This is a genomic window from Micromonospora sp. NPDC048999, from assembly GCF_040649295.1.
GTDB lineage: Bacteria > Actinomycetota > Actinomycetes > Mycobacteriales > Micromonosporaceae > Micromonospora.
Window position 1 is genome coordinate 42885 of record NZ_JBEZFI010000002.1, and the last position, 112378, is coordinate 155262.

Here is a 112378-nt window from a genome sequence, read left to right on the forward strand (position 1 = left end):
GCGAAGGTGATGTCATCGAGTCAGGTGGTGTCTCAGATGGCTCAGTCGCGGCAGATCGTGGCTCAGCTGGCGAAGGTGATGCCGTCGAGTCAGGTGGTGTCTCAGATGGCTCAGTCGCGGCAGATCGTGGCTCAGCTGGCGAAGGTGATGCCGTCGAGTCAGGTGATGGCCCAGCTTGCCTTGACGGCCCCGTCGAACGAGGTGCTCGCCCGCTTAGCCCAAATGTCCGCCCACTTCACGGCCACGATGCCGCATCTCGACGTTGATGTGGACCGTCGCCTGGCGGAGATCGCTAAGTATCTGTCAACGGTAGATGCGACGGGGATCCTCAAGGAGGAGGGCGAGGAGCTACTAGAGGACCCCGAAGGCTGGCTCAGCGAGACTGAAGCGGCTGCTAAGGACGGAGACCAGGAGGCCAACCAGGCTCTCCTGCTCGTTCGTTACCTCTACTCGTGCTTCTTGCTGCTCGCCCGGCGGCTCGACCCCTCTGCAAAATCGATCGAGCGCTTCGGGCCTCTCATTGCGATGTCCGTCCTGCTGACCGTCATCGTCGGGACGCTCAACGCCAACAACCCCAAGATGCTGGAGAAGGTCAACGACCTTCTGAGTACGCCGATCGGCATCGTCAGCCTCTACATCTCGCTACGGCCGCAGCCTGCGGCTAGGGCGAGGAAGAGAAAGCCAAGCATGCCGCTTCGTGGTGCCAGCAGGCCCAGCAGCCGCGTATTGCGCAGACGGTACTAGCTGCGGATCTCCTCGTCGGGCAGTCGTAGACCGTCCCGGGAGGCTGGTAGCCCTTGTGGTGCCCGATGAGGTGATCTGCGGCGGCATCTCTGAGGAGGGCCGGGGTTCGGGGCGGAGCCCCGAGGTGTTCCGATCCTGTGACACCCAAGCGTGGCCGGCCGGCCCGGCCGATGCCGGCCGAAGGTCGCCAGCAGGCCGGGGCCGGGCCGGCGCGGCCCGCTTGCGGGCCGCCTTGATCTAGTAGAGGGCAATTCGGCAGTTGAGAGCCATGACAAGAGACAAGCCATTCGTTGGCCGTGGCCAGGGGTGGCATAGACATGGGGGTGCCAATGGGGCGGGCGCGTCGCGCAAAGAGTGCCGATGGTTATCAAGTGCTCAACTTCTTCGTTCCCTTGCGTCGCGGGATCCGAATGCCAGACGGGGTCACATTCGCCGGATGCCTGGGGCCTGTGGGAGGCAGGCTGACCAGGGAGCCACTAACAATTGTGGCACCGGATAGCCCGCTACCTTCACTTCCTCACGCGAACGGCGCGATTCAGATACGGCTTATTCGGGATGATTCAGTTCACCCGGATGTCGCGCGCTTGGATGCTGTATATCCTGTTGCCGCAAGAGCGTTAGGCCAGGCAGATGAGGATCCACTTTCCCTTGCGGGATCGTTCGGCCCTGTAGTTAAGACCGTCGCACAGCTCAACGTTTCATCACCTTGCAAGCTCGGTAGCGATGGGTCGACGGTGCATGCCGTTGAGGAAGCCTTCGGGTGGGCTCTGGATTGCCTCCGGGAGCTACTGTTCCGATACCGGGAGGAATCGCATTCGTATGCCCTTGTGCCTGCCCGCGAAAATCTGCCGCCCACGGTGCTGATGCATCGAGTAGCGTACTACCCGGATGGGAGGATCTACGACGATCCTGGAGGCATGGGCCTCTACAATCCGGGCGGACATGGCATCGAAGAGATTGATAAGGAACTCCTGTCCCCGGAACAGATGCAATCGATACTGTCCGCCGCGTGGGACCCGTACGAGGATGCGATCTTTCAGCGATTCAACACGTTTACGCTGGACGCATATGAAGCGCTGTTCATTTACGGCGACTATCGCGCTGCCATACTGAACGCGGCTACGGCGGCCGAATGCTTCCTGGATGACATTCTCAGCTACGCCCTCTGGTGGGAAGGATTAACTCCTCAAGACGCTGCGCCAATACTTTCAAAGCCCATCTTTAAGAGGGTCAAAGCGGAGTTTGCCAGCCGATTTGGTGGCGTATGGCTCCCGGCTAGGGAGGGTGCGGTCCTTGACTGGCAACAGAAGGTGGCGCGCCATCGGGATCGAGTCATTCATGGCGGATATCAGCCGAGTCAAGAAGAGGCTCACGCCGCGCTCAGTGCAGTGAGCGGTCTTCGCAAGTTCGTCGGGAAACGGGCGATCTCAAAAAAGGTGCTACAGGGTTACAGGCACCTACCGCTTCTGCTCCTCGGCCGAGAGGGGCTGCGGAAGGAAGGCGTGGACTATTCCAAAATGATGGAATGGTACACGAGCCGCGCGGATTTTGGTGGACGCTTCGACAAATGGATATCAATTTGCCGCCGGCTTCGAATTGAGAGTTTCTCCGGAAGCGTGGAGCCGGAACTCAACAAAGTGCCCGTTTTCGCGGTCGTGACAAGTGACAAGTTCGCACATTATGCAATTGATATCCCCGTTGCTGTTGCCGCCGAGATTAGAATCCCTCAATTGCTGATCGAGGAGCGCAGGTTCCTTGAGGATGCTCAGAGACGTATGCATCCGACCGATGGGCATATCACGTACCCGTTTGTCGAGATGGGAGTCAGAAGTAGGGTTATGGTGTCGGATAAGTGGTACCCGGCGGAGCAATTATTGCCTGGCTACGAGTACATGCGGCCAAGAGTCAGCTAGCGGAAAACACGGGTCGGTCTAAGTCTGCTAGCGGTCTAGGCCTCAGTGTGCGATTTGGTGCCTCTAGTTCCGGAGGTCGTGGGCCGCAAGGACGATGAGTCTGGGGGCGTCTTCTCCGGTGACGGCGTCGTTCCAGAGTCGTTCGATGGCCTTGGCGTAGGCGGCGGCTTCGTCGTCGCGGTGGGTGGTCTCGCCGACGAAGGTTTCCACGATGGCTACGTCGTCGTACATCTGGAAGGAGTTCTGCGGCGTGGTGGCGAGTGGGACGCCGAGCGGCAGGATGCCGAATCGGATGTTCGGTACGCCGACCACGGTTTGCAGGCGGTCGAGCTGGCCGCGCATGACCTCGGGCGAGGGCAGTAGCCATCACAGCACGGGTTCGGCTAGCAGAAACTCGAATCGCTTGCTGGTGTCGTAGAGGAGCTGTTGGCGCTGCATCCGGGTGGCGACTGCGGCGTCCACGTCAGCGATGTCGAGGTTGTGCATCTCGACCATCTCGGTCAGGACGCGGCGGGCGTAGTCGGCGGTCTGGAGCAGCCCGGGTACGTACACGGTCTCGAAGTGCCGGATCAGGCGCGACTCGGCGACAAGCTGGTTGTAGCTGTCCTGAACGGCAGCCTGGCCCTGGCGCATCCGGCGGCGGAAGCTGCGGTGCGCGGCCTGGACCTCGCCGAGCATCCGCAACAGGTCCTGAGTCGCGGTGTCGTCGGCGCCGCAGGCGCGTGCCCACGCGTACAGGTCGGCGGGGGCCGGCACCTGGCGACCATTCTCCAGTCGGGAGACCTTCGACGGTGCCCAACCGTTCGCCTCGGCGAGTTCCTTGCCGGACAGGCCGGCCTGCGTGCGCAGGGCACGCAGGCGATCGGCCAGTCCTTCGGGCTGGGTCAGCCACTCTTCCATCGGGTTCACGGGTGACTCCTCGTGCTAGGCAGCTGCGCTCCGCGCGTTGTCCGGAGCGGCGTAGTGGACTGCCAGGTCCCGCCACGCACACGCCTGCACCACGGTCGCCGGGTCGGTCACCAGCTCGTTGCTGGTCCGACCCTCAAGGCGAAGACCCGCCACACCTACCGATCGCTCCTGGCTCGGATGATCCTTCCGCGTTTCGGCAACGTGATGATCTCCGCCGTCCTGCCGATGACCGTGGGCCGCTGGGTGGCCGACCTGACCAACCGTGTCGGTGCCTCCCAGGTCCGGCAGGCGTACCGGCTGCTGTCGCAGATCATGGCCTCAGCCGTCGACAACGGGCTGATCCCGGTGACCCCGTGCCGGGGCGTCAAGCTGCCTCGCCTGCCTGAGCCGAACCCGACCATCCTCACCGCCGAGCACGTTGACCGGCTTGTAGCCGAGCTCTCTCCGCCGGATGACGTCCTGGTCCTGGTCCTCGCCTACGGCGGGCTGCGCATCGGGGAAGCGCTGTGCCTGCGACGGCGGCACGTTGACGTGGCGGATGGCCGGATGACCGTGGCCGAGTCGGTTGCCCAGCTCCCCGGCGGCCCGGTCATTGACACCCCGAAGAGTCACCAGCGCCGGGAACTCGCCCTGCCGGCCTTCGTGGTCGACCGGCTTCGCCAGCACCTCGCCGAGTTGCCCGAGGACCCGGACGCCTTCCTCTTCCCCGGCCGGCAGCAACGGACCGCCGGACGCCCGCAGAGCTACAACGGCTGGAAGTACCGATTCGACCGCGCGGTCGAGCGGGCTGGCCTGACCGACCTGATCCCGCACGACCTTCGGGCAACGCATGGTAGCTGGGTGGCCGATTCGCATGGCGTCCTCGTCGCTGCCCGCCGGCTGGGTCACTCCAACGCCAGCGTCACGACTCGGCACTACGCGCGAGCAGTCGACGGCCGGGACGCTGAGGTGGCCGCCTTCCTAGACCGGGCACGGAAGTCCGGGCATCGCTCGGAAGGGGCACGCAACGGGCACGCGGGGGAGTCCGGGGCGAGCAGCGGGGACGAAAAGCGGCCCTGACCTGGGCAGACATTCATCGACAGTCTTGAGAACGGCCAAAACTGTAAATCCGTCGCGAAAGCTACAGAGGTTCGAATCCTCTACCCGCCACCAGGGACTGGCAAGGCCCTTGACCTGCGGAAACGTAGGTTAGGGGCCTTTCGCTGTCTCCGGCTGCTCTTGACCGTCGTTATGCGCGACAGTGGCAGCCGACCCCTATAGGTCCCGATCATGGGGCAGTTGTACCTACCCGTTCTCCTCTACTCGCTGGGCATGTTCGTTCTCTACTGGGTGATTCGCCTAGCTGTCGGGCATGCGATCCGAGACGCCGACAAGCGCCGGTCACAGGGTGAGTCGTGAATGGCATGGCCGTGTGAACGCTGGCGGATCTCCTCGTCGGGGCAGTCGTAGACCGTCCGGGGAGGCTGGTAGCCCTTGTGGTGCCCGGCGAGGTGATCCGCCCCGGCATCTCTGAGGAGGGCCGGGGTTCGGGGCGGAGCCCTGAGGTCTTCAAGGTCTTGCAGTCCGCCGGCGTGGCCGGCCGGCCCGGCCAATGCCGGCCGGCCCGGCCAATGCCGGCCGGAGGTCGCCAGCAGGCCGGGGTCGAGCCAGCGCGGCCCGCTCCGGATCGGGAGGGCCTCCTCTTCGCCCTCTCGGCTGCCCTCCGGTAGTAGGTCAGGGATAGCTCCGCCAGAGCGTCTTCGAGCCAACGCCGCATTTCGTCACTCTCGCTGCCCTTCACCGGCGAGACACCGGCGAGGATCTGGAGGGTCGGGCTGTCTATGCCTGCCGTGAGGCACTTGAAGGCGGCCTCGATCACGTTGGCCGCCGTGGCCGGGCTGACGCTCCGCAGGGCGGCGGCGTCCTGGAGGCGAACGAGAGCACCTTGACCGAGCATGGCGTCAGAAGGCGTTTCCGGCGGGTTCATGAGCCGCATCCTCGGGTTCGATGATCGATTTGCCGCTTAGGTCAGAATCGGCGGTGAGCGAAGATCTCCGTCGACTTAGGACGGGCCTGATCTAGCCGGGTGTGCCGCGGAGTGTGGGCCGAATGGCGAAACCTGTCCAACCCCGGGACCGGGCCGACTCCCAGCGCTTTCCTATGCGCGAGCCCTGTGGCACGATCGTGGAACCCTAGCCCCTGTGCTGCTCCCCGATAGGAGTAATCATGTCTGGTCGACGGTTGGGCCGGCTGGTTGGCTCGGTCCTCGCGATCGCCGCCGTCGCAGCGATCGGGTTCAACTTCGGGCGCCACAACGACGTGGCCGGTCACTACTTGACGGCGGACATCATCTGGACCGCCGCCCCCGCCGACAGCGGAGTCTGACTGACGCGGGAAACGTCTGACGGGCACGGGGCCTGCGAGTCCGTAGCCCGTAGGGAGTGTCATGGCCGGTCGTGACCGCTCGCGACGAAGACCCACCGATCACGCCTGGCTCATCACCGGACCACTGGCCCTGTTCGCGGTCGTTTGTGCCACGATCACCGGATTGGTTTCAGACGAACCTTCCGGCCAGTGGCCGCTGGCTGCCGCGTTGCTGGTGGTCATGGTGGCCGTTGGCGTTCCGGTGCTCAATTTCGTGGTCCGGCGTCAGTCGTTGGGCGTGACCCTGACCGAGATCCCACTCGTCGTGGCGCTTTTCCTGCTGCCGCCGCTGACGGTTGTGGTGATTTACACCATCGCGTCGATGGTGACCCAGACCCGGCACCGTCTTCCGCCGGCGAAGTTCTGGTTCAACGTGGCCAAGGCGGCCGCCGGCACCGCCTTGGCAGGCCTCGTGCTCCAGGCCCTACCGCCCATGCGGGGCGTGGGGCCTGGCACGTGGATGATCTTATTTACGGCCGTCGGCTCGGTGATCGTCGTCAGCCTTGCCGCGGTCGTCGGCGTACACGCTCTCCTCCAAGGCTGGCAGGCGGGGCGAGATGCGCTCCGCACCGCCCCACCCGCGCTGCTCACCGCCGCGATCAACACCTCGATGGGTCTGATGATCCTGATCGCGATCAAGACCACGTGGTGGTCGGTGTTGCTGGTCGCGGTGCTGGCGGCAGCATTGGTGCTGGTCTACCGGTCCTACGTGGAGTTCTTCCGGCAGCACCGCACCCTCGCCCAGATGTACGACCTGACCCGGGCGACCGCCAAGCACGGCCAGGACGGCACCCTTGCGGATGCCCTCCTCGGTCGGGTACGAGCACTGATGCAGGCCGAGTACGCCACGCTCTGGTTGCCCGCGCAGGGTCGGCATCCCGAGGTGCTGCTCACCGCCCGGGTCGACGACCATGGCCTCCTCGACGTGGTTCGCACGCCCGGCGTACTGCGGGAGCGCGCCGCGGCGGACGGCCGGACGGTGGCGGTCGGCCGTGCGTTCGGGACGGAGCAGGACACCCTCCGGGTGACGACCGACGCGAAGGTCAAGGACGTCATCGTGGTGCCACTGCGTTCTGGCCAGGCGGTGATCGGCACGCTTGAAGTCGCCAACCGGCTGAGTGATGTGGGCCACTTCACCCAGAGCGACGTACCGGTCTTCGAGACGGTTGCCGCGCACGCTGCCGTCGCATTGGAGAATTCCCGACTGGTCGACCGGCTGCGGCACGACGCCGACCACGACGCGCTGACCAAGCTGCCCAACCGGCGACGGCTGACCGCCGCGGTTGCCGAGGCGGTCAAGATCCGGGCGCCGGGCGAGGTGGTGGCGCTGCTGCTGTTCGACGTCGACCGGCTGCGCCAGGTCAACGAGACGCTCGGCCACGCGGCCGGCGACAAGGTCCTCGTCGAGGTCGCGCAGCGGTTGCGTGCCTGCACGCCCTCCTCGGCGCTGGTCGGCCGTGCCGGCGGCGACGAGTTCCTGGTGACCCTGCGGCTGGAGAGCGTCGAGGCGGCGCTGGAGTTGGCCGGGCAGCTCCGGGAGCAGATCCGCGACGAGATGGTCTTCGACGCGCTCACCCTCGACGTGGACACCGCCGTGGGGGTGGCCGTGCATCCGGATCACGGCAGCGACGCGGTGACCCTGCTCCAGCGGGTGGACCTGGCCGCGACGGCGGCGAAGTCGGTCCCGGGCAGCGTGCAGCTCTACAGCCCGGCGCTGGAGTCCCGGTCGCTGCGCCGGCTGGGCCTCGCCGGCGACCTCTGCCGGGCCTTGGACGACAACGAACTGGAGGTCTACTTCCAGCCCAAGGTGACGCTGCGGGACCGACGCCTGGTCGGGGTGGAATGCCTCGCCCGGTGGGAGCATCCCGCGCACGGCACGGTGGAGCCGGAGGACTTCGTCGCGGTGGCCGAGCACACCGGCCAGCTGGGCCGGCTCACCGAGTTCGTGCTCCGGGAGAGCCTGCGGCGCAGCCGGGATTGGAGCCACGGGGAACAGCCGCTCTCCGTGTCGGTCAACCTCGCCGCCCGCACCCTCACCGACCGACACTTCCCCGCACTGGTGCGGGAGCTGCTCGACGAGTACGACGTGCCGCCGCAGCGGCTCACCCTGGAGATCACCGAATCCGGCGTCCTGGATGGCACCGAACGTCCGATACCCACCCTGCGGCGCCTGCGCGACCTCGGCGTCCGGCTTTCGGTGGACGACTTCGGCACCGGCAACTCGTCCCTGGCCCAGTTGCGCCGGCTACCGGTGAACGAGGTGAAGGTCGACCGGTCGTTCGTGCAGGGGATGGCGACCGATCCGGGCGATCTGGCCATCGTGAACGCGGTGGTCACCCTCTCCCAGCAGTTCGGTCTGGCCGTGGTGGCCGAGGGCGTGGAGAGCGAGCTGACCCTGGAGCTGCTCCAGGACATCGGCTGCCAGATCGGCCAGGGCTTCCTGTTCAGCCGGCCGCTGCCCTACGAGCGCCTGGAGACCTGGTTCGGCGCCCAGCTCGAGCCGGAGGGGGTTGTCGCCGGCGAGCTGCCCCGCCTGCGCGCAGTGCCCTGAGCTGCGTAGATGCGGGAAGAGGGGATCCGATTTCACCTCGGCGGCAAGGTCGTGTACTGTTTCTCCTGCGCGACACCCCACGGGGTGATCGAGCAGGCCCCCTTAGCTCAGTCGGCAGAGCGTCTCCATGGTAAGGAGAAGGTCTACGGTTCGATTCCGTAAGGGGGCTCAGAGGGTCCGGCTGGACCCGCCACGGCGGTGTAGCTCAGATGGCAGAGCAAGCGGCTCATAATCGCTGTGTCGCCGGTTCAAGTCCGGCCACCGCTACTCTCGTCCTCCGGGTCACCCGGTGGTCGGTGGGTTGGGCGCCGCAGGCGCCCACTTTGCATGTCTGCGCAGTAACCGCGTAGGCTGATGCGCTGTAGTTGTTACCCGTTAGCGAGGAAGGCACTCCGCCGTGGCGAAGGCGACCGATGTCCGGCCGAAGATCACTTTGGCGTGTGTGGAGTGCAAGGAGCGCAACTACATCACGCGCAAGAACCGTCGTAACGACCCGGACCGCATTGAGCTGAAGAAGTTCTGCCCGCGCGACGGCCGGCACACGGCCCACCGCGAGACCCGCTGACCCTCGGCCGGCTAGCCGGCCCGGTCCGCAGCACTTCCGAACGCCGATCCGCACGGACGGCGGCCCCGCGCCGCCAGCCCGTACGGATCGGCGTTTCTGCGTTACGTGTAGGTTCGCGGCATGTCCCTGGACCCGTCCTTCGTCGGCCGGACGTATCCGCCGACCGCCCCCTACCAGGTGGGCCGAGAAAAGATCCGTGAGTTCGCCGCCGCCATCGGCGCCACCGATCCGGCCCACGACGACCCCGAGGCCGCCCGGGCGCTCGGTCACCCCGACGTGGTCGCCCCGCCGACCTTTCCGGTGATCGTGACCATGGCCGCCAGCCGGCAGATCGTCGAGGATCCGGCGCTCGGCGTCGACTACAGCCGGGTCGTCCACGGCGACCAGCGCTTCGCGTACACCCGGCCGGTGGTGGCCGGCGACGAGCTGGTGTGCGTCAACACCATCGAGGAGATCACCAACCGGGGCGGGCACGGTTTCCTGACCACCCGCACCGACGTGAGCACCGCCGCCGGCGAGCCGGTGGTGGCCGTCTGGTCCAAGATCGTCGTACGCGGGGAGGCCTGACCGTGGAGCTGCCCATCCAGACGTTCCGGGTGACCCGCGCGGACCTGGTCCGCTACGCGGGCGCCTCGGGCGACTTCAACCCCATCCACTGGAGCGACCGCACCGCCAGCAAGGTGGGCCTGCCCGGGGTCATCGCCCACGGCATGTTCACCATGGCGCTCGTCGGCCGGGCGGTGTCCGCCTGGGCCGCCGCGCCGGACGCGGTGGTCGAGTTCGGCGTGCGGTTCGCCCGTCCGGTGGTCGTGCCGGACACCGACGAGGGCACCGAGGTCGTGGTCAGCGCGGTGGTCAAGGAGGTCACCGAGGCGGGCCTGACCAGGCTCGACATCACCGCGACCTGCCACGGGGACAAGGTCCTGTCGCAGGCCCGGGCGACCGTCCGGGCGCCTCGCTGAGGGGCATGTCGACGCGCGAGGGGTAGACCAGTTGGGAAAGTCGCCCGACTACCCGTACACTGGTCCGCCGTGGGGCAAGTGACCCCTGCCCGGCACTTCGTGTTCGGGTTGGGGTGAGTTGTCGCACAGGGGTGTAGCTCAATTGGCAGAGCAGCGGTCTCCAAAACCGCAGGCTGCAGGTTCAAGTCCTGTCACCCCTGCGCCTCAGGCCTGACCGTTCCCGTGGGTCGCGCCGCTTCACGGCGGCGTTCGGCCCGTGGTGGTGGCACCGGCAGGGTGGTTCCGAGGCATTCGGGGCCCTCCCGGTCGGTCCGCCGGCCGCGGCCCGTCGCGGGACGGTTGGTCCGGCCGGCGTGACCACACGCTGCGTACGCCGCATCGGCGTGCGACCCGAGATCCCGCACGGAGGGCGAAGTGGCCGAGAACAAGCGGCGCGGCGAGGACGCCGGCGACGAGCGTCTGCCTGAGGACGCGGTCGTCGACGGCCCGGCCGAAGACGACGCCACCAGCGAGGACGAGCCGGTTTCCCGGGGCGGCACCGCCACCCGGGAGCGGGCCCGCGCCGAGTCGACCGAGGGCCGCAAGACCCGCAAGGACACCGAGCGGATCGGGCTCTTCGCCCGTATCGCACGGTTCTTCCGCGAGGTCGTGGCGGAGCTGCGTAAGGTCATCTGGCCGACCCGCAAGGAGCTGCTGACCTACACGGCCGTGGTGGTCACCTTCGTCACGGTGATGCTGGCGATCGTGGCCGGTTTGGACTACGGCTTCGCGAAGGCCGTGCTGTGGGTCTTCGGCAACCCCAGCTGACCGGCTACCAGCGATACCGACGGAAGTGAGCGAGCGTGCCTGAGTACGACGAGACCGCCGAGACCCCGGACGATCAGTCCACGGTGGCGACGGCGGCCAACAACGAGTCGGTCGAGGCCGCCAGCGAGCCGGAATTCCCGAGCACCGAGCCGGCGCCGGACGAGGAGTTCGACCCGGTCGCCGAGCTGCGCCAGAAGCTGCGCTACGCGCCCGGCGACTGGTACGTGGTGCACTCGTACGCCGGCTACGAGAACAAGGTCAAGACCAACCTCGAGACCCGGATCACCTCCCTCGACATGGAGGACTTCATCTACCAGGTCGAGGTGCCGACCCGGGAAGAGGTCGAGGTCAAGAACGGCAAGCGGTCGCAGGTTCAGGCGAAGGTCTTCCCGGGCTACATCCTGGTCCGGATGGAGCTGACCGCCGAGTCCTACTCCTGCGTCCGGAACACCCCGGGGGTCACCGGCTTCGTCGGCGCGACCGACCGGGCCGACCGGCCGGCGCCGCTGAGCCTCGACGAGGTGCTGAAGTGGCTGGCCCCGGCGGTCGAGGCCGTGGAGAAGAAGGCCAAGCCCGAGATCAAGGTCCTCGACTTCGAGGTCGGCGACTCGGTCACCGTCACCGACGGCGCCTTCGCCTCGCTGCCGGCGACGATCAGCGAGATCAACGCCGACCAGCAGAAGCTCAAGGTGCTGGTGTCGATCTTCGGCCGGGAGACGCCGGTCGAGCTCAACTTCAACCAGGTCGCCAAGATCTGACGTACGTCGGGCACCGGCGGTGGGGCTCCCGGCCCGCCGCCGGTGCTTCGTTTCGCCGTCCTGCCGGACCTCGGCCGAGGGGGCGGCGGACGGCTGCGCTACCCTAGAACGTCGGCTGTCCGCACCGCGCTGACCGTGCGCGCTCGCGGCGGGCGAAAATCCCAGTTCCAAGCCCCAGGAAGAGACATGCCTCCGAAGAAGAAGCTCGTCAAGACGTTCACGCTTCAGCTGCCGGCGGGCCAGGCCACCCCGGCGCCGCCGGTCGGCCCCGCGCTCGGCCAGCACGGCGTGAACATCATGGAATTCTGCAAGTCCTACAACGCGCAGACCGAGTCGCAGCGGGGCGACATCGTCCCCGCCGAGATCAGCGTGTACGAGGACCGGACCTTCACCTTCGTGCTGAAGACCCCGCCCGCCGCCCGGCTGCTGATCAAGGCTGCCGGTGTGCAGAAGGGCTCGGGCGTCCCGCACACGCAGAAGGTCGGCTCGCTGACCCGCGCCCAGGTGCGCGAGATCGCCGAGAAGAAGATGGCGGACCTGAACGCCAACGACCTCGACCAGGCCGAGAAGATCATCGCCGGCACCGCCCGGTCGATGGGCCTGACCGTCACCGACTGACCTCTTCGCACCGCTCCACTCGATCAGTTCGTGGGAGGGCCGCGGATGTCGCGCGCCCGCCAAAGACCACAGGAGTAACAAAAATGCAGCGCAGCAAGAACTACCGCAAGGCCGCCGAGGTCATCGACCGGTCGAAGCTCTACTCTCCGGCCGAGGCTGTCAAGCTGGCCAAGGAGAACACCAACGTCAAGTTCGACGCCACGGTTGAGGTCGCCATGCGCCTCGGCGTCGACCCCCGCAAGGCGGACCAGATGGTCCGCGGCACGGTCAACCTGCCGCACGGCACCGGTAAGACCGCCCGCGTGATCGTCTTCGCCGCCGGCGCGAAGGCCGAGGAGGCCGCCGCCGCGGGTGCCGACGAGGTGGGCACGGACGAGCTGGTCGCCCGGATCCAGGGCGGTTGGCTCGACTTCGACGCGGCGATCGCCACCCCGGACCAGATGGCCAAGATCGGCCGGATCGCGCGGATCCTGGGCCCGCGCGGCCTGATGCCGAACCCGAAGACCGGCACGGTGACCATGGACGTCACCAAGGCCGTCTCGGACATCAAGGGCGGTAAGATCACCTTCCGGGTGGACAAGCACTCCAACCTGCACCTGATCATCGGCAAGGCCTCGTTCTCGGAGGCCCAGCTGATCGACAACTACGCGGCGGTGCTGGACGAGGTGCTGCGCTCGAAGCCGTCCGCGGCCAAGGGCAAGTACCTGAAGAAGGTCACCCTCACCACCACCATGGGCCCGGGCGTCCCGGTTGACCCCAACGCGGTGAAGAACCTGACCGAGGCTTCGGCCGAGGCCTGAGCACGACTGCCCCGACGGGGCCCCGCCACCCACGTGGCGGGGCCCCGTTCGTCTGTCCGCCGTGGCAGGCTCGCCTCATGCTGCTCGAGGATGTCTGGTTCCGCTATCACCGGCGCGGCCCGTGGGTGCTGCGGGAGGCCGGGGTGCGGATCGGTCCGGGCGAGGCGGCCGTGGTGCTCGGCCGCAATGGCGCGGGCAAGTCCACGCTTCTCCAACTCGCCGCGGGCGGGCTCCGACCGACCCGGGGTCGGGTCGTCGACCGGCCCGGCGCCGTCGGCTGGGTGCCGGAGCGTTTTCCCGTCGACCAGCCGTTCACCGTGGCGCAATATCTCACCGCGATGGGCCGGGTAGCCGGTCTCTCCGGGCCGGCGGCCGACCGGGCGGTGCGGCGCTGGGTCGACCGGCTCGGCCTGACCCGGTTCGAGGGGGTGCGGTTGCCGCAGCTGTCGAAGGGCACCGCCCAGAAGGTCGGCCTGGCCCAGGCGCTGCTGCGTCCGCCCGGTCTGCTCGTCCTCGACGAGCCGTGGGAGGGGCTCGACGCCGCCGCCCGCGAGCTGGTGCCGGAGTGCATCGACGAGGTGCTCGCCGACGGCGGCATGGTGCTGGTCAGCGACCACCGCGGCGAGACGGCCCGGCTGCCCGGCGCCCGGCGGTGGACGGTCGCCGACGGCACGGTGACCGAGGAGGCGCCGTCCGGGGGCGCGGCCACGGCGGTGGTCGAGCTGGCGGTCCCGGCCGACCGGGTCGCGGCCGCCGTCGCCCGGTTGCGCGCCGACGGGCACCACGTCCTCCGGGTACGCGACCACCCCGCCCCGCCCCCCGCCACGCGACCCGGAGCGGGGTTGCCCGACGCCGCCCCGCCGCCTGCCCCACACCCCGATCCCGGGTCGATACCCGACTCGGAAAGCGGCGTGACGGAGGAAGGCAGCCTGACCGGTCCGGCTCGGGAGGTGACCCGGTGAGCGCGCTGGTCCGGCTGCGGCTGGCCGGTTTCCTGCGTACCGGACGGGCGCTGGCGCCGGTGCTGGCCGGCCTGTTGGCCCTCGGCGTCCTCTACGGCGGCGGCCGGGCCCGGCCGGCGGAGGCGTACGGCGTCTCCGCGGTGGTGCTTTTCCCGGTGCTGGCCTGGCAGACGAAGATCCTGCTGGACGTGGAGCCGGACGGGCAGCGCCGGCTGGCCCGGGTGGTGGTCGGCCCGGCCCGTGAGCACCTCGCCGGCCTGCTCGCCGCGGCGGTGGCCGGGCTGGGCACGGTGCTCGTCGCGATGGTCTTCCCCTGGCTGGTGGGCGGGGTGACCGGCACGACCGGCCCGGGGGACCGGCCGGTGGCCGCCGGGGTGGCGCTCGGCCTCTGGGCCCACCTGCTCGCCCTGCCGGCGGCGGTGGCGGTGGGCGCGCTGGCCAGCCGGGCGATCACCCGCAGCGCCGGGTACGGCGTGGCCGTGCTGACGTTGAGCGTGGTCGGGGCGCTGGTCCTCGGGCTCTCCGGCTCGGTCGCGCCGTGGCTGGTGCCGCCGGTGCTGCCGACCGCCCGGGCGCTGACCGGCGAGCTGGCGATCGCCTCCGGCCTGCTGCTGACCGCCTGGGCGTCGGCCTGGGCGGCCGTGGCCCTGGTCGGCTACGCCTGGGGCCGCCGCACCCGCGCCTGACCGCCGTGGAGGCTCCGCACCGGGTTGGGCGTGACCGGGCACACTCCGGGGCCGATTTGGTGGCACCGGGTCACGTCGCGTAGCCTTGGCGAGTAGTTCCACCCAGAGACCGCTGGTCACCGTGCCCCGGCACGGTCGAAGGCCCCGCGATGACGGGCGACCCGCGCAGGGCGGTAAGCGAAAATCGGTGCTGTGTGTGGTCCGCCGACCGCGCCCGTTGCGCCGGCCCTCGCCCCGTGCGCCCTGCGCCGGGGCTTTTCTCGTTGTCGTGATGCCTCCAGGCCGGCGCGAGCCTCCGCTCGCCGCCGGCGTACCAGCTCCGAGTAACGAGAGAGGAGGGACATGGCGGACAAGCCGATCCGGGCTGACAAGGCCACGGCCGTCACCGAGCTGACCGACAGCTTCCGCAACGCGGGGGCCACCGTGCTGACCGAGTACCGCGGGCTCACGGTTTCCCAGCTCACCCAGCTGCGGCGCTCGCTCGGCAAGGAGACCAGCTACACGGTCGCGAAGAACACGCTGGCGAAGCGTGCGGCGACCGAGGCGGGCATCTCCGGCCTCGACGAGCTGTTCACCGGTCCTACCGCGCTGACTTTCGTTTCGGGCGACGTCGTCGAGGCGGCGAAGGGGCTTCGCGACTTCGCGAAGGCCAACCCGAAGCTCGTCATCAAGGGCGGTGTCTTCGAGGGCAAGGCCATTTCCGCGGCCGAGGTCACGAAGCTCGCCGACCTGGAGTCCCGCGAGGTGCTGCTGGCGAAGCTGGCCGGCGCCATGAAGGGCAACCTGAGCAAGGCTGCGGCCCTGTTCCAGGCTCCGCTCGCCAAGACCGCGCGTCTGGCGGCCGCCCTGCAGGACAAGCGCGAGAAGGAGGGCGCCGAGGCGGCCTGAGGCCACCCGGCGCACCCACGTTCTTAGTTAAACCATTCAGGAAAGGACGCCAGACATGGCGAAGCTCAGCACCGACGAGCTGCTCGACGCGTTCAAGGAGATGACGCTGATCGAGCTCTCCGAGTTCGTGAAGCAGTTCGAGGAGACCTTCGAGGTCACCGCGGCCGCTCCGGTCGCGATGGCCGCGGCCGGCCCGGCCGCCGCCGCTGCCCCGGCTGAGGAGGAGAAGGACGAGTTCGACGTCGTCCTCGACTCCGACGGTGGCAAGAAGATCCAGGTCATCAAGGTCGTGCGTGAGCTGACCGGCCTGGGCCTGAAGGAGGCCAAGGACGTGGTCGAGGCCGCGCCGAAGGCGATCCTGGAGAAGGTCAACAAGGAGACCGCCGAGAAGGCCAAGGCCAAGCTCGAGGGCGAGGGCGCCAAGGTCACCCTCAAGTGACCTTGAGGTCGACCTGACGCGCGTCCGGCTCACGTGAGCCGGGGCACACCGCGTTTCGGCGGGCGGTGATCCGGAGACGGATCGCCGCCCGCTGTGGTTGGCGGGGCCCCGGTGGCAGCGGCGTGAGCAGGGCGTCCGCGGCCGGCGTACGACTCGGGCAGCGACGCTTGTGGGTAGTCCGTCGGGGGGAAAGCGACTTCGACCGGTAACCGGCCCTTGACGCGGCACGGCCTGACAGGCACGCTGGCACCAGCAAGACCTTCCGCGCTTGCAACGGCCACCTCTCGGGAATGGCAGCGGTAGCACACGGCTGCCACGCAACCGAGCGGCCCGGCAGGAGCGTCGCGTTCCGAGCGGCCCGGTAGACCCGGTTTTCCGGGATCCCGAGGCGAGTTCCGCGACGACCTGCGGGGTTGGCTGGACAGCGGTTAGCCTCTCGGCTACACTGCTAGTTTGCGCTGCCTTCCGAATTGACCCCTGCTCGGAAATGTCCGTTTGTGGATAATTTCTGGTGGGGTCATTGGAGTGCACGCGTACCAGCCGTTATGCAGCACCGGTCCTCGGAAGGACGCATCTTGGCAGCTTCCCGCCCTGCGAAGACCAGTCGTACGTCGAGCGCTTTCGCGCCCCGCCGAGTTTCTTTCGGCAGGATCACCGAACACCTCGAGGTCCCCAACCTCCTCGCCATCCAGAACGAGTCCTTCGACTGGCTGGTCGGCAACGAGGCTTGGCAGGGCCGGTCGGCGGACGACCCGCACGCACGCTCGGGTCTCGCGGAGATCCTCGACGAGATCAGTCCCATTGAGGACTTCTCCGGCACCATGTCGCTCTCCTTCTCGGCTCCGCGCTTCGATGAGGTCAAGGCCTCGATCGAGGAGTGCAAGGAGAAGGACCTGACCTACTGCGCCCCGCTGTTCGTGACCGCGGAGTTCACCAACAACACCACCGGCGAGATCAAGAGCCAGACGGTGTTCATGGGTGACTTCCCGATGATGACGCCGAAGGGCACCTTCATCATCAACGGCACCGAGCGCGTCGTGGTGAGCCAGCTCGTCCGCTCGCCGGGCGTCTACTTCGACAAGCAGCCGGACAAGACCTCCGACCGCGACCTCTCCAGTGTCAAGGTCATCCCGAGTCGGGGTGCCTGGCTGGAGTTCGACATCGACAAGCGCGACACGGTCGGCGTTCGCATCGACCGTAAGCGCCGGCAGGCCGTCACCGTCCTGCTCAAGGCCATCGGATGGTCCGCGGAGCAGATCCGCGAGAAGTTCGGCTGGTCCGAGCTGATGATGACCACGCTTGAGAAGGACCACATCGCCGGCCAGGACGAGGCCCTGCTCGACATCTACCGCAAGCTCCGCCCTGGCGAGCCGCCGACCCGCGAGAACGCCCAGACCCTGCTCGACAACCTCTTCTTCAACCCGAAGCGGTACGACGTCGCCAAGGTCGGTCGTTACAAGTTCAACAAGAAGCTCGAAGTGGACGTGCCGATCACCACCGGCACGCTGACCGAGGACGACGTCGTCGCCACCGTCGAATACCTCTGCCGGCTGCACGCCGGTGAGGACGGCTACGAGGCCGACGACATCGACCACTTCGGCAACCGTCGCCTGCGTACCGTGGGCGAGCTGATCCAGAACCAGGTCCGGGTCGGCCTGTCCCGGATGGAGCGCGTCGTCCGCGAGCGGATGACCACCCAGGACGTCGAAGCGATCACCCCGCAGACCCTGATCAACATCCGCCCGGTGGTGGCGGCGATCAAGGAGTTCTTCGGCACGTCGCAGCTGTCCCAGTTCATGGACCAGACCAACCCGCTGGCGGGTCTGACCCACCGGCGCCGGCTGAGCGCGCTCGGCCCGGGTGGTCTGTCCCGGGAGCGGGCCGGCTTCGAGGTGCGCGACGTGCACCCGTCCCACTACGGCCGGATGTGCCCGATCGAGACGCCGGAAGGCCCGAACATCGGTCTGATCGGCGCGCTCTCCACCTTCGCCCGGGTCAACCCGTTCGGCTTCATCGAGACGCCGTACCGGAAGGTCGTCGACGGCCGGGTCACCGACCAGATCGACTACCTGACCGCGGACGAGGAGGACCGGTTCGTCAAGGCGCAGGCCAACGCCCCGCTGAACGCCGACGGGTCGTTCGCCGAGGACCGCGTCCTGGTCCGCCGTAAGGGCGGTGAGACCGAGGACGTGGCGCCGTCGGCCGTGGACTACATGGACGTCTCGCCGCGGCAGATGACCTCCGTCGCGACCGCGATGATCCCGTTCCTCGAGCACGACGACGCCAACCGCGCGCTCATGGGCGCGAACATGCAGCGTCAGGCGGTGCCGCTGGTCAAGGCCGAGTCCCCGCTGGTCGGCACGGGCATGGAATACCGGGCCGCCGTGGACGCCGGTGACGTGGTCGTCGCCGAGGTCGGCGGTGTGGTCGAGGACCTCTGCGCGGACTACATCACCGTCCACCAGGACGACGGCCACCGCCGGACGTACCTGCTGCACAAGTTCCGCCGCTCCAACGCCGGCTCCTGCGTCAACCAGAAGCCGGTCGTCTTCGAGGGCGACCGGGTCGAGGCCGGCCAGGTCGTCGCCGACGGTCCGTGCACCGACGAGGGCGAGATGGCGCTCGGGCGCAACCTGCTTGTGGCGTTCATGACCTGGGAGGGCCACAACTACGAGGACGCGATCATCCTGTCGCAGCGCCTCGTGCAGCAGGACGTGCTCACCTCGATCCACATCGAGGAGCACGAGGTCGACGCCCGGGACACCAAGCTCGGCCCGGAGGAGATCACCCGCGACATCCCGAACGTCAGCGAGGAGATGCTCGCCGACCTCGACGAGCGCGGCATCATCCGGATCGGCGCCGAGGTCGTTCCCGGCGACATCCTGGTCGGCAAGGTCACCCCGAAGGGTGAGACCGAGCTGACCCCCGAGGAGCGGCTGCTCCGCGCGATCTTCGGTGAGAAGGCGCGCGAGGTCCGGGACACCTCGCTGAAGGTGCCGCACGGTGAGACCGGCACGGTCATCGGCGTGCGTACCTTCTCCCGGGAGGACGGCGACGAGCTGCCCCCGGGTGTCAACGAGCTGGTTCGGGTCTACGTGGCCCAGAAGCGCAAGATCCAGGACGGTGACAAGCTCGCGGGCCGCCACGGCAACAAGGGCGTCATCTCCAAGATCCTGCCGATCGAGGACATGCCGTTCCTGGAGGACGGCACCCCGGTCGACATCGTGCTGAACCCGCTCGGTGTGCCGTCCCGGATGAACATCGGCCAGGTCCTGGAGACCCACCTCGGGTGGGTGGCCAAGACCGGCTGGAGCGTCGACGGCGACGACACCGATTGGAAGCGCCAGCTCCGCTCGATCGAGGCGCACGAGTCCGAGCCGGACACCAACGTGGCCACCCCGGTCTTCGACGGTGCCCGGGAGGAGGAGATCTCCGGTCTGCTCGCGTCGACCCTGCCCAACCGGGACGGCAAGCAGCTGATCGGTTCCTCCGGCAAGGCGCAGCTGTTCGACGGCCGCTCGGGCGAGCCGCTGCCGGACCCGATCGCGGTCGGCTACATCTACATCCTGAAGCTCAACCACCTGGTCGACGACAAGATCCACGCCCGGTCGACCGGTCCGTACTCGATGATCACGCAGCAGCCGCTGGGTGGTAAGGCGCAGTTCGGTGGCCAGCGCTTCGGTGAGATGGAGTGCTGGGCGATGCAGGCGTACGGCGCCGCGTACGCCCTGCAGGAGCTGCTGACGATCAAGTCCGACGACGTCCTCGGCCGGGTGAAGGTCTACGAGGCGATCGTCAAGGGCGAGAACATCCCCGAGCCGGGCATCCCGGAGTCGTTCAAGGTGCTGCTCAAGGAGCTGCAGTCGCTGTGCCTCAACGTCGAGGTGCTCTCCAGCGACGGTGTGGCCCTGGAGATGCGCGAGACCGACGACGAGGTGTTCCGGGCCGCGGAGGAGCTGGGCATCGACCTGTCCCGGCGCGAGCCGAGCTCGGTCGAAGAGGTCTGAGGTGAGCGGTCGGGAGCCGGTCCGCCGGCTCCCGACCCCGCCCGTTAGCTAGGCAGTACAGACGACGACATAGGGGACATAGTGCTCGACGTCAACTTCTTCGACGAGCTGCGCATTGGCCTCGCCACCGCCGACGACATCCGTCAGTGGTCTCACGGCGAGGTCAAGAAGCCCGAGACCATCAACTACCGCACCCTGAAGCCGGAGAAGGACGGGCTCTTCTGCGAGAAGATCTTCGGTCCGCAGCGGGACTGGGAGTGCTACTGCGGTAAGTACAAGCGGGTCCGCTTCAAGGGCATCATCTGCGAGCGCTGCGGCGTCGAGGTGACCCGCTCCAAGGTCCGCCGGGAGCGGATGGGTCACATCGAGCTGGCCGCTCCGGTGACCCACATCTGGTACTTCAAGGGCGTGCCGAGCCGGCTGGGCTACCTGCTGGACCTCGCCCCGAAGGACCTCGAAAAGATCATCTACTTCGCCTCGTACGTCGTGACGAGCGTGGACGCCGAGGCGCGTCACCGTGACCTCTCGACCATCGAGAACGAGATCCTGGCCGAGAAGCGGCAGGCCGAGAACAGCCGCGACTCGGAGATCGAGAAGCGGGCCGCCAAGCTCGAGGCCGACCTGGCCGAGCTGGAGGCCGAGGGCGCGAAGGCGGACGTCCGGCGCAAGGTCAAGGAGGGCGGAGAGCGCGAGATGCGCCAGATCCGCGACCGGGCCCAGCGCGAGATCGACCGCCTCGACGAGGTCCTCGACACCTTCCGCAAGCTCGAGCCGAAGCAGCTGGTCACCGACGAGCTGCTCTACCGCGAGCTCCGCGACCGCTTCGGCGAGTACTTCACCGGCAGCATGGGCGCCGAGGCCATCAAGGCGCTGGTCCAGAACATGGACCTCGCCGCCGAGGCCGAGAGCCTGCGCGAGACCATCCGCTCCGGCAAGGGCCAGCGGAAGATCCGGGCGCTCAAGCGGCTGAAGGTCGTCGCGGCGTTCCAGAACACCCGCAACTCGCCGCTCGGCATGGTGCTGGACTGCGTACCGGTCATCCCGCCGGACCTGCGTCCGATGGTGCAGCTGGACGGTGGCCGCTTCGCGACCTCCGACCTGAACGACCTGTACCGCCGGGTGATCAACCGGAACAACCGCCTCAAGCGGCTGATCGACCTCGGCGCGCCCGAGATCATCGTCAACAACGAGAAGCGGATGCTCCAGGAGGCCGTCGACGCGCTGTTCGACAACGGCCGCCGGGGCCGGCCGGTCACCGGCCCGGGTAACCGCCCGCTGAAGTCGCTCTCCGACATGCTCAAGGGCAAGCAGGGCCGGTTCCGCCAGAACCTGCTGGGCAAGCGCGTCGACTACTCGGGCCGTTCGGTCATCGTGGTCGGCCCGAAGCTCAAGCTGCACCAGTGCGGCCTGCCCAAGCAGATGGCGCTGGAGCTGTTCAAGCCGTTCGTGATGAAGCGGCTGGTCGACCTCAACCACGCGCAGAACATCAAGTCCGCCAAGCGGATGGTCGAGCGGCAGCGGCCGGTCGTGTGGGACGTGCTGGAGGAGGTCATCGGCGAGCACCCGGTCCTGCTGAACCGGGCGCCGACCCTGCACCGGCTGGGCATCCAGGCGTTCGAGCCGCAGCTGGTCGAGGGCAAGGCCATCCAGATCCACCCGCTGGTCTGCACCGCGTTCAACGCCGACTTCGACGGTGACCAGATGGCGGTCCACGTGCCGCTGTCCGCCGAGGCCCAGGCCGAGGCGCGGATCCTGATGCTGTCGTCGAACAACATCCTCAAGCCGGCCGACGGCAAGCCGGTCACCATGCCCACCCAGGACATGGTCATCGGGCTCTACCACCTCACCCACCTCATCCCGGGTGGCAAGGGCGAGGGCCGGGCGTTCAGCTCGGACGCCGAGGCGCGGATGGCGTACGACAACCGCGAGCTGCACCTGCAGACTCCGGTCAAGATCCGGCTGCGGGACGTGGTCGGGGTCGACAACGGCGCCGGCGCCGAGCCGTGGGTCGCGCCCGAGGGCTGGGTCGAGGGCGAGCCGGTGACGGTGGTGACCACCCTGGGCCGGGTCCTGTTCAACGAGACGCTGCCGCCGGGCTACCGCTTCGTGAACTACGAGATCCGCAAGGGCCAGCTCTCCGCGATCGTCAACGACCTCGCCGAGCGCTTCCCGAAGGTGGCCCTCGCGGCCACCCTGGACGGGCTCAAGGAGGCCGGTTTCCACTGGGCCACCTGGTCCGGCGTCACCATCGGCATGGAGGACGTCATCGCTCCGCCGCGCAAGCGGGAGATCCTGGAGCGGTACGAGAAGGAAGCCGACCGGATCGACAAGCAGTACCAGCGTGGTCTGATGACCGCCGAGGAGCGTCGCGGCGAGCTCATCGAGATCTGGACCAAGGCGACCAACGAGGTCGCCAAGGAGATGGACACCGCGCTGCCGCAGGAGAACCCGCTGTGGAAGATGATCAACTCGGGTGCCCGCGGTAACCTGCTCCAGCTCCGGCAGATCGCGGCGATCCGTGGTCTGGTGGCCAACCCGAAGGGTGAGATCATCCCGCGGCCCATCAAGGCCTCGTACCGGGAGGGTCTGTCCGTACTGGAGTACTTCATCTCCACGCACGGCGCCCGGAAGGGTCTCGCGGACACCGCCCTGCGTACCGCCGACTCGGGTTACCTGACCCGTCGTCTGGTGGACGTCTCGCAGGACGTCATCATCCGCGAGGAGGACTGCGGCACCGACCGGGCCATCCCGATGCAGATCGGCCAGCGGCTCGACGGCAAGCTGGTCGTGCACGAGCACGCCGAGACCAGCGTGCACGCCCGTACCCTGGCCGACGACATCAAGGGGCCGGACGGCACCGTGGTGGCCGAGCGGGGTCAGGACGTCAACTCGATCGGGGTCGACCGCATCGTCGCGGCCGGCGTGGAGAGCATCCGGGTGCGCAGCGTGCTCACCTGCGAGTCGAAGCTGGGCGTCTGCGGTGCGTGCTACGGCCGCTCGCTGCCGACCGGCAAGACCGTGGACGTCGGCGAGGCGGTCGGCATCATCGCCGCCCAGTCGATCGGTGAGCCGGGTACCCAGCTGACGATGCGTACCTTCCACACCGGTGGTGTCGCGGGTGAGGACATCACCCAGGGTCTGCCCCGGGTCCAGGAAATCTTCGAGGCCCGGATCCCGAAGGGCAAGGCGCCCATCGCCGACACCCCGGGTCGGATCCGGATCGAGGACGGCGAGCGGTCGCGGAAGATCATCGTGGTGCCGGACGACGGCAGCGACGAGATCGTCTACGACAAGATCTCCAAGCGGGTCCGGCTGCGGGCCCACGACGGCGACCACGTCGAGGTCGGCGAGAAGCTCACCGAGGGCACCATCGACCCGCACGAGCTGCTGCGCATCCTCGGCCCGCGCGCGGTCCAGGTCCACCTGACCCAGGAGGTCCAGGAGGTCTACCGTTCGCAGGGTGTGCTCATCCACGACAAGCACATCGAGATCATCATCCGTCAGATGCTGAAGCGGGTGACGGTCATCGACTCCGGCTCGACCGAGTTCCTGCCGGGCGTGCTGGTCGACCGGGCGCTCTTCGAGTCGGAGAACCGCCGACTCGTCTCCGAGGGCGGCGAGCCCGCCGCGGGTCGCCCGGTGCTGATGGGTATCACCAAGGCCTCGCTGGCCACGGACTCCTGGCTCTCGGCGGCCTCCTTCCAGGAGACCACCCGGGTGCTGACGGACGCGGCGATCCACGCCCGCAGCGACTCGCTGATCGGCCTCAAGGAGAACGTGATCATCGGTAAGCTCATCCCGGCCGGTACGGGCATCAGCAAGTACCGCAACGTCCGGGTCGAGCCGACCGAGGAGGCGAAGGCCAAGGTCTACTCGATGACCGGCTACCCGGAGACCGACTACGGCTTCGGGCCGGCCAGCGGCCAGGCGGTGCCGTTGGACGACTTCGACTTCGGGTCGTACCGCTAAGCACCAGCAACGACGAGGCCCCCGGCACCCGCCGGGGGCCTCGTCGCGTCCGGGGTGGACGAGCTGCCGGGCCGGACCCGGAGGGGCATGATGGTGGGCATGACGATCGTGCCCGGGCAGCTGCCCGTCGCCGAGCAGGGGCCGCGCCATCCGCTCGACCCCGAGCCGGTCCGCTCGACGAAGGCCCGCGCGGTCTTCGCCCTGGGGCTGATCGGGGCGTGCACCGGGCTCTTCGTCGGCGGGGTGGTGCCGTCGACCATCGCCCTGCGGCTCGCCCGGCAGGCCCGGCGGGAGGCGTACGCCTCGGGCGGGTACCTCACCGGCGCGGATCGGCTGCGGCGCGGGGAGCGGCTGGCCTGGACGGGCCTGTTCCTGGTCGCGATCGCGCTGGTCGCGGCCGTGGTGATCGGGGTGGTCCGGCTCGCCGACGCGCCGTTCGGGCACGACTACCCCCCGAACGTCGACTGACCGGGCGGGGGAGGCCGGCCGCGCCCGGCCCCGCCTCGCGCAACTGCGGCGGTAGCCTGGCCCGTGTCCGCCGCACGGCGGACGAGCCACGTCGACAGGAGGCGCTCGTGACGGAACCGGCCCCGCCGCCGGGGGACGACCCGACCCGGTCCGTCACCGGCCCGGACCCTGCCGGGGCGACGTCGGGCAGCGACCCCGCCGGGCAGTGGGCCCCGCAGACCGCGCCGCCCGAGTCCTCGCCGTCGGTGGGCGGGCACCCGCCGATCCGGTCCTCGGCTCCGCCTCCTCCCGGTGTCCCGCCGCACTACCTGGGGTACCCCGTGCCAACCGGGCTCGGGGTACCTCCCCCCGGAGCGCAGCCGCCAGCGTTCGGCGGGTGGGCGCCGCCCGGGGCGTACCCGGGCAACCAGCCGCCGCCCGGGGCGTACCCGGGCAACCAGCCGGCGCCCGGCGGCGGGTGGGCGGCGCCGGGGAGCGCGCCGGTGGGCGGTGGCTGGGCCCCGTCGCCAGCGGTCGGTCACCGACCGGGCGCGGTGCCGCCGCCCCCGCGCGAGGCCCCGCGCCCGCCGAGGCGGGTCGATCCGGTGCCCGGCACCGCGTTCGGGGTGGTTCACCTCGAGGTGCCCCCGGTGACCTCGGGTCTCGCCGTCGGGTCGCTGGTGAGCGGGATCGCCTCGGTCCTGGTATCGCTGCTGGTCTTCTGCTTCGGCATCGCCGGGCCGAGGTACGGGGGTGCCTGGGCCGCCGGGGCGTTCACCGTGCTCGGCGCGCTCGCCGGCGGTGCCGCGATCGTGGCTGGGCTGCTGGCCCGCCGGCAGATCCGCCGGCCGGCGCCGCCGCCGGCGGTCCGCTTCGCCGGGCGCGGCCTGGCCGTGTCGGGCCTCAGTTGCGGGGGAGTCGGGCTGCTGCTCAGCCTGGTCGGGCTCGCGCTGGCGCTGCTGCTGCAGATCGGGTGATCTGCATCACCTTCCCGGCGCCGGGGCGACCCGGAGCGCATCGGGGTCCGGAGGCTGGGCGGAACCGGGGCCGCCGGGCCCACGGGTGGTGCAGCCGGTACACTGGTCGCCGTAGGTGCCCATCAGGGGCGGGTAGGCATGACGTGATCGGCCGGTGGTTCTCCCGGGCCGCTCCGTTTTGACCTGCGCGGCTGTGGTAGGTACTCTTTCCGCTTGTGCCCGGGCGCGCCCGGGCAATCCGCGCGTGCGCTGGAGCCGGTCAGCCGGTGATCGCGCGCTGGCGCGACCATAGCCCCAAGATCTGGCACTCGGAGCGTCGCGTGTCGGTGACAGAAGCCGGTACGACGTGCGAGCGGCGTGCCGGGACCGTGATTCGGGCGACACGCCCGACCGCGGGTGCTGGGACCTCCGCCAGGCGGTCCTGGTTGGAATGTAGGAGAGCCGTCCATCAGGTCGGCTAGAGCAGACGGCGCGGTCGCTTAGCGGCGGCCGAAGGGAGCAGGAACCCGGTGCCCACGATTCAGCAGCTGGTCCGCAAGGGCCGGCAGGCAAAGACGAGTAAGACCAAGACCCCGGCGCTGAAGGGTTCGCCCCAGCGGCGCGGCGTGTGCACCCGCGTGTACACCACCACCCCGAAGAAGCCGAACTCGGCGCTGCGCAAGGTTGCTCGTGTCAAGCTCAGCAGCCAGATCGAGGTGACCGCGTACATCCCAGGTGTCGGTCACAACCTGCAGGAGCACTCGATCGTGCTCGTCCGTGGCGGCCGGGTGAAGGACCTCCCCGGCGTGCGGTACAAGATCGTCCGCGGTTCGCTGGACACCCAGGGTGTCCGCAACCGCAAGCAGGCGCGCAGCCGCTACGGCGCGAAGAAGGAGAAGAGCTGACATGCCGCGTAAGGGACCCGCTCCGCGGAAGCCGCTGGTCGCTGACCCGGTGTACAACTCGCCGTTGGTCACCCAGCTGGTGAACAAGATCCTGCTGCGTGGCAAGCGTCAGCTCGCCGAGCGCATCGTCTACGCCGCGCTCGAAGGCTGCCGGGAGAAGTCCGGCACCGACCCGGTCGTCACCCTGAAGCGGGCGATGGACAACGTCAAGCCGACCCTCGAGGTGCGCAGCCGCCGCGTCGGTGGCGCCACCTACCAGGTTCCGGTCGAGGTCCGGCCGGCCCGCGCGACCACCCTCGGTCTGCGCTGGCTGGTCACCTACTCCCGGGCCCGGCGCGAGAAGACCATGGTCGATCGGCTGATGAACGAGCTGCTGGACGCGAGCAACGGTCTCGGTGCCGCCGTCAAGCGGCGCGAGGACACTCACAAGATGGCCGAGTCCAACAAGGCCTTCGCGCACTACCGCTGGTAACACCCTGGTTCCGGCGCTCACGAGGCGCCGGAACCGCCACCAGTTGTGTCGGGACGACGATAAGTAGGGATTGAAGTGGCCGCCGCAGACGCGCTCGCCAACGTACGCAACATCGGCATCATGGCGCACATCGATGCCGGTAAGACCACCACCACCGAGCGGATCCTGTTCTACACCGGTATCACGTACAAGATCGGCGAAACCCACGAGGGTGCCGCGGTCATGGACTGGATGGAACAGGAGCAGGAGCGCGGTATCACCATCACTTCCGCCGCCACCAAGTGCGAGTGGAAGGGCCACACGATCCAGATCATCGACACGCCCGGCCACGTCGACTTCACGGTCGAGGTCGAGCGGTCGCTGCGGGTGCTGGACGGTGCGGTCGCGGTGTACGACGGCGTCGCCGGCGTGGAGCCGCAGACGGAGAACGTCTGGCGGCAGGCGGACAAGTACAACGTCCCGCGGATGTGCTTCGTCAACAAGATGGACCGGACCGGTGCCGACTTCTTCCGCTCCGTGCAGATGATGATCGACCGACTCAACGCGACTCCGCTGGTGCTGCAGATTCCGATCGGGTCCGAGGCCGATTTCATCGGTGTGGTGGACTTGGTCCAGATGCGGGCCCTCACCTGGCGCGGCGAGACCCAGAAGGGTGAGGACTACGCGGTCGAGGAGATCCCGGCCGACCTCGCCGACTCCGCCGCCGAGTGGCGCGAGAAGCTGCTCGAGACCCTCGCCGACGTCGACGACGCGGTGATGGAGAAGTACCTCGAGGGCGAGGAGATCTCCGTCGAGGAGATCCAGGCCGCCATCCGCCGGGCCACCATCGCCGGCAAGGCCAACCCCGTCTTCACCGGCACCGCCTTCAAGAACAAGGGCATCCAGCCCATGCTCGACGCGGTCGTCGCGTACCTGCCGTCGCCGCTGGACATCCCGGCCATCGAGGGCACCGCGACCGACGGCGAGACCCCGATGCAGCGGAAGCCGTCCACCTCCGAGCCCTTCGCCGGCCTGGCCTTCAAGATCCAGACCGACAAGCACCTCGGCAAGCTCACCTACGTCCGGGTCTACTCTGGCGTGGTCGAGTCCGGGACCCAGGTGGTCAACTCCACCAAGGACCGCAAGGAGCGGATCGGCAAGATCTACCAGATGCACGCCAACAAGCGGGAGGAGCGCAGCTCCGCCAAGGCTGGCGACATCATCGCGGTCCAGGGTCTGAAGCAGACCACCACCGGTGACACCCTCTGCGACTCGGCGAACCCGGTCATCCTGGAGTCGATGACCTTCCCGGAGCCGGTCATCGAGGTCGCCATCGAGCCGAAGACCAAGGCCGACCAGGAGAAGCTCAGCACCGCCATCCAGCGGCTGGCCGAGGAGGACCCGACCTTCCGCGTCAAGCTGGACGAGGAGACCGGCCAGACGGTCATCTCCGGCATGGGCGAGCTCCACCTGGACATCCTGGTCGACCGGATGCGCCGCGAGTTCAACGTCGAGGCGAACATCGGCAAGCCGCAGGTGGCGTACCGCGAGACCATCCGCCGCAAGGTGGAGAAGATCGAGTACACCCACAAGAAGCAGACCGGTGGTTCCGGCCAGTACGCCCGCGTGATCGTGAGCATCGAGCCTCTGCCGCTGGACAACGACTCGCCGACCTACGAGTTCGCGAACGCTGTCACCGGTGGCCGTATCCCCCGGGAGTTCATCCCGTCGGTGGACGCGGGTGCCCAGGACGCCATGCAGTACGGCGTGCTCGCCGGCTTCCCGCTGGTGGGTGTCAAGCTGACGCTGCTCGACGGCCAGTACCACGAGGTCGACTCGTCGGAAATGGCCTTCAAGATCGCCGGCTCGATGGTGATGAAGGAGGCGGCCCGCAAGGCCGACCCCGCACTGCTCGAGCCGATGATGGCTGTTGAGGTCACCACTCCTGAGGAGAACATGGGTGACGTCATCGGCGACCTCAACTCCCGGCGTGGCATCATCCAGGCGATGGAGGAGCGTCACGGCGCCCGCATCGTCCGGGCCCTGGTGCCGCTGTCGGAGATGTTCGGCTACGTCGGCGACCTGCGGTCGAAGACCCAGGGCCGGGCTAGCTACAGCATGCAGTTCGACTCCTACGCCGAGGTTCCGTCCTCGGTGGCCAAGGAGATCATCGCCAAGGCGACTGGTGAGTGACGCTCACCTGAGCTGATCCGATGAGCCGGGGCCGGCCGCGGGAGGATTTTCCCGCCCGCGGCCACCTCGGTCGGGTTGTGTGAATCCGGGCCTGTCGGCTTCATCGCCGCAGAACCCACAAAGCTCTCCGGCCGCCAGGCCGGAAAGGCTGTCGACAGAGTCCTAAGCGCCGACCTGGCGCGCCGGGCGAACGAACCAAGAAAGTCCACAGGAGGACACCAGTGGCGAAGGCGAAGTTCGAGCGGACTAAGCCGCACGTCAACATCGGCACCATTGGTCACATCGACCACGGTAAGACGACGCTGACGGCGGCCATCACCAAGGTCCTGCACGACCGTTACCCGGACCTGAACCCGTACACGCCGTTCGACCAGATCGACAACGCGCCGGAAGAGAAGGCGCGTGGTATCACGATCTCGATCTCGCACGTCGAGTACCAGACCGAGAACCGGCACTACGCGCACGTCGACTGCCCCGGTCACGCCGACTACATCAAGAACATGATCACCGGTGCCGCCCAGATGGACGGCGCGATCCTGGTGGTGGCGGCGACCGACGGCCCGATGCCGCAGACCCGCGAGCACGTGCTGCTGGCCCGCCAGGTTGGCGTGCCGTACATCGTCGTGGCGCTCAACAAGAGCGACATGGTCGACGACGAGGAGCTCCTGGAGCTCGTCGAGCTCGAGGTCCGCGAGCTGCTCTCCTCGCAGGAGTACCCGGGTGACGACCTGCCGGTCGTCCGGGTCTCGGCGCTGAAGGCCCTCGAGGGTGACCCGGAGTGGACCCAGCGTCTGCTCGACCTGATGAGCGCCGTGGACACCGCGATCCCGCAGCCGGAGCGCGAGACCGAGAAGCCGTTCCTCATGCCGATCGAGGACGTCTTCACCATCACCGGTCGTGGCACCGTGGTCACCGGTCGCGCCGAGCGTGGCATCCTCAAGCCGAACGAGGAGGTGGAGATCGTCGGCATCCGCGAGAAGTCGATGAAGACCACCTGCACCGGCATCGAGATGTTCCGCAAGCTGCTCGACGAGGCCCGCGCGGGTGAGAACGTCGGTCTGCTGCTGCGTGGCATCAAGCGCGAGGACGTCGAGCGCGGCATGGTGGTCGTCAAGCCGGGCACCAGCACCCCGCACACGGAGTTCGAGGCGACCGTCTACATCCTCTCCAAGGAGGAGGGCGGCCGGCACACCCCGTTCTTCCAGAACTACCGTCCGCAGTTCTACTTCCGGACCACGGACGTCACCGGCGTCGTCACGCTGCCCGAGGGCACCGAGATGGTCATGCCGGGCGACAACACCACGATGTCCGTGAAGCTGATCCAGCCCATCGCGATGGAGGACAACCTCAAGTTCGCGATCCGGGAGGGTGGCCGTACGGTCGGCGCGGGTCGCGTCACCAAGATCATCAAGTGAGCTGGGTAACCCCGATTAGCGTCGCCGCCGGTCGTGCGGCATACTAGTCAGGTTGCGTAACGACGGTCAGTCGCCTGCGTCCGGTGCATGCTGGACCTCCGGGTGACCGACAGTCTCGCGTAGGGTGGTTGATTTGCCCATGGCGATCAACCACCCTCGCGCGGCGTTCAGGTCGCGGAAACGCGATCGGCGCCATGACCCACCGCGTGGTCGGAAAACCGCTTCGGAGTCCCGGGGCGGAGCCCGGCCCACGGGCGCGACACGCCCGACCGCGGGGGTCGGCGGAAGTGGGCCTGTGCCAGCCGGTGCAGGCGCCCGCAACACAGCGGCATCGAGAGAAGGAACAGAAGCCACCATGGCGGGACAGAAGATCCGCATCCGGCTCAAGGCCTATGACCACGAGGTCGTCGACTCCTCGGCTCGGAAGATCGTCGAGACGGTGACGCGTACCGGGGCGCAGGTCGCTGGCCCGGTGCCGCTGCCCACGGAGATCAACCGTTTCTGCGTTATCCGCTCGCCGCACAAGTACAAGGACTCGCGCGAGCACTTCGAGATGCGCACGCACAAGCGTCTGATCGACATCATCGACCCGACCCCGAAGACGGTCGACTCGCTCATGCGCCTCGACCTGCCGGCTGGCGTCGACATCGAGATCAAGCTGTAGGGACCGGACAAATGGACAGGCAAGTCAAGGGGATCCTGGGCGCAAAGCTCGGCATGACCCAGGTCTGGGACAACAACAAGGTTGTCCCGGTGACCGTGGTTCAGGCCGGCCCGTGCGTCGTGAGCCAGGTTCGTAGCGCCGAGAAGGACGGTTACTCCGCGGTCCAGCTGGCGTATGGGGCCATCAACCCGCGCAAGGTCAAGAAGCCGGTCGCCGGGCACTACGCCAAGGCGGACGTCGCGCCGCGCCGGCACATCGTCGAGCTGCGCACCGCTGACGCCGCGGACTACTCGCTGGGCCAGGAGGTCACGGTCGAGGAGTTCCCGGCCGGCGTCACCATCGACGTCACCGGTAAGACCAAGGGCAAGGGCTTCGCCGGTGCCATGAAGCGGCACGGCTTCCATGGTCTGCGCGCCAGCCACGGTGTCGAGCGTAAGCACCGCTCGCCGGGCTCCATCGGCGGCTGCGCGACCCCGGGCCGCGTCTTCAAGGGCACCCGGATGGCCGGTCGGATGGGTGGCGTGCGCTACACCGTCCAGAACCTGACCGTCCAGGCGGTCGACACCGAGAACAACCTCCTGCTCGTCCGTGGCGCCATTCCCGGCCCCAAGGGCGCGCTGGTCCTGGTCCGCACCGCGGCCAAGACCAAGGCGAAGAAGGGCGGCGTGGCCAAGTGACCACCGTTGACGTCCTCAGCGTTGAAGGCGCCAAGAGCGGCTCGGTCGAGCTGCCGGCCGACATCTTCGACGCCCAGGCCAACATCGCGCTGATGCACCAGGTCGTGGTGGCTCAGCTCGCGGCGGCCCGGCAGGGCACGCACAAGACCAAGACCCGCGGCGAGGTCTCCGGTGGAGGCAAGAAGCCGTACAAGCAGAAGGGCACCGGTCGTGCCCGCCAGGGCTCGACCCGCGCGCCGCAGTTCGCCGGCGGTGGCGTGGTCCACGGCCCGGTTCCGCGCGACTACAGCCAGCGCACCCCGAAGAAGATGAAGGCCGCTGCCCTGCGTGGCGCCCTCTCCGACCGGGCTCGCGCCAGCCAGGTGCACGTCGTCGAGGGGTTCGTCTCCGGCGACAAGCCGTCGACCAAGGCCGCCCTGGCCACGCTGGCGAAGCTGACCGAGGCCCGTCGCGTCCTGGTCGTGCTGAGCAGCACCGACGAGCTGAACTGGGTGTCGCTGCGCAACGAGCCGCGGGTGCACCTGATCGAGGCCGGCCAGCTCAACACGTACGACGTGCTGGTGGCCGACGACGTGGTCTTCACCAAGGAGGCCCTGGACGAGTTCCTGGGCGTTCCCGCCGAGACCACCGAGGAGGGTGGCAAGTGAGCACGATCGCCGATCCGCGCGACATCATCGTCGCGCCGGTCGTCTCGGAGAAGAGCTACAGCGAGCTGAACCGCAACTGGTACACCTTCCTGGTGGACCCGGACGCGAACAAGACCGAGATCAAGATCGCTATCCAGCAGATCTTCAACGTCCGCGTCCTGACGGTCAACACGCTCAACCGCGAGGGCAAGCGCAAGCGGACCAAGACTGGGTTCGGCAAGCGCAAGGACACCAAGCGGGCGATGGTGAAGCTGGCTGACGGTGACCGTATCGAGGCCTTCGGCGGCCCGGTCAGCTGAGGGGTGTAGACAATGGCTATCCGTAAGTACAAGCCGACGACGCCGGGCCGGCGTGGCTCGAGCGTCGCCGACTTCGCCGAGATCACCCGGTCGACGCCCGAGAAGTCGCTGCTGGCTCCGCTGCCGAAGAAGGGCGGTCGCAACGCCCACGGCCGGATCACCGCGCGGCACCACGGTGGCGGCCACAAGCGCCAGTACCGTCTGATCGACTTCAAGCGGGTCGACAAGGACGGCGTGCCGGCGAAGGTCGCCCACATCGAGTACGACCCGAACCGCACCGCGCGCATCGCGCTGCTGCACTACGCCGACGGCGAGAAGCGTTACATCCTCGCGCCGAAGGACCTGAAGCAGGGCGACGCTGTGGAGTCCGGCCCGGGCGCCGACATCAAGCCGGGCAACAACCTGCCGCTGCGCAACATCCCGGTCGGTACCACGATCCACAACGTGGAGCTGCGTCCGGGCGGCGGTGCCAAGCTGGCCCGTTCGGCCGGCGTCGGCATCCAGCTGCTCGGCCGTGAGGGCGCGTACGCGACCCTCCGCATGCCGTCCGGCGAGATCCGGCGGGTCGACGTGCGCTGCCGCGCCAGCATCGGCGAGATCGGCAACGCCGATCAGTCGAACATCAACTGGGGTAAGGCCGGCCGGATGCGGTGGAAGGGCAAGCGCCCGACCGTCCGTGGTGTCGCGATGAACCCGGTCGACCACCCGCACGGTGGTGGTGAGGGTAAGACCTCCGGCGGTCGCCACCCGGTCAACCCGCAGGGTAAGCCCGAGGGCCGCACCCGTCGTAAGGGCCAGCCGAGCGACCGGCTGATCGTCCGCCGCCGCTACGCCACCCGCAAGCGCGGCTAACAGGAGAGCTGACAGATGCCTCGCAGCCTGAAGAAGGGCCCGTTCGTCGACGACCACCTGATCAAGAAGGTGGAGACGCAGAACGACAAGGGCACCAAGAACGTCATCAAGACCTGGTCGCGGCGCTCGACGATCATTCCCGAGATGCTCGGGCACACGATCGCCGTGCACGACGGACGCAAGCACGTCCCGGTGTTCGTGACCGAGGCCATGGTCGGGCACAAGCTCGGCGAGTTCGCGCTGACCCGCACGTTCAAGGGTCACGAGAAGGACGACCGGAAGAGCCGCCGGCGCTGACGCCGCGGGCATACGGATAGAGGAACAAGGGGTTACAGCGATGCCAGGAAAGGGCGACGCTCCGGTGCTTCCGGGCGCGCGGGCGGTTGCGCGGCACGTGCGCATCTCGCCGATGAAGGCGCGCCGGGTGGTCAACCTCGTCCGCGGCCTGCCCGCGAAGGAGGCGCTCACGGTGCTGCAGTTCGCGCCGCAGGCTGCGAGCGAGCAGGTGTACAAGGTGCTCGCGAGCGCGATCGCCAACGCGGAGAACAACGAGCGGCTGGACCCCGATGCGCTGCTCGTCAGCGAGGCGTTCGTCGACGAGGGCCCGACGATGAAGCGGTTCCAGCCGCGGGCGCAGGGCCGGGCGTACCGGATCCGCAAGCGCACCTGCCACATCACCATGGTGGTCGAGGCGGTGGCGCCGGCCGCGCCGAAGAAGTCGGCGAAGAAGGCCGCTCCGGCCAAGCAGGCCGAGGCCGCTGAGGGGCAGAGCACGACGGAGGGTGCCGAGTAATGGGTCAGAAGGTTCACCCCACTGGGTTCCGGCTCGGCATCTCGACCGACTGGAAGTCCCGCTGGTTCGCGGACAAGCTCTACAAGGACTACATCGGCGAGGACGTCAAGATCCGCCGGATGATGTCCAAGGGCCTGGAGCGCGCCGGCATTTCCAAGGTCGACATCGAGCGCACCCGGGACCGGGTCCGCGTCGACATCCACACCGCCCGGCCGGGCATCGTCATCGGCCGTAAGGGTGCGGAGGCCGACCGGATCCGGGGCGAGCTGGAGAAGCTCACCGGCAAGCAGGTTCAGCTGAACATCATCGAGGTGAAGAACCCCGAGTCGGACGCGCAGCTGGTCGCCCAGGGCGTCGCCGAGCAGCTGTCCAGCCGGGTCAGCTTCCGTCGGGCCATGCGCAAGGCGATGCAGTCCGCGATGAAGAACCCGGTCTGCAAGGGCATCCGGGTGCAGGTCTCGGGCCGTCTCGGCGGCGCCGAGATGAGCCGGACCGAGTTCTACCGCGAGGGCCGGGTTCCGCTGCACACGCTGCGGGCCAACATCGAGTACGGCTTCTTCGAGGCCCGTACCACCTTCGGCCGGATCGGCGTGAAGGTCTGGATCTACAAGGGCGACGCCGTCCCGGGCCGGGAGGCCCCGGCCGAGGCCGGTCCGTCCCGCCCGCGCCGTGACCGCGGTGACCGCCCTGAGCGGCCGCGCCGTGGCCGGTCGGGTTCGTCTGGCACGACCGCCGGTGGCACCGAGGCCGGCCGGGCTGCGACCACCGTCGCGCAGCAGGCCGAGACGCCGAGCGGCGAGCCGGTGGACGCCGGCGCTGTCGCCGCGACCGCGTCCGCTCCGGCCGCCACTCAGCCGGCAGAAACGCAGCAGGAGGGCTGACAGATGCTGATGCCGCGCAAGCCCCCGAAGGGCTTCCGCAAGCCGCACCACCCGGACCGCCACGGCGCGTCCAAGGGCGGCAACCGGGTGGTGTTCGGCGAGTTCGGGATCCAGGCTCTCGAGCCGGCGTACGTGACCAACCGTCAGATCGAGTCGGCGCGTATCGCGATGACCCGCCACATCAAGCGTGGTGGCAAGGTCTGGATCACGATCTTCCCGGACCAGGCCCTCACCAAGAAGCCGGCGGAAACCCGGATGGGTTCCGGTAAGGGTTCGCCCGAGTGGTGGGTCGCGAACGTCAAGCCGGGGCGGGTTCTCTTCGAGATGTCGTTCCCGAACGAGCAGATCGCGCGAGAGGCGATGCGTCGCGCGATCCACAAGCTCCCGATGAAGTGCCGCATTGTTACGCGCGAAGTGGGTGAATCCTGATGGCAGCGGGCGTCAAGGCCTCCGAGCTGCGTGAGCTCTCCGAGGAGGAGCTGGTCACGAAGCTGCGCGAGGCGAAGGCGGAGCTGTTCAACCTCCGCGTGCAGGCCGCAACCGGGCAGCTGGACAACAACCGGCGGCTGCAGGTCATCCGTCGGGAGATCGCCCGGATCTACACGATCATGCGTGAGCGTGAGCTGGGTCTCTCGGCCGCGCCGACTGAGGTGACTGCATCATGAGTGAGAACACCACCACCGCCACCGCGCGGGCCCGCCGCAAGGTGCGTGAGGGCCTCGTGGTCAGCGACAAGATGGACAAGACCGTCGTGGTCGAGGTCGAGGACCGGGTCAAGCACGCGCTGTACGGCAAGATCATGCGCCGGACCAGCAAGCTGAAGGTGCACGACGAGCAGAACTCGGCCGGCATCGGCGACCGGGTCCTGATCATGGAGACCCGGCCGCTGTCCGCCACCAAGCGGTGGCGGCTCGTGGAGATCCTCGAGAAGGCCAAGTAGCGAAGGCTCGAGCTCGGCCGGTATCGGTCGGGCGCAGGTTCCGCCAGGCTCCGGCCGCCCCGTGAAGGCGGCCGGAGAACCGGCAGACATAGGAGATAGACGTGATTCAGCAGGAGTCGCGACTGCGCGTCGCCGACAACACGGGTGCCCGGGAGATCCTGTGCATCCGGGTTCTCGGCGGCTCCGGTCGGCGCTACGCGAGCATCGGCGACGTCATCGTGGCCACGGTCAAGGACGCGATCCCCGGTGCCGGCGTGAAGAAGGGCGACGTCGTCAAGGCCGTCGTCGTTCGCACCGCCAAGGAGAGGCGGCGGCCGGACGGCTCGTACATCCGCTTCGACGAGAACGCCGCCGTCATCATCAAGGACGGTGGGGACCCGCGTGGTACCCGTATCTTCGGCCCGGTTGGTCGGGAGCTGCGGGACAAGCGGTTCATGAAGATCATCTCTCTCGCGCCGGAGGTGTTGTGACCGTGAAGGTCAAGAAGGGCGACACGGTCGTCGTCATCGCCGGCAAGGACAAGGGTGCCAAGGGCAAGGTCATCGCGGCCTACCCGCGGCAGGACAAGGTCCTGGTCGAGGGCGTGAACCGGGTCAAGAAGCACACCCGCATCAGCACCACCCAGCGTGGCGCCAAGACCGGTGGCATCGTCACCCAGGAGGCCCCGATCCACGTCTCGAACGTGATGGTCATGGACTCCGACGGCAAGCCGACCCGCGTCGGTTACCGGATCGACGACAACGGCCAGAAGGTCCGCATCGCGCGTAGCACCGGTAAGGACCTGTGATGACCACGGCTACCGAAACGAAGACCATGCCGCGCCTCAAGGAGCGGTACCGCAGCGAGATCGCGGCCGAACTGCAGAAGCAGTACAGCTACGGCAACCCGATGCAGGTGCCGCGGCTGGTCAAGATCGTCGTCAACATGGGTGTCGGCGAGGCCGCCCGGGACGCCAAGCTGATCGACGGCGCGGTCCGCGACCTGGCCACGATCACCGGCCAGAAGCCGCAGGTGCGGCGGGCGACCAAGTCCATCGCGCAGTTCAAGCTCCGCGAGGGCATGCCGATCGGCGCGAAGGTCACCCTGCGGGGCGACCGGATGTGGGAGTTCCTGGACCGGCTGCTGTCGATCGCGCTGCCGCGTATCCGCGACTTCCGTGGCCTGGATGGGCGCAAGCTCGACGGGCACGGCAACTACACGTTCGGTCTGACCGAGCAGTCGGTGTTCCACGAGATCGACCAGGACAGGATCGATCGCCAGCGGGGCATGGACATCACGGTGGTCACGACCGCCACGACCGACGACGAGGGCCGGGCGCTGCTCAAGCTCCTGGGCTTCCCGTTCAAGGAGAACTGAGATGGCCAAGAAGGCGCTGATCCTCAAGGCGGCCGCGAAGCCGAAGTTCTCGGTTCGCGCGTACACCCGCTGCCAGCGGTGCGGGCGTCCGAAGGCGGTCTACCGCAAGTTCGGTCTCTGCCGGGTGTGTATCCGGGAGATGGCCCACCGCGGTGAGCTGCCCGGCGTGTCCAAGGCTTCCTGGTAATTAGCCCGGCGCGCTTCGCGCGTCAGCTGAACTGTCTCTTCGCCGCAGGCCCCGGGCCTGGCCCGGGGAACCGCGGCGAGAAAGGTTGACGAATTTCATGACGATGACCGACCCGATCGCAGACATGCTCACGCGTCTGCGTAACGCCAACCAGGCGTACCACGACCGGGTGACGATGCCCTACTCGAAGATCAAGGCGAACATCGCCGAGGTCCTCAAGGCCGAGGGTTACATCGCCACCTGGTCGGTCGAGGAGCCCGAGGAGGGCGCCGTCGGCAAGCGACTGGTCGTCGAGCTGAAGTACGGCCAGAACCGGGAGCGGAGCCTGGCCGGCATCAAGCGTGTGTCCAAGCCCGGTCTGCGGGTTTACGCCAAGTCGGACGGGCTCCCGCGGGTGCTCGGCGGGCTGGGCGTGGCGATCATTTCGACGTCCCAGGGGCTGCTCACCGACCGGCAGGCCCGCAAGCGGAGCGTTGGCGGGGAAGTCCTCGCCTTCGTCTGGTAACGGGAGACAGGTAGAAATGTCGCGTATTGGACGTAAGTCGATCCCGGTGCCTGCCGGCGTCGACATCACGATCGACGGCCAGACCGTCAAGGTCAAGGGCCCGAAGGGCGAGCTGAGCCACGTGCTGGCCGAGCCGATCACGGCGGAGCGGGGCGAGGACGGTGCGCTGCACGTCAACCGGCCGAACGACGAGCGCAAGGCCAAGGAACTGCACGGCCTGAGCCGTACGCTGGTTGCCAACATGATCGTCGGGGTGACCGAGGGCTACCGCAAGAGCCTGGAGATCGCCGGTACCGGTTACCGCGTGACCGCCAAGGGCAAGGACCTGGAGTTCGCGCTCGGGTTCTCGCACCCGGTCCTCGTGCCGGCACCGGACGGCATCACCTTCACGGTGGAGAAGCCGACGCTGTTCCACGTGGCCGGCATCGACAAGCAGCAGGTCGGCGAGATCGCCGCCAACATCCGGAAGATCCGCCCGCCGGAGCCCTACAAGGGCAAGGGCGTCAAGTACCAGGGCGAGGTCATCCGCCGCAAGGCTGGAAAGGCAGGTAAGAAGTGAGCGCCACGCTGCTCAAGCGCCGCCGCGGCGTCGCCGCCAAGCGTGCCGTCGGGCGTGCGCGTCGGCACTTCCGGGTCCGCAAGAACATCAGCGGCACCCCCGAGCGCCCCCGCCTGGTGGTCACCCGTTCGCTGCGGCACGTCGTCGCCCAGATCGTGGACGACACCAAGGGGCACACCCTGGCGTCGGCCTCGACCATGGACGCCTCGCTCCGCGGCGCCGAGGGTGACAAGAGCGCCCTGGCCGGCAAGGTCGGCGCCCTGCTCGCCGAGCGCGCCAAGGCCGCCGGCGTCTCGAAGGTCGTCTTCGACCGTGGTGGCAACCGGTACGCGGGGCGGGTCGCCGCGCTTGCCGACGCCGCCCGCGAAGCCGGGCTCGAGTTCTAGAAACCCCGTCACGAGAGAGAAGGAAGGCTGCTGATGCCAGGTCAACAGCGCCGTGGCGGCGGGTCCGGTGGCAACGAGGGTGGTCGCCGCGACAACCGCCGTGAGGGCGGCCGCGGAAACGCGCCCGTCGAGAAGACCCCGCACCTCGAGCGGGTCGTCGCGATCAACCGCGTCGCCAAGGTCGTGAAGGGTGGTCGTCGCTTCAGCTTCACCGCCCTGGTGATCGTGGGCGACGGCGACGGCACCGTCGGTGTGGGCTACGGAAAGGCCAAGGAGGTGCCCGCGGCGATCGCCAAGGGTGTCGAGGAGGCCAAGAAGCACTTCTTCAAGGTGCCGCGGATCGGCGCCTCGATCCCGCACCCGGTGCAGGGCGAGGACGCGGCCGGTGTGGTGCTGCTCAAGCCGGCCTCGGCCGGTACGGGTGTCATCGCCGGCGGTCCGGTGCGTGCCGTCCTGGAGTGCGCGGGCATCCACGACGTGCTCTCCAAGAGCCTCGGCTCGTCCAACCCGATCAACATCGTGCACGCCACGGTGGCGGCCCTGAAGGCGCTGGAGTCGCCGGAGGCGGTCGCGGCCCGTCGTGGTCTGCCGGTCGAGGACGTCGCGCCGGCCGCCATGCTGGCGTCGCGGGCGGGGGTGGCTTCCTGATGGCGCGCCTGAAGGTCACCCAGCTCCGGTCCGACATCGGGGCCAAGAAGAACCAGCGTGACTCGCTGCGTTCGCTCGGTCTCAAGCGGATCAACGACGTGGTGGTCAAGGAGGACCGGCCGGAGATTCGCGGCATGATCTTCGCGGTCAACCACCTCGTGAAGGTCGAGGAGGTCGAGTAATGACGATCAAGGTCCACCACCTGCGTCCGGCGCCCGGTGCCAAGACCGACAAGACCCGCGTGGGTCGCGGTGAGGGCTCCAAGGGCAAGACCGCCGGTCGCGGTACCAAGGGTTCCAAGGCCCGGAAGAACATCTCGGCGGCGTTCGAGGGTGGGCAGATGCCCATCCACATGCGCCTGCCGAAGATGAAGGGCTTCAAGAACAAGTTCAAGGTCGTCTTCCAGGTGGTCAACCTGGACCGGCTCGCCGAGCTCTTCCCGAACGGCGGCCAGGTCGGCCCGATCGAGCTGGTCGAGGCCGGCGCGGTCCGCAAGGGCCAGCCGGTCAAGGTGCTCGGCACGGGCGACCTCGGCGGGGTGTCTCTCCAGGTCTCGGCGCACGCGTTCAGCGCCTCGGCCAAGGAGAAGATCGCCGCCGCCGGTGGCTCCGTCACCGAGCTGTAGGGCACGATCCGAGGCGCCCGCCCAGTTGTCCGTGACTGGGCGGGCGCCTCGGTCTCCCCGGCGAATGTGGGCCGGGTAACATCGGATTCGTTTTTATGTAGCCGGGCGCATCTGCCCCGGTAGGGATCGGGCTGTTAGAGTCCCTTCCCAGCCATGGATATCGGGCACTCGCCCGGCACCCAAACCGCCCCGCCCGGATCGTCCCGGCGGCCCGCGTCGCGCAGGAGGAAGAAGTTGCTGTCCGCCTTTCTCAGTGCGTTCCGTACGCCTGACCTGCGCAAGAAGCTGCTGTTCACAGTAGGCATCATCGCGGTCTACCGGCTCGGCGCCACGCTGCCCAGCCCAGGCGTCTCGTACGGCAACGTCCAGAAGTGTCTCGACATCATCCAGGGCGGCGGCACCGGGGTGCTGAACCTGCTGGATCTCTTCTCCGGCGGGGCGCTGCTGCAGCTCTCGGTCTTCGCGCTGGGCATCATGCCCTACATCACCGCGTCGATCATCCTGCAGCTGCTGACGGTGGTCATTCCGCGGCTGGAGCAGCTCCGCAAGGAGGGTCAGGCCGGCCAGGCGAAGATCACCCAGTACACCCGGTACCTGACCCTGGGTCTGGGCGTCCTGCAGTCCTCCGCGTTCGTGGCGCTGGCCCGCTCCGGGCAGCTGTTCCAGAACCGCTGCGACCAGTTCCCGATCATCCCCCGGGACACCGGCATCCCGGACTGGCTGACCCTGGGCCTCCTGGTCATGACCATGACCGCTGGCACCGGTGTGGTGATGTGGCTCGGTGAGCTGATCACCGACCGCGGCGTCGGCAACGGCATGTCGGTCCTGATCTTCACCTCGATCGCCGCCCGGCTCCCCAGCGAGGGCTGGAAGATCAAGACCACCAAGGGCTGGGGGATGTTCTTCCTCGTCATCGCCCTGGTCCTGCTGGTCATCTGCGCGGTCACCTTCATCGAGCAGGCCCAGCGCCGGATCCCGGTGCAGTACGCCAAGCGCATGATCGGCCGGCGGATGTACGGCGGCACGTCCACCTACATCCCGCTGAAGGTGAACCAGGCCGGCGTTATCCCGGTCATCTTCGCCTCGTCGCTGCTCTACCTGCCGACGCTCGCCCTCCAGTTCTTCGACCAGACCAACCCGGGCAAGACCCAGGCCTGGATCCAGAACCACATCGTGAAGGCCAGCGCGCCGGAGCACATCGCGGTCTACTTCCTGCTGATCGTCTTCTTCACGTACTTCTACGTGTCGATCACGTTCAACCCGACCGAGGTCGCGGACAACATGAAGAAGTACGGCGGCTTCGTGCCGGGCATCCGCCCCGGCAAGCCGACCGCCGAGTACCTCGACTTCATCCTCAGCCGGATCACCCTGCCGGGCGCGCTCTACCTGGGCATCATCGCGATCCTGCCGAACTTCTTCTTCATCTGGCTCGACAACCAGCAGTTCCAGAACTTCCCGTTCGGCGGCACCGCTGTGCTCATCATGGTCGGCGTCGGTCTGGAGACCGTGAAGCAGATCGAGAGCCAACTCATGCAGCGGAACTACGAAGGGTTCCTGCGGTAGATGCGACTCGTTCTGGTTGGCCCGCCGGGCGCGGGCAAGGGCACACAGGCGGAGTTCATCGCCGCGCACCTCTCCGTGCCGAAGATCTCGACGGGCGACATCTTCCGAGCCAATGTCTCCCAGGGCACGCCCCTGGGGGTCGAGGCGAAGCGCTACATGGACGCCGGCAAGCTCGTCCCGGACGAGGTCACCATCAACATGGTGCGCGACCGGCTCGCCGAGCCCGACGCCAGCGAGGGTTTCCTGCTCGACGGCTTTCCGCGTACGACGCCGCAGGCCGCCGCGCTGGACAAGCTTCTCGCTGACCTCGGCACCGCGCTTGACCTGGTGCTGGAGTTGGTGGTCGACGACGACGAGGTGATCCGGCGGCTCTCCGGCCGGCGGACCTGCCGCGGCTGCGGCAAGATCTGGCACGTCGAGTTCGACGCCACCACGCGGGACGGGATCTGCGACCGCTGCGGCGGGGAGTTGTTCCAGCGGGACGACGACAAGCCGGAGACCATCGCGGCCCGCCTCCGGGAGTACGCGGAGAAGACCGCGCCGCTGGTCGACTACTACGGCGCCCAGGGCAAGCTGGTCGGCATCGACGCGACCGGGCCGGTGGAGGACGTCACCGTCCGTGCCATCGACGCCCTGCGGTCGTACAGCGGCTGACTGACGTCCCGCCGGATCTCCGACGGATAGAGTGCGAACAGCGGGGTACGTCCGACGTGCCCCGCTGTTCCGCGCAACGAAAGGTAACGCCACCCATGCGTCGTCCCCAGCTGGACATCCAGCTGAAGACCCCGGACCAGATCGAGATGATGCGGGCCGCCGGTCTGGTGGTCGCCCGTGCGCTGCGGCTGATGCGGGAGGCGGTCGCCCCCGGCGTGAGCACCGCCGACCTGGATGCGATCGCCGAGTCCACCATCCGCGAGGCGGGCGCGACCCCGTCGTTCAAGGGCTACCACGGCTATCCGGCGTCGATCTGCTCCTCGGTGAACGAGCAGGTGGTACACGCCATCCCCTCGCCGAAGCAGGTGCTCCGTGACGGCGACCTGATCTCGATCGACTGCGGCGCGGTGCTGAACGGGTGGCACGGCGACGCGGCCATCACCGTCGGAGTCGGCGAGACCGACCCGGCCCTGCTCAAGATGGCTGCGGTCGCCGAGGACGCGATGTGGGCCGGGATCGCCGCCGCCGCCCGCGGCGCGGCGAGTGGGAAGGGGCGGCTCACCGACATCTCGCACGCGGTGGAGCACGCGGTCCGCAAGGCCGGGCGGTACGGCATCGTCGACGGGTACGGCGGGCATGGCATCGGCACCGAGATGCACCAGGATCCGCACGTGCTCAACCACGGCCGCCCGGGCAAGGGCCCCCGGCTGGTGCCGGGCATGGCGTTGGCCATCGAGCCGATGATCACGATGGGTTCGCCACGCACCGTCGAGCTGGCCGACGGGTGGACGGTGGTGACCCGGGACGGGTCGATGGCGGTGCACGTCGAGCACTCGATGGCCCTGCTGAAGGACGGCGTGTGGGTGCTGACGGCCGAGGACGGCGGCCGGGCCCGGCTCGGCGACCTGGTCACTTCCCGTCAACCGGCGAGCTCTCCGGCCGTCTGATCAGCCCCGCGCGGCCCGATCCGTTTGCGCCGTCGGGTCCCTAGGGCGTCGACTGCGCGGTTCCGCCCCGGTTGCACACCCCTGTCGTGCTCGCCGACGGCTGAGCCGTTTGGTTCGGTAGGGGGCCCTGACGGCAAGTGGTGTGCCGATGTCATGCTTGCCGTCATGGACGGGCGGAGTGGGATGCGGGCGGCCGACGCCGACCGTGAGGCCACGGCGGAGCGGCTTCGGGTGGCCCTGGAGGAGGGCCGGCTCAACCTGCACGAGTACGACGAACGCCTGGGCCGGGCCTACGGTGCGAAGACGTACGGCGATCTGGACGCGGTGCTGGCGGACCTGCCCGGGCCTGCGCCGGCCGAGCGGTCGGCCCTGGCGCCCGTGCAGCGCGGCACCGAGCCCGCCCCGGTGCCCGAGGACGAGCCGGTGGCGGCGCCGGCCGCCAGCGCGACCCGGTGGCTGATCGAGGCGTGGCTGCCCTGGCTGCGGGTGGCCGGGATCCTGACCGCGGTCTGGCTGTTCTCCTGTCTCGGCGCGCGGGAGCTGTTTTTCTACTGGCCGGTCTGGGCGCTCGGCCCCTGGGGTTTTGTGCTGCTGATGCGTACTGCGGGCGGCCTGGCCACCGGCGAGCCCCGACGCGCGGCCGAGCGCCGGGAGCACCGGGAGGCGGAGCGCCAGGAACGACGGGAGGACCGTCGGGAGCGGCGGGAGACGGAGCGCCGGGAGCGGCGGGAGGCCCGTCGGGAGCGGCGGGCGGGTGACGCGGGGGACCGGTAGCGGCAGCCCCCGCGACAGGCGCCGATGTGGCTGGCGTCACAACAGCCCGGCGCGGCTTGACGGATTTCCACTCGCCGCGTGGCCGGATGCTCGGTCGGTTTGGCGACGGCCCGCAGGCGGGCGTACACTTTTGGATCGGCGCACAGCGTCCACTCCGGCATGCCCACCAGCGCTTCGGTGGGATTCGGAGCCGCGGCTGGCGCGGGTTCTCTGATCTTGGTCAGTTCACCCGTGTAAGACGTTGTGGGCCGTCCGGAAGCAACCGACGTCAGGACAGCGGAGGACATGCCGAAAAAAGACGGAGCCATCGAGATCGAGGGTCGGGTCATCGAGCCCCTGCCGAACGCCATGTTCCGCGTGGAGCTCGCGAACGGCCACAAGGTGCTGGCTCACATCAGCGGCAAGATGCGGCAGCACTACATCCGCATCCTGCCTGAAGACCGGGTCGTCGTCGAACTCTCGCCGTACGACCTGACCCGCGGGCGCATCGTCTACCGCTACAAGTAATCCTGACGACGGCCGGGACGTCCCGTGTCCGTCTTCGACGTCCGGCGTCGCGCATCGTCGCGCCTCCGGGCCAGATGGGAAGTAAGGCAACCGTGAAGGTCAAGCCGAGCGTCAAGAGGATCTGCAACAAGTGCCGGGTGATCCGCCGGCACGGCCGGGTCATGGTCATTTGCCAGGACCCGCGCCACAAGCAGCGCCAGGGCTGAACCAGTCCCACCGGCCGTGACACGGCCGGTCGGATTCGGTCCGGGCCGCAGATCCTGACAACATCATCAGCTCGTCCCAGCCGCGAGCGGTACGCATTGCGTACTCCCCTCGTGGTTGACCCCCGGTCGGAGGCCGGGGCCCGCTCGGGCAGCGACCGAACCCGGTCGCCGGCGCGGATCGCGCCGGAAGGACAGGGCCGGTCGGTAGCGGGGTGGGACGGGTCCACACCTCCGCCACAACATCACGAGGAGTACGCCCGCACATGGCACGTCTAGTCGGCGTGGATCTCCCCCGCGAGAAGCGGATGGAGATCGCGCTCACCTACATCTTCGGGGTCGGCCGCACCCGCGCCCTGGAGACGCTCGCCGCCACCGGCATCTCGCCGGACAAGCGCGCTCGGGACCTCACGGATGAGGAGCTGGTCCAGCTCCGTAATCACATCGAGGGCAACTACAAGGTTGAAGGTGACCTGCGCCGCGAGGTCGCCGCTGACATCCGCCGCAAGGTCGAGATCGGCTGCTACGAGGGCATCCGGCACCGCCGGGGCCTGCCCGTGCGTGGCCAGCGGACCAAGACCAACGCGCGGACCCGGAAGGGCCCGAAGCGGACCGTCGCCGGCAAGAAGAAGCCCGGCAAGAAGTAATTAGGAGCGCACAGACTTATGCCACCGAAGGCTCGTGCCGGGGCCGCCGTCAAGAAGGTCCGGCGCAAGGAACGCAAGAACGTCGCCCACGGGCAGGCGCACATCAAGAGCACCTTCAACAACACCATCGTGTCCATCACGGACCCGACCGGTGCTGTCATCTCCTGGGCCTCCGCCGGACAGGTGGGCTTCAAGGGCTCCCGCAAGTCGACTCCGTTCGCCGCGCAGCTGGCCGCCGAGGCCGCCGCGCGTCGGGCCATGGAGCACGGCATGCGCAAGGTCGACGTGTTCGTCAAGGGCCCCGGCTCCGGCCGGGAGACCGCGATCCGTTCGCTGCAGGCCGTCGGGCTGGAGGTCGGGCAGATCTCCGACGTCACCCCGCAGCCGCACAACGGGTGCCGTCCGCCGAAGCGTCGCCGGGTCTGAGAGGTAGAGAGAGATGGCTCGTTACACCGGTGCTGACTGCCGCCGTTGCCGGCGGGAGAAGATGAAGCTGTTCCTCAAGGGCAGCAAGTGCGATGGCCCGAAGTGCCCGTTCGAGTCCCGGCCGTTCCCGCCCGGGCAGCACGGCCGCGGCCGCACCAAGGAGACGGAGTACCTGCTCCAGCTCCGCGAGAAGCAGAAGGCCCGCCGGGTCTACGGCGTGCTGGAGAAGCAGTTCCGCGGTTACTACGAGGAGGCCGTGGCCAAGCCGGGCAAGACCGGTGAGGTCCTCCTGCAGATCCTCGAGTCGCGGCTGGACAACGTGGTCTACCGGGCCGGCTACGCCAAGTCCCGGGACATGGCCCGTCAGCTGGTCAAGCACGGTCACCTCACGGTGAACGGCAAGAAGGTCGACATCCCGTCGTTCCGGGTCAAGGAGCACGACATCGTCGAGGTGCGTGCGAAGAGCAAGGAACTCACCCCGTTCCTGGTGGCGCAGGGTGAGGCCGGCTCGCGGACCGTCCCGGCGTGGCTGGAGGCCATTCCGAGCCAGCTGAAGATCCTTGTGCACTCGCTCCCGGCCCGCCAGGTGATCGACACCCAGGTCCAGGAGCAGCTGATCGTCGAGCTCTACTCCAAGTAAGGGCTCGTTGCGGTGGTCCGCCCCGCCCGGGGCGGGCCACCGGAACAGTTTGTGTCGTGGGCGTCATATGGCGGGCGCCCCGGAAGAGAAGAGAAAAGATGCTCATCAGCCAGCGACCGACCCTCTCCGAGGAGTCGATCAACGAGACCCGGTCCCGGTTCACCATCGAGCCGCTGGAGCCGGGCTTCGGCTACACCCTGGGCAACTCGCTGCGGCGTACGCTGCTGTCGTCCATCCCGGGTGCGGCCGTCACCTCGATCAAGATCGACGGTGTGCTGCACGAGTTCACCACGATCCCCGGGGTCAAGGAGGACGTGGTCGAGCTCGTCATGAACATCAAGGAGCTCTGCGTCAGCTCCGAGCACGACGAGCCGGTCAGCATGTACCTGCGCAAGCAGGGCCCGGGCGACGTGACCGCCGGTGACATCCAGCCCCCGGCCGGTGTCTCGGTGCACAACCCGGACCTGAAGCTCGCCACCTTGAACGGCAAGGGCCGGCTCGACATGGAGCTGACCGTCGAGCGGGGCCGGGGCTATGTCACGGCGGCGCAGAACAAGCAGGCGGGCGCCGAGATCGGCCGGATCCCGGTCGACTCGATCTACTCGCCGGTGCTCAAGGTGACGTACCGCGTGGAGGCGACCCGCGTCGAGCAGCGGACCGACTTCGACCGGCTGATCATCGACGTCGAGACCAAGCCGTCGATGGGCCCGCGTACCGCGCTGGCCTCGGCCGGCTCGACGCTGGTGGAGCTGTTCGGGCTGGCCCGGGAGCTGGACGAGACCGCCGAGGGCATCGACATCGGGCCGTCCCCGCAGGACGCCCAGCTGGCGGCGGACCTGGCTCTGCCGATCGAGGAGCTGGACCTCACCGTCCGCTCCTACAACTGCCTCAAGCGCGAGGGCATCAACTCCGTTGGTGAGCTGATCGGGCGTACCGAGGCGGACCTCCTCGACATCCGGAACTTCGGTCAGAAGTCGATCGACGAGGTCAAGATGAAGCTCGCCGGGATGGGCCTGGGGCTGAAGGACTCGGCTCCGAACTTCGACCCGGCGCACGTCGTGGACGCCTTCGGCGAGGCCGACTACGACACCGACGACTACCGCGAGACCGAGCAGCTCTAAGTCCGGCTGCCGCCACATCTGAGGAGCACCAACAATGCCCACGCCCACCAAGGGCCCCCGCCTCGGCGGCAGCCCCGCGCACGAGCGGCTGATGCTGGCCAACCTGGCCATGTCGCTGTTCCAGCACGGCAAGATCCAGACCACCGAGACGAAGGCCCGGCGGCTGCGTCCGCTGGCCGAGCAGCTGATCACCAAGGCCAAGCGCGGCGACCTCGCCTCGCGTCGGCGGGTGCTGGCCGTCGTCAAGGACAAGGACGTGGTCTACACCCTGTTCGACCAGATCGCGCCCCGGTACGCCAACCGCAACGGTGGCTACACCCGGATCGTGAAGACCGGTCCGCGCAAGGGTGACGCCGCTCCGATGGCGATCATCGAGCTGGTGGAGGAGCTTCAGGTCGCCGAGCCGAAGGCGAACAAGAAGACCGCCGCCCGCAAGGCCGCGCAGCAGGACAAGGTCGAGGCGCTGGCCCCGGCCGAGGAGACCCCGGCGGCCCCGGCCGACCAGGACTCCGAGCCGCCGGTGCACGCCTCCGGCGACACCGCCCAGGCGCGCGAGGACGACGACGAGGCCACCGAGAAGAAGGCCTGAGCAGAGTCAGCATCGTCGGGCCCGGCACCCCTGTCTGGGGTGCCGGGCCCGACGGCGTCAACGGGAGGTACGAGGTGGACGAGCGGACCCGGCTGCGGCTGGACGTCTCGTACGACGGCACCGACTTCTCCGGCTGGGCCGCCCAGCCCGCCCGGCGTACCGTCGCCGGGATGCTCGTCGAGACGCTGGACCTGGTCCTCGGCGCGGGCACCGCGACCGGGCTGACCGTGGCCGGCCGGACCGACGCCGGCGTGCACGCCACCGGCCAGGTCTGCCACCTCGACCTGCCGGCCGAGGTCTGGCGGCAGCACGAGGGAAGGCTGCTGCGCCGGCTGGCCCGGCTGCTCCCGCCCGACGTGCGGGTACGCGCGATGGCTGAGGTGCCCGCCGACTTCGACGCCCGCTTCTCGGCCACCTTCCGCCGCTACGAGTACCGGGTCACCGACGCCCCCTGGGGTGCCGAGCCGCTGCGCCGGACGGACACCCTGGCCTGGCCGAGGCCGCTCGACGTGGCGGCGCTGAACGACGCGGCGGCCGGCCTGGTCGGGGAGCACGACTTCGCCGCGTACTGCCGGCGCAAGGAGAACGCCACCACCCTGCGTGAGGTGACCCGGCTGGACTGGCGGCGGGACCCGGACGGCATCCTCGTCGCCACCGTGCAGGCCGACGCGTTCTGTCAGAACATGGTGCGCAGCCTGGTCGGCGCGATGCTGGTCGCCGGGGACGGCCGTCGGCCCGTCGAGTGGCCGGCCGGCCTGCTGACCCGCCGGGAACGGTCCAGTGAGGTCACCGTCGCGCCGGCACACGGGCTGGCCCTGGTCGAGGTCGGCTACCCGGCGGACCCCGCCGAGTACGCGCGCCGCGCCGTGCTCACCCGCCGGCTCCGCGTGCCGGTCGCCGAGGGCTGACCGCACCGGCACCACCGCCGACGACGGGTCCGCGTGAGTTGACCACAAGGGCCCGCCGTCCCGTTGTGGACGACGGGCCCCCGCGTCAGGGTCAGTTACCGGACGGGCCGCCCTGGCTCGCGATGCCGTCCGTCGGGCCCGCGGTGGGCTGGCTGGCCACCCCGCCGTTCGCCCGCCGATCCAGCACGCTGCGGTTCAGGTAGACCTCGATCATGTCGTACAGGATGTCGCGGCTCTTGGCGTCGGTGGAGCTGATCCGTTCGCCGTCGACCCGGGTGACCATGCAGTAGGCGATGTAGTGGCCGCGTACCTGCCAGCCGACCCGCGCCGCGGCCCGGGTCACGGACTCGGTGTCGCTGCCGGCGGCCAGGCCCTGGAACCGGCCCTGTCGCTCATCGAGCATCTGCCGGATCCGGTCCCGGGCCCGCTGTGCGTCGGCCACGTCGGTGAGGTTGAGCAGCCCGGCGGTGAGCAGGTGATCGCCGTCCGGGGAGCGAAGGGTGGCCCGGACCACCTGGTTACAGCCGAGTCGGACCAGCAGGTCCCCGACCTCGCCGGTCGCCGCGACCGTGCAGTTGGCGCTGGCCTGCGTCTTGAGCACCTGATACGCCGCCCCGCCGGCGCCGACCACCAGCCTGTTGCCGGGGAAGACCTCCTTGACGGTGAGCGCCAGTTGGTCGGTGTCCCGGGAGGCGAGGTCCCGCGTGTCGGCCGTGGCGGACTGCTCGGCCACGGGCTGGTCGCTCGGCTGGGAGGACGGCGGTGTCTTGGACTGATCCTGGAGCAGGGTGGCTGCGGCCAACCCGCAGAGGGCGAGCAGCGCGACCACGGCCGCGCCGCCGATCAGCACCTGCCAGGCCCGGCCGCCGCCGCGCTGGCGACCCACGCGGCGGGACTGGGGCAGGTCCAGCGGGTCGGTCGCCGAAAGGACCGGAACCGGGGGCGCCGACACCGGGGGCGCCGACACCGGGCGCGGTGCGGCGTGCACCGGGCGCGGCTCGGCGTCCATCGGGGGCGGCGCGGCGTATGCCTGGGGTGGCGCGGACTGCATCGGGGGTGGCGCGGCATGTGCCTGGGGTGGCGCGGACTGCGTCGGGGGTGACGGGGCGTATGCCTGGGGTGGCGCGGACTGCACCGGGGGCGGCGCGGACTGCGTTGGCGGCGGCGCGGTGTCCATCGGGGGCTGCGCGGCATATGCCGGGGGTGCGGCATAGGTCGGGGGCGGCGCGGCGTATGCCTGGGGTGGCGCGGACTGCGTCGGGAGCGGCGCGGTCGCCGGCGGCGGAGCCGGAGCGTTCGTTCGGGGCGCGGCCGGGGCGGCCAGCGATCGGGGCGGCGCCGGGGTGACGGCGGCGGCGGGCCGGGCGGGCCGGGCGGGTCGGACCGGCGGTGGCAGCGACGGGGTGGGGAAGCGGGACGGTGAGGGGCCGGCGGACGGAGGCACCGGTGCGCCGGGCGCGGACGGATCCGACCCGGGCCTCGGGTAATCCAGGAAGGCGTCCTCATCGGACTCGTACCGATACACCATGTGGGTTACAGTAGGGCCGATTATCCCTTTAGAGGGGAATTTTGGGAAATCCCGGCGGAGTGGCGTGCCGGAGCCGGTCGTACCATCGCCAGCCCCGACCCGGGGCGGTGCGACAATGCCGACGTGACCGGCGACCACTACTTCACCGCTGAACCCGCGACCGCCGCCCAGCCGCGCGAGGTCGAGTTCGACGTCGCCGGCCGGGACTACACCCTCGCCTCGGCCGCCGGTGTCTTCTCGGCCGACCGCCTCGATCCCGGCACCGCCGTACTGCTGCGCAAGGCCGAACTGCCGGCCGGCGACGCCACCGGCCCGCTGCTCGACGTCGGCTGCGGCTTCGGGCCGATCACCTGCGTACTGGCCACCTGCGCGCCGTCCGCCGCCGTGTGGGCGGTCGACGTCAACGAACGGGCCCGCGACCTCACCGTCGCGAACGCCGCCCGGGTGGGGGCCGCCGACCGGGTTCGGGTGGTCGCGCCGGACGACGTACCGGCCGATGTTCAATTCGCCCAGATCTGGTCCAACCCGCCGATCCGGATCGGCAAGCCGGAGCTGCACGAACTGCTGCTGCGCTGGCTGCCCCGACTCGCCCCGGACGGGGTGGCCTGGCTGGTCGTCGCCCGGCATCTCGGCGGGGACTCGCTGCACCGCTGGCTGGTCGAGCAGGGCTGGCAGGTGGAGCGGCACGCCAGCCAGAAGGGATACCGGGTGCTGCGGGTCACCCGATAATCGAGTGTCGCCCGGCCGGTCGCTCGGGCACGATTCCCGCGTGGGTTACGTGGACGTGGCAGGCGCCGGGCACATCCTCCCGGACGGTCGAGAGCTCTTCGCCGAGGTGTCGTTCCGGGTCGGGGAGGGTGCCAAGGTGGCCCTGGTCGGGCCGAACGGCGCCGGCAAGACCACCCTGCTCCGGATGGTCGCCGGTGACCTGCCGGTCAAGACCGGGGCGATCGCCCGCGCCGGCGGCCTCGGCGTGATGCGGCAGTTCATCGGCATGATCGGTGACGACTCGACGCTCGCCGACCTGGCACTCTCGCTCGCTCCGCCGCCGCTGCGTGACGCCGGCCAGCGCCTGGCCGAGACCGAGGCGGCCATGCGGGCGGCCGAGGTCCGCGGCAAGTACAGCACCGCCGCCGGCAAGGCCCAGCTCGCGTACGCGGATGCCCTGGCCGCCTGGGGCGAGCTCGGCGGGTACGACGCCGAGGTGCTCTTCGACACCGTCGCCACGATCGTGCTCGACCTGCCGTGGGACGCGGCCCGAGACCGTCCGGTGCGTACCCTCTCCGGCGGTCAGCAGAAGCGTTTCGCCCTGGAGTTGCTGCTCCGGGGCACCGACGAGGTGCTCCTCCTCGACGAGCCGGACAACTTCCTCGACGTGCCGGGCAAGCGCTGGCTGGAGGCGCGGCTGCGCGAATCCGGCAAGTCGGTGCTCTACGTCTCGCACGACCGGGAACTGCTTGCCCAGACCGCCGACCGGGTCGTCGCTGTCGAGGGCGGCAGCGCCTGGGTCCACCCGGGCGGCTTCGCCAGCTGGCACGAGGCGCGGGTGGCCCGGCACGCCCGCCTCGACGAACTCCGCAAGCGCTGGGACGAGGAGCACCAGAAGCTGCGCGAGCTGATGCTCATGTACAAGCAGAAGGCCGCGTACAACTCCGACATGGCCTCGCGTTACCAGTCGGCGCAGACCCGGTTGCGCAAGTTCGAGGAGGCCGGTCCGCCGCCCGTACCCCCGAAGGACCAGGACATCCGGATGCGGCTGACCGGCGGGCGAACCGGCAAGCGCGCGGTGATCGCCGAGCAGCTCGAGCTCGACGGCCTGACCTACCCGTTCGATCTGGAACTCTGGTACGGCGACCGGGTCGCCGTGCTGGGCGCGAACGGGACCGGCAAGTCGCACTTCCTGCGCCTGCTGGCCCGCGGCGGCACCGACCCGGACCCGGCCAACACCCCGGTCGACGGGGCGGCGGCGCTCGCGCCGGTCACCCACGACGGCGTGGTACGCCTCGGTGCCCGGGTCCGGCCCGGCCACTTCTCGCAGACCCACGACCGTCCGGAGCTCATGGGGAAGACGCTTGTCGACATCCTGTGGCGGGGCGACGACCACCGGGCCGGGATGGACCGGCACGCGGCGATGGCGGCGCTGTCCCGGTACGAGTTGGCCGGGCAGGGCGACCAGCGGTTCGGCACCCTGTCGGGCGGGCAGCAGGCGCGTTTCCTGGTGCTGCTTTTGGAGCTCTCCGGCGCGACCCTGCTGCTGCTCGACGAGCCCACCGACAACCTCGACCTGGCCTCCGCCGAGGCGCTCGAGGCGGGCTTGAACGCGTTCGAGGGGACGGTGATCGCGGTGACCCACGACCGCTGGTTCACCCGATCCTTCGACCGATTCGTGCTGTTCCGCAACGACGGTGAGGTAATCGAAACCCCCGACCCGGTCTGGGACGTGGCGTGAAAGAAGGGGACCCCTGTTAACGCCTTCTGTCGTACCGGGGCCCCCTGATAACGGCTGGCATAGAGTGGATCTCGTGAGTGACATGATGTACCGCCGGCTGGGCGACTCCGGGCTCGTGGTGTCCGTGGTCGGCATCGGCTGCAACAACTTCGGCCGCAAGCTCGACCTCGACGGCACCCGGGCGGTGGTCGACGCCGCGCTCGACGCCGGGATCAACTTTTTCGACACCGCGGACATCTACGGCGAGCCGCAGGGCAGCTCCGAGGAACTGCTCGGGCAGGCGCTCAAGGGCCGCCGCGACGACGTGGTGGTCGCGACCAAGTTCGGCATGGACATGCACGGCTTGAACGGACCGGACCACGGTGCCCGGGGCGCTCGCCGCTACATCGCCCGGGCGGTCGAGGCCTCGCTGCGCCGGCTCGGCACCGACCACATCGACCTGTACCAGATGCACGAACCCGACCCGGGCACCCCGATCGACGAGACGCTCGCCGCGCTGGACGACCTGGTCCGCGCCGGGAAGGTCCGCTACCTGGGCAACTCGAACTTCGCCGGCTGGCAGATCGCCGACGCCGACTGGACCGCCTCCTCCCAGGGGCGGGCCCGGTTCATCTCCGCCCAGAACCACTACTCACTGCTGGAGCGCGGCGTGGAGGCCGAGGTCATCCCCGCCTGCGAGCGGTTCGGCCTGGGCATGCTGCCGTTCTTCCCGCTGGCCAACGGCCTGCTCACCGGCAAGTACAAGCGCGGTGAGGCACCGCCGGCCGGCAGCCGGCTCTCCGGCGGCGGCCGGTACGCCGAGCGGCTCGCCGCCGCGAACTGGGACACGATTGAGGCGATCGAGGGATACGCGGCCGAGCGGGGGCTCACCGTGCTCCAGGTGGCCATCGGCGGGCTCGCCGCCCGGCCGGCGGTGACCTCGGTGATCGCGGGTGCCACCACCCCCGATCAGGTACGCGCCAACGCCGAGGCGGGCGCCTGGCAGCCCACCGACGAGGACCTCGACGCACTCGACGCCATCCTCTGACCCAGCGACCCCCTCGCTGCCCCGGCTCCGCGCGACGGTGCCGGGGCAGCGCCGTTTCGGCCGGACAGCATGGCGTGACTGGGCCGGCACGCACCGCCAGCACCCTCCACAGCTGACAGTGGGTGGGAGAAACGTCACCCGATCTTGGTGGATCCGGATCGGCGTCGTACGGTAGGCCACAAGTGACCCACGGGAGCCCGGTGCATCGGGCTGAGAGGGAGGCATGCAGCCTCCGACCGTCGAACCTGATCCGGGTAATGCCGGCGCAGGGAGGAGTGTTGCCGTGCCGTCCCTGGGACGACTGCATCTGATCACCGATACCCGCCCGGGGCGGGACCCCCTCGGTGTGCTGCGCGCCGCGCTGCCGGTGGCCCGTTCCGAGCTGGTCGTACAGGTCCGGGTGGCGGACGACGCCACCGACCGAGAGGCGTACGAGCTGGCCCGCCGGGTCGTCGCGCTGTGCCGGCCGTACGAGGCGACGTGCCTGGTCAACGACCGGCTGCACGTGGCGCTCGCGGTGGACGCCGCCGGTGGTCACGTCGGCGCGGACGACCTGCCGGTGCGGGCCGCCCGCCGGGTGCTCGGCCCCACCGCCGTGCTCGGCGCCACCGCCCGGGAGCCGGTCGCCGCGCTCGCCGCGGTCGCCGCCGGAGCCAGCTACCTGGGCGTCGGCCCCTGCCAGGCCACCACCACAAAGGCGGGATTGCCGGACCCGATCGGCCCGAACGGGGTAAGGGCGGTCACCGACGCGGTGGACGTACCGGTGATCGCGATCGGCGGGGTGACCGTCGCGTCGATGCCGGCGCTGCGCGCCGCCGGGGCGTACGGGGTGGCGGTGGTCGGGGCGCTGTCAAACGCGGCCGACCCCGCTCGGACCACGGCCGAGCTGCTCGGGGCGCTGACGTGTTGACAGGGGACCCCTCCTCTACCGCAGGCGTTAACAGGGGGCCCCTCCTTCCGGATGTGGCGGTGGTGGGGGCGGGGCCGGTCGGGCTGGCGATCGCGTGGCGGTGCGCGCAGCGCGGGCTGCGGGTGGTCGTCCATGATCTGGCACCGGGTTCCGGGGCGGCGCACGTTGCGGCGGGGATGCTGTCGCCGGTAGCCGAGGCGTACTTCGGTGAGCACGAGCTGACCGGTCTGCTCGTCGACTCCGCCGCCCGCTGGCCGGCCTTCGCGGCCGAGTTGGCCGACGCCGCCGGCACCGACATCGGGTACCGCACCGACGGCACGCTGGTGGTCGGGCTGACCGCCGACGACCTGGCCGAGGCGCGTCGGCTCTGGTCGTACCAGCAGGGGTTGGGGCTGTCGATCACGCCGCTGGGGCCGTCGGCGCTGCGGGACCGGGAGCCGGCGCTGGCCCCGCGGGTGCGCGGCGGCGCGGTCGCTCCCGGCGACCACCAGGTCGACCCGCGTCGGCTGGTGGCCGCGTTGCGGGCGGCGGCCGAGCGTGCCGGCGTCGCGCTGCGCCCCGCCCCGGTCGCCCGGCTCTCCGACGTGGACGCCCGGGTCACCGTGGTCGCCGCCGGCTGCGGCGCGGCGGCGCTCACCGGGCTGCCGGTCCGGCCGGTGAAGGGGCAGGTGCTCCGGCTCCGCGCGCCCGGTCGCGGCGCGCCGGGCTTCCGGCATGTGATCCGGGGGTACGCCGACGGCGAGTCGATCTACCTGGTGCCCCGGGACAGCGGGGAGGTGGTGGTCGGGGCGACCGTCGAGGAACGCGTCGACACCGAGGTGACCGCCGGTGCGGTGCTCCGGCTGCTCCGCGCCGCCGTCGACCTGGTCCCCGAACTGGCCGAGTACGACCTGGTCGAGGCGTCCGCCGGGCTGCGCCCCGGTACGCCGGACAACGCACCGATCATCGGGCCGCTCCCCGGCCGGCCGGGGGTGCTCGCCGCCACCGGCCACCACCGGCACGGAATCGTGCTCACCCCGGTCACCGCCGACCTGGTCACCGAAATGATCGTCACCGGCCGGCCGGACCCGCTGCTCGCCCCGTTCAGCCCGGACCGGTTCGTACCCCAGAAGGAGCGCAGGTGGAACTGATCGTCAACGGCGTCGGGCGGACCGTGCCCGGCGGAGCGACCGTGGCCGACGTGGTCCGGGAGGTCACCGAGCAGCGGCGCGGCCTGGCGGTCGCGGTCAACGGCGAGGTCGTGCCGCGCGGCGGCTGGTCGGCGACCACGCTGCGCGACGGCGACCGCGTCGAGGTGCTCAGCGCCGCCCAGGGCGGGTGAGCGCGATGCCGTTCGAACTCGGCGGGGTCGCCTTCGGCTCCCGGCTCATCCTCGGCACCGGCGGTGCCGCCAACCTGCACGTGCTGGAGCAGGCGATCCGTGCCTCCGGCACCGAGATGGTCACGCTGGCGCTACGCCGGGTGGACACCGCGCCGGGCACCGCCGGCGGCCTGCTCGGCCTGCTCGACCGGTGCGGCGTACGGCTGCTGCCGAACACAGCCGGCTGCTACACCGCGTCAGAGGCGGTGAAGGTGGCCCACCTGGCCCGGGAGGCGTTCGACACGGACTGGGTGAAGCTGGAGGTGATCGGCGACGAGCGCACACTCCTGCCCGACGGGGTGGAGCTGCTGCGTGCCGCCGAGGACCTGGTGGCGGATGGGTTCACCGTGCTGCCGTACACCTCGGACGATCCGATCCTGGCCCGGCGGCTGGCCGATGTGGGCTGCGCGGCGGTGATGCCGGCCGGCGCCCCGATCGGCTCCGGCCTGGGCGTGAGCAACCCGCACCACATCCGGCTGATCCGGCAGAGCGTGGACGTGCCGGTGATCCTGGACGCCGGCATCGGCACCGCCTCGGACGCCGCGCTCGCCATGGAGCTGGGCTGCGACGCGGTGCTGCTGGCCAGCGCGGTCACCCGAGCCGCCGACCCGGTGGCGATGGCCACGGCCATGCGATACGCGGTAGAAGCCGGGCACCTGGCCCACAACGCCGGCCGCATCCCCCACCGCCTCCACGCCCTCCCCTCCACTCCCCACGAGGGAAGGCCGACCCTGTGAGCCGGATGTCGCACATCGCGGCTTCGGCTCTGGATCTTGGTGGGAAATGGCCCCTGGAGGGGCCGCTATCTTCCAAGATCTCGGGCCTCGTGCCGTCCGGCGTCGTGCTGCTCACGGATCGGTGGGGGGCGCGGGGGGCGTTGGGTGAGGTGGTCGCGGCGGCGGTGGGTGGGGGAGTGCGGTGGGTGGTGCTGCGGGAGAAGGACCTGCCGCGCCCGGAACGGGCCGCGCTCGCCGCCGAACTGCGGGCGGTCCTGGCCGAGGTGGGCGGCACCCTGATCGTCGCCGGGCCGGACCCGCTCGACGGTGACGCCGTGCACCTGCCCGCCGCCGGCCCGTACCCGCCGCCGGCCGTCGGACTCGTCGGCCGCTCCTGCCACGACACCACCGAGTTGGCCCGGCTCACCACAGAGGACTACGCCACCCTCTCGCCCGTTTTCCCCACGAAGACCAAACCCGGCTACGGCCCACCCCTCCTCCCGGCGGGGCTTACCGACCTGACCCGGCTCAGCCCGGTGCCGATCCTCGCCCTAGGCGGAATCGAGACACCGGCACAGGTGCAGGCGTGCGTCCAGGCAGGAGCCGTCGGCGTCGCGGTGCTCGGCGCCATCATGCGCGCCAAAGACCCAGCTGAAGCAGCCACCACGCTGACCGAAAGCTTCCGCAACGCCACCACCCCGCTGGGCAGCGCCTTTCACGAGGCGGTCGCCGCCCCCAACCGCAACCACCAAGGGGGAGACGTGACACCGCAGACAGTCCTCACCATCGCCGGCAGCGACTCCGGCGCGGGAGCGGGCATCCAGGCCGACCTCAAGGTCTTCGCCGCCCTCGGGGCGTACGGCACCAGCGTGCTCACCGCGATCACCGCGCAGAACACCCGCGGCGTCGACGCCGTCCTGCCACTGCCCCCGCAGGCCGTCCGGGACCAGCTCGACAGCGTGCTCGGCGACTTCGACGTACGCGCGGTCAAGACCGGCATGCTCGGCACCCCGGCGGTCGCCGACGCGGTGGCCGAGGCGGCGGAGGCGGGCCGGCTGCCCCGGCTCGTCGTCGACCCGGTGCTGGTCGCTACCAGCGGGCACCGGCTCGGCGTGGTGGAGGCGGTCCAGCGGTTGCTGCCGTACGCCGAGGTGGCGACGCCGAACTGCGCGGAGGCCGCAGCCCTCACCGGACACCCGGTGACCACGGTCGAGGAGATGGTCGCGGCGGCCGAGGCCCTTGCCGCCGCCGGCCCGGCGCACGTGGTGGTGACCGGCGGCGACGCGGACGTGGCGGGTGAGTCGGTGGACGTGCTGGTCGGCGGCGGGCGAACCACGCTGCTGCGGGGGCACCGGGTCGACACCCGGCACACCCACGGCACCGGCTGTTCGTTCTCGGCGGCGATCGCCGTCCGGCTGGCGGCGGACGACCCGGTACTGGTCGCGGTCACCGCCGCCAAGGAGTACGTCACCCGCGCGCTGGCCGGCGCGCGGGACTGGGAGCTGGGCGCGGGACCCGGCCCGCTGGACCACTTCGGCTGGTCCGCATGAGGCGACAGGAGACTGCCATGCAGGCACGACGCAAGGTCTACGTCGAGGGGTCACGGCCGGACATCCGGGTGCCGTTCGCCGAGGTGACGCTGACCGGGGACAACCCGCCGGTGCGGCTCTACGACACCTCGGGCCCCGGCTCCGACCCGGTGGTGGGGCTGCCACCGCTGCGCGGACCGTGGATCGCCGAACGGGGTGACGTCGCGCCGGCGCGCGGCGCGGGCACCCCGCTGGCCGGCGCCGACGGAAAACGCCCGACCCAGCTCGCGTACGCGCGGGCCGGGCTGGTGACGCCGGAGATGGAGTTCGTGGCGATCCGGGAGGGCATGTCGCCGGAGTTCGTCCGGGACGAGATCGCCGCGGGGCGGGCGGTGTTGCCGCTCAACGTCAACCACCCCGAGTGCGAGCCGGCGATCATCGGCAAGGCGTTCCTGGTCAAGGTGAACGCCAACATCGGCACCTCGGCGGTCACCTCCTCGGTCAGCGAGGAGGTGGAGAAGCTGACCTGGGCCACCCGGTGGGGCGCGGACACCGTGATGGACCTGTCCACCGGCAAGCGGATCCACGAGACCCGCGAGGCGATCGTGCGCAACTCACCGGCGCCGATCGGCACCGTCCCGATCTACCAGGCGCTGGAGAAGGTCGGCGGCGACCCGGTGAAGCTGAGCTGGGAGGTGTTCCGGGAGACCGTCGTCGAGCAGGCCGAGCAGGGCGTCGACTACATGACCGTGCACGCCGGGGTGCGGCTGCCGTACGTGCCGCTGGCCGTGGACCGGGTGACCGGGATCGTCTCCCGAGGCGGCTCGATCATGGCGGCCTGGTGCCTGGCCCACCACGAGGAGAACTTCCTCTACACCCACTTCGCGGAGCTGTGCGAGATCCTCGCCCGCTACGACGTGACGTTCTCGCTCGGCGACGGGCTGCGGCCCGGGTCCATCGCGGACGCCAACGACGAGGCGCAGTTCGCCGAGCTGCGGACCCTCGGCGAGCTGACGGAGGTGGCCTGGGCACACGACGTGCAGGTGATGATCGAGGGGCCTGGGCACGTGCCGATGCACAAGATCAAGGAGAACGTGGATCTCCAGCAGGAGTGGTGCCACGAGGCGCCGTTCTACACGTTGGGCCCGCTGACCACGGACATCGCGCCCGCCTACGACCACATCACCTCGGCGATCGGCGCCGCGATGATCGGCATGTTCGGCACCGCGATGCTCTGTTACGTCACCCCGAAGGAGCACCTCGGCCTGCCGGACCGGGACGATGTCAAGGCGGGCGTGATCGCGTACAAGATCGCGGCGCACGCGGCGGACCTGGCCAAGGGGCACCCGGGAGCGCAGGCCTGGGACGACGCGCTGTCCAAGGCCCGGTTCGAGTTCCGCTGGGAGGACCAGTTCAACCTCTCGCTGGACCCGGAGACCGCACGGTCCTACCACGACGCGACGCTCCCCGCCGAGCCGGCCAAGACGGCGCACTTCTGCTCGATGTGCGGCCCGAAGTTCTGCTCCATGAAGATCACTCAGGAGCTGAAGGACTACGCGGCGCGCGGCATGCGGGACAAGTCCGGCGAGTTCCGGTCCGCCGGTGCCCGGGTGTACCTGCCGTTGGCCTGAGCGTGTCCGGGGCCGGGCCGGCCCGGCTCCCGATCAGTCGCGGTGGTGGCGGCCGGTGTGCGGGGAGCGAACGCCCGTCCCGTCGCCGTCCGAGGCGAGTCCGGCGACCCAGTCGACGTACTCCTCGTCCTGCGCCGCCAGCGACTCCGATGCGTGCTCGGTCCGGCCGGCGTCATCCGGCCCGCCGTCCTTGGCCCGGTTGCGGCGGAACAGGCCACGGAGCTTCGACTTCCCGCCGGCCGGCTCCACCTCGGCGGCGGGGCCCGTCGCGACGGCCTCGCCGTAGCCGGCGTGCCGGTCGGCCATCGGCGGGCCGACCGGGGCCGCGCGCCGGGCGTTGGCGAAGGCGTCCCAACGGGCCTCCCGGCTCAGGTCAGGGAGGGTCTGGTGTCGAGGGCGTGGCATCGGCTCGCCCTTGGTCTCGTCCGCCGCTGCGCCGGTCCGCTCGGGCGTGCCGCCGTCCGTGGCGCCGCCGCCTGTGGTGGCGCTGTCCGTGGTGGCGCCGCCGTCTGTGGTGGCGCTGTTCGTGGTGGTGCCGCCGTCTGTGGTGGCGCTGTTCGTGGTGGTGCCGCCGTCTGTGGTGGCGCTGTCCGTGGTGGCGCCGCCGTCCGTGGTGGCGCCGCCGTCCGTGGTGGCGCCGCCGTCCGTGGTGACGCCGCTGTCCGGTCCGGTGCTGCCGAGCGGCGCGACCGCCCGGCCCGGCGCGGGGATGACCGGCCGGCCCGGCGGGGGCACTACCGACCGGGCCGGCGGGGGTGCGACCGGCCAGGCCGGCCGGATGCTGCCTCGCCGGTCCGGCGCATCCTCGAAGATCGGGAAGCGCGGGCGTGGTGACGCCGGAGCCTCGACGGTGGTGGGGAGGTTGCTCGCGACCGGTTCGCCGTCGGAGAAGAAGTAGCTCCGCGTCCTTCGGTCATGGTCGGGCGCGGGATCCGGCGGGGCACCGGCCGGCTCATCGCCATGGCCCGGCGCACGGCTGCCGCGCGGGGACCGCGCGCCCGGTCGCGGGTCGGTCGAGTCGGGCTCGGTGGCACCGGCCACCAGGGCTTCCGTCACCGGAGGCCTCGCCACCAGCGCCTCCGCCATCGGAGGCCTCGCCACCGGCGTCTCCGCCACTGGAAGGCTCGCCGGCGGCGCCTCCGCCACCGGCCCTTCCGCCACCGGAGGGTTCGCCAGCGGCGCTTCCGCCACTGGTGTTTCCGCCGCCGGAGGGCTCGCCGGCGGCTCCTCGGTAACCGGCGACGACGCCGAACCCGGCAGCGCCGCCGTGGCGACGTTCGGTTGCGGCGAGGGCACCGGCTCGGGAACCCTGTCCGAAGCCGAAGCGGCGGCGCCTTCGTCGGGCTCGGCGGGCGGCTGCGGTGCCGGGCGGCCGGCGGCGAGCACGTCGATGGCGGAGGTACGCCGCCTCGGGGGCGGCAGCGCCGGCACCGGCAGGCTCCGCCTCGGGTCCTCCGCGTTTCGTCCGACGACCGGCTCGTCGATGCCGGCGTCGTCGTGGTCGGCGCTCGGGGGAGCGTCCGGGTCCGGTGGGACCGGGGTGGGAATCGTGGCCACCGGTCCCGGCTCGTCCATGGTGGTGCGATCGGGGGCCGGCCGAACGGTTTCGGGCCGACGGGGCGACGGCGTGACGGCGGTGGGCGACGGCCAGTCCCAGTGGGCGGGGGTGGCGGCCACCGCTCCGGTGGGGCTGCCCTCCGGTCCGGCCCCGGGGTGGTTCGGTTCGCCGACCGCACCGACCGCCGTCGACGGAAAGTCGGCGTCCGGCCCGGCGACGGTGCCCAGGTTGCCGGGAGCGGCGGGCAACGACGGCAGGGCCTGGAGGATGTCGGTGGGTTGGAGCGCGGTGACCTCCGGCTCCGCGATCGGCCGGCGCAGCACCGTGGTGGCGGCCGAGCCGAGCACGCCGGCGGCGACCGCGATCAGCGCCCCGTAGTAGGGAGTGAGCTGGTACCGGTCGGCAGCGGTGCCCGGGCCGGCGGTCAGGTACGTGAAAGCCAGCAGCACCGGCCCGGCTGCCCCGGCCGCCCCGCCGACCAGCGGCAGGTGACCGCGCCGGCGGGCCAGCCCGCCGACGGCCGCGCCGGCGAGCAGGGCGATCAGGGGCAGGAGCAGCACGGCCAGGCGCTGTGCGGTTTCGGCATCCAGCCACGACGGTTCGAGGACCCCGAGGCGTACGGTGACCAGCGGCCCAGTCGAGGACACCGCCGGCGCGACGGAGACCAGCGCGAACAGCCAGACGGCTGCCGCGGTGAGCGCGATGTTCCATCCGAACGGCGGCTTGAGCAGGACGATAACCGCCGCTCCCGCCCCGAGCACCGCGCCGAGGATCGCGCAGATGCCGACCGCCCACACCGGGTCGACGGTGCCGCCGAGTTCGGCGGCTCGGGCCGGTTGCATGCACAGCGGTGCGACCACGGTCGCGCCCAGCGCGGCGGCGCCGGCGACGGCGAGCTGTTCGTTGGTGCCACCCGGGGTGCCGTCCCGGCGGGCGAGGTGTGCGGTGCCGACGGCACCGGCCACCGCGGCGACCGCCGCGAACCAGCCGACCCAGGCGAGCTGGGCGGGCCACCGGTTGACCGCGTCGTCGGTGAACGCGCCGTCGAGGCGCACGACGCCGATCCCGTACGCGATGCCGAGCTGACCAGCCCCGGCCAGCACGCTCACCCCGAGCGCCGTGAGCAGCAGCCTGCCCCACGTCCGAAAGGCCATGCCCGGCACGTTACGGCCCGGTGACCGCGATCGCCACCAATGCCGCCGCGCGGCGCGGCGCGTCGGCCTGGTTACGCCGGGTGGCTACTTCAGTTCGACCAGACGTGCCAGGTAGGTCGTGTCTCCGACGTTGGTCAGCATGTGCACCGCGCCCGGGTCACGGTAGACCACCCCGCCGGTTGGTTCGTCGGCGTCGATCGTGAGCCCGTCGATGGTCTGCACGACGTTCTTGGCCCCCTGGATCGCGATGACCAGGTAGGGGTGGTCGTGCCGGTGCAGCGGCTGCCGCTCGCCCGGCTCCAGGCGGATGTGCCAGACGCGTACCTTGTCGTTCTCGTAGACGATCTCCTGGCCCACTGGGCCGAGCTCGACGTCGGCGGAGAGGTCGGTCATCGGGTCCCATTCAGTTGGGGGAGCACCTCGGCGGCGATGAGCTCCAGGTGGTCGAGGTCGTCGAAGTCGATGAGACGCAGGTGCGCCCGGGTGGCGCCGATCGCGGCGAACTCGCCGAGCCGGTCGACGAGCTGCGCGGGGGAGCCGACCACCGGATCCTCCGGCGGAAGGGCGCTCTTGACGTGCAGCGGCGCGGCCCGCCGCTGCGCCTCCGCGTCGGTACGCCCGATCGCCACCACGATCCCGGTGGAGAAGACCAGCGGCTCCCGCCCCGACCCGGTGCGCCCGACCCGGTCGCACGCCGCCCGCACCCGCTGGTACGCGTCGGCCGTCTCGGCGACGCCCTTGAACGGCACGTTGAACTCGTCGGCGTACCGGGCGGCCAGCTCGGGGGTGCGCTTCGGGCCCCGGCCGCCGATGATCACCGGCGGGCCGGGGCGCTGCACCGGCTTGGGCAGCGCGGGCGCGTCGACGAGCTGGTAGTGCTCGCCCTTGAAGCTGTACGTCTCGCCCGCCGGGGTGCCCCACAGCCCGGTGATGATCTCCAGCTGCTCGGCCAGCCGGTCGAACCGTTCACCGATGGCGGGGAAGGGGATGCCGTACGCGGTGTGCTCCCGCTCGTACCAGCCGGCGCCGATGCCCAGCTCGATCCGGCCGCCGCTCATCTGGTCGACCTGGGCCACCTGCACGGCCAGCGGCCCGGGCAGCCGGAAGGTGGCCGAGGTGACCAGGGTGCCGAGCCGGATCCGGGAGGTCTCCCGGGCCAGCGCGGCGAGCGTCAGCCAGGCGTCGGTGGGGCCGGGCAGCCCCGGGTCGTCGCCCATCGACCGGTAGTGGTCGGCGCGGAGGAAGCCCTCGAAGCCGGTCTCCTCGACCCGCCGGGCGAACCGGAGTTGGTCGTCGTAGCTGGCCCCGCGGTGCGGTTCGGTGAACACGGACACGCGCATGGTCAGCGACCTCCGGAGCCGGCCCGCGCCGGGGTCTGCGTCGGGTTGACGGCTCCGCCGGGGCCGGCCGGCGCCGGTACGTCCGGGGGGTTCCGCTCCATCAGCAGCTCGTGCAGGTCGGCGCTGATTCGGGCCACGTCGGCCAGGTGCGCGTTGCGGCCCAGGGTGCGCGGCCGAGGTACGTCGACCTCGACCACCTTGCGGATCCGGCCGGGCCGCGGGCTGAGCACGACCACCCGGTCGGCGAGCAGCACCGCCTCGTCGATCGAGTGGGTGACGAAGACGATGGTCGCCCTCGTCTCCATGTGCACCCGCTGGAGCTCGCCGGAGAGCTCCTCCCGGGTGAGCGCGTCGAGCGCCGAGAAGGGCTCGTCCATCAGCATCACGCGCGGTTCGCCGATCAGCGACCGGCAGAGCGAGACCCGCTGCTGCATGCCGCCGGACAGCTCGTGCGGCAGGCGTTTCTCGAAGCCGCCCAGCCCGGCCATCTCCAGCAGGGCCCGGGCCCGGTCGCGGTGCTTCGCCCGGCTCCAGCCGAAGATCTCGACCGGAAGCAGGACGTTGTCCAGCACCGAGCGCCAGGGCAGCAGCGCCGGACGCTGGAACAGCATGGCGATGTCCCGGCGTGGCTTCGTGATCGGCGTGCCGCCGACGGTGATCTCTCCGCCGGTCACCGGGAGCAACCCGGCGATCATGCGGAGCAGGGTCGACTTGCCGCAGCCGGATCGGCCGAGGATGGCGACGAACTCGCCCTCCGCCACGTCGAGGTCGATGCCGCGCACCGCCTCGACCCGCCCAGAACGGCCGTCGAAGGTGCGGGACACCCCGGACAGTCGGATCATCTGCCGCCGGCTCCTTCCACGTCTCGAACGCGAGCCGGCCTAGCGTATCGGCTTGTTCCCCTTAGCACTGTCAGGGGTGGACGGCAGCCCACTTTCCGTCGGACAACTTCGTTTCCGTTCCGCAACCCGTACGCCTGACGGCGTTCAGTGGCCTTCTCGTACGCTGTTGCGCGCGAAGAGTCCCCCCACGACGGTCCTGTCGGCTCGCTCCTACCGCCGGCACCGTCGGATCAAACGACCCGTCCGGGCGAACATGGCCCGGCCGGAAAGGACATGGTGCATAGATGAGAAGGCTGACCCGTACGGTCGCCGCCGCCGCGCTGGCCACCGCACTCGCCCTGGTCTCGGCCTGCAGCAGCGACTCGGGCAAGTCCGATGACGCCAAGGGCACGGGCGGCGCGCTGGAGAAGGTGACCTATCTCACCTCGTTCGGCAACTTCGGCCGTGACTCGTACGCCTGGGTGGCGAAGGAGAAGGGCTTCTTCAAGGAGGCCGGCTTCGACGTCGACATCAAGCCCGGGCAGGGCACCGGCGGGGTCATCCAGACCGTCACCGGCGGTCAGGCCGACTTCGGGCCGATCGACCTGACCGGCGGCATTCTCCAGGTGGGCAACGGCGATGCCAAGGACTTCGTCGTGGTGGCCGCGATCCAGCAGCGGACCATGGCCGCCATCGTCTCGGTCGACGGCAACAACATCGCGACCCCGAAGGACCTGGAGGGCAAGAAGCTCGCCGACGCCCCCGGCTCCGTCGTGCGCAACCTCTTCCCGACGTACGCGCGGCTGGCCGGCATCGACGGCAGCAAGGTGACCTGGGTCAACGGTGAACCGCAGGCCCTGATGGGCATGCTCGGCTCCGGCTCGGTCGACGGCATCGGCCAGTTCGTCGTCGGTCAGCCCACAGTCGCGGCGGTGACCAAGAAGACGCCGGTCGTGCTGCCCTACAGCAACGTCATGCAGGACCTCTACGGCAACGCGCTGATCACCTCCGCGAAGATTGCCAAGGAGAAGCCGGAGATGGTCAAGAAGTTCACCGCGGCGCTGCTCAAGGGCCTCGAGTACGCCCTGGCCAACCCGCAGGAGGCGGCGGACATCCTGAAGCAGAACGTGGATGCGACCAACCCGGCCGCGGCCAAGGCCGAGCTCGAGTTGATGGCCGCGTACGTCCGGTCCAGCAACTCCGGCACCGCGATCGGCACCCTGGACAGCGGCCGGGTCGCCAAGAGCATCGCCCTGCTGCAGGGCGCGGGCGCGCTCAAGCAGGACCTCACCCCCGAGCAGTTCATCGACTTCGACCTCGTGCCGAAGGCCTGACCGGCCGGCTCGGACATCGGGGGTGCGCTCCGCCGTCATGGCGGGGCGCACCCCCTTCGCGTGCCGGTCGTTCGGCCGGCCGAGAGAGGAGGACACCTTGACGCAGTTGACCAAGGCCGCCCCCGGGACACCGGGCGGGGCACCACCTAGGGCCACGTCGCGCCGGCTCACGGTACGCCCGGCGGTGGTGGCCCTGCCGGCGCTCGGGGTGGTGATCGTGGTGGCGGCCTGGTGGCTGGTCACCTCGGGCCTGCACCTGGTCCCCTCGGCGGCGCTGCCGCCGCCGCAGGACGTGTGGGCCGCGCTGACCGGGACGGCCCACGTGCTGCTGCCGGCGCTGGCGAGCACCACCTGGATGACGCTCTACGGCTTCCTGCTGTCGACGGTCGCCGGCGTGCTGATCGGGATGGCCCTGGCCGCCTCCCGGCGGGTGGAGCGGATGTTCGCCCCGCTGCTGGTGGCGGTCAACGCGGTGCCGAAGATCGCGTTCGGCCCGCTGCTGGTGGTCGTGGTCGGCTGGGGACAGAAGCCGATCCTGACCATGGTGTTCCTGCTGTGCTTCTTCCCGATCGTGCTCTCCACCGTGACCGGGCTGACCACCACCCCGGCCGACCTGGCCGAGCTGGCCCGGGCGTTGAACGCGTCGTGGTGGCAGTCGTTCCGCAAGGTGCGGTTGCCGGCCGCCCTGCCGCAGATCTTCGTCGGGCTGAAGGTGGCGATGCCGCTCGCCGCGATCGGCGCGGTGATCGGAGAGTTCTACTCGGACCGGCCCGGGCTGGGCTACCAGATCCTTCAGTACAACGGCGTGGGGGAATTCTCGACGGCCTGGGCGGCGATCATGCTGGTCGCGATGATGAGCATCCTGCTCTACGCCGCCCTCACCCTCGTCGAACGCCTCGCCCTCCCCTGGGTGAAAGCCACCACCTCCGCCCGCTGACCACCGAAGGTGTGGCCCGACCGCAACCGGCGGAGGGATCAAGCCTGACCGCCCGGAGCCGGTTGCGGTCGGGCCACACCACCAAGAGCAACCCCTAGCCGGCCAGTCGCCAGCGCCCACCCCGAGCCACGAGCGTCGTCAGCGCCTGCGGCATCAGCCCGGAGTGGTTGTCCGGGGTCATCCGGATCGGGCCCGTGAGCCCGTCGAGCTGCGAGGTCTCCAGGATGTCGCGCAGCGTGCTCCGGTCCACCGTGCCGGGTTTGCCGCCGGCGCGCAGTTCGGCTTCGGCGATGAGCTGGACCGCGTCGGCGGCGAACGACGAGGAGCCGTGGTAGCCGCCGAAGCGGGCGGTGTAGTCCTGGAACCACTGCCGGCGTGCGGCCTTGGCCGGGGTGGTGGCGATGACGTCGTCGATCACCATGGTCTGGGTGAAGATCAGCGTGGCCTGTTCCGTCGAGCGGGCCGAGGCGCCGAGGAAGAGCTCGCCGGCCGCCGCAGCGTCGAAGAACAGCGAGCCCTCGAAGTTGGCCTGCCGGGCGCGGGCGGCCGCCCGCGCGGCCTGCTCGGACGAGGCCCAGACGATCAGCGCCTGCGGGTTCTTCGCGAGCAGGTCACCGACCTGGCCGCTGACGTCGGTGTCGGTCGGGCGTACCGCCTCGGCCTGCTGCAGCTTGACGCCGGTCTTGTCGAACTCACGTTGCAGGGCGGCGAGCCCTTCCTCGCCGTAGCTGTCGGAGCTGTGCAGCACGGCCACCTTGCGAATCTTGCGGCGGCCCAGCTCGACGGTGAGGGTCGCGGCGCTGTCGGTCGCGTTCGGTGCCAGCTTGAACATGTAGTGGCGGTCGGCGATCGGTTCGGTGACGGCGGCGGAGGAGGCGAGCGCGATGGTCGGCACCCCCTTGTCGCCGATCGTCCGGGCGGCGCCGACCGCACATTCGTTGCAACCACCCATGATGATGGCGCTGACGCTCGAGTCCGCGCTGAATTCGTTGATGTTGCGCAGGGACTCGGCGGCGTCGGAGCGATTGTCCTTCACCTTGAGTTTAATCTCCCGGCCGCCCAGCGCGCCGGAGGAGTTCAACTGCTCGACCTTCAGTTCCAGCGCCCGTTGGTACACCTTGCCGGCGGGCGCGGAGGCGCCGGAGAGTTCGAGGTCCGCGGCGATCACGATCGGGCTCATGTTCTGCTGCTCCCCGCCGAACCTGCAGCCGGTGAGCGTGGTGGCCAGCACGGCCGATGCGAGCGCCGCGATGCTCGCGGAGCGGATGGGGCTCAACTCTGTCCTCCAGGTGCGGGGCGGGCGTTACGCCCGATCACCGCCGCTCGTCCGTCCTCATTGGAGCGACGGGATTGTTTGCCGTACGGTGTGCGCGAAGCCTGCAAAACCTTGCCAATGCCGGGCCCTGTGGTCAAGCGCGGATGCGGAAGCCGTTTTCGGGACGCCCATCCCACATATTGGGGTTGCGGGGAGCCGGCGGGTGATCACCGCGCAGATACGACCGGCCACCTGGGGTCACATGCCCAGTTCAGGGGCCTGGGGAAAAGAAGGTATTAGTTGACCGGAGCACGGGTTGAAGCCCCGCCGACCGTTTCCTGCCCCGCCGCGGCTTCCCAAACGGGATCATCTTTGATGAAATTCCGGCCGTGCCGCGCGTGGCGCTGGCCGCTGTACCAGGCACGGGTCGGCGGGGCGGGCGTGGAAGATACGACGGAGGCGATGTCGTGAGCACCGGACCTACGACCCTGCCCGAGAGCCCCGACGCCGATCAGCGAAAGCGGCGACGGCGGCTGCCTCGGCTTCGTGACGCGCGCATCCGTTCCAAGCTCGCCCTCATCCTGGTCGTCCCGGTCGCCGCGGTCATCGCACTGGCAACTATCCGACTCGTTTCGGTCGGCCAGGGCGCGTACGAGGCCACCCAGATCCGATCGCTGACCGCGTTGTCGATGGACGTCTCGGCGCTCGCCGACGACCTGCACAAGGAGCGGATGGCGGCGGCCGCCTACCTGGCCGGGCCGAACAACGGGTCGAACAAGGGGGAAAACTACAACCTGCGGGTACGGCGCACCGACGAGCGGATCGCGACGTACCGGCAGGAGCGGGGGCGGCTCGGCGACGTGCCGGCCTCGGTCCGTTCCCGGCTCCAGGTGATCGACGACCACCTCGCCACGCTGAACAGCACCCGGCAGGAGGTGCTGGACCGGCAGCAGATGCCGGTGGCCGAGGCGATCCTGCGCTACGGCATCGTCCTCAAGGACCTCGTCGCGTACGGCGACACCCTGGCCCAGCAGCCCGGCGCGGAGCAGATCGCCGACGCCCGCCGCGCGGTGGCCGCGTTCGCCCACGCCAAGGCGGAGGTCGCCGAGGAGCAGGCGGTCGTCTTCGCCGCGCTCGCCAGCGGCCGACTCGACGAGGAGGAGTTCTCCTCCTTCCTGACCACGATGACCGCCCAGCAGGAGGCGCTGCTCGCCTTCTCCCGGGCCGCCGAGCCAGCACAGCGGTCCCTGGTGGACAGCACCGTCTCCGGTGACGCGGTGCAGCTCGCCGACCGGGTGGCGAGCGACCTGTCCCGCTCGGTCGGGCAGGCGCCCGCGGTCAAGAGGGACGACGCCGCCACCGCCATCGGCGCGGTCAACGACCTGATGCGGTGGGCCGAGATCCAGCTCCAGCAGCGGCTGCTCAACGCGGCCGACCAGGTCCGCGCCGACGTGATCCGGCAGGCCGTCGTCGAGAGCCTGCTGGTCCTGCTCACGCTGGCCATCGCCGTGACGCTGGCCGTGGTGCTCGCCCGCTCGCTCAACGAGTCGCTGCGCCGGCTGCGCGAGGGCGCCCTGGCGGTGGCGAACCATGACCTGCCGGACGCGGTGAGCCAGCTGCAGAACGTCCAGGCGATCGGCGACGGCGGTGTGGACGAGATCGTCCAGCAGGTCCGGGACCCGATCAAGCTGACCAACCGCGACGAGATCGGCCAGGTGGCGGCGGCCTTCAACGTGGTCCACCGGGAGGCGGTCCGGGTGGCGGCCGAGCAGGCCGCGCTGCGGACCAGCGTCTCGGCGATGTTCCTCAACCTGGCCCGGCGCTCGCAGAACCTGGTCGACCGCATGATCGGCGAGCTGGACGCGATCGAGCGCGGCGAGGAGGACCCGAAGCGGCTCGCGCAGCTCTTCGAGCTCGACCACCTGGCCACCCGAATGCGCCGCAACGACGAGAACCTGCTGGTGCTGGCGGGCGCCGACTCGGCCGTGCCGCGCCGGGACGACGCGCTCCTGATCGACGTGCTGCGGGCCGCCCAGTCCGAGGTGGAGCTCTACAACCGGATCGAGTTCGGCACCGTCGACACCGACATCTCCGTCGCCGCGCACGCGGTCAACGACGTGGTTCGTCTCGTCGCGGAGCTGCTCGACAACGCCACCCGGTTCTCGCCGCCGAACACCATCGTGGTCGCCGACGGCCGGCGGATCCGGGACTACGTGCTGATTCAGGTCGAGGACCGCGGCCTCGGCCTGACCGACGAGCAGCTCGACTCGCTGAACCGGCGTCTGGCCGCCCCGCCGACGGTCGACGTGGCCGCGTTCCGGCTCATGGGTCTCGCCGTGGTGAGCCGGCTCGCCTCCCGCTACGGCATCCGGGTGGAGCTGCGACGCAACGTCGAGGGCGGCACCGTCGCCCAGGTGACCCTGCCCAACTCCGCCGTGGTGCTGCCGGCGAACCGGGGCCAGGCCTCGCTGCCCCGGCCGCGCCAGCCGCTCGCTGTCGAACAGTCTCCGGCGAGCCGGGGCGCTGCCCCGGCCGACCCGCTGGCCGGCGCGGGGCGGGGCGGCACGGCGACCCTCACCGACCAGTGGCCCGCCGCAACGCCGCCGCCCGCCCGTTGGCAGACCGCGGCCGAGGCGCGGGACACCGGCCCGGCCGTGCAGTTGGGCGGGGCGAGCGGCGCCCTGCCGAGTGGGCCGACGGCCGATCCGGTCCCGCCCGCGCCGTCGACCCCGGTGTCCGGTGCCGGCTGGTCGGCCGGTGGCCCCACCGTCACGTACCCCACGCTCGATGCGCTACCGAAGCGGGCTCCCAGTGCCGAGACGGGTGCGCCGACCGCCGCCGTTCCGCCGGCCTACCCGGCCGCGCCGGCGTACCAGTCGGTCGCGGCGGTACCTCCGGCGCCGGCCGCGCCGGTGGTGGCCCAGCCCGAGCAGCCGGCCGAGGCGCCGATCTTCCGGGAGATGGAAGCGGTCTGGTTCCGCTCGCACGGCAACGACGAAACCACGATCTTCACCCGACCGCGATTCGACGACGAGCCGCCGCCCGCCGCGACGCAGCCGGTCGCCACGGCTTCGCCGCCGCCGAGGCCGCCGCTGCCGAGCCGCACCCCGGGGGCCCAGGCGTCGGGGCTGACCACGCCCCCGCCGTACACCCCGCCGGCGGTGCCGCCGCCGGCCACCCCGCCCGCCGCCGTACCCCCGCCCGCCGCCGTACCCCCGTCGCCACCGACGGCCAACGCGGAGGCCTGGCGAACGGCGGCCGACGAGGGCTGGTCACGGGCCAGCCAGGCCGCGGAGCCCAGCAACGCCGGCACCACCCGCTCCGGCCTGCCCAAGCGGGTGCCGCAGGCCCAGCTCGTGCCCGGCGGCGTCGAGCCCAAGGGCGCCCGGTCCCACACCCGGCGGACGCCGGACGAAGTACGCGGACTGCTGTCGGCCTACCACCGCGGTGTGCAGCGGGGCCGGACGGCCGGCGCGGACCTGAACAGCACCTCGAACAAGGAGACGAACCAATGAACAGGCCGGCGGCCATGCAGGACATGGGTTGGCTGCTCACCAACTTCGCCGACAGCGTGGCGGGCATCGCCCACGTGGTGGCGGTGTCCGCGGACGGGTTGCTGCTCGCCTCCTCCCGCGATCTGCCGACGGACCGGGCCGACCAGCTCGCCGCGATCACCTCCGGCGTGGTGAGCCTGACCGAGGGCGCCGCCCGGATGTTCAGCGCCGGTGGGGTGCTGCAGACGGTCATCGAGATGGACAGCGGATACCTCTTCCTCATGTCGATCAGCGACGGCTCGTCGATGGCGGTGCTGGCTGCCCGCAGCTGCGACGTCGGCCAGGTGGGGTACGAGATGGCGCTGCTGGTGGAACGGGTCGGTCAGGCCCTGGTTCCGCTGCCGAGGGATGCCGTCCGGTCGTGATCGGGCGGCGGACGTGATCCGGAGCCGGTCCGGCTCCGTACGGAAGGGGAGGTGATCGCGAGATGGAACCACGGCGGGATCCGCGTGGGGCGCTGGTGCGACCGTACGCGGTCACCCGTGGCCGCACCGAGCCGTTGCAGAACATCGCGCTCGAGGCGGTGCTGTCGTGCAATTTCACCCAGTCGGCCGAGGCGCGGTTCGCCGGGCACGACAAGTACCGCATCGCCACGGTCTGCGAAGGCCGGGCACAGTCGCTGGCGGAGATCGCCGCGTACACCCGGATGCCGCTGGGCGTCACCCGGGTGCTGGTCGCCGACATGGTGGCCGAGGGCCTGCTGACGCTACACACTGCCGCTCCCGCGACCGGATTCCAGGAGCGGATGAACCTGCTTGGAAGGGTGCTAAGTGGACTTCGCGAACTATGACCCCGACGGGGCGAACCGCAGCCGGGAGATCATCTCCGCGAAGATCGTGATCGCGGGTGGCTTCGGGGTGGGCAAGACCACCCTGGTTGGGGCGATTTCCGAGATCACTCCGCTGAAGACCGAGGCGCTGATGACCGCGGCCGGCGTGGGCATCGACGACCCGTCGAAGGTGCCCGGCAAGGAGACCACCACGGTCGCCATGGACTTTGGCCGGATCACCATGGCCCAGGACCTGATCCTCTATCTGTTCGGCACGCCGGGCCAGACCCGCTTCTGGTTCATGTGGGACGAGATCATCCGGGGTGCGGTGGGGGCCGCCGTGCTGGTGGACACCCGGCGGATCACCGATGCGTTCGCCCCGCTGGACTACTTCGAGAACCGCAACCTGCCGTACGTGGTGGCGCTGAACCGGTTCGACGGCGCCCCGTTGTACGAGGTGGAGGAGGTTCGCGAGGCGCTGGCGATCTCGCCGGACGTGCCGTTGGTGCTGTGTGACGCCCGGCAGCGCGAGTCGGTCAAGCAGGTGCTGGTGACCGTCGTCGAGCACGCCATGCTCCGCCTTCAGGCCGAGCACGAACGTGGCTACCCGGCCCCGGTCGGCTGACGCCGGCTCGGCCCACCGGCCCTCAGCGCACCCTCGGCTCGGCCGTCGCCGTGAAGCCGGCCAGCTCGGTCGGCACGCGCTGACGGCCGTGGTTCGAGCGCACCTCGGTACGGGCCAGCTCCAGCCGGGCCCTACCGGTCACCACGAGGACCCCGTGGGCGCCGTCGACGAGCTCCGCCGGCGGTGCCCCGTCGGCGAGGAACATCCCGGTGTCGGCGGCCCGGATGTCCTCGGCCGCCGCCCACTCTATGATCAACGCTGCCCGTTTCTGGTGACAGAACTCCATCTGATGGAGTAGGCCACGCGGGTTGGTACCCCGTTTTGACCTGCTGCCGTGCGGCCGGGTATCGTTGCCTGCTGTTGTACGACATTCAGAGGCGTGCCGCATCAGGTACGCTTGGTCGTTCGTGCGCGCTGGTCCGACTGGGTAGCTCTGGTCACCTCGGCGCGCGACCCCAGACCGACGACGAGACAAGGTAGACCTGTGCGTACGTACAGCCCGAAGCCGGGTGAGATCGAGCGTCAGTGGCACATCATCGACGCCTCTGATGTCGTGCTGGGCCGCCTGGCGACCCACGCCGCCACGCTGCTGCGTGGCAAGCACAAGCCGACTTTCGCGCCGCACGTCGACACGGGCGACTTTGTCGTCATCGTGAACGCGGGCAAGGTCGCGCTGACCGGCAACAAGCGCCAGCAGAAGATCGCCTACCGCCACTCCGGTTACCCGGGTGGTCTGAAGCAGGTCGGCTACGACGAGCTGCTCACCAAGCGTCCCGACCGGGCCATCGAGCTGGCGGTGAAGGGGATGCTCCCGCACAACAAGCTCGGCCGTCAGCTTCTCAAGAAGCTGAAGGTCTACGCTGGCGCCGAGCACCCGCACGCCGCGCAGCAGCCGGTGCCGTTCGAGATCAAGCAGATCGCGCAGTGAGCGCGGGCGAAGGAAGCAGCATGACCGACATCACCGTCACCGAGGTTGCCCCCGAGGCCACCGAGGCGCCGGCGCCCGTCGCCCGCGCGCCTCGTGGCGACCGCCTGATCCAGACCGTGGGTCGGCGCAAGGAGGCCATTGTCCGGGTTCGTATCGTCCCCGGCACCGGCAAGATCACCTGCAACGGCCGTGACCTCGAGGCCTACTTCCCGAGCAAGGTGCACCAGCAGCTCATCAAGGACCCGCTGGTGACCGCCGAGAAGGCCGAGGCCTTCGACGTGATCGCCAACCTCCGTGGTGGCGGCACCACCGGTCAGGCCGGTGCGCTGCGCCTCGCCATCGCCCGGGCGCTGATCGTGAGCGAGCCGGACGACCGCCCGGCCCTGAAGAAGGCCGGCTTCCTGACCCGTGACGCCCGGGTCAAGGAGAGCAAGAAGTACGGCCTCAAGAAGGCCCGTAAGGCTCCCCAGTACTCGAAGCGCTGATCATCAGCGGCACCTTGTACTTCTGACGGACGGCCGGGTCCGCCTCCCCCTCGGGAGGTCGGGCCCGGCTGTTCTGCTCTTCCCATCGCAGTTCCATCGGAGGTTGGGGTATGGGCCGGTTGTTCGGCACGGACGGCGTACGCGGGCGGGCGAACGCGGATCTCACCCCGGAGTTGGCGCTCGCGGTGGCGGTCGCCGCCGCGCACACGCTCGCCGAGTCGGACCGGAGCCATCCGCCGCTCGCCGTGGTCGGCCGGGACACCCGGGCCAGCGGCGAGATGCTGGAGGCCGCGGTGGTGGCCGGGCTCACCAGCGCCGGCGCCAACGTGGTGCGGGTCGGCGTGCTGCCCACCCCCGCCGTGGCGTTCCTCACCGCCGAGGCCAAAGCCGACCTGGGCGTGATGCTCTCCGCCTCGCACAACCCGATGCCGGACAACGGGATCAAGCTCTTCGCCGCCGGGGGGCACAAGCTGCCCGACGAGATCGAGATGCGGATCGAGGCAGCCGTCGAGGCGAACGCCACCACCGCCTGGAAGCGCCCGGTCGGCGCCGGCGTGGGCCGGGTGCACGATCTGCTCGACGGCGCCGACCACTACGTCCAGCACCTGGTCGGGACCGTGCCGCACCGGCTGGACGGGATCAAGGTGGTGGTCGACTGCGCCAACGGCGCCGCCGCCGAGGTGGCCCCGGTGGCGTACCGGGAGGCCGGCGCCGAGGTGATCGCGATCTACGCCGAGCCGGACGGGCTCAACATCAACGACGACTGCGGCTCCAACCACATCGACGCGCTGCGGGCCGCCGTGGTGGAACACGGAGCGCACCTGGGCATCGCCCACGACGGGGACGCCGACCGCTGCGTCGCGGTGACCGCCGACGGTGACGAGGTCGACGGCGACCAGGTGATGGCGATCCTCGCCCTGGGCATGCGCGAGGCCGGCGAGCTGACCCAGGACACCCTGGTCGCCACCGTGATGAGCAACCTCGGCCTGCGCCTGGCCATGTCCGCGCAGGGCATCCGGCTGGTCGAGACCAAGGTCGGCGACCGGTACGTGCTGGAGGAACTGCGCGCCTCCGGCCTCGCCCTCGGCGGCGAGCAGAGCGGGCACATCGTCATGCCCGCGTACGCCACCACCGGCGACGGCGTGCTCACCGGCCTGCACCTGATGTCCCGGATGGCGGCCACCGGCAAGTCACTCGCCGAGCTGGCCACCGTGATCACCAAGCTGCCGCAGGTGCTGATCAACGTGCCGGTGAGTGACCGGACCGTGGGCTCCGCCGCGCCGGCCGTCCGGGCCGAGGTGGAACGGGCCGAGGCCGAGCTGGGTGAGACGGGCCGCGTGCTGCTGCGCCCCTCCGGCACCGAGCCGCTGGTCCGGGTCATGGTCGAGGCGGCCACCGAGGCCACCGCCCGGTCCGTCGCGGAGCGGATCGCCGAGCAGGTCCGCACCGCCAGTCCGGTCGGCTGACGACTGTTCCGGCTCATCCGGGCGCGGCGGGTTGGCCCCCCGCGTCCGGCTCAGGACCGGGAAACCCGGCGGAGGAAGCGGTCGGCCAGGTCGACCACCTGGTCGGCGTCCAGCTCCAGCGCCGGGCCGGCCACCGTCACCTCGGCCAGCGCGATCCCGGGTACCTCGGTGTCGCGCCAGCCGCCGACGAACCAGGCCTTCTCCTCCTCGGCGAGGGCCAGGTTGGCGGCGTTGAGCGCCTCCGCCGGATGCGGCAGCCAGAGCCGGAACTGGTGGGTGTGCGGCGGTGCCGGATGCACCCGCGCGCCGGGAAGGGTGGCCAGGGCCGCGGCAATCACCTTGGCGTGCGTCACGTAGTCGGACAGTCGGGGCAGCTCGTGTGCCAGGCCGGCGAGCGCGGCGAGGGCGGCCGGCCATTGCTGGAACAGGTTCCCGCCGTAGCGGTGTCGCCAGGCGCGGGCATACCGCACCAGCTCCGTGGAGCCGGCCAGCGCCGCCCCGGAATGGCCACCGAGGGACTTGTAGAACGAGACGTACGTGCTGTCGGCCAGGGCGGCGATCTCGGTCGCCGAGCGTCCCAGGTGGGCGGTCGACTCCCAGAGCCGGGCACCGTCCAGGTGTATCCGGACGCCCTGCTGCCGGGCCGCGTCGACCACCGCGACCAGCTCGTCCCAGCCCGGCAGGACGAAACCGGCGTCGCGTAGCGGCAGTTCCAGCAGCAGTGTGCCGATCGGCTCGTCGAGCGCGCCGATTTCCTCGGCCGTCGGGTTGCGCGGCGCGCCCGTGGTCAGCACCGCCCGTAGGCCGCTGAGCACGGCGTACGCGTCCCGCTCGTGAACCAGCGGGTGGTTGAGCGGGTGCAGGCCGACGGTGTCCCGGCCGGTCAACTCGGCGCCGTAGCGTAGGGCGACCTGCTGGGCCATGGTGCCGGTGGGGAAGAAGGCGACGGCCTCGGTGCCGAGCAGCTCGGCGACCCGGCGTTCCAGCTCCTCGACCGGGCCGCCCTCGCCGTAGCAGTCGGGCAGCAGATCCTCGGTCGCGGCGGACCGGAGCGTCGCCAGCTGCTCGTGCACCGACGCGGGCCGCACGCCGGAGAGCACGGTGTCGCAGCCGCGCTGCGCGGTGACCCGACGGAGCCGGTCGGCGTACGCGTCGGTCATCGTTCCGCCTTCAGCCGGCGCAGCCGGGCCACCGCCTCGGTCAGCACCTCGGGCCGCTTGCAGAAGGCGAACCGGACCAGCCGTCGCCCGGCCTCCGCATCGTCGTAGAAGACCTGGGTCGGCACCGCCACCACGCCGCAGCGCTCCGGCAGCGATCGGCAGAACTCCACCCCGTCCCGGCCGCCCAGCGGGGTGACGTCGGCGGTGACGAAGTAGGTGCCCTCCGGGGCGAGCACGTCGAACCCGGCGTCGGTGAGCCCGGTGACCAGCTGGTCCCGCCGCCGCTGCATGTCGTCCCGGAAACCTGTGAAGTAGGCGTCCGGCAGGGCGAGCGCCGCCGCGACGGCCGGTTGCAGCGGCCCGGCGTTGACGAAGGTGAGGAACTGCTTCACCCGCAGCACCGCGGAGACCAGCGGCGCGGGTCCGCTCACCCAGCCGACCTTCCATCCGGTGCAGGAGAAGGTCTTGCCGGCCGAGGAGATCCGCAGTGTCCGCTCCCGCATGCCGGGGAGCGTCGCCAGCGGCACGTGCGGTGTGGTGGCGTCGGTGAAGACCAGGTGCTCGTACACCTCGTCGGTGATCGCGTACGCGTCGTGCTCCTGGCACAGCTCGGCGACCAGGGCCAGCTCGTCGGGGGTGAAGACCTTGCCGGTCGGGTTGTGCGGGGAGTTCAGCAGCACCAGCCGGGTGCGCGGCCCGAACGCGGCGCGCAGCTCGGCCGGGTCGACGGCGTACCGGCCGTCGGCGCCGGGACGCAGCGTGACCGGCCGGCGGACCGCGCCGGCCAGCGCGATGGAGGCGGCGTACGAGTCGTAGTACGGCTCGAGGCAGACCACCTCGTCGCCCGGCTCGCACAGGGCGAGGATGCTGGCGGCGATCGCCTCGGTGGCGCCGGCGGTCACCACGATCTCGCCGTCCGGGTCGTACTCGAGGCCCCAGAAGCGGTGCTGGTGGGCCGCGACGGCCGCGCGCAGCGCCGGGATGCCCGGCCCCGGCGGGTACTGGTTGTGCCCGGAGCGCAGCGCCTCGGCGGCCGCCGCGAGCATCTCCGGCGGGCCGTCGGTGTCCGGGAAACCCTGCCCGAGGTTGACCGCGCCGGTGCGTACGGCGAGCGCGGACATCTCGGCGAAGATGGTGGTGCCGAACGGCCGCATCCGGGCCACCAGGGGATCGGTCGTCATCACGCGGGCCAGCCTACGGCCCCGGACGGAAGCCGCAAGAGCACCGCTGGTGCCGGATCGGCCCTACCAGCCGAAGCAGGCCACCCACCACCTGCCCGAGTTCTCGGAGACGACCTTCCCGTTGATGGTGATCCGGCAGGTCGCATCGCCCGAGCCGATGGGCGCCGCCAGGACCTGTACCCGCTCGCGGTCGTTGGCGGTGAACGTCATCCGCCACGGCGTCCGCACCTCGTCGACCTCGAAGAAGTCGGCGTTGGCGTCGTAGAACTGGAGGTCCACAGTGTCGGTGCCGCCCACCTCGTAGACGACCGTCAGCTCGCCGGGCCCGTCCGACGGAGCGGTGGCAGGGCTGTCTTGTGCCGTGGTGACATTTGGTTCGTCGGGCACGCCGAAATCGGGGTACGGCTCCCCGGATGCCACGGGCTCAGCGGTCAGGTCGTCGAGCAGGCCAAGGCCGACGCAGCCGCAGCAGAGAAGCGCCAGGAGGGCGGCCACCACGCCGACCACGATCGCTACGGTTCGGCCTCCGTTCGTCCGGGCCGGCGGCGCTCCGGGGTACGCGTACGGCGGCGGGTAGCCCTGTGGCGGCCAGGCCGGTGCGGGGTGCCCGGGCCAGGCTTGACCGGGTGGTGGGGCCGCGCCGGCCGGTGGGTAGGTGGGGGCACCCGCCGGTGGGTAGGTGGGCGCGCCGGCCGGTGGGTAGGCGTCGGACTGGCCGGGGGACTCGTTGGGGGCCGGGTTCTCATACGCGCCCGGCGTGCCGAGCCCGACGGGCGTGTCCGGCGGTGACCAGGGAGTCGGTGTCCAGGGCGTCGGTGGTGTCCAGGGCTGCGGGGCGGCCAGCGGGTCCGGTGGTGTCCAGGGCGCGGGCGGCGGTGGGGCGGCGGGATCGGTGGAACCCCCGCTCGCCGGCGGCTCGGGGGGAGGCGTTGCCTCAGACATCAGCTCAGCTCGCAGGGGACGGGCGCGGACCGGCCGCGGGAAGGGTGGTGGGGGACCCCGACCAGGGCCTTCAATGTACGGCGCGGCGGCAATCTCCGGTCGGCTGCGTTTTCGTCCCGTCGGTCGATTCTTCCTATACGCGCCATTTGCCTACCAGATCGCTCAAAATCTGTGATCATTTACCCGGCTTTCGAGCACACATCATGTGTGAAACTGGGTTAGGCTGCGGACCATGTGTGGAATCGTGGGTTACGCCGGCGCGCGCCCAGCGCTCGGCATCGTGCTCGACGGGCTGCGGCGGCTGGAATACCGGGGCTACGACTCGGCCGGCGTGGCCGTCGTCTGCGACGACGAGCTGCTGATCGAGAAGAAGGCCGGCAAGCTGGCCAACCTGGAGAAGGTTCTCGCCGAGCGGGCCGCGAGCGACCCGGAGTCCTGCGCCGCCAGCCCGATCGGCATCGGTGACGGCACCACCGGCATCGGCCACACCCGGTGGGCCACCCACGGCGGGCCGACCGACCGCAACGCCCACCCGCACCTGTCCCCCGACGGCCGGGTCGCGGTGATCCACAACGGCATCATCGAGAACTTCGCCAGGCTCCGCGCCGAGCTGGAGGACGACGGCGTCGAGTTCGCCAGCGACACCGACACGGAGTGCGCCGCACACCTGCTCGCCCGCGCACTGGCCGACCTGCGCGCGGCCGGCGAGGTCGACAGCCCGCAGCTGCTCGCCTCCGCGATGCGGGTGGTCTGCCAGCGGCTGGAGGGCGCCTTCACCCTGCTCGCCGTCGACGCCGGCATCCCCGGCGCGGTGGTCGGCGCCCGGCGTAACTCGCCCCTGGTCGTCGGGCGCGGCGACGGGGAGAACTACCTGGCCAGCGACGTGGCCGCGTTCATCGAGCACACCCGCGACGCGGTCGAGCTGGGTCAGGACCAGATCGTCCTGATCACCCCGGACAGCATCGAGATCAGCGACTTCGCCGGCCAGCCCGCCACCGGCAAGGACTTCCACATCGACTGGGACTCCTCGGCGGCTGAGAAGGGCGGCTACGACTGGTTCATGCTCAAGGAGATCGAGGAGCAGCCGCAGGCGATCGCCGACACGCTGCTCGGCCGGCTCACCGACACCGGTGAGATCGCCCTCGACGAGGTACGCCTCAGCGAGCAGGACCTGCGCGACGTCGACAAGATCTTCATCGTCGCCTGCGGCACCGCGTACCACTCCGGCATGGTCGCCAAGTACGCCATCGAGCACTGGACCCGGATCCCCTGCGAGGTGGAGCTGGCCAGCGAGTTCCGCTACCGCGACCCGGTGCTGGACCGTTCCACGCTGATCGTGGTGATCTCGCAGTCCGGCGAGACCATGGACACCCTGATGGCCCTGCGTCACGCCAAGGAGCAGAAGGCCCGGGTGCTGGCCATCTGCAACACCAACGGCTCCACCATTCCGCGTGAGTCCGACGCCGTCCTCTACACGCACGGCGGCCCGGAGATCGCGGTCGCCTCCACCAAGGCCTTCCTCACTCAGCTCGTCGCCTGCTATCTGATCGGGCTGCACCTGGCCCAGGTGCGCGGGATCAAGTTCGCCGACGAGGTGGGCGCGGTCGTCGCCCAGCTGCAGGAGATGCCGGGCAAGCTGCGCGAGCTGCTGAGGCGGATCGAGCCGGTCCGCGAGCTCGCCCGCGAGCTGAAGTCCGAGCCGACCGTGCTCTTCATCGGCCGGCACGTCGGCTACCCCGTGGCGCTGGAGGGCGCGCTGAAGCTCAAGGAGCTGGCGTACATGCACGCCGAGGGCTTCGCCGCCGGCGAGCTGAAGCACGGCCCGATCGCGCTGATCGACAAGGGCACCCCGGTGATCTGCATCGTGCCTTCGCCCATCGGTCGGGGCATGCTGCACGACAAGGTCGTCTCAAACATCCAGGAGGTGCGGGCCCGGGGCGCCCGCACCATCGTGATCGCCGAGGAGGGCGACGAGGCCGTCGTCCGCTACGCCGACCACCTGATCTACGTGCCGCGTACGCCCACGCTGCTGGCGCCGCTGGTGACCACGGTGCCCCTGCAGGTGCTGGCCGCCGAGATCGCCGCCGCCCGCGGACACGATGTCGACCAGCCGCGCAACCTGGCCAAGTCGGTCACCGTCGAGTAGTCGATCGCGGCGCGGCCCCTCCGCCTGCCGGTGGGCGGGCCGCGACGCGTGCGTTCATCGGCCCAGCACGATCTGGGCCATGCCGTCCAGCGCCGGGTTGCCGGGTTCCCAGTAGCCGGTGTGGCCGTACCGGCCGCTGGGGAAGCGCCGGCCGCCGAAGCCAGGGTCGCTCGGGTCGCGCCCGAACCACAGCTCGTGGCCGCCGAGCGCGGCCGCCGCCGGGCCGAGCGGCGTGGCGGCCAGCACCGCCCGCCGGGCCAGCTCCTCCGGCGGCCGGGCCAGCCGGATCACGTCGTCCGGCGCGGTGCTGGCCCAGACCTGCCCGGGCAGCATGCGCAGCTCGCCGGCGTGCTCGACGCCCACCCCGGGAGAGCCGACGAAGACCAGTGCGTCGGCGCTCAGCCCGTGGTCGCGGGCAGTCATGCCGACCACCACCGAGCCGTAGCTGTGGCCGAGCACGGTCTGCCGGGCCGGTGGGCCCTCGTGCGAGGCGCGTAGCCCCTCCTGGAACCGGTGCAGCGCCGGCCCGGCATCCTCGGCCTGCCGGGAGCGGGCCGCCTCGGGCAGGAAGTCCGGCGCGTCGTAGTCCAGCCAGAGCACCGCCGCCGTCTCCTCGCCGGGGCCGAGCGCCGCGCAGCGGTCCAGCACCCGGGCGGCCCGGCCCAGCTCGCCGGGGGCGTCGGCGAGGTCCGCGGTCATCCCCGGGACGTACGTGAGCACCGCGCCGGCCCGGTCGGGATTGCCCAGCGCCATCACCACGCGCCCGTCCCCGGCCGGATCCAGCCCGAGCAGGTACGCCCGGGGCGCCTGCGGCGCGGCCAGCCGCCGGCCCAGCGCGTCGAGGCCGTGCAGTGCCGCCTCGACCTGGGCGAGCCGGGCCACCCGGGCCAGCTCGGCCGGCCCCGGCGGCAGCGGCGCCAGCAGCCGTCGGCGCCGGGCGGCCAGTTCCTCGCGTCGCCCGGCCAGCAGCAGCCGGTTGGCCTGGTCCCGGGCCGTCACCGGCACGCCGTCGAGGCGGCCGACCCGGGCCGGCTCGTGCCCGATCAGCCAGCGGCGCTCGGCCGGGGTGAGCCCGGCCCACCAGCGGCCGACCTCGGCCGGACCGGCTCCGGGCGACGGCCGCCAGGCGGGCGGGATGCTCACCCAGCCGGAGACCGCCGCCGTGGTCAACTCGCCCAGCCGGGCGGCGGCCTCCCGGTCCGCCGCGCCGGCGAGCGCCAGCGCGCCGTGCAGCTCGGCCGACACGGTGGTCAGCGCCGGCCGAGGCGTGCCGCGGGGCGGGGGCGGGCCGGATCGGGCCGGATCGCTCCCGCCCGGTCCACCAGCAGGCCGCCCGCGTCGGCGTGCGCCACCGCGGCGGTGAGGCGAGCCTTCGCCGTGCCCAGCCGGGCGGCGAACTCGGCGAGCACCTGGTCGACCTCGATCAGCGCGGGCAGCACCTCGGTCAGCGCGCCGCGCAGCCCGCCGAGCCGCCCGCGTGCCGCAGTGGCGGCCCCACCGGACCAGGCGGGGCGCAGGGCGGCGACCCGGGCGTCCAGCCCGTCGGCCCGCTGCCGGACTGGGCCGGTGAGCCCGCGCCAGGCCGCCCCCGCCGCGATCCAGGCCCCCGGATCCGCCGCCCAGAGCTGCGCGTAGCCGACCGGCGCGGCCGCGAGCGCCCCGCTGCCGTTCACCGGGGGATCCCGGCCAGCCGTAGGGCGGCCCGCTCGTCCACCGCCTCGTAGCCGTCGGCGGCGGCCCGGACCGCCTCGGCGGTGGCCGCCACCCCGGCGGCGAGTGTCCCGCACCAGCGGTGCGTCGCGGTTTCCAGCTCGGCCAGCGCCACCCCGACCCGCCAGCCGGCGGCCGGCGGCACCAGCCCGGGCGTGCCGGCCAGCGACTGCGCCAGCAGGTCTGCGTCGTCGCCCAACTCCCGGGCGACCCCGCGTAGCAGCTCCGGCTCGACGGCGAACGGCTCCTCGGTCATCGGCGCCTCCCCGTGGCGCAGGCCGTCAGCAGAAGGATGCCGGCGGCAGGCGGACACCCGCGCGGAACGGCGGGCGGATCGGGCAACGGGGACGCTAGGCGACAAGCGACCGCCGGTGTGGGCCCTGTGGACAACCGGCGGTGGTCGTACCGGCGGCTTGTCCACAGGCGTTGCCCACCGCGCGCCGGAGGGCTAATCTGCGGCCCCGACCGCCGGTAGGGTGAGTTGGCATGAGACCGGTGTGGAGGGTCGCAGACGTACGCGCGGCAGAGGCCGGCCTGATGGCCTCCCTCCCGCCGGGGACGCTGATGCAACGGGCCGCCACCGGCCTGGCACGCCGCTGCGCGTTGCTGCTCGCCGATCGGGGCGGCGTGTACGGCGCCCAGGTGCTGCTGCTGGTCGGCTCCGGCGACAACGGCGGCGACACCCTGTACGCGGGCGCGCGGCTGGCCCGGCGGGGCGCGGCGGTGTCCGCCCTGCTGCTCACCCCCGGCCGGGCACACGCCGACGGGCTGGCCGCGCTGCGGGCCGCCGGTGGGCGCCTCGTCGAGCGGCCCCCGGCCCTGGTGGACCTGGTTCTCGACGGCATCGTCGGGATCGGCGGCACCGGCGGGCTGCGGGAGACCGCCGACCAGCTCGCCGCGAGCCTGGCGGAGCGTTGCGGGCGGGACGGCGCCCAGGCCACCGTGGTGGCGGTGGACGTGCCGAGCGGCGTCGCGGTGGACACCGGGCACGTGCCACTCACCGCATCGGGCCGACCCTGCGCGGTACGCGCCGACGTGACGGTCGCCTTCGGCGCGCTGAAGCCGGCCCTGGTGGTCGGCCCGGCCGCCGCGCTCGCTGGGCACGTCGAGCTGGTCGACATCGGGCTGGAACCGTGGCTGCGCGGCACCCCGGCGCTGTGGGTCACCGAATGGTCGGACGCCGCCGACTGGTGGCCGCGGCCGGGCCCGTACTCGGAGAAGTACAGCCGGGGCGTGGTCGGCGTGGCGACCGGCTCGGCCACGTATCCCGGCGCGGCGGTGCTCTCGGTCAGCGGCGCGCTGGCCGGGCCGACCGGCATGGTCCGGTACGCGGGCGGCGCCCGCGCGGAGGTGCTGCACCAGCATCCGTCGGTGATCGCCACCGATCGGGTCGCCGACGCCGGCCGGGTGCAGGCCTGGGTCTGCGGGTCGGGGCTGGGCACCGGCGAGGAGGCCGCCGCCGAGCTGCGCGCGGTGCTCGCCGCGCCGGTGCCGGTGGTGCTCGACGCCGACGCGCTCACGCTGCTGGTCGACGGCTCGATGGCCGACCGGCTGCGGGCCCGGGACGCGCCGATCGTGGTGACCCCGCACGACCGGGAGTACGCCCGGCTGTGCGGAGAGACCCCGGGCGCGGACCGGGTGGCGGCCGCCCTGCGGCTGGCCGCCTGGATGAACGCGGTGGTGCTGCTCAAGGGCGACCGCACGATCATCGGCACGCCGGACGGCCGGGCGTACGTCAACCCGACCGGCACCGCGGTGTTGGCCACCGGGGGCACCGGCGACGTGCTGGCCGGGCTGCTCGGCTCGCTGCTGGCCGCCGGGCTGCCGGCCGAACGGGCGGCCGCCGTGGCGGCGTACCTGCACGGGCTGGCCGGCCGCGAGGCGGCCCGCAGCGGTCCGGTGACCGCGCCCGACGTGGCGACCGCGCTTCGTCCGGTGCTCGCCCGCCTGCTCTGACCAGGCGACTCACGGCCGCGGTGATCAGCGGCGGAAGTACGCTGGGAGTATGTGGCAGTCGGAGGTGCGCGTCGACCTGGACGCGATTCGGGAGAACGTGGCCCAGCTCAAGGCGGGCACCAGCGCCGAGTTGATGGCGGTGGTGAAGGCCGACGGGTACGGCCACGGCATGGCCCCGGCCGCCCGCGCCGCGCTCGATGCCGGCGCGGACTGGATCGGGGTCTGCACCCTCGACGAGGCGCTCACCCTGCGCCGGCAGGGGATCACCGCCCCCGTGCTGGCCTGGCTGCTCGCCCCGGGGCTGCCGCTGCACGACGGTGTCGCGGGCGGCATCGACCTGGGCTGCGCGAGCCTCACCCAGCTGGACGAGTTGGTCGCGGCGGGCCTCCGGGCGGACCGGCCGGCCCGGGTGCACCTCAAGATCGACACCGGCCTGTCGCGCGGCGGCGCGACCGTCGCCGACTGGCCCGCCCTGCTGGAGGCCGCGGCGAAGGCCCAGGCCGACGGCCTGGTCGAGGTGGTCGGGGTGTGGAGCCACTTCGCGTACGCGGACTCGCCCGGCCACCCCACCATCGACCGGCAGCTCGCCGTCTTCGAGGAGGGGGTGGGCATGGCCGAGAAGGCGGGGCTGCGCCCCCGGTACCGGCACCTGGCCAACTCGGCCGCCACGCTGACCCGCCCGGACGCCCACTTCGACCTGGTTCGTCCCGGTCTGGCCATCTATGGCCTCTCCCCGGTGGCCGGTGAGCGGTTCGGCCTGCGCCCGGCGATGACCGCCCGGGCCCGGGTGATGCTGACCAAGCGGGTCCCGGCCGGCACTGGTGTGTCGTACGGCCACACCTACCTCACCGAGCGGGAGGCCAACCTGGCCGTCGTCCCGCTCGGGTACGCCGACGGGGTGCCCCGACACGCCTCCGGCGCCGGCCCGGTGCAGCTCGGCGGCAAACGGCGGACCATCGCCGGCCGGGTCTGCATGGACCAGTTCGTGCTGGACTGCGGCGACGACGAGGTGGCGGCCGGGGACGTGGCGACGCTCTTCGGCAGCGGCGCGGACGGGGAGCCCACCGCCGACGACTGGGCCGAGGCGGCCGGCACGATCAACTACGAGATCGTGACCCGATTCGGCGGGGTCCGGGTGCCCCGCGTCTACGACGGCGAAAAACCGTGAGCGAGCGCAGGGGAGTGCCGGAATGAGTCGCCGCTCCCGCGTCCCCCGGCCGCGTACCGCCGCCGGCCGGGTCGCCGGGGCGATCGGCGCCGCCGTGGGTGTCGCCGCTGCCGGGCTGGCCGCGGGGGTGGTGGGCGAGCGGCTCCTGGTCCGCCGCCTCAAGAGCGACCCCGCCGACCCGTATACCCACGAGGACTTCGGCGCGCAGCGGTACGACGAGGCGTTCCAGCTGGAGATGCCGGACGGCACCGACATCCACGTGGAGGTGGTCGAGCCGACCCGGCCGGTCGCCGGGCATCCGACCGTGGTGCTGGTGCACGGCTTCTGCCTGGACATGGGGACGTTCCACTTCCAGCGCGAGCTGCTCGCCGCGCGCGGCGACTACCGGATCGTCGCGTACGACCAGCCCGGGCACGGCCGCTCCGGGCGGCTGGAGACCGGCGACTACGACCTGGCCGCGCTGGGTCGGACCCTGCGCCGGGTGCTCGACGAGGTCGCCCCGGAGGGGCCGCTGGTGTTGGTCGGCCACTCCATGGGCGGCATGACGATCATGGCGCTGGCCGAGCTCTGTCCGGAGCTGTTCGGCGACCGGGTGGTCGGCACCGTGCTGATGGCCACCTCGGGCGGCGCGCTCGCGGAGACCAGGCTGGTGGCGCCCGCGCTGCTCGGCCGGGTCGCCGCGCCCATGCTCTACATGATGAGCAACGCCGCCCGGTACGGCGGCACGATGATCGACAAGGCCCGGAAGTCGACGTCCAACGTCGCCTGGCTGCTCACCCGCCGGTACGGTTTCGGCACCGAGAAGCCCAGCCCAGCCCTGGTGTCGTACGTCGAGGCGATGAACTCGCGAACCTCCGCCGACACGGTCACCCGCTACCTGCGTACGCTGGCCACCCACGCCCGCTACCCGGCGCTGGCCGCGCTGGCCGGCACGCCGGTGCTGGTGATCGTGGGAGACAAGGACATGATCACGCCGGTGACCCACTCCGAGGAGATCGTTCGGCGGCTGCCGCACGCCGAGTTCGTGAAGATCCACGACAGTGGGCACGTGGTGATGCTGGAGCACGCCGACGAGGTCAACGCGGCGTTGGCAGGGTTCCTGGAGGGGCTGTGACCGTCGTCGTGGAGCTGAAAACGGTCGACGACACCCACGAGTTCGGCCGGCGGCTGGCTGGGGTGCTGCACGCCGGTGACCTGCTGCTGCTCAGCGGTCCGCTGGGTGCCGGCAAGACCGCGCTGACCCAGGGCATCGGCGCCGGCCTCGGCGTACGCGGCGACATCACCTCGCCGACCTTCGTGATCGCCCGGGTGCACCGCCCGGATCCGAGCCGGGGCGGGCGGGTGACCCTGGTGCACGCCGACGCGTACCGGCTGGGGGAGTCCGCCGATCCGCGCGCCGAGATCGACGATCTGGACCTGGACGCCTCGGTGGACGAGGCGGTGACCGTGGTCGAGTGGGGCGAGGGGATGGTCGAGCAGCTGGTCGAAGCACACCTGCGGGTACGCATCGACCGCCGGGACGACGACATTCGCGTGGTGACCCTGGAACCGGTCGGCGGTGACTGGGCGCGGCGCCTCGCCACCCTCGACTGACCGGTGTCGTACCCGACGCCTACAGTGCCCGCGACAAATCTGACCGGCGGAAGGTTGCCGATGCCCGAAGACACCCCCACCCTCGACCTGCTGGCGCTGCTGCCCGACGCGTGGCGGGCCGTGGTCACCCCGCACCTCGACCCGGCCCGCACCGCGGCGCTGGCCGAGTTCGTCGCCGGGGAGTTCGCCACCCAGACCGTCTTCCCGCCGGTCGAGGATCTCTTCTCCGCGTATCGACTGTGCGGGCCGGCGGAGTGCCGGGTGCTGATCCTGGGGCAGGACCCGTACCACAAGGCGGGGCAGGCACACGGGCTGAGCTTCAGCGTGCGCGAGGGGGTGACGGTGCCGCCGTCGCTGCGCAACGTCTTCAAGGAGCTCGGCGAGGACGTGGGCGTGCCGAAGCCGCGCAGCGGCAACCTGACCGGGTGGGCGGCGCAGGGGGTGCTGCTGCTCAACTCGGTGCTCACCGTCCGGCAGGCCACCCCCGGCTCGCACGCGAACAAGGGCTGGGAGGAGTTCACCGACGCCACCATCCGGGCCCTGGACGCCCTCGACCAGCGGGTGGTCTTTCTGCTCTGGGGCGGCTACGCGCGCAAGAAGGCGGCCCTGGTCACCAACCCGCGGCACGTGGTGCTGGAGGCAGGCCACCCCAGCCCGATGAACCCGCGCGGCTTCCTGGGCAGCCGTCCGTTCAGCGCGGCCAACAAGGCCCTCGCCGACGTCGGCCTGTCCACCATCGACTGGGAACGGTCAGCCGGCTGACCCGAGACTGGCTACTCGGCCAGTGCGTCGAGCGCCGCGTCCAGGTGGCTGTCCAGCGACTCCACCTCGACGCGGAGCTGCCGGTCGAGCGCCGCGAACAGGCGCTCGACCGTGGGCAGGCTCGGCAGCCGGTCACCGCGCTCGATGCGGGCGACCGCGCCCTGGCTCAGCCCGGCCAGATCGGCCAGCGCCTGCTGAGTGAATTGGCGGAGTTCCCGCTCGTGGCGGACGATCGCTCACAAGTGGTGTGCCTTCTTGAGCGAGGTCACCGTCAGTAGCGGACGGAGGGGCGGCTAGGCTGGCACACCGTGCTCGTACTCGTGGTGGACTCCTCGACGCCCGCGGTGACCGCGGCCCTGATCGAGGTCTCGGCGGACGCTGTCGTGGCCCGCGCGCAGCGGTGCACGGTCGACGCCCGGGCACACGGAGAACTGCTCGCCCCGCAGGTCGACGCGGTGCTTGCCGACGTCGACGCCCGCCCCGGCGATCTCGCCGCGATCGTCGCCGGGCTCGGCCCGGGGCCGTTCACCGGGCTGCGGGTCGGCCTGGTCACCGCCGCCACCATGGGGCAGGTGCTGGGCATTCCGACGTACGGTGTCTGCTCCCTGGACGGGATCGGCCACCCGGCGGCCGCCGGCGAGCCGGTCCTGGCCGCCAGCGACGCGCGGCGCCGGGAGGTCTACTGGGCGGTCTACGACGGCGCCGGCCAGCGGATCGCCGGGCCGAACGTCGACGCCCCCGCGGTCGTCGCCGAGCGGGCCCGGGGCCTGGCCGTCACCGTCGCCGTCGGCGACGGCGCACATCGGTACGCGGACGTCCTCGGCCTGCCGCTGCGGGTCGAACCGCGCTACCCGGACCCGACGGCGCTGGCCCGGATCGCCGCCGAGCGGATCCGCGCGGGCGCGCCCGGCGAGCCGCTCACCCCGCTCTACCTGCGTCGCCCGGACGCCGTCGCGGCCACCGGCCACAAGCCGGTCCTGCCATGACGGGCGCACGCCTGGGACGCTTCCGCTGGTGGCACATCGACCAGGTACTGCCGATCGAGGCCGATCTCTTCGGGGTCGAGCAGTGGTCCCCGGCGATGTTCTGGAACGAGTTGGCCAACCAGCACTGCTACCTGGTCGCCACCGACGACGACGGCACCGTGCTCGGCTACGCCGGGCTGCTGGTGGCCCCGCCCGACGAGGCCTGGGTGCAGAACATCGCGGTCCGCCGGGACGCGCAGCGCCGGGGTATCGGCCGGACGCTGCTGGAGGCGCTGCTCGCCGAGGCGGCCCGGCGCGGCGTCCGCAGCACCCTGTTGGAGGTCGCCGCGGACAACGCCCCGGCCCAGCGCCTCTACGCGACGTACGGCTTCGAGCCGATCGGCGTGCGGCGCGGCTACTACCAACCGAGCAACACCGACGCGCTGGTCATGCAGCGCAACGAGGACTGACGAGCATGGCTGACGAACCACTGATCCTCGGCATCGAGACCTCCTGCGACGAGACCGGGGTCGGGATCGTCCGCGGGCACACCCTGCTCGCCGACGCGCTGGCCTCCAGCGTCGAGGAGCACGCCCGGTTCGGCGGCGTGGTGCCCGAGGTGGCCAGCCGCGCCCACCTGGAGGCCATCGTGCCGACCATGGACCGGGCGTTGAAGCAGGCCGGGGTGACGATCGCGGACATCGACGCGATCGCGGTCACCTCCGGCCCGGGGCTGGCGGGCGCGCTGCTCGTCGGGGTCGCCGCCGCCAAGGGGTACGCGGTCGCCGCCGAGAAGCCGGTGTACGGGGTGAACCACCTCGCCGCGCACGTCGCCGTGGACACCCTGGAGCACGGCCCGCTGCCCGAGCCGGCGATCGCCCTGCTGGTCTCCGGCGGCCACTCGTCGCTGCTGCGCGTCGACGACCTGGCCCGAGGCGTCACCCCGCTCGGCTCGACCATCGACGACGCCGCCGGCGAGGCGTTCGACAAGGTGGCCCGACTGCTCGGGTTGCCGTTCCCCGGCGGTCCGTGGATCGACCGCCAGGCACGGGCCGGCGACCCGGAGGCCATCACCTTTCCGCGCGGGCTGACCGCCGCCAAGGACCTGGTCGCCCACCGCTACGACTTCTCGTTCTCCGGTCTGAAGACCGCGGTGGCCCGCTGGGTGGAAGCCCGGCAGCGGGCCGGCGAGCCGGTGCCGGTCGCCGACGTGGCCGCGTCCTTCCAGGAGGCGGTCTGCGACGTGCTGGTCGGCAAGGCCCTGGACGCCTGCCGGAGCAGCGGGATCGACACGCTGGTGATCGGCGGTGGGGTGGCTGCCAACTCGCGGCTGCGGGCGATGGCCGAGCACCGGGCGGCCAAGCATCACATCCGGGTGCGTACGCCCCGCCCGAACCTGTGCACCGACAACGGAGCGATGGTGGCCGCGTTGGGCTCGCACCTGGTCGCCTCGGGCGTCGCGCCGAGCCGCCTCGACCTGCCCGCCGACTCGGCGATGCCGCTGACCGTGGTCAGCGTCTGAGAGGGGAGCGCCGTGATCGTCCGGATGTGGGAGGCGAAGGCCGAGTCGTACGGCTTCGCCGACCTGATCACCTGGGTCTGCGAGACCGCGCTGCCCGAGTTCGAGCACGACCCGCTGCACCTGTCCAGCGAGGTGTTCTCCTCCACCGACCACCGCCTCGTGGTCATCTCCAAGTGGCGGAGCAACCCGCGTACGCTGCCGGACCCGCCGCCGACCCTGGTCGCCCGGCCGCCGCATTCCTGGGATTTCACCCAGGTCGACCGCTGACCCGGCACCCGCCCTGAGCGGCGGGAATTTGATAGCGCGGCCCGGCAGCGGCCACCTAACGTCGGAGGGTCATGCGTTTCTCACCGGCCGGCGATCCCGGCACCCCCGACGCCCGGTCCGCCACCCGTTACCTGGTCTGGCTGGCCGGTCGGCACCCACTGATCTTCAGCGCCGGTCTCGCGCTCGGCGTCGTCTGGATGGTGGCGCAGGCGCTGATGCCGGCCGCCGTCGGGCAGGCCGTCGACGCCGGCCTCGCCCACCGTGACCCGGACGCCCTGCTGCGCTGGGGGCTCGTGCTGCTGGGGCTGGGCGTCCTCCAGGCCACCGCCGGCATCCTCCGACACCGCTGCGCGGTGCACAACTGGCTCGGCGCCGCGTACCGGACCGTGCAGGTGGCGGTGGACGCCACCAACCGGCTCGGCGCCGCACTGCCCCGCCGGGTCGCCGCAGGCGAGGTGGTCAGCATCGGTACGGCCGACATCGCGCACATCGGCAGCGCCATCGACATCACCGCCCGAGGTGCCGGATCGGTGGTGGCGATCGTCACCGTATCGACGATTCTGCTGACCGCGTCGCTACCGCTCGGGCTGGTCGTGGTGCTCGGCGTGCCGCTGCTGATGGGGCTGGTGGCGTTGCTGATCCGGCCGCTGCACCGGCAGCAGGCGGCGTACCGGGACTCGACCGGCCGGCTCACCGCCCGTGCCGCCGACATCGTCTCCGGGCTGCGGGTGCTGCGCGGGGTTGGCGGGGAACCGGTGCTGTGCACCCGCTACCGGGAGCAGTCCCAGGCGCTGCGCGCCGCCAGCCTGCGGGTGGCCCGGGTGGAGTCGCTGCTCCAGGCGGCGCAGATCCTGCTGCCCGGGGTCTTCCTGGTGCTGGTGACCTGGCTGGGGGCCCGGTTCGCGCTGGCCGGCGAGATCAGCGCCGGTCAGCTCGTCGCGTTCTACGGCTACACCGCTTTCCTGGTCAGCCCGCTGCGTAACCTCACCGAGGCGGCCGACAAGCTGACCCGGGGGCACGTCGCTGCCCGTCGGGTGGTCCGGTTGCTCCGCCTCGCCCCTGAGTTCAGCGAACCGGCCCGCCCGGTGCCGCTGCCCGACGAGCCCGGCGAACTGGTGGACGTCCGATCGGGGCTGGTGCTGCGGCCGGGGCGGCTCACCGCGCTGGCGGCCACCGCCCCCGAGGACGCGGCCGAGATCGCCGACCGGCTCGGCCGGTACGTCGACGGGGATGTGACACTGCACGGCGTACCGCTGCGCGACGTGACACTGGCGACGGTGCGCGAGCGGATCCTGGTGGTCGACAACGACGCACAACTCTTCACCGGCCGGCTGCTCGCCGAGCTGGACCCGCACGACCGGGGCGACCGGGCCGTGGTCGAGGCGGCGCTGGGCGTGGCCGGTGCGGCCGACATCGTCGACGCGCTGCCCGACGGGCTGGACAGCCGGGTGGCCGAACGCGGCCGGGAGTTCTCCGGCGGGCAGCGGCAGCGGCTCCGGCTGGCGCGGGCGTTGGTCGCGGATCCGGAGACGCTGATCCTGGTCGAGCCGACCAGCGCGGTGGACGCGCACACAGAGGCGCGGATCGCCGACCGGCTGGGCACCGCGCGCCCCGGCCGGACCACGCTCGTGTGCACCACGAGTCCGCTGGTGCTCGGCCGCGCCGAGCATGTGGTGTTCGTGGAGGACGGCAAGGTGGTCGCGGAGGGCCGCCACGAGGAACTGCTCGCCGCCGAGCCGCGCTACGCGGCCACGGTGAGCCGGGAGGAGGACCGGTGAGCGCCGCCCTGCCCGTCGCCGATGCCGGCCAGGTCCGCCGGTACGCGCGCACCCTGATCCGCCGGCACCCACGTGGTCTGGCCGCCGCGCTCGGCCTGCACGCGCTCGCCGCGGCGGCCGGCCTGGTCGCGCCCCGGCTCCTCGGCGACCTGGTGGAGGGGATCTCGCACGGCGTCGGCAGCGTCACAGTCGACCGGATCGCGCTGGCCATCGCCGGTTTCGTGGTCGCCCAGTCGGTGCTGGTCCGCTTCGCCCACCTGGCCTCGGCCCGGCTCGGCGAGCGGGTCCTCGCCGAGCTGCGCGAGGAGTTCGTCGAGCGGGTCCTCGCCCTGCCGCTTGCCACTGTGGAGCGTGCCGGCACCGGCGACCTGCTCACCCGCACCTCCCGGGACGTCTCCGCGCTCTCCCGGACGGTGCGGTTCGCCGCCCCGGAGACGCTGATCTCGGCGGTCACCGTGCTGCTGATCCTCGGCGCGTTGCTGCTGACCGGCCCGCTGCTGGTGCTGCCCGCGCTGCTCGCGGTCCCGGTGCTGGTCACCGGCACCCGTTGGTACCTGCGCCGAGCGCCGGAGGGCTACCTCCGGGAGAACGCCGCGTACTCGGACATCACCGACGGGATCAGCGAGGTGGTGGAGGGGTCCCGGACCACGGAGGCGCTGCGGCAGCAGGCCCGCCGCCGGGTCCGCACCGACGCCGACATCCGCCGGTCGTACGCGGCCGAGCGGTACACCCTGTACCTGCGTACGGTCTTCTGGCCGGTGGCCGAGTTCGGGTACGTCGTACCGGTGGTGGCCACCCTGCTCATCGGCGGCTGGTTCTACCTGAAGGGCTGGGTGAGCCTGGGGCAGGTAACCGCCGCCACCCTCTACGCCCAGCAACTGGTGGACCCGGTCGATCGGCTCCTCGCCTGGCTGGATGAACTCCAGGTCGGCGGCGCCTCGCTGGCCCGGCTGCTCGGGGTGGCGGCCGACCCCGCCGCCGAGTCGGCCGACGCCCCGGCGACGCCCGCCAGCCAGAGCCCGGCGCGGGGTGAGGGCCGGCTGGCCGCCCACGACGTCCGGTACGCGTACCGGGAGGGGCACGACGTGCTGCACGGGGTGACCCTGGTGCCCCGGCCGGGGGAGAAGCTGGCCATGGTCGGCCCGTCCGGCGCGGGTAAGTCCACGCTGGGACGGCTACTGGCCGGGGTGCACCCGCCCCGCGCCGGCTCGGTCACCGTGGACGGCCGTCCGCTCACCGGGCTGCCCCTGGCCGAGCTGCGCGGCCACGTCGCGCTCGTCAGCCAGGAGCACCACGTCTTCATCGGCACCCTGGCCGAGAACGTGGCGCTGGTCCGGCCGGACGCGGAACCGGCCCAGGTACGCGCCGCGCTGGCCGCCGTCGACGCACTGAGCTGGGCGGAGGTGCTGCCGGACGGGCTGGACACGCAGGTCGGTGCGGGCGGGCACCCGCTCTCCCCGGCCCAGGCGCAGCAGCTGGCGCTGGCCCGACTGGTGCTCGCCGACCCGCACACGCTGGTGCTGGACGAGGCCACCTCGCTGATCGACCCGCGCGCCGCCCGGGCGCTGGAACGTTCCCTGGCCGCCGTGCTGGAGGGTCGGACGGTCATCGCCATCGCGCACCGGCTCTTCTCCGCGCACGACGCCGACCGGGTGGCGGTGGTGGAGGACGGCCGGATCACCGAGCTGGGCTCGCACGACGAGCTGGTCACCGCCGACGGCTCGTACGCCGCGCTCTGGCGCTCCTGGCACGGCTGAGCAGATCAGCCCACGTCGAGGGGGTCGGCGAGGAGGCGCTCGAAGGCCAGCTCGGCGGCGCCGATCAGCGCCCCGTTCCCGCCCAGCGTCGGCGTACGCAGCCGGACGTGCTCCAGACAGGCGGGCAGCCCGTTGGCGTTGAGCCGGCTGCGGACCTGGGCGGCGGCGGCCAGGTATAGGTCGCGCATGGTGCCGCCGAAAATGATCATTTCCGGGTTGAAGATGTTGACCAGGTTCGCCACGCCGAAGCCGAGCCAGTCACCGGCCTGGCGCACGGCGACCTGGGCGCGGGCGTCGCCCCGGTCGGCCGCGTCGAAGACGGCCAGCAGCGCCTCCCGGCCCCGGGCGTCGGAACGGCCGGCGGCCCGCAGCAGCCCGTGCTCGCCGATCTCGGTCTCCCAGCAGCCCCGGCGCCCGCAGTCGCAGGGCACACCGTCGCGGACCACCACCATGTGGCCGACCTCGCCGCTGTACCCGCCGTGCCCGGTGAGCCGCCGTCCGCCGGCGATGATGCCGGCCCCGACGCCGACATCCCCGTACAGGTAGATGACGTTGTCGCAGCCGGCCGCGACCCCCCGGGCGTGCTCGGCGAAGGCGGCCACGTCGGCCACGTTGCCCACGGTGATCGGTACGTTGGTGCCCAACTCGGCGGCGAGCGCGGCACCGATCGGCTCGTCCACCCAGCCGGTGGTCGGGCTCAGCCGGACCAGGCCGTCCGCGCGGCGGACCATGCCGCAGACCGCGACCCCGGCGCCGACGCAGACGGACCCGGCCGGCACCGACTGGTGCATCTCCTTGACCGCGCCGGCCAGCAGCGGCGCGGCCTCGTCGGCGAGGAGATTCCGGGGCCGGTCCAGCTCCCGGCGGTCGAGCAGCTGACCGCCAAGGCCGACCCGAGCGGCCCGCAACCGGTCCACCTCCACGCTGTACGCGTACGCGTAGATCCGCTCTGACTCGGGCCGGACGACCAGCGACGGTCGCCCGGCCCGGCCGGTCTCCTTCGGCGTCCCCTCGCTGACCAGGCCGGCGGCGGCGAGGTCGGCGGTCAGCGCGCCGATGGTGCTGCGGTTCAGCCCGAGGGCGGTGGTCAGCTCGGCGCGGGTGGTGGCGCCGTGCACGTGCACGTACCGCAGCAGCGCGCCCAGGTTCTGCCGGCGGATCTCGTCCTGGCTCGGACCTGCGCGCATTGCCACAACCATCTCGGGTGAGGGGGTCAGCGGGTGCCGGTGGCGGCGGCCCGCCGGCGGGACAGCGCGTCGATGGTGGCGGCCCCGAGCAGGACGACGCCGGTGACCACGTATTTGACGCCCGAGCTGTATCGCATCAAACTCATCCCGTTGTCAATGACGGCGATCACCGCACCGCCGAGCACCGCGTCGAGCACCCGCCCCTTGCCGCCGAAGAGGCTGGTGCCGCCGATGACCGCCGCGCCGACGGCGTAGAGCAGGACGCTGCTGCCCCCGGTGTTGGGGTCGACCGAGTTGGCCCGGCTGGCCGCCACGATGCCGCCGATGGCCGCCATGCCGGAGCAGATCACGAAGGCCGAGATCCGGATCCGGTCGACGTTGATGCCGGCACGGCGGGCCGCCTCCCGGTTGCCGCCGACGGCGTAGACGTGTCGGCCGTAGCTGGTTCGCTGGAGCACGAAGGTCCAGACGATCAGCAGCGTCGCGATGATCGGCACCACGATCGGCACGCCCTTGAGCGAGGTGATCAGGACGTTGCGGCTGCGTTCCAGGTTGAGGATGAAGACCGCCACGCCGAGGACCAGGGTCAGCGCGCCGATCCGGCTGAGGACCACCGCGATCGGGTCGATCAGCAGGCCGCGGGCGGCGCGTTGGCGGTGTCGGAGCAACTGCACCGCCGCGTAACCGGCAACCGCCACGGCGGCCAGCAGCCAGCCGAGGACGGGGGGCAGGTTCCGGTTGTCGATGGCCACCAGCACCTCGTCCCGTACCGAGATGTTCTGGCCCTCTTTCATGAGCATCAGCGCGATGCCCTGGAAGGCGAGAAAGCCGGCGAGCGTCACCACGAAGGAGGGGATGCCGACCTTCGCCACCAGCAGGCCGAGGAGCGTGCCGACGACCAGCCCGGTGGCGACCGCGGCGAGCACCGCGACGTACCAGGGGTAGCCGAGCACGGTCACCACGTTGGCCAGCACGGCGGCGCAGACTCCGCTGGTAAAGCCGGCGGAGAGGTCGATCTCGCCGAGCAGCAGGACGAAGACCAGCCCCATCGCGATCAGGGTGACCGCCGCGCCCTGGGTGAAGAGGTTGGCGAAGTTGCCGGCGGTGAGGAAGGTCGGGCGTGCGATCGAGAAGCCGACACAGAGCACGACGAGCATGCCGACGGCGGGGAGCGCGCCGATGTCGCCCCCGCGTACCCGCTGCCAGTAGTTGCGGAGGTGGCTGCCGATGGTGGGCGCCGGTGTGACGGCGGCGGGCCCCTCATTTTGCACGGCGGTGGTGGTCATCGGACGGCTCCTGGAGTGGGGTCGACGGGCTCGGCGCCGTTGCCGTTGCTGCCCGGGGCCGGGTCGGCGGGGAGGCCGAGCCTGCCGGAGCGGCCGGCGGTGATCAGCTCGACCACCTGCGAGTGGGTGATGTCGCTGGCCTTCACCTGGGCGACCATCTGGCCGAGGTAGAGCGCGGCGATCCGGTCGGAGACGGCGAAGACGTCGTTCATGTTGTGCGAGATGAGCACCACGGCCAGTCCCTTGTCCGCCAGCCGGCGGACCAGCTCCAGCACCTGTGCGGTCTGCGCGACGCCGAGTGCGGCGGTCGGCTCGTCCAGGATGACCAGTTTGCTGTTCCAGAGCACCGCCTTGGCGATCGCCACGGTCTGGCGCTGGCCGCCGGAGAGGCTGGAGACGTGCTGGCGCAGCGACTTCACCGTACGGACGCTGAGCCCGGCCAGGGTCTCGGCGGCCAACTGCTCCATGGTCGGCTCGTCGAGCACGATGCCGCTGCGCTTCTCCCGCCCGAGGAACATGTTCTGCACGATGTCGAGGTTGTCGCAGAGCGCGAGGTCCTGGTAGACGACCTCGATGCCGAGGGCCGCCGCGTCGCGTGGGCCGTGGATGTTCACCGGCTGGCCGTCGAAGAGGAACTCGCCGGCATCCGTGGGATAGATGCCGCTGATGCACTTGACCAGCGTCGACTTGCCGGCGCCGTTGTCGCCGACCAGCGCGGTGACCTCACCGGCGTGGGCGGTGAAGGCGACGTCGCGAAGCACTTGGACGGGACCGAAGCTCTTGTCGATCCCGCGCAGTTCCAGCAGGGGGGTGGCGGACACGGGGGTCTCCTTTACCCGGAGGGAGATCTCGGATCCCGTCCGGCGACGCGCCGCCCGGCACGGATGTCCGTGCCGGGCGGCGTCGCCTGAAGCGGGTACGGAAGGGTCAGCTGATGCCGGCGTCGGCGCAGAGCTTCGCGAACGCCCCGGCGCAGAGGTCTTCCTTGGTCACGTAGCCGTCGTCCACGACGTCCTTGACGTTGTCCTTGAAGATCGCCTTTGGCGTGAGCAGCACGGCCGGCACGTCCCGGCCGCTCTCCGGGTCCTTGACGGTCTGGGGGGTGTCCTTCTTCTCGCCCTTGGCGAGCGAGATGGCCAGCGCGGCGGCGGCGTCCGCCTCCTGCTTGACCGCCTTGTAGACGGTCATGCACTGGTCACCGGCGAGGATGTTCTGCAGGCCTTCGACGGTGGCGTCCTGGCCGGTCACCGGGACCTTGCCGTTGAGCTTGTTCTTCTTCAGCACCGAGATAGCCGCGTTGCCGAGACCGTCGTTGGCGGCGAGCACCCCGTCAATCTTGCCGCCGGCGTTGGTGAGCTGCTGCTCGAAGATCGTGGCGGCCTGGGCGTTGTCCCAGTCCGGCACGGAGTCGTCGGCGGCCTTGGTGTATTCCCCGGAGTCGAACTTCGGCTTGAGCACCGAGTCGTACCCGTTCTTGAACAGGGTGGCGTTGTTGTCGGTCGGTGAGCCGTTGAGGTAGGTGATGGCCGGCTTCTGGACGCCCTTGTCGGTCAGGCACTTGACCAGGCCCTCGCCCTGGAGCTTGCCGACCGCCTCGTTGTCGAAGCTGACGTAGTACGCCGCCGAGCCGCCGAGGGTGAGCCGGTCGTAGTCGATGGTGGCCACACCCTGGGACTTCGCCTTGTCCAGCACGGCCTTGCCGGTGCCGGAGTCCAGGTTGACGATCATCAGGACGTTCACGCCTTCGCTGCTGATCATCGTGTCGGCGATGGTCTGGAACGCGTTCTTGTCGTTCTGAGCGTTGTCGATCTTGTAGTCGACGCCGGCGGCCTTGAAGGCCTCCTCCAGGTACTTGCGGTCCGCGGTCTCCCACCGCGCGGAGGACTTGCTGTCCGGGAGGATCACGCCGATCTTCGGCTTCTTGGCGCTGCCGGCCTGGTCGGAACCGCCGTTGTCACCACAGGCGGCCATGCTGCCGGCGGCCAGCAGGCCGGCGGCGGCGAAGGTGAGGAAGCCCTTGCGCATGTGCACGGGTCCTTTCCGGATGGTGGGGGATTGTGTTTTGTTGTGTCCGGCAACGTATTCCCCCCTCCGTCGCACATGCAAGACTGTCGAAGTCGGAAGTTTGTTGGCGGCAGTAACAATTCAGCAACGCCGCTGTCTGCCAGCTGGGCTCAGCCGGCCGCGATCGGTGCGGTGACGGCGTCGGTCAGCGCGACCAGATCCGCCGGAGCGAGCTGCAGTTGCAGGCCGCGACGGCCCGCCGAGACGTAGACGGTCGGATGGCCCAACGCGGACGCGTCGACCACAGTGGGCAGCCGCTTGCGCTGGCCGAGCGGGCTGATCCCGCCGCGTACGTAGCCGGTGGCCCGCTCGGCGACCGCCCGGTCCGCCATGGTGGCCCGCTTGCCGCCGACCGCGGCGGCCAGGCCCTTGAGGTCCAGCTCGCCGGTGACCGGCACGACCGCCACGGTGAGCCCACCGTCGACCTCGGTGACCAGCGACTTGAACACCCGCTCCGGTGGCACCCCGAGGGCCGCCGCGACCAGGGCGCCGTAGTTCGGCGCGTCCGGGGAGACGTCGTACGGGTGAGTGCTGTGCTTGATCTTCCGCTTCGTCAGCAGTGCTGTCGCCGGAGTGCCCTGTCCCGCCATGCCCGACAAGCTAACCCGGCCCGGCGTGGTGGGCGAGCCGAAAAACCTTTGGCGTGCGGCGCGGGGGGTCGCAGCCGATCCGGAAACGGTCAGCCGGCGGCCAGCGGCTGGCAGAGCAGCACGGTCGGCGCGCCGTCCACCCGGGTCAGCACCAGGCTGGCCGCCGCCTCGCCGGCCAGCCTCAGGTCGCGGCGCAGCTTCTCCGGCTCCAACGCCGAACCGCGCTTGAGGATCTCCACCCGGCCCACCCGGCGCTCCCGGAGCAGGGCGCGCAGCCGCTTCAGCGAGAACGGCAGCACGTCGGTGACCTCCAGGCAGCGGGCGAACGGGGTGGCCACGGGCGCGTCGGCGTAGAGGTAGGCGATGCTCGGATCGGCCAGCGCCGCGCCCAGTTCCACGGCCAACTCGGCGACGAGGTGCGCGCGGACCACCGCCGGGTCGGGGTCGTACAGGAAGCGGCGGACGGCTCCGACGGGTGCCTCGGCGTCGCCGCTGCCGGTGAGCTGATAACAGGGGGCCCCTGCGCCACCGGCGGCGTTAACGGGGGGCCCTTCCTTGCACAGGGTGGCGCGGCGGGGGAGGTCGGCCAGCGCGCCGCACCAGAGGGCGGCCTCGACCAGGTCGCCGGCCACGCTGACCCACTCCGCCTCGGCGCCTGCCGGGATCAGCGCATGATCCAGCCCGGGGGCCACCTTCACCACGGTCCGGGGCACCCGCTCGGCCAGCCCGGTGACGAAGTCCCAGGGCGGCGAGTAGGCGTTCGGATCGAAGATCCGCCGGCCGGTGCCCGCCTTCCGGCGGGCCGGATCGCAGAAGACCGCGTCCACCCGGGTCACGTCGAACGCGGTCGCGTCCCCGCACTCCACGGTGAACAGCCCGGCCAGCCCGGCCACCTCGGCGTTCGCGGCGGCCATCGCGGCGGTCACCGGGTCGGCCTCCACCCCGTACACCCGGATGCCGGCGCGGGCGGCGGCGAGCGCGTCCGCGCCCAGGCCGCAGCCCAGGTCGGCGAGGCTGCGCACCCCGGCGGCGCGCAGCCGGGCGGCCCGCCGGTCGGCGACCACCCGACGGGTGGCCTGCTCCAGCCCGGGGCGGGTGAGGAACATGCCGACGGCCTCCGGCCCGAACTTGCCGGCCGCCCGGCGGCGCAGCTCAGCCTGGGTGAGCGCGGCGGCGGCCAGCCCGGCCGGGAACCCCGCCGAGCGGAGCCGGGCCGCCGCGGTCAGCGGATCACCGCCGGCGACCTCGGCGGCCGCCGCGAGCGCGGCCGCCCCCTCGGGGGTACGCAGCGCGGCGAACTGGTCCAGATCCACCCGCCCATTGTCCGGGCAGCGCGCGACGCGCCGTGCGGCGGGTTGGCACTCTCCTTGACGGAGTGCTAGCCGAGGAATAACCTGCGATTAGCACTCTCACCCTGAGGGTGCCAACTCCCGGGCCGGGTGTCCGGGGGTTGAACGCCAGGCGGACCGGCACCCGCGACGACGGCCCCGCCCGGTGGCATGTGGCAGATTGACGCCGGTCGGCGTGCCGACCGGCAACGAAACCAGTACCCCAGGAGGGTATGCCCGTGACTACCGCGACCAAGGTTGCGATCAAGCCGCTCGAGGACCGGATCGTGGTCCAGGCGAACGAGGCTGAGACCACCACGGCGTCGGGCATCGTGATCCCCGACACCGCCAAGGAGAAGCCGCAGGAGGGCACCGTCCTCGCTGTCGGCCCGGGCCGGATCGACGACAAGGGTAACCGTGTGCCGATCGACGTGAAGGTCGGCGACACCGTCCTCTACTCGAAGTACGGCGGCACCGAGGTCAAGTACGCCGGCGAGGAGTACCTGGTGCTCTCCGCCCGCGACGTCCTCGCGGTCATCGAGAAGTAAGCAACCGATCAGTGTCGTTGCCCCGGTCCGGCTCGCCGGGCCGGGGCAACGTCGCTTCGAAGGGATACTGATGGCGAAGATCCTCAGCTTCTCGGACGACGCCCGGCACCTGCTGGAGCACGGCGTCAACGCCCTCGCCGACGCGGTCAAGGTCACCCTCGGCCCGCGCGGGCGCAACGTCGTCCTGGACAAGAAGTTCGGTGCGCCCACGATCACCAACGACGGCGTGACCATCGCCAAGGAGATCGAGCTCACCAACCCGTACGAGAACCTCGGCGCGCAGCTGGTCAAGGAGGTGGCGACCAAGACCAACGACGTCGCCGGCGACGGGACCACCACCGCGACCGTGCTGGCCCAGGCGATGGTCCGCGAGGGCCTGCGCAACGTGGCCGCCGGGGCCAACCCGACCGGCCTCAAGCGGGGCATCGACGCGGCGGCCCGGCAGGTCTCCGAGGCGCTGCTCGGCAAGGCCGTCGAGGTCGCCGACAAGGAGTCGATCGCGCACGTCGCGACGATCTCCGCGCAGGACGCCACCATCGGCGAGCTGATCGCCGAGGCGATGGAGAAGGTCGGCCGCGACGGTGTCATCACCGTCGAGGAGGGCTCCGCGCTCGTCACCGAGCTGGACGTCACCGAGGGCCTCCAGTTCGACAAGGGCTTCATCTCGCCGAACTTCGTCACCGACGTGGAGGGGCAGGAGGCGGTCCTGGAGGACCCGTACATCCTGATCACCACGCAGAAGATCTCGGCGATCGAGGAGCTGCTGCCGCTGCTGGAGAAGGTCCTCCAGAACAACAAGCCGCTGCTGATCATCGCCGAGGACGTCGAGGGCCAGGCGCTGTCGACGCTGGTGGTCAACGCCATCCGCAAGACCCTCAAGGTCTGCGCGGTCAAGGCCCCCGGCTTCGGCGACCGCCGCAAGGCGATGCTCCAGGACATGGCGATCCTGACCGGTGCCGAGCTGGTCGCCCCGGAGCTGGGCTACAAGCTCGACCAGGTCGGCCTGGAGGTGCTCGGCACCGCCCGCCGCGTGGTCGTCGACAAGGAGAACACCACCGTCGTCGACGGCGGCGGCCAGGCCTCCGAGGTCGCCGACCGGGTCGCCCAGATCCGCAAGGAGATCGAGGCTTCGGACTCCGAATGGGACCGGGAGAAGCTGGCCGAGCGGCTGGCGAAGCTCTCCGGCGGCATCGCCGTGATCAAGGTCGGTGCGGCCACCGAGGTCGAGATGAAGGAGCGCAAGCACCGCATCGAGGACGCCATCGCCGCGACCAAGGCCGCGGTCGAGGAGGGTACGGTCCCGGGTGGCGGTGCCGCCCTGGCCCAGATCCTGCCGGTGCTCGCCGACGACCTGGGCCTGACCGGTGACGAGAAGGTCGGCGTCTCGATCGTGCGCAAGGCGCTGGTCGAGCCGCTGCGCTGGATCGCCCAGAACGCCGGCCACGACGGCTACGTGGTGGTGCAGAAGGTCGTCGGCCAGGAGTGGGGCAACGGCCTCGACGCCGCCGTCGGCGAGTACGTCGACCTGGTCAAGGCCGGCATCCTCGACCCGGTGAAGGTGACCCGCAACGCGGTCACCAACGCCGCCTCGATCGCCGGCCTGCTGCTCACCACCGAGAGCCTGGTGGTCGAGAAGCCGGAGAAGGCCGAGCCGGCCGCCGCCGGTGGCCACGGGCACGGTCACGGTCACGGCCACCAGCACGGCCCGGGCTTCTGATCCCAGGCCGTCACGGCAACCGATCAGGGCACACCACCTCGCGAGGTGGTGTGCCCTGATCCGTATCTGCTCACGGATACCCGGCCGTGACCATCGGCACCGCCGAACCGAACCGGTGACCGGGGTCGAAGATGCCTCTCGCGTCGCCTGTAGAGCTGATGTCGTAAACGATTCACCGCCGATCCTCGGCGCCCCTGCCCGCCGAGGGGTCCGATCGACCAGCATTTGGCTGCTTGGGATCAACTTCTCCATCAGGCCGGCCGAGCCGGCCGGTGATGGGCCCCGACGGCGAAGGGACGGGTGGCGGCTGCCGAATCGTTTGCGATGTCAGCTCGAAAGGCAGGAAAGGGCCTTCCCCTCGTGCGGAAGCGGGCGTCGCCGGACGGCGGCCGCCCGCAGTTCCGGGCGCGCCGTCAGGGTGGTCGGTGAGGGCCGGTCAGGCGATCCGGCGCTGCTCCGGCACCGCGGACCTGTGTGGCGTGCCGAGGCGGGACTCCAGCCGGGCCACGTCGACCCGGGACTGCCGCCGGTCGGCGAGGTCCTCCCAGCCGACGGCGAGCAGCCGGAGCCGCTCCGACTCGCTGAACCCACCCCACACCCCGTAAGGCTCGCGGACCGACAGGGCATGCGCGGCGCACTCGGCCCGCACCGGACAGGTCCGGCAGACGGCCTTGGCGCCCGACTCGCGGCGCAGGCGCGACGATCCGCGCTCACCGTCCGGGTGGAAGAACTGCGCGCTGTCCCGCCCCCGACAGGAACCGAGTCGCTGCCAGTCCCAGAGGTCGACGATGGGTCCAGGCAGCCTGCGTACGTTCGACATCGCCCCTCGGTACCCGGGCGTTCCCGCGCTCACACATCTGTGATCGAAAACCTCGGACAACTCGCGGCATATGCCCCATCTGTCGGAAAAGTTCGGATGATTGCCCGGAACCTCCTCCCTGGCCGACCCCGTCGTGGTCTGCTCTGAGGCGGAGAGGGGAGACCACAGTGCGTAGCGTTCTCGTGTGCGTTCGGACACCACTCGCGGCCCAGCACCTGACCTCCGCGGCGGCGCGGCTCGGGCTGGCTGGTGCCGTCCGGACGGCGGTCTCCGACCCCGAGGTGATGCTGCGGCTCGCCGAGCGCCCGGTCGACGTGGTGCTCGCCGACACCGCCCTCACCCGGCCGGACAGCGCGGGCTTCGTCCGCCGGGTGCTCGCCCGTGCTCCCCAGGCCGCCGTGCTGCTGCTCGGCGCCGAGGAGTCGGAGGCCGCGGCGGCCACCATCAGCGCCGGCGCGCGGGGGCTCATCCAGGGCGCCGACCACGATCTGACCAGCGCGGTGGCGAAGGCGTTGCTGCTGCTCGCCGCTCCCGGGCGGCCGGCCCGGCACCGGGTGACCGACCCGGCCCGGGACGCCGCGGCGGTCGGTGGGTCGCCCCGCCCGGCCGCGTCGGCGCGTACCCAGGGCGGGCCGCAGGCCTGGTCGGCGGGCGCGGCGGAGGGCGCGCCCACGGTGGTCCCGGCGCAGCGCGGCGACGACCCGGCCGAAGCGGCCGGCGGCGAGCCGGAGCCGACCCCGGCGGGCGGCCCCCAGCGCGTGAACGCCCGCGGCGCGATGGGACTGACCGAGCGGGAACTTCAGGTGCTGCTCGGCATGGCCGAGGGGAAGAGCAACGCGGAGATCGGGCGGGAGTTGTTCGTCTCCGAGGACACCGTCAAGACGCACGCCCGCCGGCTCTTCCGCAAGCTGGGCGCCCGCGACCGGGCGCACGCCGTGGCGGCGGGCTTCCGGGCCGGTCTGGTCGCCTGAGTCTGAGCCGGCCGGGACCGGCCGGCTCGGTCAGTCCTCGGCGGGGACATCGTCCTCGGTGCCCTCGGTCAGGGTGTCGTGCACCCCGTCGGCGTAACCCCGGGCGTAGTCCCAGCTGACGTAGTGGTCGGGGTCAGGGTCGTACGCCGGCTCGTGCAACCGGGGCCGGCCGGAGTTGAGCAGGTGGCGCAGGTTGCCCCGGAGCAGGTCCCAGTCGAAGTAGTGCGGCTCACGGCAGTCCTCGCACTCGATAACCAGGCCGCGCACCCCGATCGGCTGGAGCAGCGCCTGATAGATCTCCAGGTCGGCGAGGTCCTCCAGGACGTCCTGCCGCTCGATCTCGGTCAGCGGGTCGATCGGGTCGTCCTCGCGCGGGTCGTGCAAATCGGCAGCCGGATCGGCCGGGTCGCCGCTGAAGGGGTCGATGGGCTCGTCGTGCACCCCCTCACCGTAGACCCCGGCGCACCGGAAAGTCCGCCCCTGGGCACACCTGTGGCGGCGCCGACCGGGGCCCGCCGCTGCCCGGCCCGGCGCAGGCCAGTGGGTACGATGAAGCCACGCGCCGTCGTTCCGGCGCTCGCCGGTGCCCGCGCGCGCCGCCTCGCTGAAGCCCGTCCGACCAGCTCAGGGGAGCAATCGTGGAGAATTCGCCCAGCACCGACCTTCCCGCCGGCATCGGCGGCGAGCTGGCCGGTCATCTGCCCGAGCTGCCGGCCGGTTCGGCGCGGGTGGTGCCGCTCGGGCTGACCTTCGACGACGTGCTGCTCCAGCCGGGCGAGTCGGACATCGTGCCCAGCCGGGTCAACACCCGCACCCGGCTCACCCGCAACATCGAGCTGAACATCCCGCTGCTCTCCAGCGCGATGGACACCGTCACCGAGGCGCGGATGGCGATCGCCATGGCCCGCCAGGGCGGCATCGGCGTGCTGCACCGCAACCTCTCCATGGAGGACCAGGCGCTCCAGGTCGACCTGGTCAAGCGCTCCGAGTCCGGCATGATCACCAACCCGGTGACCGCCAGCCCCGACGACACCCTCCGCGACGTCGACGCGCTCTGCGGGCGCTACCGCATCTCGGGCGTACCGGTGGTCGACGGCCAGGGCCAGCTCGTCGGCATCGTGACCAACCGCGACATGCGCTTCGTCTCCGACCCGGCCACCCCGGTCCGCGACATCATGACCCGGACCCCGCTGATCACCGCCCCGGTCGGGGTGAGCAAGGACGCGGCGCTCGACCTGCTGCGCCGGCACAAGGTCGAGAAGCTGCCGATCGTCGACGACGCGGGCAAGCTGCGCGGGCTGATCACCGTAAAGGACTTCACCAAGAGCGAGCAGTACCCGGACGCCACCAAGGACTCCGCCGGCCGGCTGCGGGTGGCCGCCGCGATCGGCGTGGGCGAGGACGCGTACAAGCGGGCCCGGCTCCTGGTCGACGCGGGCGTCGACGTGCTGATCGTGGATACCGCGCACGGCCACCAGCGGGCCGTGCTGGAGATGGTCGCCCGGCTCAAGAAGGATGTCGCCGTCGACATCGTCGGCGGCAACATCGCCACGTACGCCGGGGCGAAGGCCCTGGTCGACGCGGGCGTGGACGGCGTCAAGGTGGGTGTCGGCCCGGGCGCCATCTGCACCACCCGGATCGTCGCCGGGGTGGGTGTGCCGCAGATCACGGCGATCATGGAGGCCGCGCGGGCGGCCCGTCCGGCCGGCGTGCCGGTGATCGGCGACGGCGGCATCCAATATTCGGGCGACATCGCCAAGGCCCTGGTCGCCGGCGCCGACACGGTGATGCTCGGCGGCCTGCTGGCCGGCAGCGAGGAGAGCCCGGGCGAGCTGATCTTCATCAACGGCAAGCAGTACAAGGCCTACCGGGGGATGGGCTCGCTCGGCGCGATGCAGTCCCGCGGCCAGGCCAAGTCGTACTCCAAGGACCGCTACTTCCAGCAGGACGTGACCAGCGACGAGAAGCTGGTCCCGGAGGGCGTCGAGGGTCAGGTGCCCTACCGGGGCCCGCTCGCCCAGGTGGCCCACCAGCTCGTCGGCGGGCTGCGACTGGCGATGGGGTACGCCGGTGCCGAGAGCATCCCCGAGCTGCACCGGCGTGGCCAGCTCATCCGGATCACCGCGGCCGGGCTCAAGGAGAGCCACCCGCACGACATCCAGATGACCGTCGAGGCGCCCAACTACCACTCCCGCTGACCATCACCCCCAACCACCTGGAGTTCCCATGCGTGACGTGGTCGAGATCGGGCTGGGCAAGACCGCGCAGCGCGGCTACCACCTGGACGACATCGCCATCGTGCCGAGCCGCCGTACCCGGGACGTGGACGACGTCTCCACCGCGTGGCAGCTCGACGCGTACCAGTTCGGCATCCCCTGCGTCGGGCACCCGTCCGACGCGACGATGAGCCCCGCCTCGGCGGTGCGGCTCGGCCAGCTCGGCGGCCTCGGCGTGCTCAACGTCGAGGGCCTGTGGACCCGCTACGAGAACCCGACCAAGGTGCTGGAGGAGCTGGCCGGCCTGGACGAGGACGCCCGGGCCACCAAGCGCCTCCAGGAGGTCTACGCCGAGCCGATCCGCCCCGACCTGATCGCCGAGCGGGTCCGCGAGCTGCGGGCCGGCGGTGGCACGGTGGCCGTCCGGGTCTCCCCGCAGCACACCCTCGCGCTCGCCCCGGTGATCCTCGACGCCGGCGTGGACATCCTGGTCATCCAGGGCACCATCGTCTCCGCCGAGCACGTCTCCACCACCGACGAGCCGCTGAACCTCAAGGAGTTCATCGCCGACCTCGACCTGCCGGTCATCGTCGGCGGCTGCACCGACTACAAGACCGCGCTGCACCTGATGCGCACCGGCGCGGCCGGCGTCATCGTCGGCATCGGCGGCGACGGCTGGTCGACCACCGAGTCGGTGCTCGGCATCCGGGTGCCGATGGCCACCGCCATCGCCGACGCCGCCGCGGCCCGTCGGGACTACCTGGACGAGACCGGCGGCCGGTACGTGCACCTGATCGCCGACGGCGACATCCAGACCTCCGGCGACATCGCCAAGGCGCTCGGCTGCGGCGCCGACGCGGTGATGCTCGGCGAGCCGCTCTCGCTCTGCGAGGAGGCCCCGGCCGGCGGTGCCTGGTGGCACTCGGCGGCCAGTCACCCGTCGCTGCCACGGGGCGCGTTCGAGGTGGCCGGCGAGCCGCTCGGCTCGATGGAGAGGCTGCTCTTCGGCCCGGCCGACGAGCCGGACGGCCAGCTCAACCTCTTCGGCGGCCTGCGCCGCGCGATGGCGAAATGCGGCTACCGCGACCTCAAGGAATTCCAGAAGGTCGCCCTGATCCTCGACCGCTGACCCGGCACGACTGACCGCTGGCGCGGGTGGGCGACTTCCGGTGCCCACCCGCGTCGTCGCGCCGCTACGCTCGGCGGGTGGCGCGTGGCCGGCGGTGGTACGCGGCGGCGCTGGCCGCCGTGCTGCTGGTCGCCGGGTGCACCGAGCACGAGGACAGGCGGTTCCGGCCCGGGGCGGCCGACGTCGGTGACCCGTACCTGCCGGGGGCCGGCAACGGCGGCTACCACGTCGACCACTACGCGCTGAAAATCCGCTACGACCCCGCCGGCAAGCGGCTCACCGGCCAGGCCACCGTCACCGCCACCGCCACCATGGGCCTGTCCCGGTTCGACCTCGACCTCGCCGGCCTCACCGTCGACCGGGTGCTCGTCGACGCCGCCGTGGCGAAACACCGGCGCGCCGGCAACGAGCTGGTGATCACCCCGGCGCACGGCCTGCCGGCGGGCAAGCGGTTCGTCGTCGAGGTGTCGTACGGCGGCGTGCCGCAACCGCTGCACAGCGACGAGTTGGGCGACGGCGGCTTCCAGGCCACCGCGGACGGCGCGATCGCCCTCGGCCAGCCCGAGTCGGCGAGCAGCTGGTTCCCGGTCAACGACCACCCGTCCGACAAGGCCACCTACGACATCGAGGTGACCGTTCCCGACGGGCTCACGGCGCTGAGCAACGGGGTGCCGAAGGGGCAGTCCACGAAGGATGGCTGGACCACCTGGCGCTGGTCCGAAGGCGCACCGATGGCCAGCTACCTGACCACGCTGGTGATCGGCAATTACCGCGTGTCGACCAGCACGCACGCCGGGAAGCCGCTGGTCACCGCGGTCGCCGTTGAGTTGCCGGCGAACGGGCCGGCCGCCGCCGCGCTGGCGCGCACCGGCGAGATCGCCGACTTCCTGGCCGACCGATTCGGGCCGTACCCGTTCGACGCGTACGGCGGGATCGCGATCGGCGACGAGCGCATCCGGTACGCGCTGGAGACGCAGACCCGGCCGGTCTACGGGCCGGGTTTCTTCCGGGGCGAACGGCCGAACACGACCGTGGTCGCGCACGAGTTGGCCCACCAGTGGTTCGGGGACAGCGTCTCGCTGGCCCGGTGGAGCGACATCTGGCTCAACGAGGGCTTCGCCACGTACGCGGAATGGCTCTGGACCGAGCACGACGGCGGTCGTAGCGTGGCGCAGGCCTTCGCCGAGCGGTACGCGGCGACCGACTGGACGAAGCCGTCGGTGGACCCGGGCCGCGCGGCCATGTTCGGCGAGGCGGTCTACCAGCGCGGCGCGCTCGCCGTGCACGCGCTGCGTCGCGCGGTCGGCGACGAGACCTTCTTCCGGCTCCTGCGCGGCTGGCTCGCCGAGCGGCGGGACGGCACCGCCACCACCGCCGACTTCGTCGCGTACGCCGAGCGGGTCGCCGGCCGGCCGCTACGCCCGCTGTTCGACGCCTGGCTGGTCGGCGCGACCGCACCCGCCCTGCCATGAGCGACGGCCGCTCCCGCCATACCGGGACGCGCGTTTGAGCGTTGCTCGGTAGGCTGCCGCGGGCGGAGCGGCCCGGCCGGGGCCGCGACGGCGTACCCGAGGAGGGGCGAGGCGATGACGCTGGCGCGGCGGGGCGGACGACGATGGCTCGGGCTGGTGGTCTGCGGCGCGCTGCTGCTCGCGGGCTGCGACTCGGCCGACGGGGAGCCGGCCGCGCGGGCGTCCGGACAGCCCACCGCGGCGGCCACCCGGAGCTTCGCGCCCGGCGCGTCGGGGGCCGGGGACGCCTACTTCCCCAGCTACGGCAACGGCGGCTACGACGTCGCGCACTACACCGTCCAGGTCCGCTACGACCCGAAGACGGACCAGCTCACCGGCACCACGGTGGTACGGGCCACCGCGACGGCGGACCTCTCCGCGTTCAACCTGGACCTGGCCGGGCTGACCGTGCGGTCGGTCACCGTGAACGGTGTCAAGGCCGGCCACACCCGCACCGGCGACGAGCTGGTCATCACCCCGGCCGCCGGCCTCACCGCCGGCAACGGCTTCGTCGCCGAGATCCGGTACGACGGCGTGCCGGCCGCGCTGCGCAACGAGGCGCTCGGCGAGAGCGGCTGGCTGCACACCTCCGACGGGGCGATCGCGCTCGGCCAGCCGCAGTCGGCGAGCACCTGGTTCCCGGTCAACGACCACCCCTCCGACAAGGCCACCTACGACTTCGAGATCAGCGTTCCGAAGGAGCCGGAGGACCTGAAGGTGATCAGCAACGGTGTCTTCATGGGGCGGACGCTGCGCGGCGACTGGGCCACCTGGTCGTGGTCCGAGGGCACGCCGATGGCCAGCTACCTCGCCATGGTGGTGATCGGAAAGTTCCGGGTCACCACCAGGAAGCACAAGGGACGGCCGGTGTTCAACGCGGTCACCACCAAGGTTCCCGGCGGCCCTCAGGACCGGTCGATCGCGCGGGCCCTGGACATCGCCGACTACCTGGAGAGCCTCTTCGGGCCGTACCCCTTCGACGCGTACGGCGGGGTGGTGGTCGCCGACGACCGGATCCGGTACGCGCTGGAGACGCAGACCCGGCCGGTCTACTCGACCGGGTTCTTTCGCCAGGGTGAGAATACCGAGGTCGTCGCGCACGAGGTGGCGCACCAGTGGTTCGGCAACAGTGTGTCGCTGCAGAAGTGGCAGGACATCTGGCTCAACGAGGGCTTGGCCACCTACGCCCAGTGGCTCTGGGCCGAGCACACCGGGCAGTCCACCGTCCAGCGCACCTTCGAGCAGCAGTACGCCACCGCATCGGCGCAGGTCTGGCGTACGCCGCCGGGGAAGCCGGGGGTGGCGAACCTGTTCAGCGAGTCGGTGTACCAGCGGGGCGGGATGACCGTGCACGCGCTCCGGGTGGCCGTCGGTGACACCGC

At 71.0% G+C, this 112378-nt stretch carries 117 protein-coding genes, 3 tRNA genes, 2 pseudogenes and 1 riboswitch (1 of these 123 running past the window's edge); of the genes and pseudogenes, 99 read left to right on the top strand and 23 right to left on the bottom strand.

Features of this window, described 5'->3' with window-relative positions; all coding sequences use genetic code 11:
• Together AB0C02_RS04550 and AB0C02_RS04555 are read left to right on the top strand one after the other, a co-directional pair.
• On the top strand, window positions 1–744 hold a 744-nt coding region (locus tag AB0C02_RS04550; RefSeq protein WP_357541134.1), incomplete at its 5' end, for a hypothetical protein.
• 371 nt (window positions 745–1115) lie between these two features.
• Window positions 1116–2657, top strand: a complete 1542-nt coding sequence (locus AB0C02_RS04555) for a hypothetical protein (protein ID WP_357541136.1) — start codon at window positions 1116–1118, stop codon at window positions 2655–2657.
• A gap of 63 nt (window positions 2658–2720) precedes the next feature.
• Here AB0C02_RS04555 and AB0C02_RS04560 read toward each other — a convergent pair.
• Window positions 2721–3557 (bottom strand): annotated as a pseudogene (locus AB0C02_RS04560) (helix-turn-helix transcriptional regulator).
• Window positions 3558–3743: 186 nt separating this feature from the next.
• On the opposite strand from AB0C02_RS04560, the gene AB0C02_RS04565 reads away from it, so the two are divergent.
• The 59 genes from AB0C02_RS04565 (at window position 3744) to truA (ending at window position 49346) form a co-directional block, all read left to right on the top strand.
• The gene (locus AB0C02_RS04565; RefSeq protein WP_357541138.1) at window positions 3744–4625 is read left to right on the top strand and encodes a site-specific integrase; all 882 of its coding nucleotides are present in this window, start codon (window positions 3744–3746) and stop codon (window positions 4623–4625) included.
• A 210-nt stretch (window positions 4626–4835) separates the two neighbouring features.
• Window positions 4836–4964 carry a hypothetical protein gene (locus tag AB0C02_RS04570; RefSeq protein WP_357541140.1) on the top strand — a complete coding sequence of 43 codons (129 nt, stop codon included), beginning with the start codon at window positions 4836–4838 and terminating at the stop codon, window positions 4962–4964.
• Window positions 4965–5771: 807 nt separating this feature from the next.
• The gene (locus tag AB0C02_RS04575) at window positions 5772–5930 is read left to right on the top strand and encodes a hypothetical protein (RefSeq protein WP_357541142.1); all 159 of its coding nucleotides are present in this window, start codon (window positions 5772–5774) and stop codon (window positions 5928–5930) included.
• Window positions 5931–5991: 61 nt separating this feature from the next.
• A complete protein-coding gene (locus tag AB0C02_RS04580; RefSeq protein WP_357541144.1) occupies window positions 5992–8520 on the top strand; it encodes a bifunctional diguanylate cyclase/phosphodiesterase in 2529 nt (842 codons plus the stop codon).
• Window positions 8521–8616: 96 nt separating this feature from the next.
• A tRNA-Thr gene (locus tag AB0C02_RS04585) sits at window positions 8617–8689 on the top strand.
• 25 nt (window positions 8690–8714) lie between these two features.
• Window positions 8715–8787: transfer RNA gene (locus tag AB0C02_RS04590), tRNA-Met, on the top strand.
• 130 nt (window positions 8788–8917) lie between these two features.
• On the top strand, window positions 8918–9085 hold the full coding sequence (gene rpmG, locus AB0C02_RS04595) for a 50S ribosomal protein L33 (protein ID WP_092378713.1): 168 nt from the start codon (window positions 8918–8920) through the stop codon (window positions 9083–9085).
• Between the two features lie 120 nt (window positions 9086–9205).
• Entirely contained in the window at window positions 9206–9652 is a 447-nt protein-coding gene (locus AB0C02_RS04600; protein WP_357541147.1) for a MaoC family dehydratase N-terminal domain-containing protein, read from the top strand.
• Window positions 9653–9654: 2 nt separating this feature from the next.
• Window positions 9655–10047 (top strand): MaoC/PaaZ C-terminal domain-containing protein, encoded by a 393-nt coding sequence (locus tag AB0C02_RS04605; RefSeq protein ID WP_357541149.1) that lies wholly within the window; start codon window positions 9655–9657, stop codon window positions 10045–10047.
• A gap of 127 nt (window positions 10048–10174) precedes the next feature.
• Window positions 10175–10247, top strand: a tRNA-Trp gene (locus AB0C02_RS04610).
• Between the two features lie 214 nt (window positions 10248–10461).
• Window positions 10462–10854, top strand: a complete 393-nt coding sequence (gene secE / locus AB0C02_RS04615) for a preprotein translocase subunit SecE (RefSeq protein WP_357541151.1) — start codon at window positions 10462–10464, stop codon at window positions 10852–10854.
• Window positions 10855–10889: 35 nt separating this feature from the next.
• Window positions 10890–11612, top strand: a complete 723-nt coding sequence (nusG, locus tag AB0C02_RS04620) for a transcription termination/antitermination protein NusG (RefSeq protein ID WP_357541153.1) — start codon at window positions 10890–10892, stop codon at window positions 11610–11612.
• Window positions 11613–11798: 186 nt separating this feature from the next.
• Complete coding sequence (rplK, locus tag AB0C02_RS04625; RefSeq protein ID WP_357541155.1) at window positions 11799–12230, top strand: 50S ribosomal protein L11; 432 nt, start codon at window positions 11799–11801, stop codon at window positions 12228–12230.
• 83 nt (window positions 12231–12313) lie between these two features.
• A complete protein-coding gene (rplA, locus tag AB0C02_RS04630) occupies window positions 12314–13030 on the top strand; it encodes a 50S ribosomal protein L1 (protein ID WP_357541157.1) in 717 nt (238 codons plus the stop codon).
• A gap of 77 nt (window positions 13031–13107) precedes the next feature.
• Window positions 13108–13992: an ABC transporter ATP-binding protein gene (locus AB0C02_RS04635; RefSeq protein ID WP_357541159.1), complete on the top strand. Its 885-nt coding sequence runs from the start codon at window positions 13108–13110 to the stop codon at window positions 13990–13992.
• Window positions 13989–14678, top strand: coding sequence for a hypothetical protein (locus AB0C02_RS04640; protein WP_357541161.1), 690 nt, complete (start codon window positions 13989–13991; stop codon window positions 14676–14678). The genes AB0C02_RS04635 and AB0C02_RS04640 overlap by 4 nt, the downstream gene beginning before the upstream one ends.
• Window positions 14679–15020: 342 nt before the next feature.
• Window positions 15021–15566, top strand: coding sequence for a 50S ribosomal protein L10 (gene rplJ / locus AB0C02_RS04645; RefSeq protein ID WP_357541163.1), 546 nt, complete (start codon window positions 15021–15023; stop codon window positions 15564–15566).
• A 55-nt stretch (window positions 15567–15621) separates the two neighbouring features.
• Window positions 15622–16005: a 50S ribosomal protein L7/L12 gene (rplL, locus tag AB0C02_RS04650; RefSeq protein WP_357541165.1), complete on the top strand. Its 384-nt coding sequence runs from the start codon at window positions 15622–15624 to the stop codon at window positions 16003–16005.
• Window positions 16006–16580: 575 nt separating this feature from the next.
• On the top strand, window positions 16581–20012 hold the full coding sequence (locus tag AB0C02_RS04655; RefSeq protein ID WP_357541167.1) for a DNA-directed RNA polymerase subunit beta: 3432 nt from the start codon (window positions 16581–16583) through the stop codon (window positions 20010–20012).
• Between the two features lie 81 nt (window positions 20013–20093).
• Window positions 20094–23981 carry a DNA-directed RNA polymerase subunit beta' gene (locus tag AB0C02_RS04660; RefSeq protein WP_357541169.1) on the top strand — a complete coding sequence of 1296 codons (3888 nt, stop codon included), beginning with the start codon at window positions 20094–20096 and terminating at the stop codon, window positions 23979–23981.
• Between the two features lie 99 nt (window positions 23982–24080).
• Window positions 24081–24449 carry a hypothetical protein gene (locus AB0C02_RS04665; RefSeq protein ID WP_357541171.1) on the top strand — a complete coding sequence of 123 codons (369 nt, stop codon included), beginning with the start codon at window positions 24081–24083 and terminating at the stop codon, window positions 24447–24449.
• A 584-nt stretch (window positions 24450–25033) separates the two neighbouring features.
• Window positions 25034–25405, top strand: a complete 372-nt coding sequence (locus AB0C02_RS04670; RefSeq protein ID WP_357541792.1) for a hypothetical protein — start codon at window positions 25034–25036, stop codon at window positions 25403–25405.
• A 509-nt stretch (window positions 25406–25914) separates the two neighbouring features.
• Entirely contained in the window at window positions 25915–26289 is a 375-nt protein-coding gene (gene rpsL, locus AB0C02_RS04675) for a 30S ribosomal protein S12 (protein ID WP_014440718.1), read from the top strand.
• A 1-nt stretch (window position 26290) separates the two neighbouring features.
• Complete coding sequence (gene rpsG / locus AB0C02_RS04680; RefSeq protein WP_357541173.1) at window positions 26291–26761, top strand: 30S ribosomal protein S7; 471 nt, start codon at window positions 26291–26293, stop codon at window positions 26759–26761.
• 75 nt (window positions 26762–26836) lie between these two features.
• Entirely contained in the window at window positions 26837–28933 is a 2097-nt protein-coding gene (gene fusA / locus AB0C02_RS04685) for an elongation factor G (RefSeq protein WP_357541175.1), read from the top strand.
• A gap of 221 nt (window positions 28934–29154) precedes the next feature.
• On the top strand, window positions 29155–30348 hold the full coding sequence (tuf, locus tag AB0C02_RS04690; protein WP_357541177.1) for an elongation factor Tu: 1194 nt from the start codon (window positions 29155–29157) through the stop codon (window positions 30346–30348).
• Window positions 30349–30703: 355 nt separating this feature from the next.
• Window positions 30704–31012 carry a 30S ribosomal protein S10 gene (gene rpsJ, locus AB0C02_RS04695; RefSeq protein ID WP_007073037.1) on the top strand — a complete coding sequence of 103 codons (309 nt, stop codon included), beginning with the start codon at window positions 30704–30706 and terminating at the stop codon, window positions 31010–31012.
• 11 nt (window positions 31013–31023) lie between these two features.
• The gene (gene rplC, locus AB0C02_RS04700; protein WP_357541179.1) at window positions 31024–31689 is read left to right on the top strand and encodes a 50S ribosomal protein L3; all 666 of its coding nucleotides are present in this window, start codon (window positions 31024–31026) and stop codon (window positions 31687–31689) included.
• The gene (gene rplD / locus AB0C02_RS04705) at window positions 31686–32336 is read left to right on the top strand and encodes a 50S ribosomal protein L4 (protein WP_357541181.1); all 651 of its coding nucleotides are present in this window, start codon (window positions 31686–31688) and stop codon (window positions 32334–32336) included. Before rplC ends, rplD begins: the two co-directional genes overlap by 4 nt.
• On the top strand, window positions 32333–32635 hold the full coding sequence (gene rplW / locus AB0C02_RS04710) for a 50S ribosomal protein L23 (RefSeq protein ID WP_357541183.1): 303 nt from the start codon (window positions 32333–32335) through the stop codon (window positions 32633–32635). Before rplD ends, rplW begins: the two co-directional genes overlap by 4 nt.
• A 12-nt stretch (window positions 32636–32647) precedes the next feature.
• Window positions 32648–33487 (top strand): 50S ribosomal protein L2, encoded by an 840-nt coding sequence (rplB, locus tag AB0C02_RS04715; protein ID WP_357541185.1) that lies wholly within the window; start codon window positions 32648–32650, stop codon window positions 33485–33487.
• 15 nt (window positions 33488–33502) lie between these two features.
• Window positions 33503–33784, top strand: a complete 282-nt coding sequence (rpsS, locus tag AB0C02_RS04720; RefSeq protein ID WP_091125151.1) for a 30S ribosomal protein S19 — start codon at window positions 33503–33505, stop codon at window positions 33782–33784.
• Window positions 33785–33824: 40 nt separating this feature from the next.
• Window positions 33825–34280: a 50S ribosomal protein L22 gene (gene rplV / locus AB0C02_RS04725; RefSeq protein WP_357541187.1), complete on the top strand. Its 456-nt coding sequence runs from the start codon at window positions 33825–33827 to the stop codon at window positions 34278–34280.
• Window positions 34280–35161 (top strand): 30S ribosomal protein S3, encoded by an 882-nt coding sequence (gene rpsC / locus AB0C02_RS04730; protein WP_357541189.1) that lies wholly within the window; start codon window positions 34280–34282, stop codon window positions 35159–35161. Before rplV ends, rpsC begins: the two co-directional genes overlap by 1 nt.
• A gap of 3 nt (window positions 35162–35164) precedes the next feature.
• Window positions 35165–35590 (top strand): 50S ribosomal protein L16, encoded by a 426-nt coding sequence (gene rplP / locus AB0C02_RS04735; RefSeq protein ID WP_073834927.1) that lies wholly within the window; start codon window positions 35165–35167, stop codon window positions 35588–35590.
• Window positions 35590–35826, top strand: a complete 237-nt coding sequence (gene rpmC, locus AB0C02_RS04740) for a 50S ribosomal protein L29 (RefSeq protein WP_007073028.1) — start codon at window positions 35590–35592, stop codon at window positions 35824–35826. The genes rplP and rpmC overlap by 1 nt, the downstream gene beginning before the upstream one ends.
• The gene (gene rpsQ, locus AB0C02_RS04745) at window positions 35823–36101 is read left to right on the top strand and encodes a 30S ribosomal protein S17 (RefSeq protein WP_145773676.1); all 279 of its coding nucleotides are present in this window, start codon (window positions 35823–35825) and stop codon (window positions 36099–36101) included. The genes rpmC and rpsQ overlap by 4 nt, the downstream gene beginning before the upstream one ends.
• Window positions 36102–36202: 101 nt before the next feature.
• A complete protein-coding gene (gene rplN, locus AB0C02_RS04750; protein ID WP_007465279.1) occupies window positions 36203–36571 on the top strand; it encodes a 50S ribosomal protein L14 in 369 nt (122 codons plus the stop codon).
• Window positions 36568–36888, top strand: coding sequence for a 50S ribosomal protein L24 (rplX, locus tag AB0C02_RS04755; RefSeq protein WP_181570334.1), 321 nt, complete (start codon window positions 36568–36570; stop codon window positions 36886–36888). The genes rplN and rplX overlap by 4 nt, the downstream gene beginning before the upstream one ends.
• Window positions 36888–37457, top strand: coding sequence for a 50S ribosomal protein L5 (gene rplE / locus AB0C02_RS04760; protein ID WP_357541192.1), 570 nt, complete (start codon window positions 36888–36890; stop codon window positions 37455–37457). The genes rplX and rplE overlap by 1 nt, the downstream gene beginning before the upstream one ends.
• 1 nt (window position 37458) lies before the next feature.
• Window positions 37459–37644 (top strand): type Z 30S ribosomal protein S14, encoded by a 186-nt coding sequence (locus AB0C02_RS04765; RefSeq protein WP_007073023.1) that lies wholly within the window; start codon window positions 37459–37461, stop codon window positions 37642–37644.
• 97 nt (window positions 37645–37741) lie between these two features.
• On the top strand, window positions 37742–38149 hold the full coding sequence (gene rpsH / locus AB0C02_RS04770) for a 30S ribosomal protein S8 (protein ID WP_013288624.1): 408 nt from the start codon (window positions 37742–37744) through the stop codon (window positions 38147–38149).
• Window positions 38150–38165: 16 nt separating this feature from the next.
• Window positions 38166–38708 (top strand): 50S ribosomal protein L6, encoded by a 543-nt coding sequence (gene rplF / locus AB0C02_RS04775; protein ID WP_357541194.1) that lies wholly within the window; start codon window positions 38166–38168, stop codon window positions 38706–38708.
• Window positions 38705–39094 carry a 50S ribosomal protein L18 gene (gene rplR / locus AB0C02_RS04780; RefSeq protein WP_357541196.1) on the top strand — a complete coding sequence of 130 codons (390 nt, stop codon included), beginning with the start codon at window positions 38705–38707 and terminating at the stop codon, window positions 39092–39094. The genes rplF and rplR overlap by 4 nt, the downstream gene beginning before the upstream one ends.
• Window positions 39095–39127: 33 nt before the next feature.
• Complete coding sequence (gene rpsE, locus AB0C02_RS04785; protein ID WP_073834922.1) at window positions 39128–39742, top strand: 30S ribosomal protein S5; 615 nt, start codon at window positions 39128–39130, stop codon at window positions 39740–39742.
• Window positions 39742–39924, top strand: coding sequence for a 50S ribosomal protein L30 (rpmD, locus tag AB0C02_RS04790; protein WP_357541198.1), 183 nt, complete (start codon window positions 39742–39744; stop codon window positions 39922–39924). The genes rpsE and rpmD overlap by 1 nt, the downstream gene beginning before the upstream one ends.
• On the top strand, window positions 39924–40367 hold the full coding sequence (gene rplO / locus AB0C02_RS04795; protein WP_357541200.1) for a 50S ribosomal protein L15: 444 nt from the start codon (window positions 39924–39926) through the stop codon (window positions 40365–40367). Before rpmD ends, rplO begins: the two co-directional genes overlap by 1 nt.
• A 234-nt stretch (window positions 40368–40601) precedes the next feature.
• Window positions 40602–41930 carry a preprotein translocase subunit SecY gene (gene secY / locus AB0C02_RS04800; protein ID WP_357541202.1) on the top strand — a complete coding sequence of 443 codons (1329 nt, stop codon included), beginning with the start codon at window positions 40602–40604 and terminating at the stop codon, window positions 41928–41930.
• Window positions 41931–42584, top strand: a complete 654-nt coding sequence (locus AB0C02_RS04805) for an adenylate kinase (RefSeq protein ID WP_357541204.1) — start codon at window positions 41931–41933, stop codon at window positions 42582–42584.
• Window positions 42585–42679: 95 nt separating this feature from the next.
• The gene (gene map, locus AB0C02_RS04810; protein WP_357541206.1) at window positions 42680–43531 is read left to right on the top strand and encodes a type I methionyl aminopeptidase; all 852 of its coding nucleotides are present in this window, start codon (window positions 42680–42682) and stop codon (window positions 43529–43531) included.
• 165 nt (window positions 43532–43696) lie between these two features.
• Complete coding sequence (locus AB0C02_RS04815; RefSeq protein ID WP_357541208.1) at window positions 43697–44305, top strand: DUF1707 domain-containing protein; 609 nt, start codon at window positions 43697–43699, stop codon at window positions 44303–44305.
• 285 nt (window positions 44306–44590) lie between these two features.
• Window positions 44591–44812: a translation initiation factor IF-1 gene (gene infA, locus AB0C02_RS04820; protein ID WP_007073013.1), complete on the top strand. Its 222-nt coding sequence runs from the start codon at window positions 44591–44593 to the stop codon at window positions 44810–44812.
• A gap of 92 nt (window positions 44813–44904) precedes the next feature.
• Window positions 44905–45018 carry a 50S ribosomal protein L36 gene (rpmJ, locus tag AB0C02_RS04825; RefSeq protein WP_073834917.1) on the top strand — a complete coding sequence of 38 codons (114 nt, stop codon included), beginning with the start codon at window positions 44905–44907 and terminating at the stop codon, window positions 45016–45018.
• Between the two features lie 263 nt (window positions 45019–45281).
• On the top strand, window positions 45282–45662 hold the full coding sequence (gene rpsM / locus AB0C02_RS04830; RefSeq protein ID WP_073834916.1) for a 30S ribosomal protein S13: 381 nt from the start codon (window positions 45282–45284) through the stop codon (window positions 45660–45662).
• Between the two features lie 18 nt (window positions 45663–45680).
• Window positions 45681–46088 carry a 30S ribosomal protein S11 gene (gene rpsK, locus AB0C02_RS04835; protein WP_007073011.1) on the top strand — a complete coding sequence of 136 codons (408 nt, stop codon included), beginning with the start codon at window positions 45681–45683 and terminating at the stop codon, window positions 46086–46088.
• Between the two features lie 13 nt (window positions 46089–46101).
• Entirely contained in the window at window positions 46102–46728 is a 627-nt protein-coding gene (gene rpsD / locus AB0C02_RS04840) for a 30S ribosomal protein S4 (protein ID WP_357541210.1), read from the top strand.
• Window positions 46729–46826: 98 nt separating this feature from the next.
• Window positions 46827–47849 carry a DNA-directed RNA polymerase subunit alpha gene (locus tag AB0C02_RS04845; protein WP_013735931.1) on the top strand — a complete coding sequence of 341 codons (1023 nt, stop codon included), beginning with the start codon at window positions 46827–46829 and terminating at the stop codon, window positions 47847–47849.
• A 34-nt stretch (window positions 47850–47883) separates the two neighbouring features.
• Complete coding sequence (gene rplQ / locus AB0C02_RS04850) at window positions 47884–48438, top strand: 50S ribosomal protein L17 (RefSeq protein ID WP_357541213.1); 555 nt, start codon at window positions 47884–47886, stop codon at window positions 48436–48438.
• A 74-nt stretch (window positions 48439–48512) separates the two neighbouring features.
• A complete protein-coding gene (gene truA, locus AB0C02_RS04855; RefSeq protein WP_357541215.1) occupies window positions 48513–49346 on the top strand; it encodes a tRNA pseudouridine(38-40) synthase TruA in 834 nt (277 codons plus the stop codon).
• Between the two features lie 91 nt (window positions 49347–49437).
• Here the strand turns inward: truA and AB0C02_RS04860 are convergent, their stop codons facing one another.
• Window positions 49438–50874, bottom strand: coding sequence for a hypothetical protein (locus AB0C02_RS04860; RefSeq protein ID WP_357541217.1), 1437 nt, complete (start codon window positions 50872–50874; stop codon window positions 49438–49440).
• Between the two features lie 123 nt (window positions 50875–50997).
• Here AB0C02_RS04860 and AB0C02_RS04865 point away from each other — a divergent pair, with 123 nt between their 5' ends.
• From AB0C02_RS04865 to thiC, 10 genes and pseudogenes are all read left to right on the top strand, one after another.
• On the top strand, window positions 50998–51603 hold the full coding sequence (locus AB0C02_RS04865) for a methyltransferase (protein ID WP_357541219.1): 606 nt from the start codon (window positions 50998–51000) through the stop codon (window positions 51601–51603).
• A 40-nt stretch (window positions 51604–51643) separates the two neighbouring features.
• Window positions 51644–53323 (top strand): ATP-binding cassette domain-containing protein, encoded by a 1680-nt coding sequence (locus tag AB0C02_RS04870; RefSeq protein ID WP_357541221.1) that lies wholly within the window; start codon window positions 51644–51646, stop codon window positions 53321–53323.
• Window positions 53324–53387: 64 nt separating this feature from the next.
• Window positions 53388–54350 carry an aldo/keto reductase gene (locus AB0C02_RS04875; protein WP_357541223.1) on the top strand — a complete coding sequence of 321 codons (963 nt, stop codon included), beginning with the start codon at window positions 53388–53390 and terminating at the stop codon, window positions 54348–54350.
• A 180-nt stretch (window positions 54351–54530) separates the two neighbouring features.
• Window positions 54531–54639: riboswitch (TPP riboswitch) on the top strand.
• Window positions 54634–55260: a thiamine phosphate synthase gene (locus AB0C02_RS04880; RefSeq protein ID WP_357541225.1), complete on the top strand. Its 627-nt coding sequence runs from the start codon at window positions 54634–54636 to the stop codon at window positions 55258–55260. (Overlaps the previous riboswitch by 6 nt.)
• Window positions 55254–56390, top strand: coding sequence for a glycine oxidase ThiO (thiO, locus tag AB0C02_RS04885; protein WP_357541227.1), 1137 nt, complete (start codon window positions 55254–55256; stop codon window positions 56388–56390). Before AB0C02_RS04880 ends, thiO begins: the two co-directional genes overlap by 7 nt.
• Entirely contained in the window at window positions 56381–56581 is a 201-nt protein-coding gene (gene thiS, locus AB0C02_RS04890; RefSeq protein WP_357541229.1) for a sulfur carrier protein ThiS, read from the top strand. The genes thiO and thiS overlap by 10 nt, the downstream gene beginning before the upstream one ends.
• On the top strand, window positions 56578–57357 hold the full coding sequence (locus AB0C02_RS04895) for a thiazole synthase (protein WP_357541231.1): 780 nt from the start codon (window positions 56578–56580) through the stop codon (window positions 57355–57357). The genes thiS and AB0C02_RS04895 overlap by 4 nt, the downstream gene beginning before the upstream one ends.
• Before the next feature lie 77 nt (window positions 57358–57434).
• Window positions 57435–57998, top strand: a pseudogene (locus AB0C02_RS04900) (thiamine phosphate synthase); the annotation flags it as partial.
• A 99-nt stretch (window positions 57999–58097) separates the two neighbouring features.
• Window positions 58098–58886, top strand: a complete 789-nt coding sequence (gene thiD / locus AB0C02_RS04905) for a bifunctional hydroxymethylpyrimidine kinase/phosphomethylpyrimidine kinase (RefSeq protein WP_357541794.1) — start codon at window positions 58098–58100, stop codon at window positions 58884–58886.
• Between the two features lie 17 nt (window positions 58887–58903).
• Window positions 58904–60496 (top strand): phosphomethylpyrimidine synthase ThiC, encoded by a 1593-nt coding sequence (gene thiC, locus AB0C02_RS04910; protein ID WP_357541233.1) that lies wholly within the window; start codon window positions 58904–58906, stop codon window positions 60494–60496.
• 33 nt (window positions 60497–60529) lie between these two features.
• Here thiC and AB0C02_RS04915 read toward each other — a convergent pair whose 3' ends face one another.
• From AB0C02_RS04915 to AB0C02_RS04930, 4 genes are all read right to left on the bottom strand, one after another.
• Window positions 60530–63208 carry a hypothetical protein gene (locus tag AB0C02_RS04915; protein WP_357541235.1) on the bottom strand — a complete coding sequence of 893 codons (2679 nt, stop codon included), beginning with the start codon at window positions 63206–63208 and terminating at the stop codon, window positions 60530–60532.
• Between the two features lie 84 nt (window positions 63209–63292).
• Window positions 63293–63601 (bottom strand): cupin, encoded by a 309-nt coding sequence (locus AB0C02_RS04920; RefSeq protein WP_357541237.1) that lies wholly within the window; start codon window positions 63599–63601, stop codon window positions 63293–63295.
• Window positions 63598–64548 (bottom strand): LLM class F420-dependent oxidoreductase, encoded by a 951-nt coding sequence (locus AB0C02_RS04925; protein ID WP_357541239.1) that lies wholly within the window; start codon window positions 64546–64548, stop codon window positions 63598–63600. Before AB0C02_RS04925 ends, AB0C02_RS04920 begins: the two co-directional genes overlap by 4 nt.
• A gap of 2 nt (window positions 64549–64550) precedes the next feature.
• Complete coding sequence (locus AB0C02_RS04930; protein ID WP_357541241.1) at window positions 64551–65390, bottom strand: ATP-binding cassette domain-containing protein; 840 nt, start codon at window positions 65388–65390, stop codon at window positions 64551–64553.
• Window positions 65391–65674: 284 nt separating this feature from the next.
• Here AB0C02_RS04930 and AB0C02_RS04935 point away from each other — a divergent pair, with 284 nt between their 5' ends.
• Both AB0C02_RS04935 and AB0C02_RS04940 read left to right on the top strand, forming a co-directional pair.
• Window positions 65675–66703, top strand: coding sequence for an ABC transporter substrate-binding protein (locus tag AB0C02_RS04935; RefSeq protein WP_357541243.1), 1029 nt, complete (start codon window positions 65675–65677; stop codon window positions 66701–66703).
• A 97-nt stretch (window positions 66704–66800) separates the two neighbouring features.
• Window positions 66801–67640 carry an ABC transporter permease gene (locus tag AB0C02_RS04940; RefSeq protein ID WP_357541245.1) on the top strand — a complete coding sequence of 280 codons (840 nt, stop codon included), beginning with the start codon at window positions 66801–66803 and terminating at the stop codon, window positions 67638–67640.
• 94 nt (window positions 67641–67734) lie between these two features.
• Here AB0C02_RS04940 and AB0C02_RS04945 read toward each other — a convergent pair whose 3' ends face one another.
• Entirely contained in the window at window positions 67735–68916 is a 1182-nt protein-coding gene (locus AB0C02_RS04945; RefSeq protein WP_357541247.1) for an ABC transporter substrate-binding protein, read from the bottom strand.
• Window positions 68917–69362: 446 nt separating this feature from the next.
• Between AB0C02_RS04945 and AB0C02_RS04950 the strand changes: the two genes are divergently transcribed.
• The 4 genes from AB0C02_RS04950 (at window position 69363) to AB0C02_RS04965 (ending at window position 73843) form a co-directional block, all read left to right on the top strand.
• On the top strand, window positions 69363–72410 hold the full coding sequence (locus AB0C02_RS04950; RefSeq protein WP_357541249.1) for a nitrate- and nitrite sensing domain-containing protein: 3048 nt from the start codon (window positions 69363–69365) through the stop codon (window positions 72408–72410).
• Window positions 72407–72814, top strand: coding sequence for a roadblock/LC7 domain-containing protein (locus AB0C02_RS04955; protein WP_109946946.1), 408 nt, complete (start codon window positions 72407–72409; stop codon window positions 72812–72814). Before AB0C02_RS04950 ends, AB0C02_RS04955 begins: the two co-directional genes overlap by 4 nt.
• A gap of 62 nt (window positions 72815–72876) precedes the next feature.
• Entirely contained in the window at window positions 72877–73239 is a 363-nt protein-coding gene (locus tag AB0C02_RS04960; RefSeq protein ID WP_357541252.1) for a DUF742 domain-containing protein, read from the top strand.
• Entirely contained in the window at window positions 73220–73843 is a 624-nt protein-coding gene (locus AB0C02_RS04965; RefSeq protein ID WP_357541254.1) for an ATP/GTP-binding protein, read from the top strand. Before AB0C02_RS04960 ends, AB0C02_RS04965 begins: the two co-directional genes overlap by 20 nt.
• A gap of 22 nt (window positions 73844–73865) precedes the next feature.
• Here AB0C02_RS04965 and AB0C02_RS04970 read toward each other — a convergent pair whose 3' ends face one another.
• Complete coding sequence (locus AB0C02_RS04970; protein ID WP_357541256.1) at window positions 73866–74129, bottom strand: hypothetical protein; 264 nt, start codon at window positions 74127–74129, stop codon at window positions 73866–73868.
• 198 nt (window positions 74130–74327) lie between these two features.
• Here AB0C02_RS04970 and rplM point away from each other — a divergent pair, with 198 nt between their 5' ends.
• The 3 genes from rplM to glmM all read left to right on the top strand — a co-directional run bounded on the left by rplM (window position 74328) and on the right by glmM (window position 76722).
• Window positions 74328–74771: a 50S ribosomal protein L13 gene (gene rplM, locus AB0C02_RS04975; protein WP_357541257.1), complete on the top strand. Its 444-nt coding sequence runs from the start codon at window positions 74328–74330 to the stop codon at window positions 74769–74771.
• 20 nt (window positions 74772–74791) lie between these two features.
• Window positions 74792–75256, top strand: coding sequence for a 30S ribosomal protein S9 (gene rpsI / locus AB0C02_RS04980; RefSeq protein WP_357541259.1), 465 nt, complete (start codon window positions 74792–74794; stop codon window positions 75254–75256).
• A 110-nt stretch (window positions 75257–75366) separates the two neighbouring features.
• Window positions 75367–76722, top strand: a complete 1356-nt coding sequence (gene glmM / locus AB0C02_RS04985; protein WP_357541261.1) for a phosphoglucosamine mutase — start codon at window positions 75367–75369, stop codon at window positions 76720–76722.
• 50 nt (window positions 76723–76772) lie between these two features.
• Here glmM and AB0C02_RS04990 read toward each other — a convergent pair whose 3' ends face one another.
• The 3 genes from AB0C02_RS04990 to AB0C02_RS05000 all read right to left on the bottom strand — a co-directional run bounded on the left by AB0C02_RS04990 (window position 76773) and on the right by AB0C02_RS05000 (window position 80005).
• Window positions 76773–77882: a beta-eliminating lyase-related protein gene (locus AB0C02_RS04990; RefSeq protein WP_357541263.1), complete on the bottom strand. Its 1110-nt coding sequence runs from the start codon at window positions 77880–77882 to the stop codon at window positions 76773–76775.
• A complete protein-coding gene (locus AB0C02_RS04995; protein WP_357541265.1) occupies window positions 77879–79063 on the bottom strand; it encodes a pyridoxal phosphate-dependent aminotransferase in 1185 nt (394 codons plus the stop codon). Before AB0C02_RS04995 ends, AB0C02_RS04990 begins: the two co-directional genes overlap by 4 nt.
• Before the next feature lie 63 nt (window positions 79064–79126).
• A complete protein-coding gene (locus AB0C02_RS05000; RefSeq protein ID WP_357541267.1) occupies window positions 79127–80005 on the bottom strand; it encodes an MmpS family transport accessory protein in 879 nt (292 codons plus the stop codon).
• Between the two features lie 232 nt (window positions 80006–80237).
• On the opposite strand from AB0C02_RS05000, the gene glmS reads away from it, so the two are divergent.
• Window positions 80238–82151 carry a glutamine--fructose-6-phosphate transaminase (isomerizing) gene (gene glmS, locus AB0C02_RS05005; protein WP_357541269.1) on the top strand — a complete coding sequence of 638 codons (1914 nt, stop codon included), beginning with the start codon at window positions 80238–80240 and terminating at the stop codon, window positions 82149–82151.
• A gap of 54 nt (window positions 82152–82205) precedes the next feature.
• Here the strand turns inward: glmS and AB0C02_RS05010 are convergent, their stop codons facing one another.
• Genes AB0C02_RS05010 through AB0C02_RS05020 form a run of 3 tightly spaced genes read right to left on the bottom strand, consistent with a single transcriptional unit; the run spans window position 82206 to window position 84117 of the window.
• Window positions 82206–83396, bottom strand: a complete 1191-nt coding sequence (locus AB0C02_RS05010; protein ID WP_357541271.1) for an alpha/beta hydrolase — start codon at window positions 83394–83396, stop codon at window positions 82206–82208.
• A gap of 5 nt (window positions 83397–83401) precedes the next feature.
• Complete coding sequence (locus AB0C02_RS05015; protein WP_357541273.1) at window positions 83402–83824, bottom strand: hypothetical protein; 423 nt, start codon at window positions 83822–83824, stop codon at window positions 83402–83404.
• Window positions 83821–84117 (bottom strand): type VII secretion target, encoded by a 297-nt coding sequence (locus tag AB0C02_RS05020; RefSeq protein ID WP_357541275.1) that lies wholly within the window; start codon window positions 84115–84117, stop codon window positions 83821–83823. Before AB0C02_RS05020 ends, AB0C02_RS05015 begins: the two co-directional genes overlap by 4 nt.
• Window positions 84118–84347: 230 nt before the next feature.
• Here AB0C02_RS05020 and AB0C02_RS05025 point away from each other — a divergent pair, with 230 nt between their 5' ends.
• The 5 genes from AB0C02_RS05025 to ung are packed head-to-tail and all read left to right on the top strand — an operon-like array spanning window position 84348 to window position 89340.
• Entirely contained in the window at window positions 84348–85817 is a 1470-nt protein-coding gene (locus AB0C02_RS05025; protein WP_357541277.1) for an NAD(P)H-hydrate dehydratase, read from the top strand.
• Window positions 85818–85866: 49 nt separating this feature from the next.
• On the top strand, window positions 85867–86985 hold the full coding sequence (gene alr / locus AB0C02_RS05030; protein WP_357541279.1) for an alanine racemase: 1119 nt from the start codon (window positions 85867–85869) through the stop codon (window positions 86983–86985).
• A gap of 22 nt (window positions 86986–87007) precedes the next feature.
• Window positions 87008–88099 (top strand): alpha/beta hydrolase, encoded by a 1092-nt coding sequence (locus AB0C02_RS05035; protein ID WP_357541281.1) that lies wholly within the window; start codon window positions 87008–87010, stop codon window positions 88097–88099.
• Window positions 88096–88578 carry a tRNA (adenosine(37)-N6)-threonylcarbamoyltransferase complex ATPase subunit type 1 TsaE gene (tsaE, locus tag AB0C02_RS05040; RefSeq protein ID WP_357541283.1) on the top strand — a complete coding sequence of 161 codons (483 nt, stop codon included), beginning with the start codon at window positions 88096–88098 and terminating at the stop codon, window positions 88576–88578. Before AB0C02_RS05035 ends, tsaE begins: the two co-directional genes overlap by 4 nt.
• A 60-nt stretch (window positions 88579–88638) precedes the next feature.
• Window positions 88639–89340, top strand: coding sequence for a uracil-DNA glycosylase (ung, locus tag AB0C02_RS05045; protein ID WP_357541285.1), 702 nt, complete (start codon window positions 88639–88641; stop codon window positions 89338–89340).
• Between the two features lie 11 nt (window positions 89341–89351).
• Here the strand turns inward: ung and AB0C02_RS05050 are convergent, their stop codons facing one another.
• Entirely contained in the window at window positions 89352–89573 is a 222-nt protein-coding gene (locus AB0C02_RS05050) for a helix-turn-helix transcriptional regulator (RefSeq protein ID WP_357541796.1), read from the bottom strand.
• A 75-nt stretch (window positions 89574–89648) separates the two neighbouring features.
• Here AB0C02_RS05050 and tsaB point away from each other — a divergent pair, with 75 nt between their 5' ends.
• From tsaB to AB0C02_RS05080, 6 genes are all read left to right on the top strand, one after another.
• Window positions 89649–90326, top strand: coding sequence for a tRNA (adenosine(37)-N6)-threonylcarbamoyltransferase complex dimerization subunit type 1 TsaB (tsaB, locus tag AB0C02_RS05055; RefSeq protein WP_357541287.1), 678 nt, complete (start codon window positions 89649–89651; stop codon window positions 90324–90326).
• Window positions 90323–90775, top strand: a complete 453-nt coding sequence (rimI, locus tag AB0C02_RS05060) for a ribosomal protein S18-alanine N-acetyltransferase (RefSeq protein WP_357541290.1) — start codon at window positions 90323–90325, stop codon at window positions 90773–90775. Before tsaB ends, rimI begins: the two co-directional genes overlap by 4 nt.
• Window positions 90776–90780: 5 nt before the next feature.
• Window positions 90781–91827 carry a tRNA (adenosine(37)-N6)-threonylcarbamoyltransferase complex transferase subunit TsaD gene (gene tsaD, locus AB0C02_RS05065; RefSeq protein ID WP_357541292.1) on the top strand — a complete coding sequence of 349 codons (1047 nt, stop codon included), beginning with the start codon at window positions 90781–90783 and terminating at the stop codon, window positions 91825–91827.
• Between the two features lie 12 nt (window positions 91828–91839).
• Window positions 91840–92094 carry a hypothetical protein gene (locus AB0C02_RS05070; RefSeq protein ID WP_357541294.1) on the top strand — a complete coding sequence of 85 codons (255 nt, stop codon included), beginning with the start codon at window positions 91840–91842 and terminating at the stop codon, window positions 92092–92094.
• Window positions 92095–92165: 71 nt separating this feature from the next.
• A complete protein-coding gene (locus AB0C02_RS05075; RefSeq protein ID WP_357541296.1) occupies window positions 92166–93872 on the top strand; it encodes an ABC transporter ATP-binding protein in 1707 nt (568 codons plus the stop codon).
• Window positions 93869–95629, top strand: a complete 1761-nt coding sequence (locus AB0C02_RS05080; RefSeq protein WP_357541298.1) for an ABC transporter ATP-binding protein — start codon at window positions 93869–93871, stop codon at window positions 95627–95629. Before AB0C02_RS05075 ends, AB0C02_RS05080 begins: the two co-directional genes overlap by 4 nt.
• A 5-nt stretch (window positions 95630–95634) precedes the next feature.
• Here the strand turns inward: AB0C02_RS05080 and AB0C02_RS05085 are convergent, their stop codons facing one another.
• From AB0C02_RS05085 to AB0C02_RS05110, 6 genes are all read right to left on the bottom strand, one after another.
• Window positions 95635–96816 (bottom strand): ROK family transcriptional regulator, encoded by a 1182-nt coding sequence (locus AB0C02_RS05085; protein ID WP_357541300.1) that lies wholly within the window; start codon window positions 96814–96816, stop codon window positions 95635–95637.
• Between the two features lie 26 nt (window positions 96817–96842).
• Window positions 96843–98102 (bottom strand): ABC transporter permease, encoded by a 1260-nt coding sequence (locus AB0C02_RS05090; protein WP_357541302.1) that lies wholly within the window; start codon window positions 98100–98102, stop codon window positions 96843–96845.
• A complete protein-coding gene (locus AB0C02_RS05095; protein ID WP_357541304.1) occupies window positions 98099–98923 on the bottom strand; it encodes an ATP-binding cassette domain-containing protein in 825 nt (274 codons plus the stop codon). Before AB0C02_RS05095 ends, AB0C02_RS05090 begins: the two co-directional genes overlap by 4 nt.
• A gap of 106 nt (window positions 98924–99029) precedes the next feature.
• Window positions 99030–100127 carry a substrate-binding domain-containing protein gene (locus tag AB0C02_RS05100; RefSeq protein ID WP_357541306.1) on the bottom strand — a complete coding sequence of 366 codons (1098 nt, stop codon included), beginning with the start codon at window positions 100125–100127 and terminating at the stop codon, window positions 99030–99032.
• 149 nt (window positions 100128–100276) lie between these two features.
• Window positions 100277–100756: a Cys-tRNA(Pro) deacylase gene (ybaK, locus tag AB0C02_RS05105; protein ID WP_357541308.1), complete on the bottom strand. Its 480-nt coding sequence runs from the start codon at window positions 100754–100756 to the stop codon at window positions 100277–100279.
• Between the two features lie 89 nt (window positions 100757–100845).
• Window positions 100846–102069, bottom strand: coding sequence for a methyltransferase domain-containing protein (locus tag AB0C02_RS05110; protein ID WP_357541310.1), 1224 nt, complete (start codon window positions 102067–102069; stop codon window positions 100846–100848).
• Window positions 102070–102317: 248 nt separating this feature from the next.
• On the opposite strand from AB0C02_RS05110, the gene groES reads away from it, so the two are divergent.
• Both groES and groL read left to right on the top strand, forming a co-directional pair.
• Entirely contained in the window at window positions 102318–102632 is a 315-nt protein-coding gene (groES, locus tag AB0C02_RS05115) for a co-chaperone GroES (RefSeq protein WP_018222648.1), read from the top strand.
• A 70-nt stretch (window positions 102633–102702) separates the two neighbouring features.
• The gene (groL, locus tag AB0C02_RS05120) at window positions 102703–104349 is read left to right on the top strand and encodes a chaperonin GroEL (protein WP_357541312.1); all 1647 of its coding nucleotides are present in this window, start codon (window positions 102703–102705) and stop codon (window positions 104347–104349) included.
• A 436-nt stretch (window positions 104350–104785) separates the two neighbouring features.
• Here groL and AB0C02_RS05125 read toward each other — a convergent pair whose 3' ends face one another.
• Window positions 104786–105169, bottom strand: coding sequence for a WhiB family transcriptional regulator (locus tag AB0C02_RS05125; RefSeq protein WP_357541314.1), 384 nt, complete (start codon window positions 105167–105169; stop codon window positions 104786–104788).
• 167 nt (window positions 105170–105336) lie between these two features.
• Between AB0C02_RS05125 and AB0C02_RS05130 the strand changes: the two genes are divergently transcribed.
• Window positions 105337–106140 (top strand): LuxR C-terminal-related transcriptional regulator, encoded by an 804-nt coding sequence (locus AB0C02_RS05130; RefSeq protein ID WP_357541316.1) that lies wholly within the window; start codon window positions 105337–105339, stop codon window positions 106138–106140.
• Window positions 106141–106170: 30 nt separating this feature from the next.
• Here AB0C02_RS05130 and AB0C02_RS05135 read toward each other — a convergent pair whose 3' ends face one another.
• A complete protein-coding gene (locus tag AB0C02_RS05135) occupies window positions 106171–106581 on the bottom strand; it encodes a DUF5319 domain-containing protein (protein ID WP_357541318.1) in 411 nt (136 codons plus the stop codon).
• Window positions 106582–106778: 197 nt separating this feature from the next.
• Here AB0C02_RS05135 and guaB point away from each other — a divergent pair, with 197 nt between their 5' ends.
• The 4 genes from guaB to AB0C02_RS05155 form a co-directional block, all read left to right on the top strand.
• Window positions 106779–108338, top strand: coding sequence for an IMP dehydrogenase (guaB, locus tag AB0C02_RS05140; RefSeq protein WP_357541320.1), 1560 nt, complete (start codon window positions 106779–106781; stop codon window positions 108336–108338).
• Between the two features lie 28 nt (window positions 108339–108366).
• Window positions 108367–109485 (top strand): GuaB3 family IMP dehydrogenase-related protein, encoded by a 1119-nt coding sequence (locus tag AB0C02_RS05145; protein ID WP_357541322.1) that lies wholly within the window; start codon window positions 108367–108369, stop codon window positions 109483–109485.
• Window positions 109486–109595: 110 nt separating this feature from the next.
• Window positions 109596–110957, top strand: a complete 1362-nt coding sequence (locus AB0C02_RS05150; RefSeq protein ID WP_357541798.1) for a M1 family metallopeptidase — start codon at window positions 109596–109598, stop codon at window positions 110955–110957.
• 114 nt (window positions 110958–111071) lie between these two features.
• Window positions 111072–112378: the 5' portion of a M1 family metallopeptidase gene (locus AB0C02_RS05155; protein ID WP_357541324.1), read on the top strand. Its footprint extends 166 nt past the window's final position; the window shows 1307 of its 1473 coding nt (coding positions 1–1307); the start codon lies at window positions 111072–111074; its stop codon lies beyond the right edge, outside the window.

Excerpts from the sequence above, each read along its gene's own strand:
- AB0C02_RS04565 (WP_357541138.1), top strand. The coding sequence starts at position 3,744 with ATGATCCTTCCGCGTTTCGGCAACGTGATGATCTCCGCCGTCCTGCCG.
- AB0C02_RS04570 (WP_357541140.1), top strand. The coding sequence starts at position 4,836 with ATGGGGCAGTTGTACCTACCCGTTCTCCTCTACTCGCTGGGCATGTTC.
- AB0C02_RS04575 (WP_357541142.1), top strand. The coding sequence starts at position 5,772 with ATGTCTGGTCGACGGTTGGGCCGGCTGGTTGGCTCGGTCCTCGCGATC.
- AB0C02_RS04580 (WP_357541144.1), top strand. The coding sequence starts at position 5,992 with ATGGCCGGTCGTGACCGCTCGCGACGAAGACCCACCGATCACGCCTGG.
- AB0C02_RS04600 (WP_357541147.1), top strand. The coding sequence starts at position 9,206 with ATGTCCCTGGACCCGTCCTTCGTCGGCCGGACGTATCCGCCGACCGCC.
- rplK (WP_357541155.1), top strand. The coding sequence starts at position 11,799 with ATGCCTCCGAAGAAGAAGCTCGTCAAGACGTTCACGCTTCAGCTGCCG.
- rplA (WP_357541157.1), top strand. The coding sequence starts at position 12,314 with ATGCAGCGCAGCAAGAACTACCGCAAGGCCGCCGAGGTCATCGACCGG.
- AB0C02_RS04635 (WP_357541159.1), top strand. The coding sequence starts at position 13,108 with ATGCTGCTCGAGGATGTCTGGTTCCGCTATCACCGGCGCGGCCCGTGG.
- rplJ (WP_357541163.1), top strand. The coding sequence starts at position 15,021 with ATGGCGGACAAGCCGATCCGGGCTGACAAGGCCACGGCCGTCACCGAG.
- rplL (WP_357541165.1), top strand. The coding sequence starts at position 15,622 with ATGGCGAAGCTCAGCACCGACGAGCTGCTCGACGCGTTCAAGGAGATG.
- AB0C02_RS04665 (WP_357541171.1), top strand. The coding sequence starts at position 24,081 with ATGACGATCGTGCCCGGGCAGCTGCCCGTCGCCGAGCAGGGGCCGCGC.
- rpsG (WP_357541173.1), top strand. The coding sequence starts at position 26,291 with ATGCCGCGTAAGGGACCCGCTCCGCGGAAGCCGCTGGTCGCTGACCCG.
- rpsJ (WP_007073037.1), top strand. The coding sequence starts at position 30,704 with ATGGCGGGACAGAAGATCCGCATCCGGCTCAAGGCCTATGACCACGAG.
- rplC (WP_357541179.1), top strand. The coding sequence starts at position 31,024 with ATGGACAGGCAAGTCAAGGGGATCCTGGGCGCAAAGCTCGGCATGACC.
- rplB (WP_357541185.1), top strand. The coding sequence starts at position 32,648 with ATGGCTATCCGTAAGTACAAGCCGACGACGCCGGGCCGGCGTGGCTCG.
- rpsS (WP_091125151.1), top strand. The coding sequence starts at position 33,503 with ATGCCTCGCAGCCTGAAGAAGGGCCCGTTCGTCGACGACCACCTGATC.
- rplV (WP_357541187.1), top strand. The coding sequence starts at position 33,825 with ATGCCAGGAAAGGGCGACGCTCCGGTGCTTCCGGGCGCGCGGGCGGTT.
- rpsC (WP_357541189.1), top strand. The coding sequence starts at position 34,280 with ATGGGTCAGAAGGTTCACCCCACTGGGTTCCGGCTCGGCATCTCGACC.
- rplP (WP_073834927.1), top strand. The coding sequence starts at position 35,165 with ATGCTGATGCCGCGCAAGCCCCCGAAGGGCTTCCGCAAGCCGCACCAC.
- rpmC (WP_007073028.1), top strand. The coding sequence starts at position 35,590 with ATGGCAGCGGGCGTCAAGGCCTCCGAGCTGCGTGAGCTCTCCGAGGAG.
- rpsQ (WP_145773676.1), top strand. The coding sequence starts at position 35,823 with ATGAGTGAGAACACCACCACCGCCACCGCGCGGGCCCGCCGCAAGGTG.
- rplE (WP_357541192.1), top strand. The coding sequence starts at position 36,888 with ATGACCACGGCTACCGAAACGAAGACCATGCCGCGCCTCAAGGAGCGG.
- AB0C02_RS04765 (WP_007073023.1), top strand. The coding sequence starts at position 37,459 with ATGGCCAAGAAGGCGCTGATCCTCAAGGCGGCCGCGAAGCCGAAGTTC.
- rpsH (WP_013288624.1), top strand. The coding sequence starts at position 37,742 with ATGACGATGACCGACCCGATCGCAGACATGCTCACGCGTCTGCGTAAC.
- rplF (WP_357541194.1), top strand. The coding sequence starts at position 38,166 with ATGTCGCGTATTGGACGTAAGTCGATCCCGGTGCCTGCCGGCGTCGAC.
- rpsE (WP_073834922.1), top strand. The coding sequence starts at position 39,128 with ATGCCAGGTCAACAGCGCCGTGGCGGCGGGTCCGGTGGCAACGAGGGT.
- rpmD (WP_357541198.1), top strand. The coding sequence starts at position 39,742 with ATGGCGCGCCTGAAGGTCACCCAGCTCCGGTCCGACATCGGGGCCAAG.
- rplO (WP_357541200.1), top strand. The coding sequence starts at position 39,924 with ATGACGATCAAGGTCCACCACCTGCGTCCGGCGCCCGGTGCCAAGACC.
- AB0C02_RS04805 (WP_357541204.1), top strand. The coding sequence starts at position 41,931 with ATGCGACTCGTTCTGGTTGGCCCGCCGGGCGCGGGCAAGGGCACACAG.
- map (WP_357541206.1), top strand. The coding sequence starts at position 42,680 with ATGCGTCGTCCCCAGCTGGACATCCAGCTGAAGACCCCGGACCAGATC.
- AB0C02_RS04815 (WP_357541208.1), top strand. The coding sequence starts at position 43,697 with ATGGACGGGCGGAGTGGGATGCGGGCGGCCGACGCCGACCGTGAGGCC.
- infA (WP_007073013.1), top strand. The coding sequence starts at position 44,591 with ATGCCGAAAAAAGACGGAGCCATCGAGATCGAGGGTCGGGTCATCGAG.
- rpsM (WP_073834916.1), top strand. The coding sequence starts at position 45,282 with ATGGCACGTCTAGTCGGCGTGGATCTCCCCCGCGAGAAGCGGATGGAG.
- rpsK (WP_007073011.1), top strand. The coding sequence starts at position 45,681 with ATGCCACCGAAGGCTCGTGCCGGGGCCGCCGTCAAGAAGGTCCGGCGC.
- rpsD (WP_357541210.1), top strand. The coding sequence starts at position 46,102 with ATGGCTCGTTACACCGGTGCTGACTGCCGCCGTTGCCGGCGGGAGAAG.
- AB0C02_RS04845 (WP_013735931.1), top strand. The coding sequence starts at position 46,827 with ATGCTCATCAGCCAGCGACCGACCCTCTCCGAGGAGTCGATCAACGAG.
- rplQ (WP_357541213.1), top strand. The coding sequence starts at position 47,884 with ATGCCCACGCCCACCAAGGGCCCCCGCCTCGGCGGCAGCCCCGCGCAC.
- AB0C02_RS04860 (WP_357541217.1), bottom strand. The coding sequence starts at position 50,874 with ATGGTGTATCGGTACGAGTCCGATGAGGACGCCTTCCTGGATTACCCG.
- thiC (WP_357541233.1), top strand. The coding sequence starts at position 58,904 with ATGCAGGCACGACGCAAGGTCTACGTCGAGGGGTCACGGCCGGACATC.
- AB0C02_RS04915 (WP_357541235.1), bottom strand. The coding sequence starts at position 63,208 with ATGGCCTTTCGGACGTGGGGCAGGCTGCTGCTCACGGCGCTCGGGGTG.
- AB0C02_RS04920 (WP_357541237.1), bottom strand. The coding sequence starts at position 63,601 with ATGACCGACCTCTCCGCCGACGTCGAGCTCGGCCCAGTGGGCCAGGAG.
- AB0C02_RS04925 (WP_357541239.1), bottom strand. The coding sequence starts at position 64,548 with ATGCGCGTGTCCGTGTTCACCGAACCGCACCGCGGGGCCAGCTACGAC.
- AB0C02_RS04930 (WP_357541241.1), bottom strand. The coding sequence starts at position 65,390 with ATGATCCGACTGTCCGGGGTGTCCCGCACCTTCGACGGCCGTTCTGGG.
- AB0C02_RS04935 (WP_357541243.1), top strand. The coding sequence starts at position 65,675 with ATGAGAAGGCTGACCCGTACGGTCGCCGCCGCCGCGCTGGCCACCGCA.
- AB0C02_RS04955 (WP_109946946.1), top strand. The coding sequence starts at position 72,407 with ATGAACAGGCCGGCGGCCATGCAGGACATGGGTTGGCTGCTCACCAAC.
- AB0C02_RS04960 (WP_357541252.1), top strand. The coding sequence starts at position 72,877 with ATGGAACCACGGCGGGATCCGCGTGGGGCGCTGGTGCGACCGTACGCG.
- AB0C02_RS04970 (WP_357541256.1), bottom strand. The coding sequence starts at position 74,129 with ATGGAGTTCTGTCACCAGAAACGGGCAGCGTTGATCATAGAGTGGGCG.
- rpsI (WP_357541259.1), top strand. The coding sequence starts at position 74,792 with ATGACCGACATCACCGTCACCGAGGTTGCCCCCGAGGCCACCGAGGCG.
- glmM (WP_357541261.1), top strand. The coding sequence starts at position 75,367 with ATGGGCCGGTTGTTCGGCACGGACGGCGTACGCGGGCGGGCGAACGCG.
- AB0C02_RS04990 (WP_357541263.1), bottom strand. The coding sequence starts at position 77,882 with ATGACCGACGCGTACGCCGACCGGCTCCGTCGGGTCACCGCGCAGCGC.
- AB0C02_RS04995 (WP_357541265.1), bottom strand. The coding sequence starts at position 79,063 with ATGACGACCGATCCCCTGGTGGCCCGGATGCGGCCGTTCGGCACCACC.
- AB0C02_RS05000 (WP_357541267.1), bottom strand. The coding sequence starts at position 80,005 with ATGTCTGAGGCAACGCCTCCCCCCGAGCCGCCGGCGAGCGGGGGTTCC.
- glmS (WP_357541269.1), top strand. The coding sequence starts at position 80,238 with ATGTGTGGAATCGTGGGTTACGCCGGCGCGCGCCCAGCGCTCGGCATC.
- AB0C02_RS05020 (WP_357541275.1), bottom strand. The coding sequence starts at position 84,117 with ATGACCGAGGAGCCGTTCGCCGTCGAGCCGGAGCTGCTACGCGGGGTC.
- AB0C02_RS05025 (WP_357541277.1), top strand. The coding sequence starts at position 84,348 with ATGAGACCGGTGTGGAGGGTCGCAGACGTACGCGCGGCAGAGGCCGGC.
- alr (WP_357541279.1), top strand. The coding sequence starts at position 85,867 with ATGTGGCAGTCGGAGGTGCGCGTCGACCTGGACGCGATTCGGGAGAAC.
- AB0C02_RS05035 (WP_357541281.1), top strand. The coding sequence starts at position 87,008 with ATGAGTCGCCGCTCCCGCGTCCCCCGGCCGCGTACCGCCGCCGGCCGG.
- ung (WP_357541285.1), top strand. The coding sequence starts at position 88,639 with ATGCCCGAAGACACCCCCACCCTCGACCTGCTGGCGCTGCTGCCCGAC.
- rimI (WP_357541290.1), top strand. The coding sequence starts at position 90,323 with ATGACGGGCGCACGCCTGGGACGCTTCCGCTGGTGGCACATCGACCAG.
- tsaD (WP_357541292.1), top strand. The coding sequence starts at position 90,781 with ATGGCTGACGAACCACTGATCCTCGGCATCGAGACCTCCTGCGACGAG.
- AB0C02_RS05075 (WP_357541296.1), top strand. The coding sequence starts at position 92,166 with ATGCGTTTCTCACCGGCCGGCGATCCCGGCACCCCCGACGCCCGGTCC.
- AB0C02_RS05085 (WP_357541300.1), bottom strand. The coding sequence starts at position 96,816 with ATGCGCGCAGGTCCGAGCCAGGACGAGATCCGCCGGCAGAACCTGGGC.
- AB0C02_RS05090 (WP_357541302.1), bottom strand. The coding sequence starts at position 98,102 with ATGACCACCACCGCCGTGCAAAATGAGGGGCCCGCCGCCGTCACACCG.
- AB0C02_RS05100 (WP_357541306.1), bottom strand. The coding sequence starts at position 100,127 with ATGCGCAAGGGCTTCCTCACCTTCGCCGCCGCCGGCCTGCTGGCCGCC.
- ybaK (WP_357541308.1), bottom strand. The coding sequence starts at position 100,756 with ATGGCGGGACAGGGCACTCCGGCGACAGCACTGCTGACGAAGCGGAAG.
- groES (WP_018222648.1), top strand. The coding sequence starts at position 102,318 with ATGCCCGTGACTACCGCGACCAAGGTTGCGATCAAGCCGCTCGAGGAC.
- groL (WP_357541312.1), top strand. The coding sequence starts at position 102,703 with ATGGCGAAGATCCTCAGCTTCTCGGACGACGCCCGGCACCTGCTGGAG.
- AB0C02_RS05125 (WP_357541314.1), bottom strand. The coding sequence starts at position 105,169 with ATGTCGAACGTACGCAGGCTGCCTGGACCCATCGTCGACCTCTGGGAC.
- AB0C02_RS05145 (WP_357541322.1), top strand. The coding sequence starts at position 108,367 with ATGCGTGACGTGGTCGAGATCGGGCTGGGCAAGACCGCGCAGCGCGGC.